This is a genomic window from Mycobacterium sp. PS03-16 (assembly GCF_004570325.1).
Taxonomy (GTDB): domain Bacteria; phylum Actinomycetota; class Actinomycetes; order Mycobacteriales; family Mycobacteriaceae; genus Mycobacterium.
Genome location: NZ_SPQO01000002.1, coordinates 1 through 110,825, shown reverse-complemented (window position 1 = coordinate 110,825; position 110,825 = coordinate 1). Strand labels below are relative to the sequence as shown.

The 110,825-nt window shown below is 69.2% G+C and carries 113 protein-coding genes, 1 tRNA gene and 1 pseudogene (1 of these 115 running past the window's edge); 60 read left to right on the top strand and 55 right to left on the bottom strand.

What is annotated here, in order from left to right; all coding sequences use genetic code 11:
• Nucleotides 1–34, bottom strand: partial view of a hypothetical protein gene (locus E4P42_RS27310; protein ID WP_135122697.1) — the 5' portion only. Its footprint begins 851 nt before the window's first position; 34 of the gene's 885 nt are visible here — the first part of the coding sequence; it begins with the start codon at nt 32–34; the stop codon falls past the left edge of the window.
• Between the two features lie 234 nt (nt 35–268).
• Nucleotides 269–1,231, bottom strand: a complete 963-nt coding sequence (locus E4P42_RS02070) for an AAA family ATPase (protein ID WP_135122696.1) — start codon at nt 1,229–1,231, stop codon at nt 269–271.
• A 401-nt stretch (nt 1,232–1,632) separates the two neighbouring features.
• Here E4P42_RS02070 and E4P42_RS02065 point away from each other — a divergent pair, with 401 nt between their 5' ends.
• The 4 genes from E4P42_RS02065 to E4P42_RS02050 all read left to right on the top strand — a co-directional run bounded on the left by E4P42_RS02065 (nt 1,633) and on the right by E4P42_RS02050 (nt 4,697).
• Complete coding sequence (locus tag E4P42_RS02065) at nt 1,633–2,553, top strand: class I SAM-dependent methyltransferase (protein WP_245233855.1); 921 nt, start codon at nt 1,633–1,635, stop codon at nt 2,551–2,553.
• Between the two features lie 166 nt (nt 2,554–2,719).
• Complete coding sequence (locus E4P42_RS02060) at nt 2,720–3,592, top strand: hypothetical protein (RefSeq protein WP_135122695.1); 873 nt, start codon at nt 2,720–2,722, stop codon at nt 3,590–3,592.
• 287 nt (nt 3,593–3,879) lie between these two features.
• Nucleotides 3,880–4,176 carry a hypothetical protein gene (locus E4P42_RS02055; RefSeq protein WP_135122694.1) on the top strand — a complete coding sequence of 99 codons (297 nt, stop codon included), beginning with the start codon at nt 3,880–3,882 and terminating at the stop codon, nt 4,174–4,176.
• A gap of 2 nt (nt 4,177–4,178) precedes the next feature.
• The gene (locus E4P42_RS02050; protein ID WP_245233854.1) at nt 4,179–4,697 is read left to right on the top strand and encodes a hypothetical protein; all 519 of its coding nucleotides are present in this window, start codon (nt 4,179–4,181) and stop codon (nt 4,695–4,697) included.
• Between the two features lie 185 nt (nt 4,698–4,882).
• Here E4P42_RS02050 and E4P42_RS27305 read toward each other — a convergent pair whose 3' ends face one another.
• A complete protein-coding gene (locus E4P42_RS27305) occupies nt 4,883–5,059 on the bottom strand; it encodes a hypothetical protein (protein WP_245233853.1) in 177 nt (58 codons plus the stop codon).
• A gap of 1,053 nt (nt 5,060–6,112) precedes the next feature.
• Between E4P42_RS27305 and E4P42_RS27300 the strand changes: the two genes are divergently transcribed.
• Complete coding sequence (locus E4P42_RS27300; protein ID WP_245233852.1) at nt 6,113–7,045, top strand: hypothetical protein; 933 nt, start codon at nt 6,113–6,115, stop codon at nt 7,043–7,045.
• A gap of 893 nt (nt 7,046–7,938) precedes the next feature.
• Nucleotides 7,939–8,079, top strand: coding sequence for a hypothetical protein (locus tag E4P42_RS26885; protein ID WP_156448508.1), 141 nt, complete (start codon nt 7,939–7,941; stop codon nt 8,077–8,079).
• 130 nt (nt 8,080–8,209) lie between these two features.
• On the opposite strand, the gene E4P42_RS02035 is transcribed toward E4P42_RS26885, so the two are convergent.
• Together E4P42_RS02035 and E4P42_RS02030 are read right to left on the bottom strand one after the other, a co-directional pair.
• Nucleotides 8,210–9,733, bottom strand: a complete 1,524-nt coding sequence (locus E4P42_RS02035; RefSeq protein ID WP_245233851.1) for an ATP-binding protein — start codon at nt 9,731–9,733, stop codon at nt 8,210–8,212.
• Between the two features lie 187 nt (nt 9,734–9,920).
• Entirely contained in the window at nt 9,921–10,118 is a 198-nt protein-coding gene (locus E4P42_RS02030) for an AlpA family transcriptional regulator (RefSeq protein ID WP_011856752.1), read from the bottom strand.
• A gap of 202 nt (nt 10,119–10,320) precedes the next feature.
• Between E4P42_RS02030 and E4P42_RS02025 the strand changes: the two genes are divergently transcribed.
• From E4P42_RS02025 to E4P42_RS26880, 3 genes are all read left to right on the top strand, one after another.
• Nucleotides 10,321–11,532, top strand: coding sequence for a site-specific integrase (locus E4P42_RS02025; RefSeq protein WP_167759325.1), 1,212 nt, complete (start codon nt 10,321–10,323; stop codon nt 11,530–11,532).
• A gap of 20 nt (nt 11,533–11,552) precedes the next feature.
• Nucleotides 11,553–11,629: transfer RNA gene (locus E4P42_RS02020), tRNA-Leu, on the top strand.
• 105 nt (nt 11,630–11,734) lie between these two features.
• Entirely contained in the window at nt 11,735–11,890 is a 156-nt protein-coding gene (locus E4P42_RS26880) for a hypothetical protein (RefSeq protein WP_167759324.1), read from the top strand.
• Between the two features lie 4 nt (nt 11,891–11,894).
• On the opposite strand, the gene E4P42_RS02015 is transcribed toward E4P42_RS26880, so the two are convergent.
• Entirely contained in the window at nt 11,895–12,200 is a 306-nt protein-coding gene (locus E4P42_RS02015) for a hypothetical protein (protein ID WP_135122690.1), read from the bottom strand.
• A gap of 89 nt (nt 12,201–12,289) precedes the next feature.
• Between E4P42_RS02015 and E4P42_RS02010 the strand changes: the two genes are divergently transcribed.
• Nucleotides 12,290–13,177, top strand: coding sequence for a DMT family transporter (locus E4P42_RS02010; RefSeq protein WP_167759323.1), 888 nt, complete (start codon nt 12,290–12,292; stop codon nt 13,175–13,177).
• A 38-nt stretch (nt 13,178–13,215) separates the two neighbouring features.
• Here E4P42_RS02010 and E4P42_RS02005 read toward each other — a convergent pair whose 3' ends face one another.
• The 5 genes from E4P42_RS02005 to E4P42_RS01985 form a co-directional block, all read right to left on the bottom strand.
• Nucleotides 13,216–13,893 (bottom strand): GPP34 family phosphoprotein, encoded by a 678-nt coding sequence (locus E4P42_RS02005; protein WP_167759322.1) that lies wholly within the window; start codon nt 13,891–13,893, stop codon nt 13,216–13,218.
• Nucleotides 13,894–14,144: 251 nt separating this feature from the next.
• On the bottom strand, nt 14,145–15,032 hold the full coding sequence (locus E4P42_RS02000) for an oxygenase MpaB family protein (protein WP_209305673.1): 888 nt from the start codon (nt 15,030–15,032) through the stop codon (nt 14,145–14,147).
• An 18-nt stretch (nt 15,033–15,050) separates the two neighbouring features.
• The gene (locus tag E4P42_RS01995) at nt 15,051–15,800 is read right to left on the bottom strand and encodes a TIGR02206 family membrane protein (RefSeq protein WP_135122688.1); all 750 of its coding nucleotides are present in this window, start codon (nt 15,798–15,800) and stop codon (nt 15,051–15,053) included.
• A 159-nt stretch (nt 15,801–15,959) separates the two neighbouring features.
• Complete coding sequence (locus tag E4P42_RS01990) at nt 15,960–16,976, bottom strand: hypothetical protein (RefSeq protein WP_135122687.1); 1,017 nt, start codon at nt 16,974–16,976, stop codon at nt 15,960–15,962.
• 136 nt (nt 16,977–17,112) lie between these two features.
• A complete protein-coding gene (locus tag E4P42_RS01985; RefSeq protein WP_135122686.1) occupies nt 17,113–17,991 on the bottom strand; it encodes a hypothetical protein in 879 nt (292 codons plus the stop codon).
• Nucleotides 17,992–18,389: 398 nt separating this feature from the next.
• Between E4P42_RS01985 and E4P42_RS01980 the strand changes: the two genes are divergently transcribed.
• Nucleotides 18,390–18,995 (top strand): hypothetical protein, encoded by a 606-nt coding sequence (locus E4P42_RS01980; RefSeq protein ID WP_135122685.1) that lies wholly within the window; start codon nt 18,390–18,392, stop codon nt 18,993–18,995.
• Complete coding sequence (locus E4P42_RS01975) at nt 18,992–19,375, top strand: hypothetical protein (RefSeq protein WP_135122684.1); 384 nt, start codon at nt 18,992–18,994, stop codon at nt 19,373–19,375. Before E4P42_RS01980 ends, E4P42_RS01975 begins: the two co-directional genes overlap by 4 nt.
• 19 nt (nt 19,376–19,394) lie before the next feature.
• On the opposite strand, the gene E4P42_RS01970 is transcribed toward E4P42_RS01975, so the two are convergent.
• The 4 genes from E4P42_RS01970 to E4P42_RS01955 all read right to left on the bottom strand — a co-directional run bounded on the left by E4P42_RS01970 (nt 19,395) and on the right by E4P42_RS01955 (nt 24,276).
• Nucleotides 19,395–20,762, bottom strand: a complete 1,368-nt coding sequence (locus tag E4P42_RS01970) for an alpha/beta hydrolase-fold protein (RefSeq protein ID WP_135122683.1) — start codon at nt 20,760–20,762, stop codon at nt 19,395–19,397.
• Between the two features lie 106 nt (nt 20,763–20,868).
• Nucleotides 20,869–21,561 carry a cutinase family protein gene (locus E4P42_RS01965; protein WP_245233850.1) on the bottom strand — a complete coding sequence of 231 codons (693 nt, stop codon included), beginning with the start codon at nt 21,559–21,561 and terminating at the stop codon, nt 20,869–20,871.
• A gap of 339 nt (nt 21,562–21,900) precedes the next feature.
• Nucleotides 21,901–23,166: an HNH endonuclease signature motif containing protein gene (locus E4P42_RS01960; RefSeq protein ID WP_135122681.1), complete on the bottom strand. Its 1,266-nt coding sequence runs from the start codon at nt 23,164–23,166 to the stop codon at nt 21,901–21,903.
• Between the two features lie 48 nt (nt 23,167–23,214).
• On the bottom strand, nt 23,215–24,276 hold the full coding sequence (locus tag E4P42_RS01955; protein ID WP_135122680.1) for a hypothetical protein: 1,062 nt from the start codon (nt 24,274–24,276) through the stop codon (nt 23,215–23,217).
• Between the two features lie 202 nt (nt 24,277–24,478).
• Here E4P42_RS01955 and E4P42_RS01950 point away from each other — a divergent pair, with 202 nt between their 5' ends.
• Nucleotides 24,479–24,901: a nitroreductase family deazaflavin-dependent oxidoreductase gene (locus E4P42_RS01950; protein ID WP_135122679.1), complete on the top strand. Its 423-nt coding sequence runs from the start codon at nt 24,479–24,481 to the stop codon at nt 24,899–24,901.
• Between the two features lie 36 nt (nt 24,902–24,937).
• On the opposite strand, the gene E4P42_RS01945 is transcribed toward E4P42_RS01950, so the two are convergent.
• On the bottom strand, nt 24,938–25,225 hold the full coding sequence (locus E4P42_RS01945) for a zinc ribbon domain-containing protein (protein WP_135122678.1): 288 nt from the start codon (nt 25,223–25,225) through the stop codon (nt 24,938–24,940).
• Between the two features lie 103 nt (nt 25,226–25,328).
• Between E4P42_RS01945 and fmdA the strand changes: the two genes are divergently transcribed.
• Complete coding sequence (gene fmdA / locus E4P42_RS01940) at nt 25,329–26,582, top strand: formamidase (protein WP_135122677.1); 1,254 nt, start codon at nt 25,329–25,331, stop codon at nt 26,580–26,582.
• Here fmdA and E4P42_RS01935 read toward each other — a convergent pair.
• Nucleotides 26,579–27,949 (bottom strand): NAD(P)/FAD-dependent oxidoreductase, encoded by a 1,371-nt coding sequence (locus E4P42_RS01935; RefSeq protein WP_135122676.1) that lies wholly within the window; start codon nt 27,947–27,949, stop codon nt 26,579–26,581. The genes fmdA and E4P42_RS01935 overlap by 4 nt on opposite strands.
• A 202-nt stretch (nt 27,950–28,151) precedes the next feature.
• Between E4P42_RS01935 and E4P42_RS01930 the strand changes: the two genes are divergently transcribed.
• The 4 genes from E4P42_RS01930 to E4P42_RS01915 all read left to right on the top strand — a co-directional run bounded on the left by E4P42_RS01930 (nt 28,152) and on the right by E4P42_RS01915 (nt 32,185).
• On the top strand, nt 28,152–28,571 hold the full coding sequence (locus E4P42_RS01930; protein ID WP_167759321.1) for a ChaB family protein: 420 nt from the start codon (nt 28,152–28,154) through the stop codon (nt 28,569–28,571).
• 135 nt (nt 28,572–28,706) lie between these two features.
• On the top strand, nt 28,707–30,020 hold the full coding sequence (locus E4P42_RS01925) for a ClC family H(+)/Cl(-) exchange transporter (protein WP_135122675.1): 1,314 nt from the start codon (nt 28,707–28,709) through the stop codon (nt 30,018–30,020).
• An 81-nt stretch (nt 30,021–30,101) separates the two neighbouring features.
• The gene (locus E4P42_RS01920; RefSeq protein ID WP_135122674.1) at nt 30,102–30,362 is read left to right on the top strand and encodes a hypothetical protein; all 261 of its coding nucleotides are present in this window, start codon (nt 30,102–30,104) and stop codon (nt 30,360–30,362) included.
• A 110-nt stretch (nt 30,363–30,472) separates the two neighbouring features.
• Nucleotides 30,473–32,185: an alpha/beta hydrolase gene (locus E4P42_RS01915; protein WP_135122673.1), complete on the top strand. Its 1,713-nt coding sequence runs from the start codon at nt 30,473–30,475 to the stop codon at nt 32,183–32,185.
• A 15-nt stretch (nt 32,186–32,200) separates the two neighbouring features.
• Here E4P42_RS01915 and E4P42_RS01910 read toward each other — a convergent pair whose 3' ends face one another.
• Nucleotides 32,201–32,986 carry a M15 family metallopeptidase gene (locus E4P42_RS01910; RefSeq protein ID WP_135122672.1) on the bottom strand — a complete coding sequence of 262 codons (786 nt, stop codon included), beginning with the start codon at nt 32,984–32,986 and terminating at the stop codon, nt 32,201–32,203.
• 4 nt (nt 32,987–32,990) lie between these two features.
• A complete protein-coding gene (locus E4P42_RS01905) occupies nt 32,991–34,367 on the bottom strand; it encodes a PLP-dependent aminotransferase family protein (RefSeq protein ID WP_135122876.1) in 1,377 nt (458 codons plus the stop codon).
• Nucleotides 34,368–34,551: 184 nt separating this feature from the next.
• Here E4P42_RS01905 and E4P42_RS01900 point away from each other — a divergent pair, with 184 nt between their 5' ends.
• Entirely contained in the window at nt 34,552–34,950 is a 399-nt protein-coding gene (locus E4P42_RS01900; RefSeq protein ID WP_135122875.1) for a PaaI family thioesterase, read from the top strand.
• Nucleotides 34,951–34,990: 40 nt separating this feature from the next.
• On the opposite strand, the gene E4P42_RS01895 is transcribed toward E4P42_RS01900, so the two are convergent.
• Nucleotides 34,991–35,854 carry an LLM class F420-dependent oxidoreductase gene (locus E4P42_RS01895; RefSeq protein WP_135122671.1) on the bottom strand — a complete coding sequence of 288 codons (864 nt, stop codon included), beginning with the start codon at nt 35,852–35,854 and terminating at the stop codon, nt 34,991–34,993.
• A 106-nt stretch (nt 35,855–35,960) separates the two neighbouring features.
• Nucleotides 35,961–36,305 carry a hypothetical protein gene (locus E4P42_RS01890; protein WP_135122670.1) on the bottom strand — a complete coding sequence of 115 codons (345 nt, stop codon included), beginning with the start codon at nt 36,303–36,305 and terminating at the stop codon, nt 35,961–35,963.
• 106 nt (nt 36,306–36,411) lie between these two features.
• On the opposite strand from E4P42_RS01890, the gene E4P42_RS01885 reads away from it, so the two are divergent.
• The 5 genes from E4P42_RS01885 to E4P42_RS01865 all read left to right on the top strand — a co-directional run bounded on the left by E4P42_RS01885 (nt 36,412) and on the right by E4P42_RS01865 (nt 42,041).
• Nucleotides 36,412–37,800, top strand: a complete 1,389-nt coding sequence (locus tag E4P42_RS01885) for a hypothetical protein (protein ID WP_245233849.1) — start codon at nt 36,412–36,414, stop codon at nt 37,798–37,800.
• Nucleotides 37,801–37,898: 98 nt separating this feature from the next.
• The gene (locus E4P42_RS01880; protein WP_371286972.1) at nt 37,899–39,092 is read left to right on the top strand and encodes an esterase family protein; all 1,194 of its coding nucleotides are present in this window, start codon (nt 37,899–37,901) and stop codon (nt 39,090–39,092) included.
• A 136-nt stretch (nt 39,093–39,228) separates the two neighbouring features.
• Nucleotides 39,229–39,528: a hypothetical protein gene (locus E4P42_RS01875; RefSeq protein WP_135122669.1), complete on the top strand. Its 300-nt coding sequence runs from the start codon at nt 39,229–39,231 to the stop codon at nt 39,526–39,528.
• 80 nt (nt 39,529–39,608) lie between these two features.
• On the top strand, nt 39,609–40,457 hold the full coding sequence (locus tag E4P42_RS01870) for a peptidoglycan-binding domain-containing protein (protein WP_135122668.1): 849 nt from the start codon (nt 39,609–39,611) through the stop codon (nt 40,455–40,457).
• Nucleotides 40,458–40,949: 492 nt separating this feature from the next.
• A complete protein-coding gene (locus E4P42_RS01865; RefSeq protein WP_135122667.1) occupies nt 40,950–42,041 on the top strand; it encodes a YncE family protein in 1,092 nt (363 codons plus the stop codon).
• A gap of 24 nt (nt 42,042–42,065) precedes the next feature.
• Here the strand turns inward: E4P42_RS01865 and E4P42_RS01860 are convergent, their stop codons facing one another.
• The 3 genes from E4P42_RS01860 to E4P42_RS01850 all read right to left on the bottom strand — a co-directional run bounded on the left by E4P42_RS01860 (nt 42,066) and on the right by E4P42_RS01850 (nt 45,409).
• Nucleotides 42,066–43,070, bottom strand: a complete 1,005-nt coding sequence (locus tag E4P42_RS01860) for a zinc-binding alcohol dehydrogenase family protein (RefSeq protein WP_135122666.1) — start codon at nt 43,068–43,070, stop codon at nt 42,066–42,068.
• A 99-nt stretch (nt 43,071–43,169) separates the two neighbouring features.
• On the bottom strand, nt 43,170–43,862 hold the full coding sequence (locus E4P42_RS01855; RefSeq protein ID WP_135122665.1) for a response regulator: 693 nt from the start codon (nt 43,860–43,862) through the stop codon (nt 43,170–43,172).
• Nucleotides 43,859–45,409 carry a sensor histidine kinase gene (locus E4P42_RS01850; RefSeq protein WP_135122872.1) on the bottom strand — a complete coding sequence of 517 codons (1,551 nt, stop codon included), beginning with the start codon at nt 45,407–45,409 and terminating at the stop codon, nt 43,859–43,861. Before E4P42_RS01850 ends, E4P42_RS01855 begins: the two co-directional genes overlap by 4 nt.
• Nucleotides 45,410–45,515: 106 nt before the next feature.
• On the opposite strand from E4P42_RS01850, the gene E4P42_RS01845 reads away from it, so the two are divergent.
• A complete protein-coding gene (locus E4P42_RS01845; protein WP_135122664.1) occupies nt 45,516–46,904 on the top strand; it encodes a cation:dicarboxylate symporter family transporter in 1,389 nt (462 codons plus the stop codon).
• Nucleotides 46,905–46,958: 54 nt separating this feature from the next.
• Here E4P42_RS01845 and E4P42_RS01840 read toward each other — a convergent pair whose 3' ends face one another.
• Nucleotides 46,959–47,270 (bottom strand): hypothetical protein, encoded by a 312-nt coding sequence (locus tag E4P42_RS01840; RefSeq protein WP_135122663.1) that lies wholly within the window; start codon nt 47,268–47,270, stop codon nt 46,959–46,961.
• A gap of 87 nt (nt 47,271–47,357) precedes the next feature.
• Nucleotides 47,358–48,548 carry a lipid-transfer protein gene (locus E4P42_RS01835; protein ID WP_135122662.1) on the bottom strand — a complete coding sequence of 397 codons (1,191 nt, stop codon included), beginning with the start codon at nt 48,546–48,548 and terminating at the stop codon, nt 47,358–47,360.
• A gap of 130 nt (nt 48,549–48,678) precedes the next feature.
• Here E4P42_RS01835 and E4P42_RS01830 point away from each other — a divergent pair, with 130 nt between their 5' ends.
• On the top strand, nt 48,679–49,734 hold the full coding sequence (locus tag E4P42_RS01830; protein ID WP_135122661.1) for a dihydrodipicolinate reductase: 1,056 nt from the start codon (nt 48,679–48,681) through the stop codon (nt 49,732–49,734).
• Between the two features lie 11 nt (nt 49,735–49,745).
• Here the strand turns inward: E4P42_RS01830 and E4P42_RS01825 are convergent, their stop codons facing one another.
• A complete protein-coding gene (locus tag E4P42_RS01825; RefSeq protein WP_135122660.1) occupies nt 49,746–50,801 on the bottom strand; it encodes a zinc-binding dehydrogenase in 1,056 nt (351 codons plus the stop codon).
• 21 nt (nt 50,802–50,822) lie between these two features.
• A complete protein-coding gene (locus E4P42_RS01820) occupies nt 50,823–51,488 on the bottom strand; it encodes an MOSC domain-containing protein (protein ID WP_135122659.1) in 666 nt (221 codons plus the stop codon).
• A gap of 122 nt (nt 51,489–51,610) precedes the next feature.
• Here E4P42_RS01820 and E4P42_RS01815 point away from each other — a divergent pair, with 122 nt between their 5' ends.
• Complete coding sequence (locus tag E4P42_RS01815; protein WP_371286971.1) at nt 51,611–52,462, top strand: patatin-like phospholipase family protein; 852 nt, start codon at nt 51,611–51,613, stop codon at nt 52,460–52,462.
• Nucleotide 52,463: 1 nt separating this feature from the next.
• Here the strand turns inward: E4P42_RS01815 and E4P42_RS01810 are convergent, their stop codons facing one another.
• The 3 genes from E4P42_RS01810 to E4P42_RS01800 are packed head-to-tail and all read right to left on the bottom strand — an operon-like array spanning nt 52,464 to nt 55,673.
• The gene (locus tag E4P42_RS01810) at nt 52,464–53,498 is read right to left on the bottom strand and encodes a patatin-like phospholipase family protein (protein ID WP_135122658.1); all 1,035 of its coding nucleotides are present in this window, start codon (nt 53,496–53,498) and stop codon (nt 52,464–52,466) included.
• A 4-nt stretch (nt 53,499–53,502) separates the two neighbouring features.
• The gene (locus tag E4P42_RS01805) at nt 53,503–55,212 is read right to left on the bottom strand and encodes a CocE/NonD family hydrolase (RefSeq protein ID WP_135122657.1); all 1,710 of its coding nucleotides are present in this window, start codon (nt 55,210–55,212) and stop codon (nt 53,503–53,505) included.
• A gap of 14 nt (nt 55,213–55,226) precedes the next feature.
• Entirely contained in the window at nt 55,227–55,673 is a 447-nt protein-coding gene (locus tag E4P42_RS01800; protein WP_135122656.1) for a lipoprotein LpqV, read from the bottom strand.
• A 119-nt stretch (nt 55,674–55,792) separates the two neighbouring features.
• On the opposite strand from E4P42_RS01800, the pseudogene E4P42_RS01795 reads away from it, so the two are divergent.
• A pseudogene (locus E4P42_RS01795) lies at nt 55,793–56,325 on the top strand (cysteine dioxygenase family protein).
• Nucleotide 56,326: 1 nt separating this feature from the next.
• The gene (locus tag E4P42_RS01790) at nt 56,327–56,701 is read left to right on the top strand and encodes a rhodanese-like domain-containing protein (protein WP_135122654.1); all 375 of its coding nucleotides are present in this window, start codon (nt 56,327–56,329) and stop codon (nt 56,699–56,701) included.
• Here the strand turns inward: E4P42_RS01790 and E4P42_RS01785 are convergent.
• The 3 genes from E4P42_RS01785 to E4P42_RS01775 are packed head-to-tail and all read right to left on the bottom strand — an operon-like array spanning nt 56,698 to nt 60,223.
• Entirely contained in the window at nt 56,698–58,392 is a 1,695-nt protein-coding gene (locus E4P42_RS01785) for an alpha/beta-hydrolase family protein (RefSeq protein ID WP_167759320.1), read from the bottom strand. The two genes, E4P42_RS01790 and E4P42_RS01785, sit on opposite strands and share 4 nt — an antisense overlap.
• Nucleotides 58,393–58,401: 9 nt before the next feature.
• Entirely contained in the window at nt 58,402–59,175 is a 774-nt protein-coding gene (locus tag E4P42_RS01780; protein ID WP_135122652.1) for an enoyl-CoA hydratase, read from the bottom strand.
• A 10-nt stretch (nt 59,176–59,185) separates the two neighbouring features.
• Nucleotides 59,186–60,223, bottom strand: a complete 1,038-nt coding sequence (locus E4P42_RS01775) for an enoyl-CoA hydratase/isomerase family protein (RefSeq protein WP_135122651.1) — start codon at nt 60,221–60,223, stop codon at nt 59,186–59,188.
• Between the two features lie 171 nt (nt 60,224–60,394).
• On the opposite strand from E4P42_RS01775, the gene E4P42_RS01770 reads away from it, so the two are divergent.
• Complete coding sequence (locus E4P42_RS01770) at nt 60,395–61,243, top strand: Bax inhibitor-1/YccA family protein (protein ID WP_135122650.1); 849 nt, start codon at nt 60,395–60,397, stop codon at nt 61,241–61,243.
• Between the two features lie 162 nt (nt 61,244–61,405).
• The gene (locus tag E4P42_RS01765; protein WP_135122649.1) at nt 61,406–62,248 is read left to right on the top strand and encodes a hypothetical protein; all 843 of its coding nucleotides are present in this window, start codon (nt 61,406–61,408) and stop codon (nt 62,246–62,248) included.
• A gap of 61 nt (nt 62,249–62,309) precedes the next feature.
• Here E4P42_RS01765 and E4P42_RS01760 read toward each other — a convergent pair whose 3' ends face one another.
• Both E4P42_RS01760 and E4P42_RS01755 read right to left on the bottom strand, forming a co-directional pair.
• Nucleotides 62,310–63,527: an acetyl-CoA C-acetyltransferase gene (locus E4P42_RS01760; protein WP_135122648.1), complete on the bottom strand. Its 1,218-nt coding sequence runs from the start codon at nt 63,525–63,527 to the stop codon at nt 62,310–62,312.
• A 35-nt stretch (nt 63,528–63,562) separates the two neighbouring features.
• Nucleotides 63,563–64,522 carry an SGNH/GDSL hydrolase family protein gene (locus E4P42_RS01755; protein ID WP_135122647.1) on the bottom strand — a complete coding sequence of 320 codons (960 nt, stop codon included), beginning with the start codon at nt 64,520–64,522 and terminating at the stop codon, nt 63,563–63,565.
• A 181-nt stretch (nt 64,523–64,703) separates the two neighbouring features.
• Here E4P42_RS01755 and E4P42_RS01750 point away from each other — a divergent pair, with 181 nt between their 5' ends.
• The 5 genes from E4P42_RS01750 (at nt 64,704) to E4P42_RS01730 (ending at nt 68,944) form a co-directional block, all read left to right on the top strand.
• Nucleotides 64,704–65,762, top strand: coding sequence for an alpha/beta hydrolase (locus tag E4P42_RS01750; protein WP_135122646.1), 1,059 nt, complete (start codon nt 64,704–64,706; stop codon nt 65,760–65,762).
• 29 nt (nt 65,763–65,791) lie between these two features.
• Nucleotides 65,792–67,186: a cystathionine beta-synthase gene (locus E4P42_RS01745; RefSeq protein ID WP_135122645.1), complete on the top strand. Its 1,395-nt coding sequence runs from the start codon at nt 65,792–65,794 to the stop codon at nt 67,184–67,186.
• 138 nt (nt 67,187–67,324) lie between these two features.
• Nucleotides 67,325–67,729: a CD225/dispanin family protein gene (locus tag E4P42_RS01740; protein WP_135122644.1), complete on the top strand. Its 405-nt coding sequence runs from the start codon at nt 67,325–67,327 to the stop codon at nt 67,727–67,729.
• A 7-nt stretch (nt 67,730–67,736) separates the two neighbouring features.
• Nucleotides 67,737–68,162 (top strand): DUF2752 domain-containing protein, encoded by a 426-nt coding sequence (locus tag E4P42_RS01735; RefSeq protein ID WP_135122643.1) that lies wholly within the window; start codon nt 67,737–67,739, stop codon nt 68,160–68,162.
• A gap of 50 nt (nt 68,163–68,212) precedes the next feature.
• Nucleotides 68,213–68,944 (top strand): RDD family protein, encoded by a 732-nt coding sequence (locus tag E4P42_RS01730; protein ID WP_135122642.1) that lies wholly within the window; start codon nt 68,213–68,215, stop codon nt 68,942–68,944.
• Nucleotides 68,945–68,951: 7 nt separating this feature from the next.
• Here the strand turns inward: E4P42_RS01730 and E4P42_RS01725 are convergent, their stop codons facing one another.
• On the bottom strand, nt 68,952–70,118 hold the full coding sequence (locus E4P42_RS01725) for an acyl-CoA dehydrogenase family protein (protein WP_135122641.1): 1,167 nt from the start codon (nt 70,116–70,118) through the stop codon (nt 68,952–68,954).
• A gap of 42 nt (nt 70,119–70,160) precedes the next feature.
• Between E4P42_RS01725 and E4P42_RS01720 the strand changes: the two genes are divergently transcribed.
• Complete coding sequence (locus E4P42_RS01720; RefSeq protein ID WP_135122640.1) at nt 70,161–71,321, top strand: cystathionine gamma-synthase; 1,161 nt, start codon at nt 70,161–70,163, stop codon at nt 71,319–71,321.
• Here the strand turns inward: E4P42_RS01720 and E4P42_RS01715 are convergent.
• From E4P42_RS01715 to E4P42_RS01705, 3 genes are all read right to left on the bottom strand, one after another.
• Nucleotides 71,307–71,969: a GPP34 family phosphoprotein gene (locus tag E4P42_RS01715; RefSeq protein WP_135122639.1), complete on the bottom strand. Its 663-nt coding sequence runs from the start codon at nt 71,967–71,969 to the stop codon at nt 71,307–71,309. The genes E4P42_RS01720 and E4P42_RS01715 overlap by 15 nt on opposite strands.
• A gap of 37 nt (nt 71,970–72,006) precedes the next feature.
• Complete coding sequence (gene greA, locus E4P42_RS01710; protein WP_135122638.1) at nt 72,007–72,501, bottom strand: transcription elongation factor GreA; 495 nt, start codon at nt 72,499–72,501, stop codon at nt 72,007–72,009.
• Between the two features lie 229 nt (nt 72,502–72,730).
• Nucleotides 72,731–73,153, bottom strand: coding sequence for a DUF4307 domain-containing protein (locus E4P42_RS01705; protein ID WP_135122637.1), 423 nt, complete (start codon nt 73,151–73,153; stop codon nt 72,731–72,733).
• A gap of 140 nt (nt 73,154–73,293) precedes the next feature.
• On the opposite strand from E4P42_RS01705, the gene mca reads away from it, so the two are divergent.
• The 4 genes from mca to E4P42_RS01685 are packed head-to-tail and all read left to right on the top strand — an operon-like array spanning nt 73,294 to nt 76,824.
• Nucleotides 73,294–74,169, top strand: coding sequence for a mycothiol conjugate amidase Mca (gene mca / locus E4P42_RS01700; protein WP_135122636.1), 876 nt, complete (start codon nt 73,294–73,296; stop codon nt 74,167–74,169).
• Nucleotides 74,162–74,449 carry a hypothetical protein gene (locus E4P42_RS01695; protein WP_135122635.1) on the top strand — a complete coding sequence of 96 codons (288 nt, stop codon included), beginning with the start codon at nt 74,162–74,164 and terminating at the stop codon, nt 74,447–74,449. The genes mca and E4P42_RS01695 overlap by 8 nt, the downstream gene beginning before the upstream one ends.
• Nucleotides 74,436–76,445 carry a thioredoxin domain-containing protein gene (locus E4P42_RS01690; RefSeq protein ID WP_135122634.1) on the top strand — a complete coding sequence of 670 codons (2,010 nt, stop codon included), beginning with the start codon at nt 74,436–74,438 and terminating at the stop codon, nt 76,443–76,445. The genes E4P42_RS01695 and E4P42_RS01690 overlap by 14 nt, the downstream gene beginning before the upstream one ends.
• Before the next feature lie 10 nt (nt 76,446–76,455).
• Nucleotides 76,456–76,824, top strand: a complete 369-nt coding sequence (locus E4P42_RS01685; protein WP_135122633.1) for a nuclear transport factor 2 family protein — start codon at nt 76,456–76,458, stop codon at nt 76,822–76,824.
• A 34-nt stretch (nt 76,825–76,858) separates the two neighbouring features.
• On the opposite strand, the gene E4P42_RS01680 is transcribed toward E4P42_RS01685, so the two are convergent.
• Nucleotides 76,859–77,599 carry a hemolysin III family protein gene (locus E4P42_RS01680; protein WP_135122632.1) on the bottom strand — a complete coding sequence of 247 codons (741 nt, stop codon included), beginning with the start codon at nt 77,597–77,599 and terminating at the stop codon, nt 76,859–76,861.
• Nucleotides 77,600–77,654: 55 nt separating this feature from the next.
• Between E4P42_RS01680 and E4P42_RS01675 the strand changes: the two genes are divergently transcribed.
• The 4 genes from E4P42_RS01675 (at nt 77,655) to E4P42_RS01660 (ending at nt 80,864) form a co-directional block, all read left to right on the top strand.
• Complete coding sequence (locus E4P42_RS01675) at nt 77,655–78,449, top strand: (2Z,6E)-farnesyl diphosphate synthase (protein ID WP_135122631.1); 795 nt, start codon at nt 77,655–77,657, stop codon at nt 78,447–78,449.
• 30 nt (nt 78,450–78,479) lie between these two features.
• Complete coding sequence (locus E4P42_RS01670) at nt 78,480–79,832, top strand: hypothetical protein (RefSeq protein WP_135122630.1); 1,353 nt, start codon at nt 78,480–78,482, stop codon at nt 79,830–79,832.
• Between the two features lie 115 nt (nt 79,833–79,947).
• Nucleotides 79,948–80,355 carry a hypothetical protein gene (locus E4P42_RS01665; protein ID WP_135122629.1) on the top strand — a complete coding sequence of 136 codons (408 nt, stop codon included), beginning with the start codon at nt 79,948–79,950 and terminating at the stop codon, nt 80,353–80,355.
• Nucleotides 80,356–80,459: 104 nt separating this feature from the next.
• A complete protein-coding gene (locus E4P42_RS01660) occupies nt 80,460–80,864 on the top strand; it encodes a hypothetical protein (RefSeq protein WP_135122628.1) in 405 nt (134 codons plus the stop codon).
• Between the two features lie 81 nt (nt 80,865–80,945).
• Here the strand turns inward: E4P42_RS01660 and coaA are convergent, their stop codons facing one another.
• Nucleotides 80,946–81,884, bottom strand: a complete 939-nt coding sequence (coaA, locus tag E4P42_RS01655; RefSeq protein ID WP_135122627.1) for a type I pantothenate kinase — start codon at nt 81,882–81,884, stop codon at nt 80,946–80,948.
• A 67-nt stretch (nt 81,885–81,951) separates the two neighbouring features.
• On the opposite strand from coaA, the gene E4P42_RS01650 reads away from it, so the two are divergent.
• From E4P42_RS01650 to E4P42_RS01620, 7 genes are all read left to right on the top strand, one after another.
• Entirely contained in the window at nt 81,952–83,163 is a 1,212-nt protein-coding gene (locus E4P42_RS01650) for a DUF885 domain-containing protein (RefSeq protein ID WP_135122626.1), read from the top strand.
• A 99-nt stretch (nt 83,164–83,262) separates the two neighbouring features.
• On the top strand, nt 83,263–84,741 hold the full coding sequence (locus E4P42_RS01645) for a glycine hydroxymethyltransferase (protein ID WP_135122625.1): 1,479 nt from the start codon (nt 83,263–83,265) through the stop codon (nt 84,739–84,741).
• Between the two features lie 120 nt (nt 84,742–84,861).
• Entirely contained in the window at nt 84,862–86,142 is a 1,281-nt protein-coding gene (gene glyA, locus E4P42_RS01640; RefSeq protein ID WP_135122870.1) for a serine hydroxymethyltransferase, read from the top strand.
• A gap of 109 nt (nt 86,143–86,251) precedes the next feature.
• Nucleotides 86,252–87,079 (top strand): acyl-ACP desaturase, encoded by an 828-nt coding sequence (locus tag E4P42_RS01635; protein ID WP_135122624.1) that lies wholly within the window; start codon nt 86,252–86,254, stop codon nt 87,077–87,079.
• 200 nt (nt 87,080–87,279) lie between these two features.
• The gene (locus E4P42_RS01630) at nt 87,280–88,593 is read left to right on the top strand and encodes a PhoH family protein (RefSeq protein WP_135122623.1); all 1,314 of its coding nucleotides are present in this window, start codon (nt 87,280–87,282) and stop codon (nt 88,591–88,593) included.
• Between the two features lie 97 nt (nt 88,594–88,690).
• A complete protein-coding gene (locus E4P42_RS01625) occupies nt 88,691–89,338 on the top strand; it encodes a response regulator transcription factor (protein WP_135122622.1) in 648 nt (215 codons plus the stop codon).
• Nucleotides 89,339–89,347: 9 nt separating this feature from the next.
• Entirely contained in the window at nt 89,348–91,054 is a 1,707-nt protein-coding gene (locus tag E4P42_RS01620; RefSeq protein ID WP_167759319.1) for a GAF domain-containing sensor histidine kinase, read from the top strand.
• A 3-nt stretch (nt 91,055–91,057) separates the two neighbouring features.
• Here E4P42_RS01620 and E4P42_RS01615 read toward each other — a convergent pair whose 3' ends face one another.
• Entirely contained in the window at nt 91,058–92,014 is a 957-nt protein-coding gene (locus E4P42_RS01615) for an NAD(P)H nitroreductase (protein WP_209305672.1), read from the bottom strand.
• 88 nt (nt 92,015–92,102) lie between these two features.
• Here E4P42_RS01615 and E4P42_RS27625 point away from each other — a divergent pair, with 88 nt between their 5' ends.
• Nucleotides 92,103–93,179 carry an NAD-dependent epimerase/dehydratase family protein gene (locus E4P42_RS27625; protein WP_135122620.1) on the top strand — a complete coding sequence of 359 codons (1,077 nt, stop codon included), beginning with the start codon at nt 92,103–92,105 and terminating at the stop codon, nt 93,177–93,179.
• A 57-nt stretch (nt 93,180–93,236) separates the two neighbouring features.
• Here E4P42_RS27625 and E4P42_RS01605 read toward each other — a convergent pair whose 3' ends face one another.
• A complete protein-coding gene (locus E4P42_RS01605) occupies nt 93,237–94,664 on the bottom strand; it encodes a class II fumarate hydratase (RefSeq protein ID WP_135122619.1) in 1,428 nt (475 codons plus the stop codon).
• A gap of 29 nt (nt 94,665–94,693) precedes the next feature.
• On the bottom strand, nt 94,694–95,722 hold the full coding sequence (gene glpX / locus E4P42_RS01600; RefSeq protein ID WP_135122618.1) for a class II fructose-bisphosphatase: 1,029 nt from the start codon (nt 95,720–95,722) through the stop codon (nt 94,694–94,696).
• 54 nt (nt 95,723–95,776) lie between these two features.
• Between glpX and E4P42_RS01595 the strand changes: the two genes are divergently transcribed.
• Together E4P42_RS01595 and E4P42_RS01590 are read left to right on the top strand one after the other, a co-directional pair.
• Nucleotides 95,777–96,439 (top strand): DUF4245 domain-containing protein, encoded by a 663-nt coding sequence (locus E4P42_RS01595; RefSeq protein WP_135122617.1) that lies wholly within the window; start codon nt 95,777–95,779, stop codon nt 96,437–96,439.
• Nucleotides 96,436–97,245 (top strand): dienelactone hydrolase family protein, encoded by an 810-nt coding sequence (locus E4P42_RS01590; protein WP_135122616.1) that lies wholly within the window; start codon nt 96,436–96,438, stop codon nt 97,243–97,245. The genes E4P42_RS01595 and E4P42_RS01590 overlap by 4 nt, the downstream gene beginning before the upstream one ends.
• Nucleotides 97,246–97,255: 10 nt before the next feature.
• Here E4P42_RS01590 and E4P42_RS01585 read toward each other — a convergent pair whose 3' ends face one another.
• Both E4P42_RS01585 and E4P42_RS01580 read right to left on the bottom strand, forming a co-directional pair.
• Entirely contained in the window at nt 97,256–98,470 is a 1,215-nt protein-coding gene (locus tag E4P42_RS01585) for an AI-2E family transporter (protein ID WP_135122615.1), read from the bottom strand.
• A gap of 48 nt (nt 98,471–98,518) precedes the next feature.
• The gene (locus E4P42_RS01580; RefSeq protein ID WP_135122614.1) at nt 98,519–99,286 is read right to left on the bottom strand and encodes an SDR family NAD(P)-dependent oxidoreductase; all 768 of its coding nucleotides are present in this window, start codon (nt 99,284–99,286) and stop codon (nt 98,519–98,521) included.
• An 81-nt stretch (nt 99,287–99,367) separates the two neighbouring features.
• Here E4P42_RS01580 and E4P42_RS01575 point away from each other — a divergent pair, with 81 nt between their 5' ends.
• Nucleotides 99,368–100,057: a hypothetical protein gene (locus tag E4P42_RS01575; RefSeq protein ID WP_135122613.1), complete on the top strand. Its 690-nt coding sequence runs from the start codon at nt 99,368–99,370 to the stop codon at nt 100,055–100,057.
• Nucleotides 100,057–101,757: a SulP family inorganic anion transporter gene (locus E4P42_RS01570; RefSeq protein ID WP_135122612.1), complete on the top strand. Its 1,701-nt coding sequence runs from the start codon at nt 100,057–100,059 to the stop codon at nt 101,755–101,757. Before E4P42_RS01575 ends, E4P42_RS01570 begins: the two co-directional genes overlap by 1 nt.
• On the opposite strand, the gene E4P42_RS01565 is transcribed toward E4P42_RS01570, so the two are convergent.
• Genes E4P42_RS01565 through E4P42_RS01555 form a run of 3 tightly spaced genes read right to left on the bottom strand, consistent with a single transcriptional unit; the run spans nt 101,754 to nt 105,040 of the window.
• Nucleotides 101,754–102,626 (bottom strand): formylglycine-generating enzyme family protein, encoded by an 873-nt coding sequence (locus tag E4P42_RS01565; RefSeq protein ID WP_135122611.1) that lies wholly within the window; start codon nt 102,624–102,626, stop codon nt 101,754–101,756. The genes E4P42_RS01570 and E4P42_RS01565 overlap by 4 nt on opposite strands.
• Nucleotides 102,623–103,501 (bottom strand): HAD family phosphatase, encoded by an 879-nt coding sequence (locus E4P42_RS01560; RefSeq protein WP_135122610.1) that lies wholly within the window; start codon nt 103,499–103,501, stop codon nt 102,623–102,625. Before E4P42_RS01560 ends, E4P42_RS01565 begins: the two co-directional genes overlap by 4 nt.
• Nucleotides 103,502–105,040 (bottom strand): arylsulfatase, encoded by a 1,539-nt coding sequence (locus tag E4P42_RS01555; protein ID WP_135122609.1) that lies wholly within the window; start codon nt 105,038–105,040, stop codon nt 103,502–103,504.
• Between the two features lie 146 nt (nt 105,041–105,186).
• On the opposite strand from E4P42_RS01555, the gene E4P42_RS01550 reads away from it, so the two are divergent.
• Nucleotides 105,187–105,903 carry an MgtC/SapB family protein gene (locus E4P42_RS01550; RefSeq protein ID WP_135122608.1) on the top strand — a complete coding sequence of 239 codons (717 nt, stop codon included), beginning with the start codon at nt 105,187–105,189 and terminating at the stop codon, nt 105,901–105,903.
• Nucleotides 105,904–105,926: 23 nt separating this feature from the next.
• Complete coding sequence (locus tag E4P42_RS01545) at nt 105,927–106,451, top strand: 2'-5' RNA ligase family protein (protein ID WP_135122607.1); 525 nt, start codon at nt 105,927–105,929, stop codon at nt 106,449–106,451.
• On the opposite strand, the gene E4P42_RS01540 is transcribed toward E4P42_RS01545, so the two are convergent.
• The 4 genes from E4P42_RS01540 to E4P42_RS01525 all read right to left on the bottom strand — a co-directional run bounded on the left by E4P42_RS01540 (nt 106,426) and on the right by E4P42_RS01525 (nt 109,630).
• Nucleotides 106,426–107,538, bottom strand: coding sequence for an NAD-dependent epimerase/dehydratase family protein (locus E4P42_RS01540; RefSeq protein WP_135122606.1), 1,113 nt, complete (start codon nt 107,536–107,538; stop codon nt 106,426–106,428). The two genes, E4P42_RS01545 and E4P42_RS01540, sit on opposite strands and share 26 nt — an antisense overlap.
• Nucleotides 107,539–107,600: 62 nt before the next feature.
• A complete protein-coding gene (locus E4P42_RS01535) occupies nt 107,601–107,825 on the bottom strand; it encodes an exodeoxyribonuclease VII small subunit (protein ID WP_135122605.1) in 225 nt (74 codons plus the stop codon).
• Between the two features lie 15 nt (nt 107,826–107,840).
• Nucleotides 107,841–109,079, bottom strand: coding sequence for an exodeoxyribonuclease VII large subunit (gene xseA / locus E4P42_RS01530; RefSeq protein WP_135122604.1), 1,239 nt, complete (start codon nt 109,077–109,079; stop codon nt 107,841–107,843).
• Entirely contained in the window at nt 109,076–109,630 is a 555-nt protein-coding gene (locus tag E4P42_RS01525) for a lipid droplet-associated protein (RefSeq protein WP_135122603.1), read from the bottom strand. The genes xseA and E4P42_RS01525 overlap by 4 nt, the downstream gene beginning before the upstream one ends.
• Nucleotides 109,631–109,684: 54 nt before the next feature.
• Between E4P42_RS01525 and E4P42_RS01520 the strand changes: the two genes are divergently transcribed.
• Nucleotides 109,685–110,686 carry a 4-hydroxy-3-methylbut-2-enyl diphosphate reductase gene (locus tag E4P42_RS01520; RefSeq protein WP_135122602.1) on the top strand — a complete coding sequence of 334 codons (1,002 nt, stop codon included), beginning with the start codon at nt 109,685–109,687 and terminating at the stop codon, nt 110,684–110,686.
• 13 nt (nt 110,687–110,699) lie between these two features.
• Here E4P42_RS01520 and E4P42_RS01515 read toward each other — a convergent pair.
• Nucleotides 110,700–110,825, bottom strand: a 126-nt coding sequence (locus E4P42_RS01515) for an integrase core domain-containing protein (protein ID WP_167759318.1), incomplete at its 5' end; no start/stop codon positions are given.

Here is a 110,825-nt window from a genome sequence, read left to right as displayed (position 1 = left end):
AGCGCCACCCTCGACACTGGCTGCATGAGGCCACATCTCAATACGAACGAGATTCATTCGTCATCAACTACTGCCGGCCTACGTAGATGGCTCGATGCGACCCTTCGTCTGCGCGTCTCAACCACCGCCGTTTGGCGATAACCAACACCGGCTTCTCTTGAGACCTCGCCGATGCGGCAGTAGCGCACGTCGCTGTTCGCGTCCGGAAATGGCTCAGATTGTCGACGGGACAGCGCGCGTCACCGTGCGGGGCGCCGAAGGACAGAGGTCACATCTCCCTCATGGCGTTGCGCTGCTTGAGCCGTTCGCGCACCACATCCTCGACACGGCCATCGGGTAGCGACAACACATAGCGCCGCATGACATCCAGCGCGAACTCCTCGATGTCGGCGTAGCTGGCGCCGGCAAGCTTGTCGGCGAGGGTGCGCGGCGCCATACCGAGGTTCCCGCCGAGCCGCATACGCAGCTGCTCGAGAAAAGCCGTGGCCTGTATGCGCGACGGGGGAGGCAGTGTTAACCGCACCTGAAAGCGGCGCCATGCCGCGCGGTCGAGCAGTTCGCCATGGTTGGTCGCGCAGACGGCGACGACGTGGGAGGGCAAGCGATCGATCTGTAGGAGCAGCGTCGAAACGACGCGCTTGATTTCGCCGGTTTCGTGCGCGTCGGAGCGCTCCTTGGCGATGGTGTCGAACTCGTCGAAAAAGAGCACGCAGCGCCGAGTCCTTGCGAACTCGAAAACGTGATCGATTCGACTCGTTGTTTCTCCGAGAAAGCTAGATACAACTCCCTCGTAACGCACGGCGTAGAACGGCACCATCAACTCCGCTGCCAATGCTTCCGCAAGCGAGGTTTTACCGTTTCCAGGCGGACCTTCCAAAAGGATGCGGTTGCGCGGTTCCAGGCCGTGGCTGCGGAGAAGCTCGCTACGGTGATGCTCCTCGATGATCTCGGTCACTGCCGTCGTGACGGCCGGCGCCAGATGCACCTCTGACAATCGCCGCTTAGGCACAATTTCGGTGACCAGATCAGCGACCTGGCGGGCGGTGTCATCACGGGCGAGCAGGCTGCGAGCACCGGCAGTGGTGATCAATTCGGACAGACGATCAGCCACAAGATGGTGCTGATTGTTGCGCTCCTCGGCGATGATCGCCTCCACCAGCATGCGAAAGCGGGCGACGTCGCCACGCTGCTGCGCCTCGACCAGATCAATCACCAGGTCAGACCTCGCCATGGCCCCTCCTTGCGCAATGCCGCTCGCTCGATCATTGCAGATGCGCTCACCACCGCGGGTTCAGCGCCGCACAATGTCGTGCCCCCTAGCAGCGCCAACAGCCTCCAGATAGCTGTCCGAGGATTCCTTGCCCGCTCGGCCACCGGGCGCGCGCTGGCTGGCCCACAAGCTGCCCGGAGGTGTCTCTGGAGGCGCAGTGGTGTGCCGCTAGCGATCGTCGGCGCCGGTTGCTTAGCTGACTGGTGTGGACGCGACACCCGTTCCAATCCGCGGGATGATCATCGAGTCCTAGAGTGCGGCGACTGGTGCGGGGTCGCTCCGGCGTCGAAGGCGGCCACGTCCAGGGAAGGCCGGTTACTGTCAGCCCAACCGGAAACAAGTCCTTGACCGGAGGTATCGACGTGGCAGTGCGAGGCGAGCGAATCCTGGCAGCAGCGCTGGCAGCAGCGGGAAGGCGGCGATTCCGGAACCGGATCGCCCGGCAAGCCGCCCGCTACTGGTCTGCGCCCACAGGATCGGCCTGGGAAGCGAACTCACACTGGCGCAACGGAATCGGCGATCAAGCCTGGCTAGAGGTTGGTGACGACCACTGGAAGATCTATGAAACCTTCGCCCGAGCCCTTAATTCGCTCAGCCCGAACACGGTGATGGAGTGGGGCGCCGGCGGCGGGGCCAACGCCGTGGCTTTCGCCACCCATGCGCAGCGCTTCATCGCCGCCGACATCTCCCAAGAAAACCTCGACGAATGCGTCCGACAAGTCCGCGCAACGTGCACGACACCCGTCGAGACACGGCGCATCGACCTCGCCTGCCCCGAACAAGCCACCGTCGGATTGGCGGGCAGCTGCGATGTCTTCCTGTGTCTATACGTGATCGAGCTAACGACGGGCGCGAACGCGGTGCGGGCCATCCTTAAGATCGCCCGCACCGTGTTGGCCCCCGGAGGCATGGCGCTGGTCCAAATCAAGTACCACACCAGCGATCGTCGGACCCGCGGCTTCGCCGGGACAGCCTACGACCGAAACCTCGCATCGACCACCACCTTCACCATCGAAGAGTTTTGGAACCTGGCGGCAGAGTGCGGCCTCACCCCACGGCTAATCACCTTGGTGCCGGAAAACCGTCTCGACAGCCGCTACGCCTACTACGCCCTCACGAATCCAGCCGCCGTGCGACCCGCGCCGCCTGACGAGCACCTGCTCGACGTCAAGTACACAGAGTTCGCCGCCACGTTCAACGCTGACGTCGCCGACGCAGAGAGGCGCGCGGCGCGCGGCAACTACATAAGCCGCCGTGAGGGCGAAACAACCGTCGACGACTGACGGTTAATCGGCTTGCCGCTGACTGGTGTAGTAACCGACTCTCCCTGCGTAGACGGCGCGGTGGCATCGTAGGCAGTTCGGAGATTCCGAGCAGCCAGCCCTAGTTGCTCGCGAATGTGGCTGTGGTGGTGGACGATAGCGCGCGGCCCGGCCTACGTTTGCGTCTATGAGCGGAAGTGAGAAGTTGCGGGCGCGCAAGCGTGCGGTGGAAGCGCAGCGTAGGGCGAACGAGAAACGCGCGAACCTTGAACGTGCCAACGTAGACGATGCCGCCTCGGTTCGTGTGCTGCTCCAGCGGCTGCGCGCCGTTGACGCTTGGGAGAGTGTGCGCCTCGATCAAGTGAATGAAAACGTGCGCATGGACGCAGCCCGCAAGCGTGTGAGTCACTTCGTCAACCTGCAAACGGTTACCGGGCGGATGAGGGACCGCGGTCAGACGATCGCGTCGATCGCTACTCTCGCGGAGGTCGAGGTTCGCGACCTCCAAAATGTCCTTCGCCGAGCGCGTGCTGACGAGGGCGGCGCGCAGCGTGCAACGGAGTCTCGAAACGCCGCGGCTCTAAGCGCAAACGGCGCAAGTTTGGGGAGCCATAGCGCAGTTGGCGTTGACCATCATCAACTGATCGCAGCGGACAACTACCCGACATCCGATCCGAATCGGTGCGTCCGTTGCGATGCGGTCATGCTGGATCCCGAAGTCACTTCCCGGCGGGGGCGTCCGCGTCGCTATTGCTCTGACACGTGCCGCAGAGACGCCTCGGCGGCGCGTACAGCAGCACAGCGGCACGGAGAACCGATTCGCATCGTCGAGGTTCCTCGTGCTGCCGTCCGAAGTGCATCGAGTACACAGCAACACGGTGCCACCGCTCCGGTAATTCGTTCCGCATGCGACGCGGTAGAATTCGCGCTCCAAAACGCGGATGCCATGAAGATACTATTGTCGAGTGTGGCTGAGCGGGCACGGCGTAAAGAGTTGGACCGCAGCACATTTGAGGCCGCCCGAGAACTCGGCAAAGCGGTCTATCCAAATAGGAGTTAACGCGTACCCTGGCTCGGCGCTACCCCGTCAGATGCGAAGCATGTCGTGTTCCGCCTTCACTTGATGGGGCATGGCTGGCCATGCAAACAGGCGGCGGCATCAATCCCAGCGTGACTGATCCTGACATATGAGGGTTCGGCTGGAATCAAACGTTCTGGACATGACGCGGCTGCCAGTGTCCTGTTTGCTTGAAAATGCAGATCAGCCCACTGAACTGGGTTTATCCGCTGAACGAATGTGTGCTCAGCTGTGGCGAAGTGTCTGTGCGAAGCGGTACTTTATGAGTCATGGAGCGTCTAGATCTGCAGCCGGCCACCGCGTGGGGCGGAATTGCGGCAGCTGGCGTGGCCGGTTCAGACGCCGCGTCTATTGAACCGGCTGGTCCAATCGCTAGCGGCAGGCTGTCCATCATCGACGCCGCAGCCGGCCTCGCAGACTTCACTTCTATCGCTGCCCAGCAGGGTCACGCGGCGGGGCTTCTTCTGCGGGTTGAAGCATTGAGCACTGCAGCAGCCGCAGCAGTTAATTCCCTTGTTGTCGTTGATGAACTGAACGCGACACAGCTTCGATCCGTGGTGGAGTGACTGTGAGCAAGCTGGCGATCTACCTCGCGGTCGTTAGCACCGTCGTTGCCATCATGTCACTCGCTGTGAGTCTCAATATCTTCCCACGTGGGCAGTCTGAAAACGCGATAAGGCCGTCGACCTCGTCCACATCTACTGCGGAGCCCTCAGAAAAGCACGACGCAGCAATTGAGGCGTGTGTTGGCCTGAGGAACTTCAAGAGCGGTGTTGGGATTGCGCGTGGCGCCTTCATCGATCGCGTCGACCGGGCCAATGACTGGGAGTCATCAGAAAGCCTGGGGGTGCAGGGCTACTACTTCAGCGCGGTGGGTGCGGAGTTGAACTATATGGCCACCCGGCTAGGTCCAGGCGCACCACGAGAAATTGTTGATGCGCTCGCTGATGTCCGGCGGTCGATCGTGGCTGTGGTCGACGCAGATTTGCGCCGTGAACCCGCCTCCGTTTCCAACGACATGGTTGATCAGTACTCGAGTGCCCTGCGGGCCGCTGAAAGTGCCTGCGAAGCAACGGGGGTCGGCTAATGGCCGCTTCACCACCCGCTCGTAGCTATTCACGCTTCATCGTGGCGCCCGATGTATGGCCGGTCACCCGCGAGCAATCTGAAGGACGGGCTGCTGCTCAACGTCGTCTGGCGATGGCGACTGCGGCTGCAGCGGATGCTCACCGGGTCGCCTTGCATGGCTTGCAGGTTGTCGGGGTGGCGCATTCAAATGGTTTCGAAGCAATGCACGCTGCCTACAGGCGTATTCAGGTTCGGGCCGACGATAAGGCCGACGCGGATAGGGCTGCCGCTGATCTGATGCAGAGTGTTGCGGCGATCCAGATGAGTGCTGAGCTGATGATTGACACGATTGATGCTGAGGCACATCAACAACTGGTACACGTGCCGAGCAGAAGTCCCACTGCTATCAACATCATTACCAGTGCTGCCGCGCGGGCGCGAGGAATCGCAGTAGGGGCCGCCGATGAGATCCGCGCTTTAACTGTGCAATTCGTCCAGGGATTTACGCCTCTGCCGGAGGGACCCTCGAATGGCGATCCGTTTAGTACCGGCGATGACGATCGGTCGACCGATAAGCGATCCGACGAATCGCCTGAGCGTCCGCCCGAGGCAGCAGTGGAGACCGGTGATACGCAGCCTCGTCTTTCGGTGCCAGACCCGTCTGATGCCGAATCCAGGTCTGGTAACACTGCGCCGCGAGTCAGCACCGGGCCTACCCCTGGTCCTTCATCGCTGTCACCGCACCCCCCGGCGCAGAGCGCCAGTCCTGCGTCCGTAGCCGCGGTTGGTGACATCGGAAGCAGTGGGGTAGGCCTCGCCGGACCAGGACGTTCCTCTTCCATAGGCTCGTTGGCCGCGTTCGGAAGTTCGGCATCGCCGCTACCGGGATCGGGCACTGGAGGAATGTCGCAGTCGGGTTCGGTACGACCGGCAGTATCTGCATCGCCGTCTCCTGCTGTCGCGCTGCAAGGGGTCATGCCTGCAAGTGGTCCTGCGCCGCTGTCATCGGTCACCGGCGCTCAGACGACTAGCATTCCTGCTTTCGTAGCCACTGCGACACCGGCGCAGCCGGCGGCATCTCCGAGTGGAATCTGGCATCCGTCAATAGGAGCGACCACGGGTGCCGTGCCAGCGTCTATTGCCGGGCCGCAGGTAGTGTCGAGTACTAATCCCTATCCAGCCGTTTCAGCACCCTTGCTGCCCCCGGGGCCGCTGGGTCCGCCGCCTTCAGTTCCGGCCGCAATTCCACCGGCCGCCGGTGCTGTCCCATTGATTGGCGGCGCTCACACCTCAATGGCGCCTGCCGCCGCATCGGTCGCGACGGCAGCGTTGACAACTCCCGCCGCGACGCTGCCGTCCCGGGTAGCGGCCGCGGCGGCCCGGGACTTGGAACGGCGGCGCAACGAGTCGAGCGATCTACAGACGGTTAAACGGTTGGCGTGGGAACTGTTGTACGCCACCGAATCCTGCCGAACCTTCGCACTGTGGGCCGTCGGCCTGATGTATTCAGCGGCTGGCGATCGGCATGTTGTGGCGCTGACACATCACGGTGCGGGTTACGTCCCCGCGGGGATTGTGGTCCCGAAGGGCGTGCGGATGCTCTGGTCTGACCAAGCTATTGGAGAGGGCTTTCGTAGCCGATGGATCGGAAATCTCGATCCGGCTGCGACACTGATCGCCTTCGCAGAAGTCAAGGCCGCGGAGCCGGCTGGCTGGCGCTTAGCCGCTGCAGCGACCACCTGGTCTGACGTAACAGCGCTCATGACTGCCGCGCAACGCTGGGGCACTGAATGGGCCACCTGCTCCGGTATGTCCATGCCCGCCTCAATCGGAAAACGGGACGCTATCGCCAACGCGAATACTCCGCACCGATTGGAGCGGGAGTACCCCGACCTTTTCGAGCGTGTAGCGCAACTTCGTGCCAGAGGGCTTACCCAGCGAGCCGCCAAACTGGTCACGGAAGCAATCGTTTCCGACGCGCGCCTTGCGATCGTCGCCGACGGTGGCCCCCGAATTCCGCCGAACTTCGACTCGGTATGGCCGGCTGCAGCAGACGGCAGAGTAGACGCTTCGGACCGCGCCCGTTTCGCCGAAGCGGTTCAGCAGCAATGGTTCAGCATCGGAATGGTGCAGCCGGGTTGGGAAGATGAACGCACTGACACCGTCTGTGCAGAGTACAGGGGGCAATGGCTTATTTGCCGGGCGCTTGAGGTGGTCCTGGGGTGGATAGCTGACGACAACTGCGGGGCAATGCAGGCGGACCTGCCGCTGGAAGACATGATCTACGCCGCAGCACATGCCTACCTCGACAGTCGGGAAACCGGCTGGATCACTGCAATTTTCGACGCTGCAGGCGGTTCATCCTGACAATGGATTCGCTGCCTCAGGAGGTAGATGGTGAAGCTTGGCGCGCCGAGCTCGCGCGGCATCATACGTATCTGGCGAACGTCGTCGATCAAGCATGTGCCTGGACGCGCGAGTTCCACGTTCAAACTGAGGTTGAGCTGTGCGGCAACTACACCTCACTAAAGAGTTATCCCCTGCTGGACTACGCGAACAGGCTGAGACAGCTCAGCTCAGCACTAAAAAGAGTGTGCGCAATTGCTTCGCTACAGCCTCCGCCGCCGACCTGGGACCGCACGACCCTGCATGCGCCCCCGGCTATAGCGGTGCCCGGGCGAGACCCAGATTGGCGACGGGCCGATTACTCGGAAGGCGGTCGGTACCTGCTGATGCTTCAGCCCACTTCGCCACACGGATACCCGGCTACCGCTCGTGAACAGTGGAGCGCTGCCCTTCGCCTTGCGAGCCCAAGCGTCATCGAACGCGAAATCGGTGTGCCGCAACTAGTTGCGTACGGTTGGATGGCTCGATCGGAGTTCGACAAAGCATATCGGGTGGTGCACAGAGCGTTTCTCGACAGTGCGGCCGCCACGTTTGGTCGTGCGTGGGCTACCGGATCTTCCGAGGATGGAACTCGTTCAATGACCGTGCTGGTGAGTTGGATGAAGGCACTGACCGACCATGGGTGCTCCTTGGGTGATTGTGATTCCGTGCTTCGTGACATCGAGGTCGTAGACCCGCAAGCTGTCGCGGATTGCAGAGCAGTCCAGGAAGTTTGGTGCCCTCCCACGCCCTGACCTGCTCCGCCAGTTGATACAAGGCCGAATGCGAGAGTGGCGCCTGCGGCAGTCTTTGGCCTCACGGTGCTTCACTGCTCTAGGGCATGTAACCGGTGACCTCATACTCTTGGACCAATCGTGAAGATCATTGCAATGCAGGACCTCCTAGAGAACTTCGACGAAGTGCTCTTGAGCGTCGAACGAGGGGATTCATTCGAAATCCGGGCGGAGGATGGTCACGCCATCGCCCTGCTGCTGCCGATTCAGGATGAGCTCTAGGACCAAGCCGACCCACCGAGGCGAGCTGCCACACGTCGACGCTTCGCCGGTATTGACGCATCATCAGACCGGACGAAACGGTATGCGATCAACTATCTGGGCACCTGATTCCCTGCACCACAGCGCACGGTCACGACGCTGCCGCCGTGCGACCCTCGCCAGCCTTCGCGTCGGCATTCAAAACTTTCTGCTGACTCCGGTCGGAGTTCGCGTTCTCGCTGATCTGCGTAAGCGAGAGACGCGAGGGTTGCGAGGCTCGCTGAGCCACAACATCTTTGTACGGCGGATAGATTGTCCACAGCAGTACGTTCCTGCGGTTGCGCGCGCCATCATCTTCGATCACCCATCCGAGGTTGCGTAGAGCGGGTGCGTGCCTACGCAGCAGCCCAGAAACGTCGCGACCGTTCTTCGGCCAGTCCCTCGGTCGTTGCCAGTCGTCGTTGACCGGTGTGAGCAGCATCAGCAAATCACTGCCGGATTGACCAACAGCAGGTTCTAATGTCCGCGAGCGAAGCTGTTCGATAAACGGGTCGACGGACAAACTGTCCTCAGACAACTGATTGGCGCGCGACATGTACCGGCGTACGCCATTAGTCGACAAGATCTCGTCCACGGCCGCCAGCGTGCGACAGAAGTCCGCCATCCTGGGCGAGTCCTCAACTTTGATGGTCTCCAACCGATGGTGAACGGAGGCAGCCAAGTCAAGTAGTCCGCCAAAAATACCTGGTAGAGCTGTTTCCCACCGCTGTCGCATCTCGGCCTCTGACTGTCGCATTCTGGGGTCGATGCGTCGCAGCTCGACGATCGCTAGCCGCTCTGCCAGATCGGGTCGGATGGCGCCGACGTCGATTCCGTTGATAATCACGCATCGACGAAACTTGATGACAGCCAGATCGGCATCGGTATATAGAGACCGTTTCACCATGGCGTCGCCTGTCGCAGCGCGGCATAAAGAGTCCGACAGCCACGGCGGGATGGCCGACAGGTTGTCCAGTGCAACGACCCACGATCCAGACGCGGCAACCGCCCATGAGTCCGCGTCCCGCGGCGCCTGACGAAAGGGGGCGGGCGAAGGATCGATGAGTTCGACCAAGCTCCGTGTCGATGTCGTTTTAGCGCTACCTTGCTCGCCAAACAGGGCTAGTACCGGATGCGGGACGTCGCACTGAACCAAAGCAGCTACTAGGAACGCGAGAAGAACTGGGCGGTCCTCAACGGCGACATTGACGAACTCCCAGAGCTTCGTCACATCCCCGCGGGAGCTTGGTGCCGGCATCGCCCCCGTCAGCTTCGTATTTCGGAGGAACCGCACCGGCGCAGTGGGAGCCATCGACCACCTTCCGTCGCAGACTTTGATTACTTGACCGTTTGGATCTCCGGTGTCGATGTAGATCGTCCCGTGGTGGTCGGCAACGCGTAGGTTCAACTTGTCGGGTGCCTGCGTGGCCGCCAGACCTTCCAAAATCAGTGTGGCGTCGGTAAGTGCTTGGCCCCCGGCGACCGCACCGGTCTCGGTGAAGTAGCGAGCGGCGAGATCTGCCCGTAGGCCAGCCCTCCCACCACGCAGGAGTATCGCGAGGTGGGGTCGACTGCGTTCGGCGCCAAAAGGTTCGCCGTCCTTTGAGACTCCGAGAACATAGCGTTCCCGGGCCATATCGACTAAGCGTGCCGCGACTGACTTCTTGTCCCCCTCCCCCCTGCCGTTCAAAGGGTTTCCTGCCCGTGGTGCTGTCGCTTATGGGCATGCTGCGCTATTCTCATGAGGAACTTCCGTGTGGCGTGATCGGGTGGTTCGAACGAAGGCCTCGGCTAGTCCCCGAGGTCTTTTTCGTGCGCAGGCACTAAGCGGCGTCGCCGCCTCCGCGGCGGGTTGCGCTCTCTCGCTCCGATATCCAGCGCAATACCTCGGCCCTCCGATAAACGACTCGGCGTCCCAAGGTGAAACTCGCCGGCCCAATATTCGAATGCCGCCAGTACCTCAGCGTCCCCATCGGAACTCCAGTGATGTCCGAAACTTCCTTCGCTCCTAGCAAATCCATCAAATTACTCCTCAGCTATGGTCGGTTCGCCTGAGCCAACAGTGACTGGTGACTTGACGGTCTGTCCACGACCACAGCCACATTCGCTTGAAGAAAAGCCTTTCAATGACTCGGGGGTCGTGACGTCTTCGGCGGGCTCATGGTCCGGCCTCCGGACAACGAAGCGGATGAGGGGAGCGGAGTACTGCGGTACTTTCAGCGTATGACGACTCGAAACGAGCGAGCGGGAATTGACGACCGCTGGCACAAACGAGTCAAGGCGCCGGACGGCGCGATGCGCACTGAGCGGTCTGCGGTATATGGCAAGGTGTCGCGATGGCGTGTCAGGTGGGTTGACGCCAGTGGAGCCGAGCGCACCAAGAGTTTCCAGCGTAAGCCGGATGCGCAGGCCTACCTAAATGGGCTGACCGCCGATGTGCAGCGCGGCGAGTATGTCGATCCGCGGAAGAGTGCGGAGACTTTCGGATCGGTGGCCGAGCAGTGGTTCGCCACCAAACAGCACCGCAAGCCGAAAACCGTTGCCGGATATCGCTCGTTGCTCGACACTGTGGTGCTGCCGAAGTGGGAAAGTGTTCAGCTGAAAAGGATTAATTATGAATCATATTCAACGTGGCTAGGGGCGCTGTCAGTCGACGGCGGGCAACGCGGAACCGGCCTGTCGGCAAGTCGGATCACCCAAGCTCATCAGCTGGTAGGCGCTGTCCTGAAGTACGCCCAACGGACTGGCAAGGTGGCGAAGAACGTCGCGTTCGAGATCAAGCGGGACGAAGATCTTCCCGAGCAAGGCGAGCGTGAGCGGCGCTATCTGACCCATGCCGAGCTGCTAATGCTGGCGAAGGCTGCTGATCGGTTCGAGACGCTGGCGCTCGTTCTCGGGTACTGCGGACTGAGGTTCGGCGAAGCCGTTGCGTTGCGCCGCCGGCATGTGGGGGATCGGATGCTGACGGTGCGCTCGTCCGCAACAGCCGTCACCGGTAAGGGCATCGTGGAGTCAACGACTAAGACGAAGCGGGATCGTCACGTGCCTGTGCCCGAACCGGTTTGGAAAAAGCTCAAGGCCGAGCTGCCCGCCGACCCCAACGCGCTGGTCTTTCCCAGCCGAAAGGGCGGTTTCCTTCCACTTGGCGAATACCGCTGGGCGTTCGACAACGCGTGTGCTGATATCGGCATCGACGGGCTGGTACCGCACGGGCTGAGACACACCACGGCGTCACTGGCGATCAGTGCAGGCGCTAACGTCAAGGTCGTGCAGAGACTGCTTGGGCACGCGACCGCCGCGATGACGCTCGACCGCTACGGCCATCTTCTCAATGACGATTTGAGCGGTGTGGCGGACGCCCTGGGGAAGGCTATCGACAGCACTGCGGTATTACTGCGGTATTCAGAGCATCGTGACGAGGCGGAAAGGGCCTAAATTACGCTCTGAACTGCAACGCCCCCATAGCCCAATTGGCAGAGGCAGCGGACTTAAAATCCGCCAAGTGTCGGTTCGAATCCGACTGGGGGCACCAGCGGACCAAGACAGCATTGCGGCGGCCGCCCCGGCATCCGGCGGTTTGGCTGCGGCCGTATCGGGTGACTCTGAGGCGTCCGTCAACCTGAGGCCCGGAGGTCCTATGAATCAGCGCAACGATCCGCCCGCCAAGCCCGTCGACGCCACCGAGGCGACCGACGAACAGCGGGACATGCAACAGCAACTCGAAGATCAGCATGGCGACCCGGACGCCCCGGGCGCCCGCAACAGCCGCCACCAGATCGCCGACGAAAACTAGCGGCTCAGAGCGCGGCGGTGATGAACGACACGATCGCGAGAACCACGAGGATCAGGCCCGCCAAGACCAGGAAGGCGCCCGTCGACGCCATCCGCTGAGGGCGCTCGGCGTCGGACCTGGCCCGCTTCGGCGAGGTCTTCATCGTCGCGAAGAGTTCCGACCACGAGATGCGCGACAGCCCTCGCCGGGTGGCAGTCCCGTCCTGCAGCGGCCGGTCGGGAACCGTCCCCACGCCGTTGCCGTACAGCACCAGCCCGACGACGACTGCCACAGCCGCCAACACCAGTAACGCCACGCCCAGCCCGACCATCGGCCCGCCTCCCGTAGTCCCCTCCGGTCGCCCTCCGCTTACCCAGAAAAGGAGCGGCTCGAACGTCGGCCGGTTCGTACAGTGATCCGGTGGGGTCACGCGGCTGGGTGTTGTTCCTCGCGATGAGCGTCATCTGGGGCATTCCCTACCTGTTGATCAAGATCGCGGTCGAGGGAGTGTCGGTTCCCGTCCTCGTCTTCGCGCGCGTTGCCGTCGGCGCAGCGGTGCTGCTGCCGCTGGCGCTCTCGCGGCGCACGTGGGCGATCGTGCGCGACCACTGGCCCGCGCTCCTCGGCTTCGCGTTGTTCGAGATCATCGCGGCGTGGTGGCTGCTCACCGATGCCGAACGCCACCTCACCAGTTCGATGACCGGGCTCCTCATCGCGGCGGCCCCAATCTACGCAGCCGTGCTGGACCGGTTGACCGGCGGCGAAAACCTCGGCATGACGCGGATCCTCGGGCTCGTCATCGGCATCTCCGGGGTGGCGGTGTTGGCGGGTCCGCACCTCGGCGGAACTCCCTGGCCGATCGCCGAAGTACTCCTGGTGGCGCTGTGTTACGCGATCGCGCCCTTGATCGCCGCCCGGCACCTGGCTGACGTGCCGACGCTGCCGATGACCGCCGTGTGCCTGACCTTCGCCGCCGTCGTATACGCGGCTCCGGCGGCCGCCACATGGCCGAACGATCTCCCGGCCACACGCGTGCTGGTGGCGCTGGGCGCCCTCGCGGTGATCTGCACCGCGCTCGCCTTCATCGTGTTCTTCGCGTTGATCCGTGAGGTCGGCGCGGCGCGGGCGCTGGTGTTCACCTACGTCAATCCCGTTGTGGCGCTCGCCGCAGGGGTCATCGTCCTCAACGAACCGCTCACCGCATGGAACGTCGGCGCCCTGCTGCTCATCCTCGCCGGCTGCGTCCTTGCCACCCGGCCGCGAACGTCGCCCGCGGGCACCGAGCCGACGACCGCCGCGCCACGCTGACCGGGGGAGCGCAGCGGCCCCGGACACCTCCGGAAGGCTCAGCAACCCGAGCAGAGGTTGGCGCGCATCTCGGCGTGATGAGCTTCCACCGCTTGCTTCAAACCGAAGATCGGTTCGATCGTGGCGCAGATCAACTCGCGCAACCTCCCCTGGTACAACGAGCACTCGTCGAGACTCAACACGGTGGACATCTGCCCGAGAACGCCGATAAGGCCGACGGCAAGTGGCCGTGGGCCGGCCGGTCGGCCCAACATGGCGTTGTGCAACGCGGCGGTCACCCGGTCGGCGAGGCCACCGACCATCTGTTCGTCGAGGACACCTAGGCGTTGTGCCGGGATCATCCCGGCGAATCGATGGTGTCGAACGACCAGCCAGCCGTCGGCCTCTAATTGCTGACGCACGTGCTGGCGGGTAGCGCGCTCATCCGACGCGATCAACTGACCCCAGCTCCGTTGGCCGATACCGACCACCATCCCCTGCAGCAACGGATCCTTGTGACGCGCCGAATCCGTCGGGCACGGCCTTCCCTGTCGGTCTTCAAGGAACCCGCTGAGATACAGGTCGGTCAGCATGGCGGCGCGTAGAGCGAAACCGAAGAGGGTTTCGCGTTCGGTGCAGAACCGGCGGCGGTGCCGGTCGTAGGCCAGCAGGTAGAGCTGGGCGTGCAGCGCCTCCGGTAGCTCCACTGCCCGCTCGCTGCCATGACGGGCGGCCATCCATGGATTGTCCTCCGAGATCCGACAGTTCGGTAGATCCAGCGGCCTGAGAACCCGGCGGGCGGTCCGATGCGTTGTCCCCACACCGTCGACGCCCTGACCGGACCTCCCGGACTCATCGAACGGAGATCGCATGCGAGGAAAGGGAAGTCGGCGGAGCTTAAGATCCTTTGCGTCGGCCTGGGCGCCGCGTCCGGTAGCTGACAGCGCCACGGTCCGCCACGACGCGAGGCGCCGTCGGGCCGTCGCGGTCAGGTCGGCGTCGAATGCCGGCGCTCGTCGTGGCCGGCCGTCAACACCCACCGGATGCCGCCCACCAATATCCGTCCGGACGCCCGCACCACCGTCGCCTCGAGCGGCGGGAAATAGGGCAGCCGCAGCGGCATCCGTGCCCATCCCGGCAGCATCGCCACCGAGGTGGTGGCCAGCACGCCGTAGGGGGCGCGGGCGGGCAACGGCAGCGGCGGCGTCAACAACAGGAACCGGGCCGCGTCGCGCGCCGCCGCTGTGCCGCGCAGCTCCGGTCGGTACGCCTCGATCCGCTCCCGCAGCTCACTTTCGGTGCGCGGCGGGTTGAGCACCCCGAGGGCGGTGGCGACCCGGGCGGTGTCGGCGACGTACGCGTCGCGGCCGGCCTGATCGAGAGGCCGCGCGCCGTAGAGCTGATGGGCCAGCAGGAAGCTGTCGATCTCGGCGATGTGCACCCATTCGAGAAGGTGGGGGTCGCTGGCGTCATAGGGGATGCCGTCCGCCGTCACCCCGCGGACGCGGCGGTGGATGCCGCGGACCTTGTCGACAGCCCGTTGGGCATCGGTCGCAGGCCCGAACGTCGTCACCGCGAGGAACGTGCTGGTGCGCTGCAGGCGACCCCAGGGATCGCCCCGGTAGTCGGAGTGGCCGGCGACGCCGGCCATCGCCAGCGGATGCAGCGACTGCAGCAGCAGCGCGCGCAGTCCTCCGACGAACATCGAGGCGTCGGCGTGGACGCGGCGGATGGGCCGATCCTCGGCGAACCACCGCGGACCCGGCGTCCCGTGGATGCGGGCCCGGTTGTCCGGCCCGTCAGGTCCGGCGACCAGCCCGGACAGCGCGCGGCCCAAGCCGCTTCTGACCGCACCCAGCTCCCGCGCCAACACCATGACACGACGTTACGTGCTTCACCCCAGTGATCGCTCCGACCGCCGCTGCGCTTGCTCCATGGCCGCTGGCGACCGCATCCTCTCCCACGGCCACGTCATCAACGCCCACACGAGCATCACGATCACGATCTCGACCACCAGATACATCGGCCACGGACCGAGCGCGTCCAGGATCGAGGCCGTCGGCGGTTTGCCGTTGAGATATCCGTAGTTGGTTCCTGCGATCGTGTTGAAGGCCAACGTGAAGGCCACCCAGCCCAGCGTCACGACCACCGCAAAGCGGTAATCGCGCCACTGCGGCCGCATGCCTCGCCCCCACGTCAGATAGATGGCCGACCACACCACGAGCACGTGCAGCACGAAGAACGTGAGGAACAGGTGGCTCGGGAAGTCCGGCGCCCCCTCCTCCGGCGTGCCGATGTCCGGGGTCAGCAACGCCTGCGAACTGAGGAGAAGGCCCCAGAAGTAGGTGAGCGCGAACGCCCGGTGCCGCTGGGTCCACAGCGCGTAGGCCGCCGTCAGTTCGGCGATGTCGCACAGCTGCAGCGGTACCGACGTGGCGAGATCCGGCCGGATCAGCTTGTAGACCATTGCCGTGGCGAACGCCGTCAAAAGCAGAATCGCGAGGGTCCGGCTCACCAGGCGGGCCTGCGCCGCGCTCTCGCGTCGACCGTGCCACACCAGGAACGCGGCGCCTACCGCGAATACGCCGAGCACCACCAGGTGCGACGGACCGTACGCGGCGAATTCGTCCTGCGATGGAACCAACTCATCACCTCCTACCAACCCCCGGACCAACACGGCGGGCCGTCCCGATCATCCGTCGAGCGTGACGCCAATGCGCGGCGGTGCAGGGGCGTGTCGGCAGACTGATGTCGTGCGCGCCATGCTGTTCGACGAGCGCCGACCGCAGCCGCTCTGAGCGAGTCACTGGTGGAAGTCGATGACGAGGCGCGGCGGCCCGTCCAGGACGAGGACCCTGAACGGAACCTCAGCGCGTAACCCGACCACCCACGTCAACACGGCTTCGAAATCGCCGGCCATCTTGGCCTCCGTGACCACCCCGGTGTCGGCGGTGATCGTGGACGGCCCGTGGTAGTCGTGATTGCCGACATCCGAGTCCGCGACGGCGGATCTGAGCGTGATGCGCACTGCGGCGTTCGCGCCCGATAGGGGAATGATCGCTCCCGAAGCGTCGTGCTGCATGGGTAGAGGCCGATAGCCGACGGTGTAGCCCGGCACGAGGTCACTGAACTCGAGCACCAAGCGGTCGTACCCGTCTCTCGGCCCCATGCGGACGGCGCTGAGGTGGGCGGTTCGGGTGCTCGGAGGCACACTGACGTCCGACGTGGACGCGTCAGTGGGTGGCGGCGAGTGCGGAGGAGGTGGTGCGGGAGAGGTGGCGCCGGGAGTGGACGGTGGCCTACTGGGAGCGCGCGTGGTCGGTGGCGAACTGGTGAGCGTCGGTTGCGGCAGGTCCTTCCCACAGCGCCCGGTCGACCGTTGTTCGGCGATGATCTGGTCGACCGGAAGGCCCCCATGCTGAATCCAGAAGTCCGATGGCGCCTGCACCCATCTGCCGTCCTCGTACACCATCGTGACGGAGTTCTTGAACGCCATCACCTCTTCTCGGACGATCGCCCGGTTGTCCCCCTCCATGCGGACTCCGATTACGGTGCGCGGCAGCCGAGTAAGATTGCTGGCACAGGTCTCCTGATAGATCACGTAGTCGCCCTGGCTCACGGCGTTGTGCAGCTGACTACTCGACAGCAACCACGCTCCTGCGTAATCACCGGACGCGAATCGGTTGGCTCTTTCCTGCGCCGCGGCGGCTGCTGCGGCGAGCGTCCGCGGCTCACCCAAATGGACGGAGGGAAGGCCCGTACCGCAGCCCGGCACACAGATCGAGACTGCGGTCAATGCGGCAACAACGAGCCGGCGCACAGTTCGAGAGCTTAGCCGCGTTCTTCGTCGGCAATCCGGCGATGGCGGGAGTTCGGTGGCGCGCGCTGCGGCTGGCCGCAATCCACCCCGCTCGTCGCGACGAGCGGGGTGGACTGGTCAGAAGAAGCGTCCGCGGTCAGCCGCCCACGGTCTGTGTCGCCTCCCCGATGGTGACTCGCTTGCCGTCATAGCTGGCCGTGCACGTCACCTTGGTGTTGTAGCTGACCAGTGGCGGCGGCCACAGCATGTCGGTGATGTTCCCGGTCCCGTTCGGCGGAACGCTGACGTTCCTGTTCACCGTTCCCGGCCCCACCAATCCGCTCGCCCTCGTTGCGGTGTAGGCGCATTCGGCGGGCAGGGCGGAATTGTTGGTGACCGCCACGTTCGCGTTCAGGCCCTCGCGGGTGATGTTCATCGACACCGCGTTCGCCGGCGGGGCGCACTGCTGGTCGGGCGGAACCGTGGCATTCAGCGACCCCGGCGGGCACTGCTTGGGCGGAGCCGTCTTGCACTGCTGGCCGGCCGGAACGGTCGGCGACTCGGACCCGGGCGGGCACTGCACCGGCGGGGCTTGCTTGCACTGCTGGCCGGCCGGAACCGTCGGCGTTTCGGAACCCGGCGGGCACTGCACCGGGGGCGCCGCCGGCGCGGTGTATCGGTAGTCCGCCCACGCCCCGCAGTCGCTGCCGAACGCATTCTGGCGGCAGCCCTGCACGGAGAGGGTGAAATCGCCTGCGGCGTTGACGGTTTGAGATGTGACGTTGTCACACGACTTGGAGAGCTCGCTCTGGCCCCCACCGTTGACCCGGGTGTTCACCACATCGCCGGCGAGGTCTTCGTGCACCCGCGGGCAGCCGGCGATGGTGCACACCACCTGGTTGTCGTTGGACTTCGTACAGTTCACGTCATAGCCGTTGCCCAGCACCTCGGCGCCGGCGATCGGCACCGGCGACAACGTCGGCGTGTCCGCCGGCGCCACCATTACGACGCCGAAAATGCAGGCCGCCGTTGCCATGATGGTGAGTAACTTGGGTACTCGTTTGCGAAGCATGTCATCCCCTCGATCGTCGACGTGTGGCGCTACCACCGGCCGGATGCGTCCCCTTGTCCACGCAGCTAGCTGTCTGGAACCTAGGACGACGTGGAGGTCCACTTAATCGGGTGATTCCCTATGCTTTGCGCGCTTCAACGACTGCCGGAGCGGCCCTGCGGTGAGTGCCCGGTGCTGCGGCGCGCCGGAAGCGGAAGTGGGCAACATTGCGCGATGATACGGGTGTGGTTTCTGATGCCAGTGTGACGAACGGAAGCGTGCCGGACGAGCAGCCTGCCGCGCAAACAACGGCGCCGGGGATTGCGACGGCGGCCTCCGAGCCGCAGGCCCCGCCTACGACCGCGGCGCAGAAGACGTGGTCCATGCCGACGTCCCCGGTCACCCGGGAACACGTCGACGCGCTGGGTCGCGGCGCCGTCAAGGCCGCCACCGGGATCGCGGCAGCCATCGCGGCGGTCGGGCGCGTCGCCGCCCGCATGGTCACCCAAACCTGGCGCGTCATCGACCACGTGCCCGCGGCGCTTCGCGTGCTCTCCGTCGTCGGCATCCTCATGCTGCTCGGCATCGTCGGGACCATCGCCCTGCCCGGTACCGCCGGTCTGCTCTGCGCCGTCGTGGTCGTGCCGTTGTGCTCCATCACCGTCGGTGCGCTCGGGCACCGCTGGTTCAGCACACCCCCCAGCGAGAAGGCCCCGCGGACCGACGTCCCCGCCCCCGAGATCGCCACCTCCGACCTGGCGCGGTCGGTCGCCTACGTCGACACAAAACTCACTCTGGCGCTCAACGCCTTTGGTTCCGACCGGCACGAGCAGGCCGTCATCGCGCTCTTTCAGGCGAAGACCGCCGTCGAACTCGCCCTCGGCACCGAACGCGACACCGACACTCGCCTCGACGCGCCGCTGCCGATCACCGACCACCCGCGCCGTCCGCGCATCCAGGCCGGCAGCGCCTCCCTGGCGGCCTCGTGAACGGACAGACGGTCACCGGTCAGGTCGCGCTCATCGAGGACGACTACACCCTCGTCATCAACCGTGGCGCCGAAGCCGGCGTGACGCTCGGGATGGTGTTCGCCGTGTACCAGGGCGACGGCCAAGTCGTCCGGGACCCGGAATCCGGCCGGGAGCTCGGCCGGCTCACCCGGGAGAAGCTGCGGGTGCGGGTGTTCGACGTCCAACCGCTCTTCGCCCGCGCGCACACCTTCGTCGAGACCGGCGACTTCCACGGTCTTCGGCAGGTGCCTTTCGTCGCCCGACCGCACGAGGACGTCGTCACCATCGACGTCGGCGACACCGTCGAGCTGGTCGGCGGCGAAGGACGGTCGTCGATGGCCGCCTGGGCGAACCGCTGATCCCGTCGCCGACACCGACTCACGGATCGGTGTCGGCAACGGTCGCGCTGACGCCGGCGGGACGCAGCCGGGCGATGACGCCGTCGATGTCCTGTCGGAACAGTTCGGGGCGGACGAAGTGGCCGCCGGGGACTTCGCGTGCGTCGTGCGGGATGCCCGCCGCGCGGAGGCGGTCGCGGAACTCCCGCTGGCCGGCCAGCACCTGGGCCTCGTTGACACTGTCGAACCAGTTCAGCGGGTCCGGGCTGGTGCCGGCGACCAGGAAGATTCGCTTGCTGCGGTAGCTTTCGATCCGCTCGACCGGGTTGTCGGCGCTCACCCTGGCCTGATTCCACAGCGGGGCGCCGTACACGGTGCCGCCGGCGAGGTCGAGGACGGCCGAGGTGATGTTCGCCCAGTGCACCACCAGGCCGAAGTCCCGGCGCAGGCTCGCCGGTCCGGAGTGGGAGCTGACCGAGGCGAAGTGGCCGTAGTACTTGGCGGCGTACTTCAGCGCGCCGAACCCGCCCATCGAGAATCCGGACACCGCGCGGCCGTCATATTCGGCGTAGGCGCGGAAGTTCGCCTCGATCCACGGCAGCAGTTGGGCGATGTGGAAGGTCTCCCAGTTCCTCGGCCCGACGAATGAGCTGACCGGGTTGGAGTACCAGCCGGCGTGCCCGCCGTCCGGCATCACCACGATGAGCGGCTTTCCGGCGGTCCACTCGCGGATGCCCAGGAAGTCGAACTGGCGGAAGTCCTCGTTGCCGCCGTGGAACAGGTAGAGGACGGGATAGGTGCGTCCGCTGGTCCGGTAGTCGTCCGGGAGCAGGACGTTGACGCCGGGGTTCCAGCCGATCGCCGCGGTCTGGAACCGGTAGTACCAGAGTCGGGCGTCGTTCTCGTTGCGGTCGACGATGCGCAGGCCGAACCCGTCGCTGCGCCCGGTGAAGATCACCAGCCGCTGCCCGACGTCGATGTCCGACGGGTCCGGGATGCCGTTGACGGTGGCGATCAGCGGATGGAATGCGGCGTCGCCATAGAAGCGCGCCGCCAGCGCCGACAGGGTGTCTCCGGTGACGACGGTGTGTCGCCTGACCTCCGGGACGATGAGCCGTTGTCCCGCGGTGAGCGAGCTGGATTCGGCGATACCGCTGGCGCGCGCGATCAGCCGGTCCAGGTCGGCATCACCGTAGAAGCGCGACGCCAAGCCCGCCAGCGTGTCGCCGGCGGCGGCCGTGTGCCTGGCGAAGTCGGGCAGGATCAGCCGTTGCCCCACCCTCAGCGTGTTGGGATCGGCGACGCCGCTTGCGGTGGCGATCAGCCGGTACAGCTCACCCTCGTTGTAGAAGCGCAACGCCAAGGCCGTCAGCGTTTCCCCCGCCACCACCGTGTGTGTCCTGACCATCGGTCACCCCGCTTCGGCGATCCACGCGTTGCGTCACTTCGATGGATACGCTCCTCGGAGCACTTTTGGGCGGGATTGGACAACGTCGCCCGCCCGCGTGCGCGTCTCAGACCGGCTGACCGGCCGGCGCGCCCGCACCGGGGCCGAGGGTGTTGGCGACGAACGCCGCGGCCTGGTCGGCGGCGCCATTGGTCGGGTAGGCGCTGTGCGCGGCCCGGTTCAGTCCGCCCGGCGAGCAGACCGGGTCGCCCGGGTTGCACAGCTGAATCGTCTTGGCGGCATACAGGTTGCCGATCGTGATCGGCGGCGCACCACGGTCGACCAGTCCGAGGAACCACGGATCCGGCGTGCCGAACAGGGCGACCGCGGCGACGTGCGATGCGATGGCCGGCGGCATGGGCCCGGTGATTCCGGCCGGCAGCGTGAAGCCGGCGGGCACGGCGTCGGCCGTGGTGTAGGCGGCGACGGCGGCGCCCTGCGAGTAGCCGCCGAGCACGATCTTCGTGTCCGGGCAGCTGGCGGCAATGGCCTGAATCTCGTTGCTCGCGTCGGCAACTCCGTTCGCGGCGGCCGCGAAGTCCAGTGACGCCGGGTAGTTCACCCCGTACACCGCCACGGGCTGTCCGCCGATGCGGGCGTTCAGGGCGTTGACGAACGCCTGCCCGACCGCGCCGACGCCGGGCGCCTCAAAGGTGCCGCGGGCGAACACCACCTCGACGTCCGGACAGGCGGGTTGCGGTGCCGCCGAGGCGATTCCGGCCGCCTGCGGGCCGAGCAGCCCGGACACCGAGATCGCCATGACGGCAAGCCAGCGAAACACACGTAACCGGAATGAAGTGCGGGCAGGGCCGGCGGTCATGGTCGAGTCCTTTCGCGCGCGTCTGTGGTGGCATAAGCGTCCCGGGCCGCGCCGTATTCCACATCGACGCTGGCCAGCACACATGTCGACCGATAGCAGCAATCGGCACTACCTGCTATCCGGTAGTGGTCGGACGAAGCGGCAGCGGCTCGGCAGATTCTCGTGAGGCGTTAGTGCCGTACGCCCTCGACCACTGACCTGTCATAGAGGCGTTGTCACACAGACGGTCTGCGCGGCGGCAGGTGCGCGAGCGTGCCCGCACCACCATGAGTCGTCGATCTAGTTGGTGGAGGGTGGTGGGTGTGGTTCGAAGGGTCGGTACCACCACCAACCCATGCGCTCGCCGGTGGGACCCGCATACGGCGGGACCGCCGGGGGTGGTGTGGTGGGTGGGCGGGCCAGCGACCCCCCGGGTAGTGGTCGGCCGTCGTCGTCGGTGACGGTCAGGTGGTCGGCGGTGCCGCTGATCGTGATGAAGCCGCGGTGGTGCATCCGGTGGTGATACGGACACACCAGCACGAGGTTGTCGAGGTCGGTGGGGCCGCCGTCCTGCCAGTGCCGGATGTGATGGGCGTGCAGACCGCGGCTGGCGCCGCAGCCGGGGACCACGCAGGTGCGGTCCCGATGCTCCAGGGCGCGGCGCAGCCGCCGGCTGATGCCGCGCGTGGAGCGTCCGGCGCCGATCGGTTGGCCGTCACGTTCGAACCACGCCTCAAACGTCGCGTCACACAACAGCAAGCGGCGATCCTCACCACTGAGCATCGGCCCCAGATGCACGCCCGCGGCCGGTTTGTCGACATCGAGGTGCACCAGCACGGTGGTGCGCTGCCCATGCGGGCGGCGCGCCACCTCGGTGTCCCAGCCGGCCTCCACCAGGCTCATGAACGCCTCCATCGTGGTCGGAAACGACGCTGCCTGCTCGGGCGGCCGGCCACGCGCATCCACGCCGTGCGCGTCATAGTCAGCGTCGTGGTCGCGCTTCCAATCCGCGATCAACCCGTCCCGATGCGCCTGCAACGCGGCGTCGAATCGGGCCGCCTCCAACGTGGTGAGCCGGATCCGCCACGTCGTGTAATCGCCGTCCTCATGCTTGGTGATCACCGACTCCGGCTCGGGTTTCGGCTTCGGTTGCGGGCGGGGTTCGAGCTTGACCATGGTGCGCAACTGGGTGACCGTCGCGTTCTGCGCCAACCCGACATAGTGCTCATCAGATCCCTCGGCCGCGCCCTTGGCGATCACCCCAACCTGATCCAACGACAACCGGCCCTCCCGCAGCGCCTCGGCACAGCGCGGGAACTGCTCGAGCCGATGCGCCACCGCCACCATGGTCTCGGCATTGCTCGGCGAAGTACCGGTCTTCCACGCCACCAGTGACGCGATCGACCGGCACCCCGTGGCACCCCACAACCCGGCACCGTCGATCTCGGCCACGATCTGCGCCAGCCGGCCATCGATCGCATTGCGCTGACCGCACAGTTCCGACATCTCCTCGAACAACAGCCCAAGGCGTTCCTGCGGAAGCAAAACCGTTGCGGTCGAGGACATACCACGATTCTCGCAGAGGGGTCTGACACGTTCCCCCGTCGCGCGCGGCTACCCGGTGGTCGAGCCTCCGCTGCCGGTGGTCGAGTCAGCGCTGTCGCTCGACGACGTGTCGTCAGTTCCGCGCGCCGGTGTGTCGTCGGCGGTATCGGACGGCTCGTCGGCCTCGTCACGGCCCGCGCCCAGACCCGTCCGGACACTGGGCCGCTCGGAGTTCGCCTCGTCGGTCGATACGCCGGCGTCCGGGTCCAGCAGTTCCGACTCGGACGAATCGGATTCGGACACAGTCTCTTCAGAGTCGGTGGCCGGGGTGATCTCCTCGACCGCCTCCTCGGTCTCCGCCGCGATGACGGCCGGTGCCACGACGGGTTCGGCCGCGCCCTCGGTGCCGTCCTCGGTGCCCTCGACGGCGAGCGTCACATCGACCAGCTCGGAGGTGCTCGTCGGCGCCACCACGTCCGGGAATTCGTCGGTCACGTTGCGGTCGGCCGGCCACTGACCCCACGGGGTGAGCAGGCCGGGCGCGGGGATGCGCTCGCCGTCGAGCTCACCGGTGAGCAGCGGCCCCAGGTCGCCGTAGCCGCCGAACAGGAAGCCGTCGATGACGTGGATCGGCGACTCCAGGATCGCCCTGATCTGGCCTGCCGTGTCGCCGGCCATACCGGCCCGGTAGATGTGCTGATGCGCGGTGCCACTGCCGCCCAGGGCGCCCAGCAGCGGCCCGACCAGCCGTGCGAAGGCGTAGTCGACCGTCGCGGGCAGTTGCTCGCGGATCTCATTCCCGTGGGGAAGCGCGTCGGCGAGCACCTCGGCCACCGCATCGGTGAACGGGCCGACCACCAGCGGCGCCACCGGGGCCAGCAGTGAGGAGGCCACCAGCGAGTGATTCCAGGGCAGCAGGTCCGCATCGGCCCACTGCGCAGCCAGCTGGTTGAACAGCGCGGGGGTGTCGTGCTGCAGCGCGTGGCCGCTTTCCGCTATCGCGGCCACCGCCCCGGCGACCAGAATCTCGGCGTACCGGGTGAACGACGCCATCTCGACCTCGGTGGTCCTGATGGCAGGCGGAGCGGCGACGATCTCGTCGGCGGCGGTGATCACCGGAAGCGACGACAAGGCGATGGCACCTGCCCCCGCCAGTGCGACGCCCGCCGTGATCGAACGATGAAACCGCTTGTACGCCATGCCTTCTCAACTCCAACCTGATCGCTGTGATGCGGACCAGCGGAGTGTAGCCGAGCGGTGGGCGTAATTGGGGGCTCCGTACCCGGGGTATGCGCCGGGAATACCCCGCGGCGGGCGGCGTTCAATAGGAGTCATGACCGAGCAACCAGAGCTGAGCCCCACCGACTGGGTTCGTGAGCAGACCCAGCGCATCCTCGAACAGGGCACCACCGACGGCGTCGAGGTCCTCGACCGCCCGATTGTGCTGTACACCACGATCGGCGCGAAGTCCGGCAAGAAGCGCCTCGTCCCGCTGATGCGTGTGGAGGAGAACGGCAAGTACGCGATGGTCGCCTCGAAGGGCGGCGACCCGAAGCACCCGACGTGGTACCACAACGTCAAGGCCAATCCGACGGTCACCGTGCAGGACGGCGACCGGGTGTCGACCGGGACCGCCCGCGAGATCGAGGGCGACGAGCGTGAGCACTGGTGGAAGCTGGCCGTCGAGGCCTACCCGCCGTACGCGGAGTACCAGACCAAGACCGACCGGCAGATCCCCGTCTTCGTCGTCGAATAACGTCGAACCGCAGGGTCGGGCGACGGCGCGGATCCGCTACGGCCGCGGCAGCTTGCGGTGTAGCGGGTTCGTGCTGACCGGCGTGGCGCCGCGCGTCCGCGGCGGCACGCGGTCGACCACCGCCGGAGTGTCGGCGGTGGCGCGCGTCGCGTCCTGCGCCCGCATGGCCGCGCTGCGCCCCGCGCCGAGCGCGGGAGAACCGATCATCCGGCGTGCCGGCTCACCGCACTGCGCACACACCGCGGTGTCCGGTGGCGCGGTGATGGGATGGCGCTCGCTGAACACCGGACAGCCCCGCGCGCACCGGAACGAATACGAAGGCACGCATATCACCATAAATCGATGACTTCCCCTGCACCCCCTCCGTGGCCGCGATAGGTTCGGAGCACTAGCCGAACCAACGCCCGTAGGCATTGAGGAGGGCGACGTGCCCGAACTGCTCTTCCCGCTCGACTCCGGCAAGAAGTTCACCGAGCAGCAGATCGTCGGCCACAACCGGTGGCATCCCGACATCCCCGCCGCCGTCACCATCAAGCCGGGAGACAGCTTCCGGGCGCACTGCCGCGAGTGGTTCGACGGAGCCATCCACAACGACGATTCGGCCGAGGACATCCTCAACGCCCCGCTCAAGAGCGTGCACTGCCTGTCGGGTCCGTTCGCCGTCGAGGGCGCCGAACCCGGTGACCTGCTGATCGTCGACATCCTCGACGTCGGGCCGATCCCGCAGGAGGACTCCGGTCCGCTGGCCGGGCAGGGCTGGGGCTACACCGGCATCTTCGCCAAGCGCAACGGCGGTGGCTTCCTCACCGACCAGTTCCCCGACGCCTACAAGGCGATCTGGGACTTCTCGGGGCAGACCACCACGTCGCGCCACGTGCCCGGCGTCAAGTACACCGGCATCGTGCATCCCGGGCTGATGGGCACCGCGCCGTCGGCGGAGTTGCTGTCGCGCTGGAACCGCCGCGAGGCGGCGCTGATCGCCACCGACCCGGATCGCGTTCCGCCGCTTGCCCTCCCACCCGAACCGCAGGACGCGATCCTCGGATCGCTGTCGGGTGACGAGTTCACCCGGGTGGCCGGGGAGGGCGCGCGCACCGCACCGCCCCGCGAGAACGGCGGCAACCAGGACATCAAGAACCTCACCAAGGGCAGCCGGGTGTTCTACCCGGTGTTCGTGCCGGGAGCGAACCTGTCGTTCGGAGACCTGCACTTCTCGCAGGGTGACGGTGAGATCACGTTCTGCGGCGCCATCGAGATGGGCGGCTTCCTGGATCTGCACGTCGACCTCATCAAGGGTGGTATGCAGACCTACGGCGTCTCCGAGAACGCGATCTTCATGCCGGGCCACACCGATCCGCAGTACTCGCAGTGGATCGCGTTCTCCGGCACGTCGGTCACCCTCGACGGCGAACAGCGGTACCTGGACTCGGATCTGGCCTACCAGCGGGCCTGCCTGCACGCCATCGACTACCTCACCAAGTTCGGGTACAGCCCCGAGCAGGCCTACCTGCTGCTCGGGTCGGCGCCCATCGAAGGCCGGCTCTCCGGGGTGGTGGACATCCCGAACTCCTGTGCCACCGTGTACCTTCCGACCGCGATCTTCGACTTCCCGATCGCCCCGTCGGCGTCGGGCCCCCACCAGATCGACCCGGGGATCGGGGCGCCGCACGCCGCGTTCTAGCCGCCTGAGCTCGTCGACGTCCCGCGGATCTGCCGGAAGGGTTCGTCGGGATCCCAGTTCGAGTAGGTGTAGCGCTGTTCGGGGCGGTCCGCGGCGCCGAGCATGAACGCCCGGTGGTAGCGGCCGGCGCGCGCGATCGACGCCAGCCAGGTGGCCACCGTGCTGATCCGGTTGCTGACACCGGTGAGGAACGCGATGTGGATCAAGCCCCAGGCCACCCAGCCCAGGTTGCCCGATACCCGGATCGGACCGACTTCGAGCAGCGCGTGGCCGTGGCTGATGTAGGCCGCCGATCCCAGGTCGCGGTAGCGGTACGGGCGGCGCGGCCGACCGGCCAGGTCACGCCGGACGCAGCGGGCCGCGTGCAGGCCGCCCTGCATCGCGTTCTCCGCGACGCCGGGCAGCTTGTCGCGGCCGGCGAGGTCGCCGATGACGAAGATCTCCGGGTGCCCGGCGACGGTCAGGTCCGGTTCCACCTGGATGCGGCCGGCACGGTCCGTCGCCGCGCCGAGCACCTCGGCGACGTGGCGGGCGAACGGCACGGCTTCCACGCCGGCCGTCCACAGCACCGTGCGGGTGGCGAACTCCCGGGCCGGACCGCCCTTCTTCGGGGTGACGGTGACGCCGTCGCGGCGCACGTCGGTGACGTGGACCCCGAAGTGCATCTCGACGCCGAGTTCGCGCAGCGTCTCGGTGGCCTTGGTCGCCAGGTGCGGGGCGAAGGTCTTGAGGACCCGGTCGCCGCCGTCGAACAGCAGCACCCGGGCCTCCTGGGGCTGAATGCTGTGGAACTCGCACGCCAGTGTGCGCGTGGCCATTTCGCGGATCTGCCCGGCGAGCTCCACGCCCGTCGGGCCGCCACCGGCCACCGCGAAGGTCAGCCAGCTGGTCCGCTCGGGGCCCGGCGGCAACGTCTCGGCGATCTCGAAGGCGGTGAACACGCGCTGGCGGATCTCCAGCGCGTCGTCGAGGGTCTTCATGCCCGGCGCCCACTCGGCGAAGTGCTCGTTGCCGAGGTAGGACTGCCGCATACCCGCCGCGATGATCAGCACGTCGTAGTCGACGGTGAACGTCGTCTCGTCGGGACGCAGCGCGGTCACGGTACGGGCCTGCGGCTCCAGCTCGATCGCCTCACCCAGCAGCGTCCTGATGTTGGGATGGCGCGCGAACTCCTCACGCAGCGGCCGGCTGATGTGCCCGATGCTCAGCTTCCCCGTGGCGCACTGGTAGAGCAGCGGCTGGAACAGGTGGCCGGCCGAGCGGTCGAGCACCGTGACGTCGACATCGGCGCGGGCCAGCCGGCGGGCGCAGAACAGGCCGCCGAATCCGCCGCCGATGATCAGTACCTTGGGTCGTTCCTGGCTCATCACCTCAAGGCTATTCCCCGCCATCGGCCTGGTGAAGCACGGTCCGGCAGCCGCGACGAATATGCCTGTCCCGCAGCGGCTCTGGGGCCAGACCGCAGGTGGTGCCGCGCGCGCCGCGGCGACGTGGTGTTTGCCGATCGTGATATCGGGTACCGCGACAGGTACCGCCCGACCGACCGACGACGCGCGAGGGAGCGACATCGTGCCGATGACGAAGAAGAACGGCAAGCCCAAGCTCAAAGAGCTGCCGAGCACACTGCAGAAGTCCGGCAAGAAGGCGCAGCGCACTTTCGCCAAGGCCCACGATTCCGCGGTGAAGGAGTACGGCGAGGGGGAGCGCGCCCACCGCGTCGCCTACAGCGCGCTCAAGCACGCGTTCGAGAAGGTCGGCGACCACTGGGAGAAGAAGGACAAGAAGGGTCCGTCGGATGAGCGGGCCCGCGGTGGTGGCGCCGACGCCAGAGGGAAGAGCGCCGAGGGCGTCGACGCGAACGCCAGCAAGAAGCACCTGACCGAAGTCGCCCGCAAGCTCGACATCCCGCGCCGCTCGACCATGAGCAAGGACGAACTGGTGACGGCGATCAAGAAGGCCAACCGCGGGAAGACCGCGAAGAAGCGCTGACCGAAGTCCGACGGCCCAGCGCGACCGGATGCGAGACTGAACACCCGTCGCACCGTCACGCCAAGGAGGGCACCCGGTCGTGCAGACAGGTTGTGGGCCCGGCTGCGCGCGACGCCCGTCCGGACCCCCCGCCGCATGACCGTGGACGGTCCCGCCGAACCGGACGAGTCGCGGCGTGGATGGGCCCAGATCTGCCTGACCGCCGTCGTGGCCGGCGTGGCGATCGGCTTCATCGGCGGCGCGTTCCGCTGGTGCCTGGAGCACGCCGACCGGTTACGCGTCGACCTCGTCGAGTGGACGCACGCGCTGCCCGGCCCCGGGTGGCTGGTGCCGATGGCGACCGCGGCGACCGGCGCGGCGCTGGCGGCGCTGATCGTGCGGTTCGTGCCACTGGCGGCCGGTAGCGGCATCCAGCACGTCGAGGCGGTGTACCGGGGTGACGCCCGCCCACCGCTGCTGTTGCTGTTGCCCGCCAAGTTCATCGGCGGCGTGCTGTCCATCGGGTCGGGGCTGGTGCTCGGCCGCGAAGGTCCCACGGTGCACATGGGCGCGGCGATCGGCGCCGAGGCCGCCCGCCGCGCGAAACTGCCGGACGCCGACGTCCGCATGATGCAGACCGCGGTGGGCGGGGCCGGCCTCGCGGTCGCGTTCAACGCGCCGATCGGCGGCACCCTGTTCGCCCTCGAGGAGGTCACCAAGTCCTTCCGGCTGACCACGGTGCTGGCCACGCTGTTCGCCGGGGCGACCGCGGTCGGCTGTATGCGGGTGCTGCTCGGCAACGAGCCCGACTTCTTCGTCGCCGCGATCGACACGCCGGCGCTGGAGTGGCTGCCGCTGTTCGTCGTCTTCGGGCTGCTGACCGGATGCCTGGGCGCGGGGTACAACCGGCTGACGTTGTGGTTCCTCGACCACATCGGCGGGTACCGGCGAATCCCCGCGGTGGCGAAGGCGGCGATGATCGGGGCGGTCATCGGCGCCGCGATGTTCGTCTACCCGCTCGCGGTCGGCGGGGGTGACACGCTGACCCAGTTGATTCTCAGCGGGCACCACATCGTGCTGCCGGTCGTCATCGGCTATCTGCTGGTGCGGCTGGTCGCCGGGCCGCTGTCGTATTCGGCCATGGTGCCCGGTGGGCTCTTCGCCCCGCTGCTGGCCGTCGGCGCGCTGTGGGGCGTGTTGTTCGTCGAGGTGTGCGACGGGCTGTGGGCCGGTGATCTGAGCGGCTTCGTCGTGCCCATGGCGCTGGTCGGCATGGCGGCGTTCTTCGGTGCCACGGTGCGCGCGCCGGTCACCGGCATCGTCGTCGTGATCGAGATGACCGCCACCACGTCGGTGGCGATCCCGATGCTGGCGGCGACCGCCGCCGCAGTGCTGGCCGCCGAACTCATCCGGTCGCCGCCGATCTACGAGAGCCTGCGCGAACGCATGACGCCCGAGACGCCGGCCTGAGCCGGAAACTCACAGCAAAACATCGCCATTCCATCAGCACTGCCTTCGCGCGCCATCAGCAGGGGCGGGCACGCTGAGCCCATGACCACATCGATCGACCCATCGCGCGTCCGCGACGACGCCGCGCCCGATACCGGTCGCACCCGCACCCCGTACCCGGCCCGGATCGCGCTGGCCGGCGTCGCCGCCGTCCTGATCCTCGGCACGCTGCAGGTCGGCGGCCAGTTGGCGGTGCTGACCGGTGTGGTCACCGCGCTCGCCCTGATCGCGGCCGCGGTGATCGGCTGGGAGCGCGTGGTGACCTCGGCCCAGACCGCGGGACTGGTCTCGCGCCGATCTTGATCCTTCAACCCCGGACACGCCGGCGACCGTGCGACCATCCTCACCGGTGCTGACGGCGCAGCAAGCGGTCAGCCGGTTGCTGGCACAGCGACGTGTGACGGGGGTCCACGATGGAACGCATCCCACTCTGGCTGAGCGCAGGCGCGATCGCCGCAGGTGTCTCGGCGGCAGCCCTCGTCGGCGCCGCAACGGCGAACGCCGACACCGGCGCGGGTGCGTCGGGTACGCCGAGCGCCAGTAGCGGACCCGCCGACTCCGCGGCACCGTCCGACAACGACCCCGACGCCGCGCCCCACCAGGATTCGTCCTTGGACGCCGAGGACGCCGAGGACGCCGAGGACGCCGATCCCGAACCAGAGAACGAGGACGCCGAGGAGAAACTCGAGCCCGACGACGTCGACGACACGGAGACCGCGCCGGAGCCCGGCCAGGACCCCGAGCCCCCGGCAACCGGCGACGCGGACGTCACCCCGGAGCTGTCCGAAGCACCGGAGCCGGACGACACTGCCGCCGGCGCGGGGGCGGAGCAGGAGCCCCCTGCGCTCATCGACCCCGTTGTCACGCAGGAGCTTCCGGCGGCCGGCCAGAACCGCCGCGGGGCCGCCCGCACGCTCGGTGCGTCCGACCGGGAGGCGGTGAGTGCCCTCGCCGCGCCGATGCCGACGCCGCAGCCGCCTGCGCCGGCGCCGTTCGGATTCCTCGAGCAGCTGCCTCCGCCGATCCGGTCGATCGGCTCGGCGGCCTTCGACCTGCTCGGCATCGTCATCAGGACCGTCACCGGGCCGCCGCAGCTGCCGCCGGGCAGCACCGTCACCGTGCGCAGTGCGACGCTGAAGATCGACGGCCGTGCCGTGACGGCGGACTGGTACTTCCCCGAAGGCGACGAACCTCCGCAGCGGATGATCTACCTGCAGCACGGGTTCCTCGCCAACAGCCGGATGTACAGCTACACCGCGGCGATGCTGGCCGAGCGCACCAACAGCGTCGTCGTCGCCCCCACGCTGAGCGCCAACCCGTTCACCGAGGACGATTTCTGGCTCGGCGGCGACCCGATGTACCGCGCCGTCGCCGACCTGTTCGTCGGGGATCGGGCCGCACTGAACGCCAGCGCGGTGAAGGCCGGCTACACCGACCATTACGGCGTCGACGCGGTCCTGCCCACCGAATTCGTCATGGCCGGCCACTCGCTGGGCGGTGGCCTGGTGGTCGGTGTGGCCGGCTACTACGCCCAGGCGGTCCGCACCCGTAACGAGGAGAACCACCTCGCAGGCGTCGTCACCCTCGACGGCGTGCCGCCGCGCAGCGACATCGTCACCACATCGTTGGCGGCGCTGGATCAGTCGGGTGCATACGTGCCGATCTACGAACTGCACGCCCCGACCAACTACCTGAACTCCACCAGCACCATCGTCGACGATCTGGCCCGAGAGCAGTCCGGGCAGTTCCACGGCGTCGAGCTCGACCGCGGCGTCCACATGGACTCGATGCTCGGCGGCAACCCGCTGATCCAGCTGGCGGCATACGTGGTCGCCGGCTTTCCGGCACCGCAGAACCCGCCCGCCGCACAGACGTTGATGGCCGGGTGGATCGACGACATGTTCGCCGGGCGTATCGATCCGGCCACCGGCGCCTGCGCGGGCGACGACTGCGCGGGGATCTACGGCGCGCCCGGTGCGACCGTCGGCATCCAGACCGGCAAGGGCCGCGCCACCGCGACCGTGCTGGGCGTCTCCGCCCCGACGTCGCGCGGCATCGGCGCCGCCGCCGTGCCGGCGTCGCTGTGGCGGCCGGGCCGGGATGCATTGCTGCTCGATGTCGCCTGAGGGTTCGGTTACCGCCTACCGCGACACCGACGACGGCGCGACGGGGACGTCGAAGTAGGTCTGCGGATACGGTTCGGGCTGAAACGTGAAATGCCACCACTCGTTGGGATAGTTCTCCAGCCCTTGGGCGGCGAGGCCGTCCTTGAGCAGCAGCCGGTTCTTGCGCTGGTCACCCTGGATCCGCGGATCGAGCGTGTGGGCCAGCGTGTCGAAACAGTCGTAGCCGGTGCCCATGTCGACCGAGTTGTCCGGGAAACGTTGCGGTGCAGCACAGTCGACGAGCGGCTGGCCCGGCACGAAGGCGGGCTGGGGCGGTGCCGGTAGCCGCACCAGGGTGAGATCGACCGTACTGCCGCGGCTGTGTCCGGACTTGTCGGCGATGTAGCCGTCGGCGAACAGCTGCGACTTGTCCACCCGGGGATAGAACTCCGGCTTCATCCGCTGGTCGGCCGGGTCGGCCGCCCAGGCGACGAAGTCGTCGACGGCCCGCTGCGGCCGGTAGCAGTCGTAGACCTTGAGCGTGTACCCCTGCGCGAGGAAGCCCTGCTGCGCGCGACGCAACGCCTCGGCCGCGGGTCGGGTGAGCAGACACAGCGGTGCCTCGTAGCCGTCGACCGGGTCGCCGGTGAAGTTGTGGCCGGTGACGTAGCGGATGTCGAGCAGGATCGACGGGTCGACGTCGGACAGCGAGACGAAGTCCGGCGCGGCGGGCGCCGGTTGCGCCGCCGCCACCGGGGCCGTCCACCCGCCGATCACCAGTGCCGCGGCGGCCAGGGCGCCGCGCAGAAAGGAATGCGCCATCTCCTCAGTGCAGCACGTCGGCGCGCTGCGCGCGGGTCATCGGGGCAAGCGCGGGCAGGTGCCGGGCGACCAGCGCGCGCAGGTGCCGCAGCGCCCGGTCGAGGTCGCGGGGGTCGGGGGTGGCCAGCGCGAGCCGCAGCGCGTTGGGGACGTGCCCGGTGGTCGCGAACGCATCCGCGGTGGAGACGAGGATCCCGGCGTCGGCGAGGTGGCGGGCGAGGATGTCGGCCCGGACCTCCTCGGGCAGTGTCAACCACCCGATGTAGGAGCCGGGGTGGGCGTGGTAGTCCAGGCCGGTCAGCGCCGCGCGCGCCAGCCGCTGCCGGTCGGTCGCGTCGTCGCGGCGGAGCTTCTCGAGTTCCTCGACCGTGCCGTCGGCCAGCCACCGGGTGGCCAGCGCGGCCGCGATGGTCGATGTGCCCCAGGTCGCGGCGCGGACCGCACGGATGACCGCGCCGCGACGGCTTGCGGGCGTGACGACGTACCCGACACGCAGCCCCGGCGCCAGGTTCTTCGACAGGGAACCGAGGTAGAACGTCCGCTCGGGGATCAGCGTCTGCAGCGGGGTGGCAGTGGGCTCGAGGAACGCGTAGACCGCGTCTTCGACCACGATGAGGTCCCGGCGGCGCGCAATTGCGGCGAGCCGCTCCCTGGCCCCGGCGCCGAGTACGAAACCGAGCGGATTATGGAGTGTCGGAATGCAATACAGCACCGTCACCGGCCGGTGTGCGCACACCCAGTCGAGGTGGTCGAGGTCCATCCCGACGGTGTCGACGGGGATCGGCGCCAGGTCGAGGCGACGCGCCGAGGCGAGGAGCTTCATCCCGGGGTAGGTGAGGGAGTCGACGGCCACCACCGACCCGGGTGCGGTCACCGCGCCGAGGATCGCGTCGAGCCCCTGCTGACCTCCGCCGGTGAGCACCACCCGGTCGGGGGCGACGTCGATGCCGTGGCCGAGCAGATGGGTCGCCACCGCGGCCTGTGCGCGGGTGCGCCCGCCGGGAGGGTCCTGCATCAGCAGGGCGGCCAGATCGCCCTCGCCGGCCAGATCCCGCAGCGCCCGCCTGAGCTGATCACCCTGATCGGCGGCCAGCGGCTGGTTGAACGACAGGTCGGCGATCCTTGGCGCGTCGGCACGCCGGCGCGGTTCCAGACCGGAGTAGCCGGCGAGGTCACGCACGAAGGTGCCGCGCCCCGGCTCACCGACGACCAGTCCGGCGTCGGCCAGCAACCGGTACACCTTGGTCGCGGTCGCCACCGCGACGCCGTACCGGTCGGCCAGGTCACGGTGGGTGGGCAGCCGCGTGCCGGCGGGCAGCGCGCCGCTGCGGATCCGTCCTGCGATCTCGTCGGCCACGACGGTGTGTCGGTGGATGCGCACCGCGGCCCCCACTTGTGCGTAGGACAATTTGTTGATTGCACTATCCCACGTTTCTACGGTCGAACCCGTCACCACCGTCCGAATCGTTGGGAGTGCGATGTCCGAACCCGCCGCGGCCCCGCCCGTGCTGTCCTATCTGCAACGCCGGCTCACCGGAATCACCCAGCCTGACAACGTGATTCACATGCGCTACCCCACGGCGATCTCCACGCTGCTGGGCTTCGAGATCAGCGCCGTCGGCGCGGGGACCGCGGCGGTGACGGTCGAGGTGGACCCGGCGCGCCACGGGAACCAGCAGGGCACCGTGCACGGCGGATTCCTCGTCGAACTGGCCGACGCGGCGATCGGCACCGCGCACTCCACGCTGATGTATCCGGGGGAGACGTTCACCAGCATCGACCTGCGCGCGACGTTCCTGCGCCCGGTCTGGGTGGACACCCTGGTCGCGACCGCTCGGCCCACCCACAGTGGCCGCACCATCACGCACTACACCTGCGACGTGGTGCGCTCCGACGGCAAGATCGCGGCGACCGTGACCAGCGTCGTCATGACCCTGCGCGGCGAGGCGGCCCAGGGCCGATGACGAGCGCGCACCGCATCACCTGACGATGCGACGGCCCCGGTCAGTCGCGCGCGACGTCCGCGACCCGGGCCAGCACCGCCAGGTGGTCGTCGACCGTGGCCAGACCGGCGCCCATGGTGTTCACCGACACGTGATCCGCACCCGCCGCAGCCCACGCGGCCAGGTCGCCGGCCACGTCGTCGAGGTCGCCGCGCCAGGTGATGCGGCCCTCCATGCCGATCGCCCGGGGGTCCCGCCCGGCCGCTTCCGCTGCCCCGTCGACCACCGCCCGGGCCTCGTCCAGCTTCGGACCCGGCCGCACGAGGGGGAACCAGCCGTCGGCCAGCCGCCCGGCCCGCCGGTACCCGGGGGCCGACGCAGCGCCGATCCACACGGGGATCGGGCGCTGCACCGGCAGGGGCGCCAGACCGGCACCGGTGATGCGGTGGTACTTCCCGTCGACGGTGACCGTGTCCTCGGTCCACAGTCGGCGCAGCACCTCGATCTGCTCCGACGATCGCGGACCGCGAGTGCCGAAGTCCTCACGGAGTGCTTCGTATTCGACTGCGTTCCAGCCGACTCCGACCCCCAGCCGCAGCCGGCCGCCGCTGAGCAGATCGACCTCCGCGGCCTGCTTGGCCACCAGCGCGGTCTGCCGTTGCGGCAGGATGATCACCCCGGTGACCAGTTCGATCGCCGTCGTGACCGCCGCCACGAACCCGAACATCACCAGTGGCTCGTGGAACGTGGTGCGGATGTCGTAGGGGCCGGTCCAGCCGACGTGGACGTCCGGATCGGCTCCGACCACGTGGTCGTAGGCCAGGATGTGCCGGAAGCCGAGCCCTTCGACCGCCTGCGCGTAGGCGCGCACGGCGCCCGGATCCCCGCCCAGCTCGGTCTGCGGGAACACCACACCGACTCTCATACGCCAGCCCTTTCACCGTCGGACGATTCGACGGTAGGACACCGGCGCGCCGGGGTCATCCGTTCGCCGTGGCGCCGCGGCCGCATTCGCCTGGGCCGGAGACCGCTCAGGCGGTGCAGTCCAGTGACACGGTGATGGTGCGCCGGACGACCACCGGCACCAGCGCGCTGTCATCGTCGTCACGGCCCTGCACCAGGGTCAGCCGCTTGTGTTCCTGCGGGCGGCCGATTCCGGTGACGAAGCACTCGTCGAGCGGGGCGTTGCCGAGGCGGTTGAGGCGGACGTCGAAGCCGGTGGCCTCCAGCTGACTGATGGTCGCGCCCGCCGCCGAATCCGCCCAGGCCGGGGCGGCCGGACCGAGCAGGATCGCGCCGACCGCGGCCGCGCCGGCGAACGACGTGAGCACCAGCGCGCGAAGCGCCGGGGCATGCCGGGTGATGATGGCGTTCATGTGAAACTCCCTCTGCCAAGGCGGATCTGGTGATCCACCGCTTCTTGACTGGTATCGATGGTGTCGAAGTCGGGAGCGCGGTACTTGGAGGTTGTGTGGAGATCGCGTGGAGATTGCCGCCGTGATTAGAGTGATGCGGGTGGACAACACGCTGGCCTACATCGATCAGGCGTCGTTCCTCGGCCTGCGGGCGCTCGGGCGGGGTCCACTCATCCAGTTCACGTGGGTGTACGACCGCCCCGTCGACCTCGACGGCCTGCGGCGTTTCCACCGCGACCTGGGCCACGGCCTGCTGGGCCGGCGAGTGGAACGGTCGCCGCTGCCGTTCGGCAGGCACCGCTGGGTGGCCGCCACCGGACCCGCCGACCTCGACCTCGCCGCCGCGAACCGGCCCCGCAGCGAGGTGTGGGCCTGGGCCGACGAACGGGCCGATATGCCCATCGACCCCGAGCGGGGCCCGCAGTGGCACCTGGGCGTGCAACCGCTGGAGGACGGCGGGTCGGCCGTCAGCCTGGTGGTGTCGCACACCACCGGCGACGGCATGGCGATCGGCCTGGCGGTCGCGGACGCCGCGAAGGGCATCCGCCACGACCTCGGCTACCCGCCGCCGTCATCGCGCACCCGGCGGCACGCCATGGCCGAGGACGCCCGCGCCGCGGCGCGCGCCGTCCCCGACCTCGGGCGGGCGGTCGCGGCGACCGTGCGGGTGGCCCGGTCCCAGAAAGACGATCTGGCCTCGTCGATGTCGTCGGCGCGGGCCCAGGTCACACCGGGGGAGACCCGCACGGTGGTCGCGCCCTGCGCGATCGCCCTGGTCGACATCACGCACTGGGATGAGCGCGCGAAGGCGTTGGGCGGCAACAGCAATTCACTGTTCGCCGGGCTGGCCGCGCGGCTCGGTCACCTCCTCGGGCGCACCGACGACCAGGGCCGGGTGACTTTGTCGTGCCCGGTCAGCGAACGCGGTCCGGGCGACACCAGGGGCAATGCATTGACCGAGGCGCGGGTGATCGCGGACCCCGTCGCGGTCACCCGCGATCTGACCGTGCTGCGCGGCGACATGAAGCGGGCCTTCGCGACGCTGCGGGACACCCCCAACGAACTGCTCGCCCCCCTGCCGCTGACCCCGCTGACGCCCCAGCTGCTGGTGCGCCGGCTGGAGTCGATGATCGTGGAACGCGGTGCGCCGATCGGCTGCTCCAACCTCGGCGACCTCGACCCGGCGGTCAACCGGCCCGACGGCACCGATGCCCTGTTCATGGCGCCGCGGATCGTCGAGCCGAAGATCACCTCGACCATCCTCGACCGGTCCGGCGGGTTGCTGTTTCTCGGATCCTGCCGCCTCAACGGACAGGTGACGGTCACCGTCGCCGCCTGGCAGCCCGGCGGTGTCACCACCACGGCGGCGCTGCGCGAGGTGGTGGTGCGGGCGCTGGATGACATGGGCATCACCGGCACCGTCGAACCCGAACCTCACGGTAACCACAAGGGTTGATAACGAGCGGGTCACCGCCCGCGCTGCGCGCGCGTCGGGGCCCACCTCCGCTGTTAGCGTCCCGACGTCACGGACGCGAGAGATGAGGTGGACAAGCGGTGGCTCAGGAATTCGGCTCGACCAGGATGGGTGCGTTCGCGGTGGTGCTGCTCGCCGCGCTGCTGCCCGCGCTGATCGGCGTGCCGCGCGCGCCTGCGGCGAATGCGTACTCTCGCGACGGGCTGCCCGTCGAGGTGCTCAGTGTGCCGTCGCCGTCGATGGGCCGCGACATCCGCGTCCAATTCCAGGGCGGCGGACCGCATTCGGTGTATCTGCTCGACGGTCTGCGGGCACAGGAGGACGCCAGCGGCTGGGACATCAACACCGCCGCGTTCGAGTGGTTCCACGAGTCGGGCATCTCGGTGGTCATGCCCGTCGGCGGCCAGTCCAGCTTCTACTCCGACTGGTACCAGCCCGCCAGGAACAACGCGGGCGCCGTGACATACAAGTGGGAGACCTTCCTGACCCAGGAACTGCCCGGCTGGCTGGCGGCCAACCGGGGTCAGGACCCGCGCGGCAATGCCGTTGTGGGGCTGTCCATGTCGGGCGGAGCGGCGCTCAACCTGGCGACCTGGCACCCCACGCAGTTCATCTTCGCCGCCTCGCTGTCGGGTTACCTCAACCCGTCCGGTGGGCTGTGGCCCACGCTCATCGGGTTCGCCATGCGCGACGCCGGCGGGTTCAACCCGCAGGACATGTGGGGCCCGACCAGCGACGTCGCCTGGCGCCGCAACGATCCCACCGTCAACGTCGCGCGGCTCGCGGCCAACAACACCGCGCTGTGGATCTACTGCGGCAGCGGCACGATGAGCGAACTCGACAACGGTCACGACTTCGGCGGCAACTTCAGTGCCCAGTACCTCGAGAACATCACGGTCTCGTCGAACAAGGACTTCCAGCAGAAGTACCTGGCCGCCGGCGGCCACAACGCGGTGTTCAACTTCCCCGCGACGGGAACGCACAGCTGGGGGTACTGGGGCGCCCAGCTGCAGGCCATGAAGCCCGACATGCTGCGCGTGCTCGGCGTGGGGGTCGCGCCCCCGCCTCCGCCCGCCGCGCCGGTCCCGCCGGGTGTCCCCGGCCTGCCCGCCGCACCGGCGGTTCCCGCTCCGGGCGCCCCGGGGGTGCGGGCCCTGCCCGTGCTGCCCGCGGCGCCGGGGGTGCCCGCGGCACCCGTCGTTCCTGCCGTACCGGCGGCGCCCGTGGTGCCTGCCGCGTACCCGGCGGCGCCGGTGGCCGTGCCAGGACGCTGAATGGCCAAGGCCCCCTTGGGCTCCGGTCGCGCTCACATGAGCAGGCCGACTACGGGCAGGTGAGCGTTGTGTGAACATCGCGTAGCTCCGCGGTGGATCCCCGGTGCAACCCCGCGGCGGCGGGCATCATGTGCCGGTGGAGGCATTCGCATCGGTCTACGTCGACATGGCGGCCACGTCGCCCGCGATCCGGTCGGCGGTCGCGGCGGTGCCGTTACCCGAGGGCGTGCTGCGCGCCGACGTCGACGACCGCTCGGTCAGCGACACGTTCGGCTGCCGTGTCGCGGTCGATCTCAGCGGTGACTTCGACGAAGCCCGAGACGGCCTGACCATCGCCCGCCAGTACGCCCGCGCGCTGTCGGCCGAACTGAACGTCCCGGTGTTCGCGCTGCCCGACCTGCTGTGCCTCGACGCCCCCGAGCGCTTCCTGCAGTAGCGTTTCCCGGCCCGGTGCCCCGCCCGTAGCATGCGGGGTCGCCTCGGGTCGGGAATACGCTGGACGCGGAAGGAGAACGGATGCCTCAGGTTGGACCGTGGACCGGCGATCCGATCTGGCTCTCCGATGTACTGCGTGCCGAAGGCCTGCGCGTGGCGGAGTATCCGGGCTGGCGCGAACGCGGTCACGGCCACTTCCGCGACATCCGCGGCGTGATGGTGCACCACACCGGATCGGATCACGCCACCGCGGCTTCGATCGCCCACGGCCGGCCGGACCTCGCCGGTCCGCTGTCCCAGCTCCACATCGCCCGGGACGGCACCGTGACGGTGGTCGCGGCGGGGGTGGCCTGGCATGCCGGTGTGGGAATGTACCCGTGGCTGCCGACCAATATGGCCAACTGGCACACGATCGGCATCGAATGCGCCAACGACGGAACCGCGCCGACCGCGCCGCACCGGCAGAACTGGCCCGACAGCCAGTACGTCGCGCTGGTGGGTAGCTGTGCGGCGATCAACCGCCGCCTCGGTCAGGACGCGGCACGCACGATCGGGCACAAGGAGTACGCCGGTCGCGCCCAGGGCAAGTGGGACCCCGGCGCCATCGACATGGACGTCCTGCGCCGCGACATCCAGACCCAGATCGGCCTGCCCACCGGCGGCGCACCCCCACCGCGGCCGCCGGTGCCGGTCGGTCAGTACGCCCACATCCTGCTGTTCCGCGGGTCGAGGGGGCCGCAGGTCGCCGAAGTCCAGCGGCGGCTCAAGTACGGCTACGCCGGATACGCCGGTCATCTGGAGGTGGACGGCGACTACGGCCCCCTCACCGAGGCCGCGGTGCGCGAGTTCCAGCGCCGCACCCCCGGGCTGACCGTGGACGGGATCGTCGGGCCCGAGACGGCGGCGGCACTGCGCCTCACGCTCGTGTGACCGGTGTGGTGCGAGGGCTCACCACGAAGACCACCCAGTGAACGGGCGATGTCCAGCGAAGATCGGCCCCGTTCTATGGGACGCGGAGGCGGCGGCCGCAGCCGCATACCCGCGGTCGCGGCCGCGCGACACCACGACGAGGCGGAATTTGCCCGATGCGCGCCTGTGATCTACCGCTCACTTTCGTCCGCAAAAGGTAAGAAAACGATCTTCCGGGGTGTTCGACGTTTGATCATCGCTGATTGCGGACTGCGACCGAGTCGCAGTTGAGCGCTAGTTTCATTGATTGCCAGCGGTTGATAACAACGGCATAACGAAGAAATCTCTAAGCATGCTCTGAGGATCCTCGCAACTCGGCGGCGGGCGCCGTCGAAACCTGGGATCGGTAGCCGATTTCCGTCGCTACACTCGACGCAGACCGCGCCACTCCGGCGCGATAACGACTCAAGACAACAGCCGGTGCACGTGATACCGGCGGAGGTGTCGACATTCATGGCAAAGATCTTCTCGCGTAAGAACGCGCCCGCGGCCGCTGCGAAGCCGACCGCCGGACCCGCCACCGCGGTGGCCGGTGTGACCGCGAACGACCCCGAGGTCAGCACGCTCGCCGCGGTCGCCGTCGGGCGCGGACCCGTCGGTGATGTCGCAGTCGACCAGGCGGCCGGAGTGGTGGTGACCGCCAACCACGGGAACGGATCGATCTCGGTTCTCGACGCCGAGACGCTGGCGCCGCGCCACCTGATCGGACTCGGCGGGGCGCCGCAGGTGCTCGCCGTGGCCGAGGACCGCGCCTATGTCGCGATCTCGGCGACCAAGTACGACGCGGTGATGGTGGTCGACACCGCGGCCGGAGCGGTCATCGGCAGCTACCCGCTGGCCTTCAGCGCCACCTCGATGAGCCTGACCGCCGACGGCAAGAAGCTGTTCGTCGGTCGCACCGATGACGACAGCGCCGACGTCGTGGTCATCGACGTCACCGCCGAGCGTGTCGGCACCATCACGCTGCCGTACCGGCCCGGCACCAGCGTGGACGCGGTGTCGGTCGATGCCGAGGGTCGCCGGCTCTACGTCGCGACCACCGGGCTGGCCGGCAGCGCGCTGCTCACCGTCGACACCGGTACCGGCCGCGTGCTGCGCCGGTTGCGGCTCGCCTCGCCGATCCGCGACCTGGCGGTGACCGCCGAGGGCCTGGCCTACGTGCTGCGCTCCGACCGCCGCCACGGCGGCTCGATCGACATCATCGACGTCACCGCCAACCAGGTGGCCGACACCGTCCTCGTCGGCGGTGCGCCCACCCAGCTCACCGTCAGCCCGGACGGCACCCGCGCCTACGTCGTCGACTACGACCGGGTCGCCGTGTTCGACACGCTCACCACCGAGCTCGTCGACGAACTGACCGGTGACGGCCGGCCGTCCTGCGTGGCGGTCCGTGCCGACGGTCGCCGGCTCTACGTCGCCGACTACGCGGGCGCGGTCACCGTCCTGGACGTCCCGGGATCGGCGCTGCCGCTGCGGTACACACCCTTCCTGGCCACCGAGCCGATCGCCCGGCCCGACGTGCGGGAACTCAGCCGCGCGGTCTGACGGCCACCGCGGCCACGGCCGGCATCAGCCGCGAACGACGACGGCCTTGCCGACCATGTGACCGGACTCCACGGCGCGGTGGGCCTCCCGTAGGCCCGCGGCGCTGAAGTCGCTGATGGTGGTCGTGACGGTGCTGCGGATCCGGCCACTGTCGACCAGTTCGGCGGTGCGCGTGAGCAACTCCTGCTGTTCGATCATGTCATCGGTCTCGAACATCGACCGGGTGAACATCAGCTCCCAGTGCCAGGCGATGCTCTTGGCCTTGAGGCCCACCAGATCCAGCCCCTCGGGCTCGTCGATCGCGGTGATGTGGCCGAACGGGCGGACGATCTCGGCGTAGGTGTCGACGTTGCCGCGCGAGTGCGGCGAGAACAGCCACGTCACGCCGGCGGGGGCCACCGCGCGCGCCTGCGGGGCCAGGTCGTGGTGGTCGATCACCTCATCGGCGCCCATCCGGCGGGCCCACTCGGCGGATTCCGGGCGGCTCGCCGTCGCGATCACCCGCACCCCGGTCAATGCCTTGGCCAGCTGGATCATCACCGAGCCGACGCCGCCGGCGGCGCCCATGACCAGCAGGTCCCCGCTCGACTCGGCGGTCAGGCCGAAACGGTCGAACAGCGACTCCCACGCCGTGATCGTGGTCAACGGCAGCGCCGCCGCGTCGGCGAACGACAGGGTCTCCGGCTTGCGCGCGACGATGCGTTCATCGACGGCCTGCAGTTCTGCGTTGCTGCCCGGGCGGGTGATGTCCCCCGCGTAGTAGACCTCGTCGCCGACCGACAGGGTCCGCACCTCCGGGCCGACCGCCTCCACCACTCCGGCGGCGTCGAAACCGAGGATGGTCGGCGTCTGGCTGGATGTCAGACTGTTGCGGCGCTTGACGTCCACGGGATTCACCGATACCGCCTGCACCCGCACCAGCACGTCACGCGGTCGCAACTGCGGGACGTCGACCTCGAGGTCGCGCAGGGAATCCGGGTCGTCGATCGGCAGTGCCCGATACGAACCCACCGCGGTCATGGTCGCCATGTCGTCGCCTTCCATCACGTGTGCCCCACCGCGCGGTGGGTCACCGTCGACAACGTCACCCGCCCCGTCGCTTCATTCCCCGCCGGGCCGCCGGCGAGATCACCGCCACAGATAGCGGATCTTCGGGCGCCCGGCACGGCCGTAGTCGGTCACGCGGGTGACCGTGCCGTCGTCGGCCAGGCGTTCCAGGTAGCGCCAGGCCGTCACCCGCGACACCCCGACCGCCTTGGCCACCTGATCTGCCGTCAAGCCCTCCGTGGAATCCCGTACCGCCCTGGCGATCTCATCGGTGGTGGCGGGTGCGACACCCTTCGGGGTGACCGACCGGTCCGTTGCCAGCCGCAGCTCGTCGAGTGCGCGGTCCACCTCGGCCTGGCTGGCGGCGTCGGTGCCGGCGGGCAAGGCGCTGCGGTAGCGGCGGTACCGTTCGAGCCGATCGCGGAACGCGGCGAACGTGAACGGCTTGAGCAGGTAGGCCAGCGCGCCGTGGGACACCGCCGCGCGCACCATCTCCAGGTCCCGCTCCGAGGTGATCGCGATGATGTCGGGCGCGGGCTGCACGCCCGACAGCCCCGAGGCCAGCGCGATGCCGCTGGCGTCCGGCAGCCCGAGATCCAGCAGCACGAGATCGATCGGCTGCCCGGTGGCCGCCGCTTCGGCCACCGCGCGCATCGCATCGCGCGCGGTGTGGGCGACCGCGGTGGTCGTGAACCCGGGCAGCCGCGACAGGTAGGTCCGGTGCGCCTCCGCGATCAGCGCATCGTCCTCGACGATCAACACCGAGATGGTCACGCCTCCTCCGTCGGCACCGTCACGGTCACCACCGAGCCGTACGTCACGTCCGCGGTGACGGTCCCGTGGTGGCGGGCCGCCACCTGGGCCACCAGGGCCAACCCGAGCCCGTGGTGCGCCGGGTCGTCGCCTGTCTTGGTCGAGTACCCGCGCTGCATGGCGCGGGCGAACGTGGACGGATCCATTCCGGGTCCGCTGTCGGCCACCCGGATCAGCAGCCGTTCGTCGTCCTGGTGCACGGTCACCTCGATCCACGGGTCCTCACGGTCGCAGGCGTCCATCGCATTGTCGACGAGGTTGCCCAGTACGGTGACCATCTCTTGGGCCGACAGCACGTCGGTGTGCGACGGCAGGTGGGTGTCCTCGGTGACGGTGAGCGCGATACCCCGTTCGTCGGCCTGAGCCGTCTTACCCAGCAGCAGCGCCACCAGCGCCGGCTCCGCGACCGCGCCGGACAGCCGGTCCACCAGCCGTTGCGACAGCGCCAGCTCGTTGGTGGCGAACGTGACCGCCTCGTCGGGGCGGCCCATCTCCACCATCGTGATCACCGTGTGCAGCTTGTTGGCCGCCTCGTGGGCCTGGGCCCGCAGCGAGTCGGTCAGCACCTGCAGCGAGCTCAGCTCACCCAGCGCACCCTGCAGTTCGGTGCGGTCGCGAATCGTCACCACCTCCGAGTCGGCTCCGGCGACGGGGGACCGGTTGACCACCAGCACCCGGTCCTCGGTGACATGGACCTCGTCGCGCACACCGGGATCCGACGACCGCAGGAAGGCGGGCAGCGCATCGCGGTCCACCGGGCCGGGCGGGAGCGAGAGCAGGCGGCGGGCCTCGTCGTTGACCAGCGCCACCCCGTCGCGGTCCAGCACGATCAAACCCTCGGACACCGAGTGCAGGATCGCGTCGTGGTGTTCGTACATCACCCGCAGTTCGTCGGGTCGCAGACCGTGGGTCTGGCGCAGCAACCGCCGCCGGATCAGCCACACGCCCAGCGATGAAACCGCCAGTGCCGCAAGGCTGACCGCGGCGATGGTGGGAATCTGCGCCCGCCAGCGCTGCGCCAGCGTCTGCTGGGTGATCCCTGCCGACACCAAGCCGATGATCGTCCCCGACGCGTCGCGCACCGGGGCCACCGCGCGGATCGACGGGCCCAGCGTGCCGGTGTACACCTCGGAGAACGTCTCGCCGCGCAGCGCCGGAGCCGTGGTGCCCAGGTACTTCCCGCCGATCTGGCGGGGGTCGGTGTGGGTGAAGCGGGTGCCGTCGGGCGCCATGATCGTGATGAACGCGATGCCGGTGTGCCCGCGCACCGCGTCGGTCACCGGCTGCAGCACCTCGGTGGCGCGACCGGAGGCGATGGCGGCGGCCGTGGACGGCGAATCCGCAAGCGCGGTGGCGACGCCGACGACCTGCTGGCGGGCCGCCTCGTCACCGTCGCGCCGCGCATCGACGATGGCCAGCGCGCTGCCCGCGATCACGATCACCGCGATCACCAGGACCTGCAACGCGATCGCCTGACCGGCCAGCGACCGCGGCAGATAGCGGGCCACCACCACCTCCACGACTGAACGAAATGAACTAAAGCGTGACCTGGCTCACGCCGTCGCCGAACCTACTTGCAGACCACGTTCACTGTCGACCTGGAGGAACCATCCCATGAGCACCACCCTCGACCGGCCGGACGTCCCGGATCCACCGGCCCGCCGCCGCGACCGCACCCACTGGCTCTACATCGCGGTCATCGTCGCGGTGCTGGCCGGTGTGGCGGTCGGGATCCTTGCACCCGAGGTCGGCAAGAGCGTCGGCGTGCTCGGCGCCATGTTCGTCGACCTGATCAAGATGATGATCGCGCCGGTGATCTTCTGCACGATCGTGCTGGGCATCGGGTCGGTGCGCAAAGCCGCCACGGTCGGCAAGGTCGGCGGCCTGGCGTTCGTGTACTTCCTGCTGATGTCGACGTTCGCGCTCGCGATCGGCCTGGTGGTCGGCAACGTACTGCACCCCGGCACCGGGATGCAGCTCACCGAGGGCGCCATGGGCAAGGGCGCCGAGCTGGCCGAAACCGCCCATGAGGCAGGCGGTCTCATGGACTTCGTGCGCGGCATCATCCCCGAGACGATGTTCTCGTCCCTGACCGCGGGCAGCGTCCTGCAGGCCCTGTTCATCGCACTGCTGGTCGGCTTCGCGCTGCAGGCGATGGGCACCACCGGTGAGCCGATCCTGCGCGGCGTCGAGTACCTGCAGAAGCTGGTGTTCAAGGTTCTGGTGATGATCCTGTGGCTGGCGCCGATCGGCGCGTTCGGCGCGATCGCCAACGTGGTCGGCCAGACCGGCTGGACCGCGGTGACCCAGCTGCTGGGCCTGATGCTCGGCTTCTACGTCACCTGCGTGGTCTTCGTCTTCGGTGTCCTCGGGGTGCTGATGCGCGTGGTGGCCGGCGTCTCGATCTTCAAGCTGGTCCGTTACCTGGCCCGCGAATACCTGCTCATCGTGTCGACCTCCTCGTCGGAGTCGGCGCTGCCGCGACTGATCGCGAAGATGGAGCACCTCGGGGTGGACCGCAGCACCGTCGGCGTCGTCGTGCCCACCGGCTACTCGTTCAACCTGGACGGCACCGCGATCTACCTGACCATGGCGTCGCTGTTCATCGCCGGTGCGCTGGGCGACCCGCTGTCGCTGGCCGAACAGATCGGCCTGCTGGTGTTCATGATCGTCGCCTCCAAGGGCGCGGCCGGGGTCACCGGCGCCGGTCTGGCCACGCTGGCCGGCGGTCTGCAGAGCCACCGCCCCGATCTGCTCGACGGCGTCGGGCTGATCGTCGGGATCGACCGGTTCATGTCCGAAGCCCGTGCGCTGACCAACTTCTCGGGCAACGCGGTGGCGACCGTGCTGGTCGGCTCGTGGACCAGGACCATCGACAAGGAGCGGGTCGAGGCGGTGCTGCGCGGCGACGATCCGTTCGACGAGCTGACGATGGTCGACGACCATCCGCACGATCGGCGCGCCGAAGAACCGGCGCAGGAGCGAGTCCCTGCGTCGGCATAGGGCGAGCCGCCAGCGACCCGGCCGGGTGTCACCCGGCCGGGTCGTTCGGCGTTGTCAGCCCGCGCAGTTCAGCGTGATCGACACCGACCGGCTCACGACCACCGGGTCGAACACCGTGTAGTCGTCGTCGAGCCCGATCCGGTCGATCGGCGACCAGGACGTCACCTGCTTGGGGTTACGGACGTTGGTCACCACGCAGTCGCTCAGCGGCGCGCTGCCGACCCGGTCGATGTGCACCGTGTACCCGTCGCGCTGCAGCCGGTTGATCGTGTCCTGTGCCGACTCCTGGGCCGATGCGAGGCCGGCCGGAGCCGCGATCACCCCGCATACCGCCGTCGCCGCCGCCAGTGCCCACCTGGTACGCATAGCAGGCCTCCGTTCCCTCGTTCGCGATTCTCCTCTTCTTCCAATCGCCAGGGAACGGAATTTCCTTCCCGCGCAGCGGCGGCGCGATCAGCGTTCGGCGCGCTGGTAGGCGGTGACCACCGCCGCGCCGCCCAGCCCGATGTTGTGTTGCAGGGCGGCGGTGACGCCGTCGACCTGCCGCTTGTCGGCGGCGCCGCGCAGCTGCCAGGTCAGCTCGGCGCACTGCGCCAGACCCGTCGCCCCGAGCGGGTGTCCCTTGGAGATCAGCCCGCCCGACGGGTTGACCACCCAGCGGCCGCCGTAGGTGGTGTCGTTGTTGTCGATCAGCTTGGGCGCCTCACCCTCACCGCACAGCCCCAGCGCCTCGTAGAGCAGCAGTTCGTTGGCCGAGAAGCAGTCGTGCAGCTCGATCACCTGGAAGTCGGCGGGGCCCAGCCCGGACTGCTCGTACACCTGGCGGGCGGCCTGGACGTTCATGTCGTAGCCGATCACGTTCTTCGCGCTGCCGTCGAAGGTGGTCTCGAAATCCGTGGTCATCGCCTGACCGACGATCTCGACGGCCTGGCCGGCCAGTCCGTGGCGATCGACGAAGTCCTCACTGGCGAGAATTGCCGCACCCGACCCGTCGGAGGTGGGGGAGCACTGCAGCTTGGTCACCGGGTCGGAGATCATCCGCGCGCCGAGGATGTCGTCGAGCGTGTACTCCTCCTGGAACTGCGCGTAGGGGTTGTTCACCGAGTGCTTGTGGTTCTTGTAGCCGATCTTCGCGAAGTGCTCCGCGGTGCTGCCGTGCTGGCGCATGTGCTCGCGGCCGGCGGCGGCGAACATCCACGGGGCGACGGGCAGCGCGAACTCCTCGATCTGGGCCAGCGCCTTGATGTGACGCCCCAGCGGCGACTCGCGGTCCTCGGCGCCGCCGGCCAGTGCACCGGGCTGCATCTTCTCGAAGCCCAGCGCCAGCGTGCAGTCGGCCAGCCCGCCCCGGATGGTCTGCGCCGCGAGGTACAACGCCGTCGACCCGGTCGAGCAGTTGTTGTTGACGTTGACCATCGGGATACCGGTCATACCCAACTCGTAGAGCGCCCGCTGCCCCGACGTGGAATCTCCGGTGCAGTAGCCGACGAAGCCCTGCTGCACCTCGGAGTAGTCGATCCCGGCATCCTCGAGCGCCTTGGTGCCCGACTCCTTGGCCATCTGCGGGTAGTCCCAGCCTTCTCTGCGGCCCGGCTTCTCGAACTTCGTCATGCCAACCCCGACGACGAACACCTTCTGCGGCATCTGCGCACCTTCCCGGTTCGGCGAGCGTGCGGATTCGTACGCCCAATCTCGGCGTGTTGCGTACAGACCCGCACGCTCGCGCCAGAATCGAGTAGAACGTGTTCCAGTTCGAGGGTCAAGAGGAGGCTCGGTGGCGTTACGGGTGGTGCAGTGGGCGACGGGCGGCGTGGGGGTCGCGGCGATCAAGGGCGTGCTGGAACATCCCGACCTCGAGCTGGCGGGCTGCTGGGTGCACTCGACCGACAAGGCCGGCCGGGACGTCGGCGAGCTGGCCGGCACGGGTCCGCTGGGCGTGACCGCCACCAACAGCGCAGACGAGATCCTCGCGCTCGACGCCGACGCGGTCATCTACTCGCCGCTGCTGCCCGATCCGAAGGAGGTCGCCGCGCTGCTGCGGTCGGGTAAGAACGTCGTCACCCCGGTGGGCTGGTTCTACCCGGGCGAGAAGGAGGCCGCACCGCTGCGCGAGGCTGCGCTCGACGGCGGGGTGACGCTGCACGGCACCGGAATCGCGCCCGGCGGCATCAGCGAGAAGTTCCCGTTGGTCATGTCGATCATGTCCACGGGCGTGACATTCGTGCGCGCCGAGGAGTTCTCGGATCTGCGCACCTATGACGCGCCCGACGTGCTGCGCTACGTCATGGGGTTCGGTGACACCCCGGAGAAGGCGCTGTCGGGTCCCATGCAGAAGCTGCTCGACGGCGGCTTCATCCAGTCGGTGAAGATGATCGTCGACACGATGGGTTTCCGCGCCGACCCGACGATCCGGTCGTCTCAGGAGATCTCGGTCGCGACGGCGCCGATCGAATCGCCGATGGGCGCGATCGAACCGGGTCAGGTGGCCGGCCGCCGCTTCCACTGGGAGGCGCTCGTCGGCGACGAGGTCGTCGTGCGCGTCACCGTGAACTGGCTGATGGGTCAGGACCACCTCGACCCGCCGTGGGGCTTCGGCGACGCCGGCGAACGCTACGAGATGGAGGTTCGCGGCAATCCCGATTTCACGGTGGTGATCAAGGGGTTTCAGCCCGACAGTGTCGCGGCCGGCTTGGAGAGCAACAACGGCATCGTCGCCACCGCGGCGCACTGCGTGAACTCCGTGCCCGCGGTGTGCGCGGCGCCGCCGGGCATCGCCACCTACCTGGACCTGCCACTGATCAGCGGACGGGCGGCGGCGCCGTTGCGGTGAGCGGGGAACCGCTACGGCTGCACGAGGATTCGGATCGGGTTGCCCTCGCCGCGGTCCAGCCGGGCGATACCCGACTCGATGTCGTCGAGCGGGATGATCTCGCTGATCGACCGGGAGAGGTCGAGCCGGCCGCGCGACACCAGCGTGGCGAGCGTGGCGATGTCGACGTTCTGGTACCCGAGGTGGCCGAGCACCTGTTTCTGGGTCAGCCCGAACAGCGCCGTCGGCCCGACCGTCGGGCTCTCGGCGCTCATGCCGACCGCCACCAGTCGGCCGCCGACGGTCACACAGTCCAGCCCCTGCTCGAACGTGGTCTTCAACCCGACGGCATCGAACGCCACGTCGAGCCCCCGGCCGCCGGTCACCTCCAGGATCTTGTCGCGCAGTTGCGGATCGGTCGACTCGAACGCGTGATCCGCACCGAGCGCCAGCGCGCGGTCCAGCACGGCGGGATTGATGTCGACGGCCACGATCGGCACCGCGCCGACCAGACGCGCCAACTGCACGATGTGAGTGCCGACCCCGCCGAGACCCCACACGCCGACCGACTCACCGATGCCCACCTTGCCGGTGCGCACCACCGCGCCGTACGGCGTCGACACCGCGTCGGCGAGGATCGCGGCCTGCTCGAGCGGCACGTTGTCGGGCACCCGGGTCAGGCCGAAGGCCTGGGCGACGGTGTATTCCGCCCAGGCACCGTCGTAGGCGAACGCCATCAGCCGGATCTGCAGACAGTTCGCGACATCGCCGCGCCGGCAGTTCGCGCACTCCAGGCAGGGCCGGCCCGCCGCCACCACGACCCGGTCGCCGACCTCCCAACCCGTCACGTCCGCGCCCAGTGCGGCGATGGTGCCCGAGGCCTCGTGCCCCTGGGTGACCACCTTCGCCTGCGCCGGGAAGGTCCCGTTGATCAGGCTCAGGTCGGAGTGGCAGATGCCGCAGAACGCCACTTTGACCAGGACCTCACCGGGGCCGGGCCGGGGGATCGGTACCTCCTCGAGGACAACGCGTTTCGTCTCGGCGTAGAACCGCTCGGCGCGCATGGTACCGGTGAGGTCGTCGGTCATCGTCGTCGTCCCTTCGAAGTGTCAGGCCGGCTTGGCGCTGCGGTCGCGGGCCATCGTCTTGATGTCCCCGGGCAGCGCGTCGATGCCGACCAGCTGCGGCAACAGATCGCGCTCCCGGGTGATCGCGCGGAACACGAACCCGACCGTGATGCCGTGGTCGGGCCGGTCGAGCACCGTCACCTCGTCGCCGGCCCGGACCGTGCCGGGGTGGATCACCCGCAGGTAGGCGCCGGGCACCGCGGCGGCGGTGAACGTCTTGATCAGGCCGGGGATGTCCATGAACGCCGCGAAGGTGCGGCAGGGGGTGCGCGGTGAGGTGACCTCGAGCAGCAGACCGCCGGTGCCGACCTGCCACCGCTCACCGATGTGGGCGCCGGTGACGTCGATGCCTGCGGTGGTGACGTTCTCGCCGAAATTGCCGTTGCTCAGGGTGCGGTCCCACGTGGACTGCCAGTCGTCGAGGTCCTCGCGGGCATAGGCGTACACCGCCTGATCGTTCCCGCCGTGCAGCTTCTTGTTGCCGATGACGTCGTCGGTCAGGCCGCTGCCCAGCCCCGTCCGCAGCGGGCCCGGCGGGCGCACCGCCACCGCGGCGTCGGTCGGCACCTTGTCGATGCCGGTGATCGCGGTGGTCTTGGCGGGGTTGGGGCGGGGCCGGGCGATGTTGACCGAAAGGACGCGTGACACCGGTCCAGGGTAGAGCGCGGCCCGCGCGGCGGCCGGTCAGCGGCCCTGCGCGCCGTACGCGAACCCCGGCGCGGCGGAACCTCAGGTGAACGTCGGGCAACCCACCTGGCACACTGCCGGCTGTGACCACGCGAGCACTGGTGCTGGCCGGCGGCGGAATCGCGGGCATCGCCTGGGAGACCGGGGTGCTGTGCGGGATCGCCGACGAATCGCCCGCCACCGCCGACGCGCTGTTGGGTGCGGACATCCTGGTCGGCACGTCGGCCGGGTCGACCGTCGCCGCGCAGCTGGGCAGCGGGCTGACCATCGCGGCGCTCTACGAGCGGCAGCTGGCGTCGGCGTCGGCGGAGATCGATCCCGGGGTGAGCATCGAGGGCATCACCGACCTCTTCGTCACCGCGATGATGCAACCCGGCCTCACGGTCACCGAGAAGCTGCAGCGCATCGGCGAGATCGCGCTGCGCACCCCCACAGTCCCAGAACCCGTGCGCCGCGCGGTGATCGAGCAGCGCCTGCCCGTCCACCGGTGGCCGGAGCGGGATCTGCGGATCACCGCGATCGACACCGCCACCGGCGAACTGGTCACCTTCGACCGCGACGCCGGGGTCGGCCTGGTCGACGCCGTCGCCGCCAGCTGCGCGGTGCCCGGGGTGTGGCCGCCGGTGACCATCGGCGCGCGGCGGTTCATGGACGGCGGCGTGGGCAGCACGGTCAACATGGCCGTCGCCGCCGACTGTGACGCCGCGGTGGTCCTGGTGCCGTCGGGCCGGTCGTCGCCGTCACCGTTCGGCAGCGGCGCGGTCGCCGAGGTCGACTCCTTCCCGGTGCCGACGGCCGGTGTCTTCGCCGACGACGAGTCGCTGGCCGCGTTCGGTGCGAACCCGCTCGACCCCGCCTGCCGCATCCCGTCCGCCCGGGCCGGCCGGGTGCAGGGCCGGCGGGTGGCTGCCGAGATCGCCGCGTTCCTCGGCTGACTCAGGGGGCGAGCAGCGGCGTGAACTCCGGCTTTTCGTAGTGGTCGAGCGCGTCGCGGGCCAGCTCCCGGCCCACCTCGATGACCTCGGCGGCGCGGTGGAAGTCCAGACTGCGGCTGACGGTGCGGGGCACCTCGATCAACAGGTCCGGCGGATATGCCGCCAGCGTGTGACGCGCCAGCGCCGCCTGCGCGATGTCGATGGTGCGGTTCATCACCTCGAAGCTGCCGAGTTTGGGCACCGGGATCTCGCGGGCCGCGTCGACCAGCTGGTCGGCACTGCTCTCGCCGTCCTCGGCGTCGCCGGCCCCGGAGTCGGGAGCGTCCACCGTCCCGAACCGGTTGAGCATGGACTGCACCGCGGGCGTATCGAGCACCGCGCGCGCCGATTTCGAGTCCAGTAGCGCGGAGGTGCTGCGCAGCAACCGGTTCAGCCAGTCGGCGGTCGGATTCGCCTCGGTGTCGTCGGGTTCGGCCCGGCCGCCGGATTCGCTGCCGCCCAGACTCACCGCGATCGTGACGTCGGCGTTGACCGCGGCGACCGGCGCCATCGGCAGCGGGTCGAGGATGCCGCCGTCGGCGAGCAGCCGGCCGTCGAGCACGTGCGGGGTGATGACGCCGGGAATCGCGATCGACGCGCGGATGGCCGCGTCGACCGGGCCGCGCTGCAGCCACACCGAGCGGCCCGCGATGAGGTCGGTGGTCACCGCGGTGTAGGGGACCGGCAGATCCTCGATGCACACGTCACCGAGGATGTCGCGCACGGCGTCGAGGATCTTCTCCGCCCGCAACACGCCGGCCGCGGTGATGGACGGATCGAGCAGGCGCAGAACCGCCCGCTGCGTCAGCGATTTCGCCCATTCGGTGTACTCGTCGAGCTTGCCCGCCGCCTGAAGGCCGCCGACCAGCGCACCCATCGACGACCCCGAGAGGCCCACGATCTCGTAGCCGCGCTCCCGCAGCTCGCCGATGACGCCGATGTGCGCATAGCCGCGGGCACCCCCGCTGCCGAGCACCAGCGCGACACGCTTGGTCATGGCGTCATTGTGCGCCGCCGCCGATCACCGGGACCAGCAACCGGGCGTCGCGGCCCGGCCCCCAGTGCAGCGTGCAGCGTCCGCGCGGCCCGCGGGCGTACGCCGCGGGGAACTGTCCGGACAGCGGGTTGCGGAGCCACAGCCAGCGGCCGGCCACCACCAGCCGCACCTGCTCACCGGCACGGAACAGCGTCGCCGAGGGACCGAGCGGAATGTCCACCTGCACCACCTCACCCGGGACCAGCGGCGCCGGGATCGTGTACGTCGGCACCGGTTCGAAGGGGCGCGACTGGTGGGCGTCGAGTGCCCGAAGCGATGCCCGCAGCCACCCGGTGGTGACGCGGTCGCGGCCGAACCCGTAGGAGCCCTCGAACGGTACGAACCGCCCGGCGCGCCACTTCTCGACCCCGACGAACAGGTCGACGTCGTCGGCGCCGTCGACGGAGACGAACAGCCGCACCGCCATCGGTCCGGTGAGTTCGAGGTCGCGCGGAACGGTCCATCCGAACCGCGCGCCGCCGCTGCGGGTGTCGAATGTCAGCGCGCCGTCGGCCGGTGCGGTGTCGGTGCTCAGCCCGTCGTCGCACAGGTGCAGCGGCGTCCACACCGTGTCCGGCAGCGGCCAGCCCGGTGCGTCGCGCACCGCCACGACGCGGTCGCGGCTCTCCCGCACCTCCAGCCGGACCGGCGGCAGGACGGCCGTGTCGCCGCCGCGCAGGTGACGGTCCAGGAACGCCAGTTGCGCGCGCCGGGCGTCGTCGGCGTAGAACGTCGCCCACTTCCCGCCGCGATGGGTGTACAGGTGCCGCTGCGGCGAGGAGATCGTCTCCCAACCCCGGATCGAGCCGCGGCTGTGCAGGTTGTTGTCGGAGAAGCTGCCGCAGATCAGCGCGGGCACCTCGATGTCGGCGAGCCGCGGCACCAGCGAGCGCCAGAAGTCGTCGCGCAGCGGCCGTTCGGCGTTCTCGCCACCCAGGTCGTACGCCAGCCGCGCCTGACGCAGCCCCCTGCTCCACATCCGCACGAACCCGACCTCACGGATCCCGCCCGGGCGCAACAGGTCTCGGTAGGCGTCGGTCATGCCCTCCCACGGCACGATCGCGCGCAGGTGCGGTGGGCGCAGTGCGGCGGCCTTCCACTGCGAGATCGCCAGGTATGACACCCCGATCATGCCGACCGCGCCGGTGCTCCACGACTGGGTGGCCGCCCACTCGACGAGGTCGTAGACGTCCGCGCCTTCCTGGTCCGACAGCAGCGCGCCGACGCCGTCGGAGTGCCCGGCGCCGCGCAGGTCGGCGTTGATCACCGCGAACCCCTGTGCCGTCCACCACGCCGGGTCCGGCGCCTCCCAACTGGTCAGCGACGAGAACCGGATACGACCGGTCTGGCGCAGCGCCCGGTACTGGAACGGCAGCGAGAAGCCGCCACGGCGCCGGGGCCGCGGCACGTTGTCCTTGCCGTAGGGGTGCGCGCAGAGCAGCACCGCGTGCGGGCCGTCGCCGGGCGGCAGATGCACGTTGACCCGCAACACGGTGCCGTCGCGGGTCGGCACCGCGACGTCGCGGTCGATGCGGACGGCACCCGGTTCGGGTTCGTGGACGTCGACCGACGGGCGCACCAGCTGCCCGAGCCGGTGCAACGCATACCGGGCGGCGCCGGGACGGCGCCACGGCCGGTCCGGTCCGGCCCTGTCGTCCTGTGGAGTTGTGCGCACCGTGATCCGAACCGTCAGCCGCACAACTGGTCGGCCGCGGCCTCCACCGCCACGATGACCGCCGCCTGCCGGCCCGGCTGCAGCTGCGACCACGGCGTGCCGAAGGTGCCCGGCCCTGCCGAGTCACTGCGCTGCAGCTCCGCCAGATACGGCTCAACCTGCGTCTTCGGATCGCCACCGCGTTCGGTGAGCCAGATGCGGGCGGCGTTGCAGGCCTGGAAGTACTCCTCTTCGGTGGACTCCGCGGGCGCCCCCACCGCGGTGGTGACACCGTCGGGTGACGTGCCGACCGCGCCGGGCGCCGCGGTGCGCGCCTCGGTGGTGGCCGTCGTGCTTGCCGTGGTCTGGGCCTGCGACGACGTGGTCGCCGGAGTGCTGTCGCCGCCGGACGAACAGCCGGCGAGCGCGGCCGCACCGGCGAGTGCGAGGGTCGCGAGAAGGCCTGCGGGGTACCTGCGCATACCGCCAATCTATGCAACACTGGCGGCCGTGATGGAGCGGACCACGGTTGTGGAGTGTTGTCGGGCCTGACGCCCACCCTCGCCACCGTCCGTCCTCACGAAAGCTTCCTCCATGCCGTCTGCGCATACCCTGCTGCTCCCCGCCGCCGTCCCCGCCGTCTCCGCGCCGACCCGGCTGCGGCTGCCTGATCTGCTCCACGCCACCGACCGGGAAGCCGACGCCGTGCTCAGCGGCCGCTACGACCACGTGCTGCCCGCCGGCGGGGTACCGCGCGACGACCGCTGGTACGCCCGGCTGGCCGGTGACGACGAACTCGACGTCTGGCTGATCAGCTGGGTGCCCGAGAAGTCGACCGAACTGCACGACCACGGCGGCTCCCTCGGCGCGCTCACCGTGGTGTCCGGATCGCTGGCCGAAACCCGCTGGGCCGGTGATCGTCTGCGCCGTCGCCGGCTGACCGCCGGCGACCAGGCGGCGTTCCCGCTCGGCTGGGTGCACGACGTGGTGTGGGCGCCGGATACCGTCAGCACCCCGACGCTGAGCGTGCACGCCTACTCGCCGCCGCTGACCGCGATGTCCTACTACGAGGTGACCCCGCGGAACACGCTGCGCCGCAACCGCACCGAACTCACCGAAGCGCCGGAGGCCTGACATGACCAGCCGCATCGACGCGGTGCTCGCGGCCGCCAGGGCCCGGCTGAACCGCCTGCCCGCGCACGCCCTGCCTGCCGCGCTGGCCCGCGGCGCGCTGCTGGTCGACATCCGTCCGCAGGCGCAACGCGCTCGCGAGGGTGAGGTGCCCGGCGCGCTGATCATCGAGCGCAACGTGCTCGAGTGGCGCTGCGACCCCACCAGCGACGCCCGGCTGCCGCAGGCGGTCGCCGACGACGTCGAATGGGTGATCCTCTGCTCGGAGGGCTACACCTCCAGCCTGGCCGCCGCGGCACTGCAGGAGCTCGGGCTGCACCGCGCCACCGACGTCATCGGCGGCTACCACGCGCTGGTGGCCGAAGGCGTTGTGCGCTAACTGTTCTCGTCGGCGTGCAGCAGCGGACGCAGCCGTTCGGTCTTCTCCGGTGTCCAGCCCGGCGGCTGCAGGATCGCCGCCCAGGCGTTCGCGACGTCCTTGATGTAGCGGTGGCCGTGACCGTCCGGAACGTCGACCGCCACCGCCATATCAGCAGACACCTGCAGGAACGTCACCACCGGGATCCACTTCATCCGGGCGGTGCGGTCGTAGCCCGGGGGTTCCTGCAGCCAGTCCGGCCGGGCGAAGAGCAGGTCCGGGTTCCACCACGAGATCGGGTCCGAGGCGTGCTGCAGATAGACCACTCGCGGTGTGCCCCAGGGTCGGTCGGGGCGATCGAGATTGTCCGGGCGCGAGACGAATCGCACGTTCTGCCCGGAGTCGAAGATCGGCAGCCATTCGGGCGATCCCGGGTCGCGCTCGCGCGTCAGTTGCGTCCAGATGGTGTTCTTGAATGTCGGGCCGGAGAACAGGGCGCCGTCGGTGCGGGCGACGAGGTTGTTGAGCGCCAGGAACGGCGCCTCACCGCCGAACGAGCCCAGGCTCTCCCCGAACACCACCAGGCGGGGCCGCTGGTTCTCGGGCCGCTCGCGGATGAGCTGGTCGACGGCTTCGAACAGGGCCTGCCCGGCCTGGCGCGCGTTCTCCTGGTCGACCAGGAACGACAGCCAGCTCGGCAGGAACGAGTACTGCATCGACACGATCGCGGTGTCGCCGTTGAACATGTACTCCAGCGCCGAGGCCTCGGCCTCGTTGATCCAGCCGGTGCCGGTGGTGGTGGCCACTGCGACCACCTCGCGGTCCAGCCCGCCGGTGCGCAGCAGTTCCTGGGCGGCCAGCGTGGCGGTCGCGCGGATGCCGTCGGCCGAGTTGAGGCCGGCGTAGGCGCGGATCGGCTCGGTGGCCGGGGCGCCGTTGAACGCCGTCAGCTCCTGCACGGTCGGGCCGCCGGCGACGAAGATGCGGCCCTGATGCCCGAGGGACTCCCAGCTGACCAGCGACTGCGGCCCGCCGGAGCGCAGTGCGGTGTCCGGCGCCGCGAAATCCGGGTCGGTCTCGTCATTGATCGTCTCGAACGTGTTGTTGATCGCGCTCATGGCCCCCCGCACCACCACGCCGTTGAGCAGCGCGATGGTCAGCGCCAGCAGCAGTCCTACCGCGATGACCGCTGAAATCCGGGGCGGGGCAACGCGGTTGAGTTGGCGCACCAGGAACCGGACCACGATGCGGACCAGCTGACCGATCTCCACGAGCGCGAACAGCACGACGATCGACAGCACCGCGGCCAGCGGATGGTCCCAAAAGCCCAGGCGCGGAACGCCCATCAGATCCCGGATCTGGTCCTGCCAGACGTGGAAGTACACGATCATCAGCACCTGGCCGATGACGCCGGCGATGACGAGCACCACCCACGCCCACCCGGGGGCGCGGGGACTGTCGGGTTTCGAGCGCATGTAGCGCACGAGCCACACCGCGAAGACACCGATGCCGTATCCGGCGGCGCCGGCCGCGCCGCTGACCAGTCCCTGGAACAGCGGACCGCGGGGCAGCAACGAGGGGGTGAGGGAGAACCAGACGAAGACCAGGCCGGTGGCGGTGCCGAAGAACGTGTAGTGGCGCAGCCACCACGCCCGCTTCTGTGGTGGCCGTTCCTGCGGAGGTGCTTTCTCGATGACCGCCGCGTCGCTCACCAGTGCACTTTAACGATGCGTGAAGTTGGCGGGGCGTTTCTCGCTGAACGCCGCCATGCCTTCCTTCTGATCCTCGGTGGCGAACGCCGAGTGGAACAGTCGGCGTTCGTACAGCAGGCCCTCGGCCAGGCTGGACTCGAAGGCGCGGTCGACCGCCTCCTTGGCCATGCGGGCGGCGTTGCGCGACATACCCGCGATGGTGGCGGCGACCTCGGCGGCCTCGTCGAGCAGTCGGTCGGCGGGCACCACCCGCGACACCAGCCCGCTGCGTTCGGCCTCCTCGGCGCCGATGGTGCGGCCGGTGAGGATGAGGTCCATCGCCTTGGCCTTGCCGATCGCCCGGGTGAGGCGCTGCGAACCGCCCATGCCGGGCAGCACGCCCAGCTTGATCTCTGGCTGGCCGAACTTCGCGGTGTCCGCGGCGATCAGGATGTCGCACATCATCGCCAGCTCACATCCGCCGCCCAGCGCGTAGCCCGCCACCGCGGCGATGGTGGGGGTGCGGGTCGCGGCGAAGGAGTTCCACAGCGCGAAGAAGTCGGCGGTGAACACGTCGGCGAACGACAGGCTCGCCATCTCCTTGATGTCCGCGCCCGCGGCGAACGCCTTCTCGCTGCCGGTCAGCACGATCGCGCCGATGTTCTCGTCGGCGTCCAATTCGGCTGCGGCGGTGGTGACCTCGGTCATCACCTGGGTGTTGAGCGCGTTGAGCGCCGTGGGCCGGTTCAGCGTGATCGTGGCGACCCGCCCCTCGCGGGTGACGAGGATGGTCTCGTAGTCCATGGCTACTCCTTTACGGGAACGTGACGTCGGGGTCGGCGGGCTGGAAGTAGGCGTCGACGTCGGATTCGGTGACGTCGGCCACCGAGGCGGGGGACCACTTCGGGTTGCGATCCTTATCGACGAGCTGGGCGCGGATGCCCTCGACGAGGTCGTGCGAGCGCAGCGAGGCGCACGACGTGCGGTACTCCTGGCGCAGCGCGTCCTCGAGCGTGTCCAGGTCCTTCGCCTGCCGCACCGCGCGCAGAGTGACCGCGAGCGCGATGGGGGAGCGCGACGCGATCAGCTCGGCCGCGTCGTTGGCCGGCCCGGCGTCGTGTCCGCGCAGCGCGGCGAGGATGTCGGCGACGGTGTGCCCGGCGTAGCACTCGTCGATCCAGTCCCGCTGAGCCAGCAGGGGACTGGCCGGCGGTTCCTGCGCGTGGGCGGCCAGCGCGGCGTCCACGCCGTCGGCGATCAGCCGGTCGGCGAAGGCGGGCAGGGCGTCGTGGGCCACGAAGTGGTCGGCGAACCCCATCGCGATGGCGTCGGCGCCGGAGAAGGGCGCGCCGGTGAGCGCGGCGTGCAGCCCGAGTAGGCCCGGCGCCCGGGACAGCAGGTGGGTACCGCCGACGTCGGGGATGAAACCGATGCCGACTTCCGGCATCGCCATCTTGGTGGTGTCGGTGACGACGCGGATGCCTGCGTGCGCGGCGACCCCGACGCCGCCGCCCATCACGATGCCGTCCATCAGCGCGACATACGGTTTCGGGTACCGGCCGATGCGCGCGTTGAGCTGATACTCCTCGAACCAGAACCGGCGCGCATCGTCGCCTCCGGCCTTGGCGCTGTGATAGATCGCGACCACGTCACCGCCCGCGCACAGCCCCCGTTCCCCGGCGCCGGACAGCAGCACGGTGTGGACGCTGTCGTCGCGCTCCCACCCGTCGAGCGCCTCGGTCATCGCCGTCACCATGCCGTGCGTCAGCGAATTGATCGCCTTCGGCCGGTTCAGGGTGAGGTGGCCGACGCCGTTCGCCACGGTTACTAGGACATCCTCGTTTTCCGCCACGGATATGCAATGTAGATCGTTGCCCGCCCGCCGCGCGCGACGGGTAAGGTTTCGCTCGACTGGCCTGGGAAGTTCCTGTGAACGATTTCCGCTCCACGGGAACTTGCGCCGGGCCGTCGATCGTTGATCGTGTGTTCGTCACTATCGAACCACCTATGAGAGGACCCGACGGTGCGCGAGAGCAGCAACCCGGTATTCCGCTCCCTGCCGAAGCAGCAGGGCGGATACGCGACATTCGGTACCGGAGCCGCCGGCTACGGTGCCCAGCAGGTACACGCTGAGCCTCACACCACTCAGTACCCGGAGCAGACCGGCGTCGCCCGGCCCATGACCATCGACGACGTGGTGACCAAGACGGGCATCACGCTGGCCGTGCTGTCGGCCGTCGCCGTCGTCTCGTACTTCCTGACCGGCATGAATCCCGGCCTGGCCATGCCGCTCACCCTCATCGGTGGCCTCGGCGGCCTCGTCGTCGTGCTGATCGCCACCTTCGGCCGCAAGCAGGACAACCCGGCCGTCGTCCTCACCTACGCCGGCCTGGAAGGCCTGTTCCTCGGCGCCATCTCGTGGGTGTTCGGCAACGTCGTCGTCGCCGGTGGCAGCGCGGGTGCGCTGATCACTCAGGCGCTGCTCGCCACGTTCGGCGTCTTCTTCGGCATGCTCGTGGTCTACAAGACCGGTGCCATCCGCGTGACGCCGAAGTTCACCCGCATGATCGTGGCCGGCATGTTCGGTGTGCTGGTGCTGATGCTCGGCAACTTCCTCCTCGCCATGTTCGGTGTGGGCGGCGGCGAGGGCATGGGCCTGCGCAGCGGCGGCACCATCGCGATCATCTTCTCGCTGGTCTGCATCGGCCTCGCGGCGTTCAGCTTCCTGATCGACTTCGACGCCGCCGACCAGATGATCCGCGCCGGCGCGCCGGAGAAGGCCGCCTGGGGCGTCGCCCTCGGCCTGACCGTCACGCTGGTCTGGCTGTACCTGGAGATCCTGCGGCTGCTGAGTTACTTCCAGAACGACTAGCAGCCCCCGCGAGGGAAGCCCGGCACCGGTGGTGCCGGGCTTTCTGTTTGTTGGGTGTTGTTGACGTTGATTTTGTGCACAGATCGTGATTCGTCCACATTCGGCGATCTGTCTGCAAAGTCAACGGGTGAACGCGTCGGTGCACCGCCCGAATCTGCCGTCATGCTCGATCAACCCTTCGTCGGCACGGAGGCACTGCACGCGGGCCTGGTCCGTAAGCACCAATTGCGCGCGCAGTTCCGCACCGTCTTCCCGAACGTCTACGTCCGCCGCGACGCCACACTGACGCTGCGCGAGCGCGCGAGGGCCGCCTGGCTCTGGTCTCAGCGGCGGGGAGTCCTCGCGGGGTTGACCGCGTCCGCACTCCACGGCGCCAAATGGGTTGACGACACCGAGCCCATCGAGATGATCCTCAATCGCAGCCGACCGCCTGAGGGCCTGCGAACATACGCCGCGTCGCTTCCTGATGCCGAACGCTGCCTCCTCGGCGGTCTTCCCGTGACCACGGTCGACCGCACCGCCTTCGACATCGGGAGACGCAGGGTCGACGAAGCAGTCGCACGACTGGACGCCCTGGCCCGGGCCACCCGATTCGACGTGGCGGACGTGCAACAGCTCGCGATGCGCCATCCGCACACCCGGGGTCTACGCCGACTCGAGACAACGCTGGACCTCGTGGACGCCGGGGCCGAGTCGCCGAAGGAGACGTGGCTGCGCTTGCTGCTCATCCGCGCCGGATATCCGCGGCCGCGCACCCAGATTCCGGTGCTCAGCCCCGACGGTGCCCGCAGGTACTACCTCGACATGGGGTGGGAAGACACCATGATCGCCGCCGAGTACGACGGCGATCACCACCGCACGACCAAGGAACTCTTCGCCTACGAGATTCGACGCCTGGAGGACATCGCAGCGGTCGGTTGGCACGTTGTACGCGTTGCGGCACGCACTCGCGAGTCCGACGTGCTGGACCGGGTGCAGCGGGCGTGGCGGCTACGCGCGTGTTGACTCTGCACACAGATCGTGAAAACACGCCAACCGGCGATCTGTGTACAGAGACAACGCAAAATCAGCTGAGGCGCTCGATGATCATCGCCATGCCCTGGCCGCCGCCCACGCACATCGTCTCGAGACCGTACTGCTTGTCGTGAGTCTGCAGATTGTTGAGCAGCGTGGCGGTGATGCGGGCGCCGGTCATGCCGAACGGATGCCCCAGCGCGATCGCGCCGCCGGACACGTTGAGCTTGTCGAGATCCATGTCCAGGGCGCGGGCCGAGCCCAGCACCTGCACCGCGAACGCCTCGTTGATCTCGTAGAGGTCGATGTCGCCGATGCTCATCCCGGCGTTCGCCAGCGCCTTCTTCGACGCCTCGATCGGGCCCAGGCCCATGATCTCCGGCGACAGCCCGCTCACACCGGTCGAGACGATGCGCGCCAACGGCGTCAGCCCCAGCTCCCGGGCCTTGGTGTCGCTCATGATGACCACCGCGGCGGCGCCGTCGTTCAGCGGGCACGCATTGCCCGCGGTGACCGTGCCGTTCGGCCGGAACACCGGCTTGAGCTGGCTGATCTTCTCGTAGGTGGTGCCCGCGCGCGGCCCGTCGTCCTTGCTCACCACCGTGCCGTCCGGCAGCGTCACCGGCGAGATCTCGCGGTCGAAGAAACCGCTGTTGATGGCCTCCTCGGCGCGGTTCTGCGACCGCACGCCCCAGTGGTCCTGGTCCTCACGGCTGATCCCGGTGTGCAGCACGACGTTCTCCGCCGTTTGGCCCATTGCGATGTACACGTCCGGCAGCGCGCCGTCCTCACGCGGGTCGTGCCACTCGTCGGCGCCCGCGGCGGATTGGTCGGACCGCGCCATCGCCTCACCGAACAGCGGGTTCTTGGTGTCGGGCCAGCCGTCGGCGGCGCCCTTGGCGAAGCGCGACACCGTCTCCACGCCGGCGGAGATGAACGCGTGGCCCTCGCCGGCCTTGATCGCGTGGAACGCCATCCGCGAGGTCTGCAGCGACGACGAGCAGTACCGGTTCACGGTGGTGCCGGGCATGAAGTCGTAGCCCAGCTGCACCGCCACCGCGCGGCCGATGTTGAAGCCCGACTCACCGGCGGGCTGCCCGCAGCCCATGATGAGGTCGTCGATGTCGTGCGGGTCGAGCGACGGCACCTTGTCCAGCGCCGCGCGCACCATCTGGGCGGCGAGGTCATCGGGCCGCATGTCGACCAGCGAGCCCTTGTTGGCGCGGCCGATCGGCGAACGCGCGGTCGAGACGATGACGGCTTCAGGCATGACGGCTCCTCAGTCGGCTGCGAATAGCTGTGAACCTAGCTTGCCGACGACACCACGGGTGCGGGCACCCCGGTGGTGCGACGCCACAGTCGCGTGATGCCGGCGACCTTGGCCACCAGCGTGCTGACGTCGGCCGCGCGGGTGCGCAGCGCGTCGGCGGGCGCACCGTCGGGACCGCACTCGCCCAGCGCCTCGCACAGCGCGGGCAGCAACTGGCTGGCGGCCAGCGCGTACCCGGCCGCCGACGGGTGGAACATGTCCTCGGAGAACAACACCTCGGGCTGCCGGTAGAACTCAGGCGCCAGCAGATCGGAGAACGGCACCGCCACCCCGCCCTCGGCGCGCACCGCGTTCGCCTGAGCGCGTGCCAGCCGCAACCCCCGGCTGCGGGTCACCCAGCGCAGCGGCTGCGGGATCGCGGTGATGACGCCGAAATCGGGACACGTGCCGACCACGACGACCGCGCCAGCCGCGCGCAACCGGCGCACCCCGGCGCCCAGCCGCCGCGCCGACGGGCCGATGCCGTTGGGCCGGGTGATGTCGTTGGCGCCGATCATGATGACCGCGGCGTCCGGCGGCGGGCCGGCCACGAACATCGCGTCGATCTGCCCGGACAGCCCCTTCGAGGTGGCTCCGACGATCGCCTTGGTGCTCAGCCGGATCCGCTTGCCGGACTGTTCGGCCAGGCCGCGGGCGATCAGCACCCCGGGCACCTCGTCAGCCACCCGGCAGCCGTACCCGGTGGCGGTGGAATCGCCGAAGATCATCAGGTGCAGGTCGAATTCGACACCCCGCTGCCAGCGCTGCACCGGTCCGCCGCCGGGGGAGTAGACGCCGTCCGCCCGTGGCGGGACGTCCCACGCCTTCGGGATCACCTGGCGGGCCTGGTCGGCCTGTCCGGTCAGCAGGTTGCGGGCTCCGACATACGCGGTGGATGCGAGCGTGGCCGCGGCCGCCAGGGCGACGGTCGACCGACGCGGTGCATGGAAGCCCACGAGAACCAGTCTAGGGACCGACGGCGTGGCGAATCTGAACCGCCGATCACAGTGCGGTATCAACTCCGGGGTCAAATTTGTTTAGACCATTGTGATACCGGTTACAGATGCGAAGCTAAGTTACGGAGATTGGCTGAGTAGCTGAGCAACCCGCACTACAACGGCGTAGAAGGTGGTGGCGATGACCGCACCGAGTAAGGTTCCCAGCTCTTCGTATGCTGGCATTCGCGCAGCTGGGCCGCATAAGAAGCCGCGTTTCCCGGTTAGCGACGGTGCGCCGGTCGAGGTACACGAGGACGGGCCGAGCATCGCCGCGCGAGTCATGGCGCTGGCTGCGCTGATGACGATCAAGCCAACTCTGACCATCGGTAGCCTGGCGCCGAAACTGCCGTGGCCGTGGGGCGTCGTCGACTTCGCCTGCCGCGTCCTGCGCCCGGTGCCCGGCACCATCCGCGCCACCATCTCGCTGCCCAACTGCACCGCCCAGCTGGTCCGCGCTCCCGGCGTGCTGCCGGCCGACGGTAAGCGCAGCGTGATCCTCTACGCCCACGGCGGAGCCTTCCTGACCTGCGGCGCCAACTCGCACAGCCGGCTGGTGACCGCGCTGTCCAAGTACGCCGACAGCCCCGTGCTGGTGGTCAACTACCGGATGATCCCGAAGAACTCGGTGGGCCAGGCCGTCGACGACTGCTACGACGCCTACCAGTGGCTGCGGCGCAAGGGCTACGAGCCCGACCAGATCGTGCTCGCGGGCGATTCGGCGGGCGGCTACCTGTCGCTCGCGCTGGCCGAGAAGCTCCACTTCGATCTGCAGCCCGAGACGCCCGCCGCGGTCGTGACCATGTCGCCGCTGTTCGAGATCGACAACACCGCGCGGGCCAACCACCCGAACGTGCGCAGCGACGCGATGTTCCCGGCCAAGGCGTTCACCGCGCTGATCGAGCTGATCGAGCACGCCGGTAAGAACAACATCATCAACGGCCAGCCCGAGAAGATCTACGAACCGCTCGACCACATCGAGCCCGGGCTGCCGCGCACGCTGATCCACGTGTCGGGCTCGGAGGTGCTGATCAGCGACGCCCGCAAGGCCGCGCGCCTGCTGGCCGCCTCCGGCGTGCCCGTCGAGGTCCGGGTGTGGCCCGGTCAGATGCACGTGTTCCAGCTGGGCGCGCCCATGGTGTCCGAGGCGACGCGCTCGCTGCGCCAGATCGGCGAGTACATCCGAGAGGCCACCTGGTGACCATTCGGGCGGCCTGACACGATGGAGTCATGCGGATCGCCCGGCACGTCAGTGAGCTCATCGGTAACACCCCTCTGGTTCAGCTGAACTCGGTGGTGCCCCCGGGGGCGGGCACCGTCGTCGCCAAGATCGAGTACCTCAACCCCGGCGGCAGCTCCAAGGACCGCATCGCGGTCAAGATGATCGACGCCGCCGAGGCCAGCGGGCAGCTCAAACCGGGCGGCACCATCGTCGAACCGACCTCCGGGAACACCGGCGTCGGCCTGGCGCTGGTGGCCCAGCAGCGCGGCTACAAGTGCGTCTTCGTCTGCCCCGACAAGGTCGGTGAGGACAAGCGCAACGTGCTGCAGGCCTACGGCGCCGACGTCGTGGTGTGCCCGACGGCCGTGCCGCCGGACCATCCGGACAGCTACTACAGCGTCTCCGACCGCCTGGTCGCCGAGATCGAGGGCGCCTGGAAGCCCGACCAGTACTCCAACCCGATGGGGCCCGAGTCGCACTACGAGACCACCGGTCCGGAGATCTGGGCCGACACCGACGGGAAGGTCACGCACTTCGTGGCCGGCGTCGGCACCGGCGGCACCATCACCGGCGCGGGCCGCTACCTCAAGGAGGTCTCCGGCGGGCAGGTTCGCATCGTCGGCGCCGACCCGGAGGGTTCGGTGTACTCGGGCGGCACGGGCCGGCCGTACCTCGTCGAGGGCGTCGGTGAGGACTTCTGGCCGTCGGCGTACGACCCGGCGGTGCCCGACGAGATCATCGCGGTCTCCGACGCCGACTCCTTCGAGATGACACGGCGCCTGGCGCGCGAGGAGGCGCTGCTGGTCGGCGGGTCCTGCGGCATGGCCGTGGTGGCCGCCATCGAGGTCGCGGTCAAGGCGGGTCCCGACGCGCTCGTCGTGGTGCTATTGCCCGACGGCGGGCGTGGCTACATGGCGAAGATCTTCAACGACGCGTGGATGTCGTCCTACGGCTTCCTGCGCAACCGCCTCGACGGCTCGATCGAGCAGCCGACGGTCGGAGATGTGTTGCGGCGCAAGTCCGGTGCGCTGCCCGACCTGGTGCACACCCATCCGTCGGAGACCGTGCGCGACGCCATCGGGATCCTGCGGGAGTACGGGGTGTCGCAGATGCCGGTCGTCGGCGCCGAGCCGCCGGTGATGGCGGGCGAGGTGGCCGGCAGCGTCTCCGAGCGGGAGCTGCTCTCGGCGGTGTTCGAGGGCCGGGCGAAGCTGGCCGACGCCGTCGCCGAGCACATGAGCCCGCCCATGCCGTTGATCGGCGCCGGTGAGTTGGTCAGCACAGCGGCCAAGACGCTGCGCGAATGCGATGCGGTGATGGTGGTCGAGGAGGGCAAACCCGTCGGCGTGCTCACCCGCCACGATCTGCTCGGTTTCCTCTCCGACGGCAACACGCGGCGGTAGCGCGGGCACGAAAACGAACGCAGGTCGGCGCGACGTTTCGTCGCGGTGAAGATCGGTTCCGAAACCCTTGTGCGCTACGGCTTCCTGGGTACTGTTAGCTGGCTCATCTCCAGCTGACGGTCACATCGGAAGGCGTTCATGACTGAACAACCGCCACAGCCCCCCGGCAACTACCCGCCTCCGCCTCCCGGTGGATACCCGCCGCCTCCGCCGCCGCAGGGTGGCGGATATCCGGCACCGGGATTCGGCCCACCGGGATTCGGCGCACCGGGATTCCAGCCGCAGGGTCCGCCGCCGGACAACAATCTCGTGTGGGCCATCCTGGCGACGGTTCTGTGCTGTCTTCCGCTGGGCATCGTGGCCATCATCAAGTCGACTCAGGTGTCGGGGCTGTGGGCACAGGGCCGCTACGACGAGGCACACAAGTCCGCGGCGGACGCCAAGAAGTACTCCATGTGGGGCGCCATCGCCGGTGTGGTCGTGATCGTCGTCTACGTGATCCTGGCGCTGATCGGCGGCATGGCCAGCGTGGGAACCTTCTGATCGCTTGATGACCCTGCGGCACACGCTCGTGCAGTTCCGCCTCGGCGCGCCACTCGGTGTGGCCGCCTTGGCGGGATGTGCGTGTGTCGCGCTCTGGGTCGGCGACCCGACAGTTCCGGGCGGGCCGTTACCGGTCTGCCCGACCAGGGCGCTGTTCGGCATCGCGTGCCCCGGTTGCGGTGCGCTTCGAATGGCGTACTCGCTGATGCACTTCGATGTCGCCGCCGCGCTGCGCTTCAACGCCGTTGCGGCGATCGCGGTCGTTCTGCTGCTGTGGGCGTACGTCGCCTGGACCTACGGCCGGCTGACGGGCCGGCGAATCCGGAGCTGGCAGCATCACCGGTGGTCGGCGGCGATCACCCTCACCGTCGTGCTGGTTTGGTTCCTCATGCGAAATCTGCCCTTCGAGCCGTTCCGATCGCTATACATCTAGACGTGCCCAAGGCGGGCGACCACGCTCTCTAGGAGAAGAGGAGCACACCGATGACCGATCAGCCGGCATCACCCGGTAACTATCCGCCGCCGCCGCAATCCGGCTACCCGCCGCCCCCGCCCGGCGGTTACCCGCCGCCTCCGCCGCCCGGCGGCGGCAGCTACCCGCCTCCGCCGCAGAGCAATATGCCGCCGTCGGGCTATCCCGGTGGGCCGCAGGGCAATTATTCGCAATTCAGCGGCTTCGGCCCGACCGGGCCCGCGCAGGTGCTGCCGCAGGACGCCTACACGTCGTGGTTCACCCGCGTGCTGGCCTTCATCATCGATTACGTCCCCGTGCTGATCCTGCAGGGCATCGGCTACGGCATCGCGTTCGGCACCGGGGACACCGTCTGCGTCGACAGCGAATACGGCTACGGCGGCTCGTGCGCGAGTTCGTTCTCCGCCGTCGGCTCCATCGTGCTGGCCCTCACCTCGCTGCTGACGCTGGCCTACGTGATCTGGAACTACGGCTACCGCCAGGGCACCACCGGGTCGAGCATCGGCAAGTCGGTGATGAAGTTCAAGGTGGTCAGTGAGAAGACCTGGCAGCCGATCGGATTCGGCATGTCGATCGTGCGCCAGATCGCCCACTTCGTCGACGCCGTCATCTGCTACATCGGCTACCTGTTCCCGCTGTGGGACCGCAAGCGTCAGACGCTGGCCGACAAGATCATGACGACGGTGTGCGTGCCGACCGAGCAGTCCCCGGCCGCGCCGCAGCACCAGCCCTACACGCAGTAACGACGGATCAGCGGAAGGCGCTGACGCCCGTCAGCGCCTCTCCGATGACCATCTGGTGCACCTCCGAGGTGCCCTCGTAGGTCAGCACCGACTCCAGGTTGTTGGCGTGCCGCAGCACCGGATACTCCAGCGTGATGCCGTTGGCGCCGAGCAGTGTGCGGCACTGCCGGGCGATCTTCAGCGCCTCCCGGACGTTGTTGAGCTTGCCGAAGCTGACCTGGTCGGGCCGGATGCGTCCCTCGTCCTTCAGGCGGCCCAGGTGCAGCGCGAGCAGCTGCGCCTTGCCCAGCTCGACGGCCATGTCGGCGATCTTGGCCTGGGTCAGCTGGTAGGCCGCCAGCGGCTTGTCGAACACGTCGCGGCTGCCGACGTAGTCCAGCGTCGTCTCCAGGCAGTCCCGCGCGGCGCCCACGCTGCCGAACACGATCCCGAAGCGCGCCTCCGACAGGCAGGCCAGCGGCCCCGACAGCCCCCGCGCCTGCGGCAGCTGAGCGTCGGCGGGTAGCCGCACGTCGTCGAGGTGCAGCTCGGAGGTGTTCGACGCGCGCAGCGACAGCTTGTGTTTCATCTCGCGCCCCGTGAAGCCCTCGGTGCCCGCCGGCACGATGAAGCCCAGCACCCCCTCCTCGGCCCGCGCCCACACGATCGCGATGTCGGCCTCCGAGCCGTTGGTGATCCACATCTTCGACCCGTTGAGGATCCAGTCCGAGCCGTCGCGGCGGGCGGTGGTGCGCATGCCGCCGGGATTGGAGCCGAAGTCCGGCTCGGTCAGGCCGAAGCACCCGATCACGTCGCCGGTGGCCATCGCAGGCAGCCACTGCGTGCGCTGCTCCTCGCTGCCGTGGTGGTGGATCGCGAACATCGCCAGCGAGCCCTGCACCGACACCATGCTGCGCAGTCCGCTGTCGACGGCCTCGAGCTCCTGGCAGACCACGCCGTACGCCGTGGCCGTCGAGCCGCCGCAGCCGTAGCCCTCGAGGTGCATGCCGAGCAGCCCGAGCTTGCCGAACTCCGAGGCCAGCTCACGCACCGGGACCTCGCCTGCCTCGAACCACTCCGCCACATGCGGCCGCAGCCGCTGCTCGCCGAAGCGGCGCACGGTCTGGCGCAGCTCGCGCTCCTCGGGCGCGAGCATCGCCTCGGTGTCCAGCAGGTCGTCGATACGCACGGTCATGGCTCCATTCCTACACCGCGTTTCGCTAGGCTCGGCGGTGTTATGAGTGAACAGCGCAAGGGCCACCGGCTGGCCACCAAGGCCATCCACGCGGGGTACGCCCCGGACCCCTCCACCGGTGCGGTCAACACCCCCATCTACGCCAGCTCCACGTTCGCCCAGGACGGCGTCGGCGGGCTGCGCGGCGGCTTCGAGTACGCCCGCACCGGCAATCCGACGCGCCAGTCGCTGGAGTCGGCGCTGGCGGCGGTGGAGGAAGCCCGGTTCGGCCGCGCGTTCGCCTCCGGCATGGCCGCCACCGACTGCGCGCTGCGGGCGCTCCTGCGCCCCGGCGACCATCTCGTCATCCCCGACGACGCCTACGGCGGCACCTTCCGCCTCATCGACAAGGTGTTCACCCAGTGGGGCATCACCTACACCGCGGTCGCGCTGTCCGACCTCGACGCGGTGCGCGGCGCGATCACGCCGGAGACCCGGCTGATCTGGGTGGAGACGCCGACCAACCCGCTGCTGTCGATCGCCGACATCGCCGGCATCGCGCAGATCGCCGGCGGCAACAACGCGAAGGTGTTGGTGGACAACACATTCGCCTCCCCGGCGCTGCAGCAGCCGCTGCTGCTCGGCGCCGACATCGTGCTGCACTCGACCACCAAGTACATCGGCGGCCACTCCGATGTGGTCGGCGGCGCACTGCTGACCGACAACGAGGAGCTCGACGCCGCATTCGCGTTCCTGCAGAACGGGTCCGGCGGGGTGCCCAGCCCCTTCGACGCCTACCTGACGATGCGGGGCCTCAAGACGTTGGTGCTGCGGATGCAGCGGCACAGCGAGAACGGGATGAAGGTCGCGGAGTTCCTCGCCGACCATCCCGCGATCTCGTCGGTGCTCTACCCGGGACTGCCCGGACACCCCGGCCATGAGGTGGCGGCCCGCCAGATGAGCGGCTTCGGTGGCATGGTCTCGGTGCGGATGCGCGACGGCGCCCAGGCCGCCCGCGACTTCTGCGCGCGCACAGGGCTTTTCATCCTCGCCGAATCGCTCGGGGGAGTGGAGTCGCTGATCGAGCACCCCGGTGCGATGACCCACGCCTCGACGGCCGGGTCGCAGCTGGAGGTGCCCGAGGACCTGGTGCGGCTGTCGGTCGGCATCGAGGACGCCGCCGATCTGATCGCCGACCTCGAGCAGGCGTTAGGCCAGCGCTGACCGCACTGCCGACGCGGTGACGGCGAGGTTCACCTCGGCCAGGCCCGTCGGCTGCTCGTCGACCCAACTGCCCATCGCGATCTCGCCGGCGCGGCCGTGCACCCAGCGCCAGCCGCGGTCGTTGAGGCTCAGCAGCGCGCCGAGTCCGTCGACCGCGTGCAGCAGCGTGATCGCCGCCGCGGTGGGCGGTGCGGGCGGGCGCCGGTCGAACAGCGCCGAGAGCAGTTGCGAACGGGCGTGCGCGACACGTTCGCGGTGGGTGAGCGGCCACGCGTAGGTCTTGCCGAACCGGTTGCCCGGCAACCGGACCCGCGTGATCTGCCCGCTGCGCTCGAGGTGCCCGAGCAGGGTCTCCTCGGTGGTGCGGCGGAGCTTGTCGATCGCGGCCTGCGGGCGCAGCGGCCGGCGCTGCAGCAGACGGAAGGCCGGCTCGGTCACCGGGTCCAGGGGTCGCTGCGGGGTCAACGCGATGAGACGGCCCGCCTCGACGGGGTCACCGTCGACGGCGGGCCGAATCACACAGGCATGCGCCAGGTCCAACAACACCGCCGCGGTCAGCACCCGATCGCGCCGGGCCTTGTCCAGGCCCGGTTGCGCGGCGGCGTTGTCCAGCAGCAGCAGAAGCAGTTCCTCTGCGATCTGCGCCATAGCCGGACAATATCCGGCGACCGGCGGCGCCGGCGCGTCAGGAGTGGTAGGGCTCCGCGCTGATCAGCGTGACCTGGACGGTGCTGCCGCTGGGCACGGTGTAGGTGCGGGTCTCGCCCACCTTGGCGTCGATCAGCGCGCCACCGAGCGGCGAATTCGGCGAGTACACCTCGAGCTTGCCGTCGTTGACGGCCTGCTCACGGGTGCCGATCAGGAACGTCTCGGTGTCGCTCTCGTCACCGTCGTAGTAGACCTTCACCACGGAACCGGGCAGCGCGACACCGGACTGCGTGGGCGATTCGCCGACCTTGGCGTTGTTCAGCAGTTCCTGCAGCTGACGGATGCGGGCCTCTTCCTGGCCCTGCTGCTCGCGCGCCGCGTGGTAGCCGCCGTTCTCGCGCAGGTCGCCCTCTTCACGCCGGTCGTTGATCTCGGCGGCGATGACCGGACGGTTGGCGATCAGCTGATCGAGCTCCGCCTTCAACCGGTCGTATGACTCCTGGGTCAGCCACGTGACCTGGGTATCAGTCATGTCTGTCGCGCTCCTGTCGTCGTTGTCTCGCGCTGTGTTTCGCGTACGAAAGTCATGTGGGGGTCTGGCCGGGGACTCGTGGCGTGTATTGCCGCCTCCCCCGTCGCGAAGATGCGCGTAAATGCAGCAATACACGGCCCCAGCCGGAACCGTGTACCAGTCGATGGTACCACCGCGGTACCGCCGGAATTTCACGAATTCGCAGTTCGGCGTTTGTTGTGCGGTGCGGTCAGGGCGCCACCAGGTAGGGCGGGACGTCGGTGCCGCACCCGTACACGTCGCCCACCGCCGGCGGCCGGCTGGTCTTGACCACCGTCGTCACCTGCACCGTCGCCTGCTCCGACGGAGCGACCAGCACCTCGCGCCTGCCGGTTTCGCTGCCGTCCTTCGAGCGGGCCCGCACGATGCACACCACCGGCCGTGAGGGGTCCTCGCGGGTGACGCTGACCGTCACCTCCACGGTCTGTTCGTCGATCAGCCGGTAGGCGCCCAACTCACCCTCGACCTCCTGGCCTCCGAACCGCTGGGAGGCGATCACGGCCACCCCGAGCCCGGCCGCCACGACCAGCACCGCGAGCGCGGCCAGCAGCAGCCGGCGCGACCGGGTCGACAACCGCTGCCGCCCGTAGCGGGCGGCGGGACGTTCGATCATGGCGTTAGGGGTGCCCGTCGGTCGTAGAGCTGGGACAGGACTGGAACTATAGAGCGCAACGGCTGCGACCTCGAAGACGAGCCCGGACGCCGACCGGCCCGGGGCATAGACGCGATGACGCCGTAGTTAGATGAGAAGAGATGAATGAACTGCGGTTGATGGCGGTGCACGCGCATCCCGACGACGAGTCGAGCAAGGGCGCCGCGACCATGGCCAAGTACGCCGACGCGGGCGCCCGCGTCATGGTGGTGACGCTCACAGGCGGTGAGCGGGGCGACATCCTCAACCCGGCGATGGACCTGCCCGAGGTGCACGGCCGGATGGCCGAGATCCGGCGCGACGAGATGGCCAAGGCGGCCGACATCCTCGGCGTCGAGCACCACTGGCTGGGGTTCGTCGACTCCGGGCTGCCCGAGGGTGACCCGCTGCCGCCGCTGCCCGAGGGGTGTTTCGCGCTCGAGCCGCTGGAGCGCCCCACCGAGGCGCTGGTGAAGGTGATCCGCGAGTTCAAACCGCACGTGCTGACCACCTACGACGAGACCGGCGGCTACCCGCACCCGGACCACATCCGCTGCCACGAGGTGTCGCTGGCGGCGTACGAGGCGGCCGGTGATTACCGGATGTTCCCGGACGCGGGCGAGCCGTGGAACGTCTCGAAGCTGTATTACATCCACGGGTTCCTGCGGCAGCGGATGCAGCTCCTGCAGGACGAGTTCGGCAAGCACGGCCTCGAGGGTCCGTTCGCCAAGTGGCTCGAGCACTGGGACCCGGACAAGGACATTTTCGACAAGCGCGTCACCACCCGGGTGGAGTGCGCGAAGTACTTCCCGAGGCGGGATGACGCGCTACGCGCCCACGCCACCCAGATCGACCCGAACAGCTTCTTCTTCGCCACCCCGATGGAGTGGCAGGAACGGCTCTGGCCGACCGAGGAGTACGAGCTGGCCCGCTCCCGCGTCCCGGTCACCCTCCCCGAGACCGACCTGTTCGCCGGTATCGAGGTCGACGATGACTGACGCCCTGCTGGTCGCCACGGAGCTGTTCGCCCAGGAACAGCCCCGCGACACCGGGCCCGATTTCGGCAAGGCCAGCCCGTTCGGCCTGCTGGTCGTGGCGGCGCTGCTGGTGGCGGTGTTCCTGCTGGTGTGGTCGATGAACAAGCACCTCAAGCGGTTGCCGGAGTCCTTCGACCCCGAGCATCCCGAACCGGATCAGGCCGTCGACGACGGCACCGTGGAACTCGACGCCGACCCGGACACCCCGAACACCGGGAAGTCCGCGCGTGAGTCCGGCTGAGCCCGCGGGCAACGAACTCGGCGGGTCGACCAGCCCGTATCTGCGCCAGCACGCCGGAAACCCCGTGCACTGGCGGGAGTGGACGCCCGAGGCGCTGGCCGAGGCCGCCGCCCGCGACGTGCCGGTCCTGCTGTCGATCGGCTACGCGGCGTGCCACTGGTGTCACGTCATGGCCCACGAATCGTTCGAGGACGCCCAAGTGGCGGCGGCGATGAACGCCGACTTCGTCTGCATCAAGGTCGACCGGGAGGAGCGGCCGGACCTCGACGCGGTCTACATGAACGCCACCGTCGCGCTCACCGGTCAGGGCGGCTGGCCGATGACGTGTTTCCTCACTCCCGACGGGCGCCCGTTCTTCTGCGGCACCTACTACCCGAAGCCCCAGTTCCTGCAGCTGCTCGCCGCGGTCGCCGACACGTGGCGCCAGCGCCGCGGCGAGGTGGAGAGCGCCTCCGATCAGATCGCCGGCGAACTGCGCAAGATGGCCGGCGGGCTCCCCGGCGGCGGGGAACCGGTGCGTCCCGCACTGTGCGACTCCGCCGTGGCCGGGGTGCTGCGCGACGAGGACACCGTACGCGGCGGGTTCGGGGGTGCGCCGAAGTTCCCGCCCTCGGCGCTGCTGGAGGCGCTGCTGCGGCACCACGAACGGACCGGCTCGGCGGCGGCCCTGGCCGCCGCGCAGCGCACCGGGTCCGCCATGGCCCGCGGCGGCATCTACGACCAGCTGGCCGGCGGCTTCGCCCGCTACAGCGTGGACAACGCCTGGGTGGTCCCGCACTTCGAGAAGATGCTCTACGACAACGCGCTGCTGCTGCGGTTCTACGCGCACTGGGCCCGCCGCTCCGGCGACCCGCTCGCCGTGCGGGTGGCGGGGGAGACGGCCCGCTTCCTCATCGAGGACCTGGGCGACGGCGGCATGTTCACCTCGTCGCTGGACGCCGACACCGACGGCGTCGAGGGCCTGACGTACGTGTGGACCCCGGCGCAGCTGCGCGAGGTACTCGACCCCGACGACGCCCGCTGGGCGGCCGACCTGTTCACCGTCACCGACGCCGGCACGTTCGAGCACGGCACGTCGGTGCTGCAGCTGCTCACCGACCCCGACGACCCGGCCCGGTTCGAGCGGGTCCGCGCGGCGTTGACGGCGGCGCGGTCGATCCGCCCCCAACCCGGCCGCGACGACAAGGTCGTCACCGCGTGGAACGGGCTGGCGATCACCGCGCTGGCCGACGCCGCGGTGGCGCTGGACCGGCCCGACCTGCTCGCTGCCGCCGAGGCGTGCGGACGGTCCGTGCTGAACCTGCACCTGGTCGACGGCCGGCTGCGCCGCGCGAGCCTCGGGGGACGCGTCGGCGACAGCGCCGCGATCCTCGAGGACCACGCCGCGCTGGCCACCGGACTGCTCACGCTGTACACGGCGACCCGAGAGCCGTCGTGGCTGGACGCCGGGTTGGCGCTGGTCGACCTCGCACTCGATCACTTCGCCGACCCGCAGCGGCCGGGACGGTGGTTCGACACCGCCGACGACGCCGAACAGCTGATGCTGCGCCCCGCCGACCCGCTCGACGGCGCGACCCCGTCGGGGGCATCGTCGATCGCCGAGGCGTTGCAGATGGCCGCGCACCTGGCGCCGGCGGCGCGGGCCGAGCGCTACGCCGAGGCCGCCGAGACGACGCTCGCCGCGGCCGCGCCGATCCTCGAACGCGCGCCACGTTCCGGCGGGCACTGGCTGGCGGTCGCCGAGGCGGCGGTGCGCGGCCCGATCCAGATCGCGGTGGCTTGCGACCCGGCGCAGTCCGAGCTGCTGCGCCTCGCGCGCCGACTGGCGCCGGGCGGTGCGATGGTGGTCGGCGGACCGATGGATTCCTCGGAACTGCTGGCCGGCCGCGACCGCGTCGGCGGGGCCGACGCCGCCTATGTGTGCCGCGGCCGGACGTGCGACCTGCCAGTCACGGGTGGCGAGGAACTCGCGGCCGCGCTCGGCGTCGCCGTGTAGCCTGCGGGCCATGACCGTGGACCCGAAGGCCATCGTCCAGCGCTACCTGGACACCGTCGTCAGCGGCACCGCCGAGGACGTGGCCGCGCTGTACGCCGAGGACGCCACGCTGGAGGATCCGGTCGGCGGCGGCGAGGTGCACATCGGGCGGCAGGCCATCGCCGGGTTCTACGGGGCGACCGCGGGCGCCGAGGTGCAGACCGAGCTGCTGAGCTTCCGGTCGGGCGGCCATGAGGCGGCGTTCGTCTTCGCCATCACGGTCACGATGGGCGAGACCAAGGTGCGCATCGAGCCGATCGAGGTGATGACGTTCACCGGCGACGGGCTGATCGCGTCGATGAAGGCCTACTGGGGTCCAGACGATGTGATTTCGGTGTAGTTGGTCGCGCCGGCCGCGACCGACTGCACCGAAATCACATGAAGACCGCGAACCACATCGCGATGTAGTGGCAGATCGCCGCGACCGCCGTGCACGCGTGGAAGAACTCGTGGTGACCGAACGTCGTCGGCCACGGGTTCGGCCACTTCAGCGCGTACAGCACCCCGCCGATGCTGTAGAGCGCGCCGCCGACGATCAGCAGCACCACCGCCGCCACCCCGGCGCCCTCCATGATCGGGCCGATGAACCAGGCCGCCACCCAACCCAGCAGAATGTAGAGCGGTACGCCGACCCAGCGCGGCGCCGACGGCCAGAAGCACTTGAGCAGCACCCCGGCGATCGCGCCGCCCCACACGATCCAGAACAGCACCATGCCGTTCTGCGAGGGCAGCGCCAGCAGCGCGAACGGGGTGTAGCTGCCGGCGATGAAGATGAAGATCATCGAGTGGTCGGCGCGCTTCATCCACTTGCGGGCCGTGGGGGAGCGCCAGTTCACCCGGTGATAGGTGCCGCTGACCGCGAACATCGCGACGATGGTCAGCGTGTAGATGAGCGTCGCGATGCCGGCGCGGGTGGACTCGACCGCCCACGACACCGACACCAGTGTGGCGCCACAGATGACGGCCACGACCGCCGAGTACACGTGGATCCACCCGCGGGCGCGGGGCTTGCCGATGAAATTGGCGACGCCCTCGGCGACCGCCTCGGGGAAGTCCTCGGCGTCACGCCGGCCGAGGGACGCCCTGTCGGCGTTGGTGGGCGTGGACGATGTCATCGCACCTCCATCAACTCACATGGCACTCCCGGGCGCCACAGTAGTCTGGATCTCCATGGACATCATTCCCCCGCGTCTCAAGGAGCCGGCATACCGGCTGTATGAGATGCGGTTGCGTCAGGAGCTGACGCGGTCCAAATCACAACTGCCGCGCCACATTGCGGTTTTGTGCGACGGCAACCGGCGGTGGGCGCGTGACGCCGGTCACGAGGACGTCAGTTACGGCTACCGCGTCGGTGCGGCGAAGATCGCCGAGATGCTGCGCTGGTGTCAGGCCGCGGGCATCGAGATGGCGACCGTGTACCTGCTGTCGACGGAGAACCTGCAGCGCGATCCCGACGAACTCGCCGAGCTGATCGAGATCATCACCGGCGTGGTGGAGGAGATCTGCGCGCCGGCCAATCGGTGGAGCGTGCGTACCGTCGGCGACCTGGAACTGCTCGGCGAGGAGCCGGCCCGGCGGTTGCGCGACGCGGTCGAGTCCACGCAGACCGAGGCCGCTGCCGGATTCCACGTCAACGTGGCCGTCGCCTACGGAGGCAGGCAGGAGATCGTCGACGCGGTCCGCGCGCTGCTCGGAAAGCGGCTCGCCGACGGCGCCACCGGCGACCAGCTCATCGAGGCCGTCACCGCGGAGGCCATCAGCGAAAACCTGTACACCTCCGGACAACCCGACCCCGACCTGGTGATCCGCACGTCGGGGGAGCAGCGGCTGTCGGGCTTCCTGCTGTGGCAGAGCGCGTACTCGGAGATGTGGTTCACCGAGGCGTACTGGCCGGCCTTCCGCCGCGTCGACTTCCTGCGCGCGCTGCGCGACTACACGCTGCGCCACCGCCGATACGGCATCTGAGCGCCGCGTGGCGCGTGCCACACTGGGAGCATGGCTGCGCTGTCGGCGGTGGTCTTCGCGCTGAGCTGGTGGCTGGGTCTGTATCTGCTGGCCCGCGACCCCCGTAAGCCTGTGCTCGTGTTGGCCGCGGTCGGCCTGACCAGTTTCGCCGCCGTCGTCGCGCTGGACGCGGTGCGCGTGGTCAGTGGCGCCGAGGAATTGGCCGGGCTCGAGGTCTACCTGGTGGTGGTGCCGGGGATCGCGTGGTTCGCCGTGCTGCTGGAGCTGTCCCGGCCGCCCGACACCTGGCGCGGCCGGGCCGGCGAGCTCTCTGTCATCGCCGCCGTCGCCGCGGTCGCGTTCGTGGGCGCGGCGCTGGCCGGCAGCGTCGACGGGCCGCTGCGCACCGGGCACTGGGTGATGTTCGCCGCGATCTCGGTGTCCTCGCTGGGGGCGATGGTGCGGGCGGTGCGGCACGGGGTCAGACCAGTTCCGGTGGTGGGCTTCCTGGTCATCGCGACGCTGTTCTTCGCGCTCGGCAACGCGATCCTGATCATCCCGCTCGGCCTGGTGCCGAGCTGGCTGGCGCTGGCGTCGACCGGCTTCGACGTGGCGCTGCTGGGGGTGGCGGTGGCGATCTGGGATGCGTTCGACGAGGGGCAGGCGCTGCGTGCGGACATGCGCCGCTCATTCGTCGCGACGACGGTGGTGGCGGTGCTGTTCGGCGGTCAGGTGCTGCTGGGGATGGCGTTCACCGGCCCGCACACGACGCTGATGGTGCTGATGTTCACCAGCCTGGCGGTGGCGATCGCGATCAACGTGCTCGCCGACCCGCTGGCCGGGCTGCTCGACCGGCTGGCGTTCTCCCGGTCACCGGATCTGCGGGCCGATCGGGCGGCGCTGCGCCGCACCGAAGCCGCGCTGCCGCTGCGGTCGAGCAATCCGCTCGACGACGTCGACGACGAGACGTTCGCCCGGCTCACCCGCCGCGCGCTCGGCCACTACGGCGACCTGTCCAAACTGGTGGCCAGCCCGCTCACGGCGCTGCCGGTGATCGACCGCCGGCTGGCCGCCCGCGGCGCGCCCGACCAGCCGCTGGAGCGGGCCAACGAACTGCGCGCCCTGCTGGCCGAGCGCATCGACCGGCTCAAACCGCGCGGCGGCGGCGACTTCGGCACCACCGAGCAGTGGCGGCACTACAACGCGCTCTACTTCCCCTACGTCGCGGGCGTGCGGGCCTACGCCCAGAACGCGACACCCGCGGGCCTGGATCCGGTCGCGCGCCGCGCATGGCAGTGGCTGGTGACCGAGGTGCCGCAGCGCTCGCTGCACAACTGGCAGAACGCCGCGGCGCGGGTGATCGCCGCCGATCTGCGCAGCGATCTGGTGGCCACGCGCGACTGACTTCATGGTCCTGACCTGCGCTTGGCAGTAGTTGGCAGCGTTCGGCGTCGATCTGGCAGTGCCTTGGGCGCAGCGTTGGTGGTGTCCGAGCCGACCTCAACGCCGAGGAGCCGAGATGACCGCCATCGTCACCCGCCCGCTGTCCGATTCCACCGACTCGCTGCTGCGGTTCGCCCTGCGCGCCGACGCCACCCTGTGCGCGGCGCTCGGCCTGCTGGTCGCGATGACCGCCGACCCGCTGGCGCGGCTGTCCGGCCTCACGCCGACGGCCGAGTGGATCAGCGGGGCCGCGCTCGTCGGCTACGGCGCCCTGCTCTACGTGCTCGCCGCGGTGGCCGACGTCCGGCGCGTCGGAGTCGGCGTGGCCGTCGGCAACGTCGCGTTCGCGGTCGCCGTCGCGGTGGTGCTGATCGGCGGCTGGTTGCCGTTGACCCCGGCCGGCGTCGTCATGACGGTCACGTTCACCGCCGTCACAATCGCCTTCGCCTTCCTGCAGTACCTCGGGGTGCGCCGTCTGGCGTGATCCCTCGCCGCCGGTGCGGGGCGCCGCTGTTTCGAGGTTGGGCGTGACGCCCCGCATCCGGCCCTCAGTCGTCCTCAGTGATCCACCCACCAGAAGGAGAGATGATGACCGTCCTGACCACCTCCCGCACCGCCACCGACTGGCTGCTGCGCACCGCGATGCGCGCCGACGCGATCCTGACCGGGCTCGCCGGCGTGGCGGCGCTGCCGCTGGCGGGCTGGCTCGCCGAGGTGTCGGGCACCACCACCGCCATCGAGTACTCGCTGGCCGCGTTCTTCATCGGCTACGGCGTCGTGGTGTTCGCGCTCTCGACGCTGCCGTCGGTCCGCCGGGCCGGGCCCGTGGTGATCGCGGCTAACGTCGCCTACACGGTCGCCGCGGTCGCCGTCGTGGTCACCGACGTGTGGACCATGACGACCCTCGGGGTGGTGCTCACCCTGGCGACCGGGGTGTACACGCTGGTGTTCGCCGAACTGCAGTACGTCGGATGGCGGCGGATGACGCGGTAATTCCCCGCCGAGCAGACACAGAAGTGCCCCGAAACCGGCGTTTCGGGGCACTTCTGCGTCTGCTCGCGAGACAAGCGGGGGTCAGAGCTTGCGCAGGCGCAACCGATTGATCGCGTGGTCGGCGTCCTTGCGCAGCACCAGCGTCGCCCGCGGGCGCGTCGGCAGGATGTTCTCGATCAGGTTGGGCCGGTTGATCGAATGCCAGATGTCGCGTGCGGCGAACACGGCCTGCTCGTCGGTCAGCGTCGCGTAGTGGTGGAAGTGCGACGCCGGGTCGGCGAACGCCGTCGAGCGCATCGTCAGGAACCGCGAGATGTACCAGCCCTCGATGTCCTCGATGCGCGCGTCGACGTACACCGAGAAGTCGAACAGGTCCGACACCATCAGCGCCGGCCCGGTCTGCAACACGTTGAGGCCCTCGAGGATCAGGATGTCCGGGTGCCGGATCTCCTGCTCCTCACCGGGCACGATGTCGTAGAGCAGGTGCGAGTAGACCGGGGCGCACGCGACGTCGGCTCCCGACTTCACCGCGGTGACGAAGCGCATCAGCGCCCTGCGGTCGTAGCTCTCGGGGAAGCCCTTGCGGTGCATCAGGTTCCGGCGGGACAGCTCCGCGTTGGGGTAGAGGAAGCCGTCGGTGGTGACCAGGTCGACGCGGGCGTGGTTGCCCCACCGCGCCAGCAGCGCCTGCAGCACGCGGGCGGTGGTGGATTTGCCGACCGCGACGCTGCCGGCCACCCCGATGATGAACGGCACCGGCCGGTCCGGGTTCTGCTGCGGCTCACCCAGGAACTCCGCGGTGGCGGCGAACAGGCGCTGCCGGGCCGCGACCTGCAGGTGGATCAGCCGCGCGAGCGGGAGATACACCTCCTCGACCTCGAGGATGTCGAGTTTCTCCCCCATGCCGCGCAGCCTGAGCAGCTCGTCCTCGGTGAGTTTGAGCGGCGTCGACATCCGCAGCGCACGCCACTGGGTGCGGTCGAACTCGACATAGGGGCTCGGTTCGCTCAGCCGCGCCATGGCAGTCAGTCTTGCAGTACCGGCTCCGAGGTGAACGGTTGGGGGCGACCCGATTAGCGTGGCGGTCATGGAGCCCGACACCCTGATCCGCGAGTACCTGCTTCTCGGCCTGCGCTTCGACCGGGTCGAGGACGGCTACGTCGACTCCTTCACCGGCGACCCCGCACTGCGCAGGTTGGTGGCCGACGAACCGGCGCCCGATCCCGCCGGCCTCGCCCGGCAGGCCGAGCGGCTGCTGGCCGCGGTGCCGGCCACCCCGCGCACCGGCGGCTTCGACGAGACTCGCGCGGACTACCTGACCGCGCACCTGCGGGCGCTGGCGCTGGCCGGCCGCAAGTTCGCAGGCCAGGAGGTCGGTTTCGTCGACGAGGTGGAGGCCTACTTCGACGTGCGGATCGCCAAGGGTGATCCGGACGCCTACCGGCAGGCGCACCTCGCCCTGGACGAGGCGTTGGGCGGCAGCGGCCCGCTCGCCGACCGGATCCAGGCCCACCGCACGGCCGACGAGATCCCGCCCGCCCGGCTCGAGGAGTGCATCCACGCGTTCTCCAGTGCCCTGCGCGACCGCGTGCGCGCCACCTACCCGCTGCCCGACACCGAGACCATCACCTACGAGGTCGTCACCGACAAGCCGTGGTCGGGCTTCAACTACTACCTGGGCGATTACACCTCGACGGTCGCGGTCAACGCCGACCTCAAACAGCAGATGGCCAACCTGCCGCGGCTGGTGGCCCACGAGTCCTATCCCGGCCACCACACCGAGCACTGCCGCAAAGAAGCCGGGCTGGTGGCGGGCAAGGGGCAGGCCGAGCAGACGATCTTCCTGGTCAACACTCCGCAGTGCCTGATGGCCGAAGGCCTGGCCGACCTCGCGCTCTACGCCGTCGTCGGACCGTCGTGGGGGGACTGGGCGGCCGAGATCTACGCCGATCTGGGGCTGCGGTTCGACGGCGCCCGTGCCGAGGCGGTGTCGGCGGCGACCGCCGCGTTGGCCGATGTGCGCCAGGACGCGGCGCTGATGCTGCACGACGAACACCGCGACGTCGACGACGTCGTCGCATTCCTCAAGCGGTGGCTGCTGGTCAACGACGAGCGGGCCCGGCAGATGCTGCGGTTCCTGTCGTCGCCGCTGTGGCGGGCTTACACCAGCACCTACGTCGAGGGCTACCGGCTGCTGCGCGGCTGGCTCGACGACCGGCCGGCCGGGGTCGGGCTCACCGAGCGGTTCGGCCGACTGCTCGACGAGCCGCTGATCCCGTCGGCGCTGCGGGCCGCCTGAGCCACGCCGCGCCGATTTCTGCCCGGGGGCTGCTCGAACCGCCCGAAAACGACCATGGTGCAGAAGTCGGCGGTATGACGGCGTCGTAGGCTGGTCAGCATGACTGCAGAGCCCGTGACCGCGTCGGCCGCCGCCCCCGGCGCCGAGTACGCCGACACCGCGAGCGCCGCCTACCGGGCCGCGCTCCAGGTCATCGAGTCGGTCGAACCGCGCATCGCCGCGGCGACCCGCAAAGAACTTGCCGACCAGCGTGATTCGCTCAAACTGATCGCCAGCGAGAACTACGCCTCGCCGGCGGTGCTGCTGACCATGGGCACCTGGCTGAGCGACAAGTACGCCGAGGGCACCATCGGCCACCGGTTCTATGCCGGCTGCCAGAACGTCGACGTCGTCGAGAGCGTGGCCGCCGAACACGCCCGCGAGCTGTTCGGCGCGCCGTACGCCTACGCCCAGCCGCACTCCGGCATCGACGCGAACCTGGTCGCGTTCTGGGCGATCCTGGCCACCCGCGTCGAGGCGCCCGAGCTCGCCGAGATGGGCGCCAAGCACATCAACGACCTGTCCGAAGCCGACTGGGAGACGCTGCGCAACAAGCTCGGCAACCAGCGGCTGCTGGGGATGTCGCTGGACGCCGGCGGTCACCTCACCCACGGCTTCCGGCCCAACATCAGCGGCAAGATGTTCCACCAGCGCAGCTACGGCACCGACCCGGAGACCGGGCTGCTCGACTACGACGCGCTCGCCGCGGCGGCGCGCGAGTTCAAACCGCTGATCCTGGTCGGCGGCTACTCGGCGTACCCGCGCCGGGTGAACTTCGCCAAGCTGCGCGAGATCGCCGACGAGGTCGGCGCGACGCTGATGGTCGACATGGCGCACTTCGCGGGCCTGGTGGCCGGCAAGGTGTTCACCGGCGACGAGGATCCGGTGCCGCACGCCCACGTCACGACCACCACCACGCACAAATCGCTGCGCGGTCCGCGCGGCGGCCTGGTGCTGGCCCAGCCGGAGTACTCCGACGCCGTCGACAAGGGCTGCCCGATGGTGCTCGGCGGACCGCTGTCCCATGTGATGGCCGCCAAGGCGGTCGCCCTCGCCGAGGCCCGCCAGCCGTCGTTCCAGGCCTACGCGCAGCGCGTCGCCGACAACGCCAAGGCGCTGGCCGAGGGCTTCACCAAGCGTGGCGCCCGTCTGGTCACCGGCGGCACCGACAACCACATCGTGCTGCTCGACGTCACCAGCTTCGGGCTGACCGGCCGGCAGGCCGAGTCCGCACTGCTCGACGCCGGCGTCGTCACTAACCGCAACTCGATCCCCGCCGACCCCAACGGCGCCTGGTACACCAGCGGAATCCGGTTCGGCACACCGGCGCTCACCACGCGCGGGTTCGGCGCCGCCGAGTTCGACCGGGTGGCCGAACTGGTCGTCGACGTCCTGAAGAACACCCAGCCGAATGCGACGGGCCCGACCGGGTTCTCCAAGGCCAAGTACACGCTGGCCGACGGCACCGCCGAGCGGGTGCACGCCGCGGCGGCCGAGATGCTGGCCGCCAACCCGCTCTACCCGGGGCTGACCCTCTAGAGCCGGTCGGTGCGCCCGCTCCAACGGCATCGCCGGGCCCGGACGTAGCCCCCACATCCGCGCTCCTGCGTGTCACACTGTCCGACCGTGACTGTGACACCCGATCTCCAGGCTTCGGTCATGTCGGCGGCGCTCGCCGAGGTCGATCCCGACATCGCGGAACTGCTCGACCGGGAACTGGGCCGCCAGCGCGACACGCTGGAGATGATCGCCTCGGAGAACTTCGCGCCGCGCGCGGTGCTGCAGCTGCAGGGCAGCGTGCTGACCAACAAGTACGCCGAGGGGCTGCCCGGGCGGCGGTACTACGGCGGGTGCGAGCACGTCGACGTCATCGAGAACATCGCCCGCGACCGGGCCAAGGCGCTGTTCGGCGCCGAATTCGCCAATGTGCAGCCCCATTCCGGCGCGCAGGCCAACGCCGCGGTGCTGGCCGCGCTGATGGCGCCGGGGGAGCGGCTGCTCGGGCTGGACCTGGCCAACGGCGGACACCTGACACACGGGATGAAGCTGAACTTCTCCGGTCGGGTCTACGAATCGGGCTTCTACGGCGTCGACCCGGTCACCGGCCTGGTCGACATGGACGCCGTGCGTGCCCGCGCGCTGGAGTTCCGGCCGAAGGTGCTGATCGCCGGCTGGTCGGCCTATCCGCGGACTCTGGACTTCGCGGCGTTCCGGTCCATCGCCGACGAGGTCGGTGCGCACCTGTGGGTGGACATGGCGCACTTCGCCGGCCTGGTCGCCGCGGGCCTGCACCCCAACCCGGTGCCGCACGCCGACCTGGTGTCGACCACCGTGCACAAGACCCTCGGCGGCGCCCGCTCCGGGCTGATCCTCGGCAAGCAGCGGTACGCCAAACAGCTCAACTCGTCGGTCTTTCCCGGCACCCAGGGCGGCCCGGCCATGCAGGTGGTCGCGGCCAAGGCCGTGACGTTCAAGATCGCCGGGACGCCGGAGTTCGCCGACCGCCAGGCCCGCACGTTGTCGGGCGCGCGGATCATCGCCGAGCGGCTGCTGGCCGCCGACGTCGCCGGGGCGGGGGTCAGCGTGGTGACCGGCGGCACCGACGTGCACCTGGTGCTGGTCGACCTGCGCCACTCCCCGCTGGACGGGAAGGCCGGCGAGGACCTGCTGCACGACATCGGCATCACGGTCAACCGCAACGCCGTGCCGAACGATCCGCGCCCGCCGATGGTGACCTCGGGCCTGCGGATCGGCACGTCCGCGCTGGCCACCCGCGGTTTCGGCGATGCGGAGTTCACCGAGGTCGCCGACATCATCGCGGCGGCGCTGGCGCAGGGCGCCGCGGCCGACGTGGCCGAGCTGCGGGAGCGGGTGACGCGACTGGCGCGGGCGTTCCCGCTGTACGAGGGGCTGGAGGACTGGGAGTTGCACGGCCGCTGACGTTTTCTCTGGCGCGAACTCGCGGGGGAAGGTGACCGCTCGCGCAGAGGGTCGTGACACGCCCCACCCGATTTCGGAGCATGTGTGAATTCGGGTTACAGTTACTTTCATGGCACAGAAACCCGTTGCTAACGCGCTGACTCTCGAGCTGGAGCCGGTCGTCAAGGCCGAGCTGCGCCGTCATCTCGACTCCGAGGACCTGTGGTACGCGCACGACTACGTGCCGTTCGACCAGGGCGAGAACTTCGCGTTCCTCGGCGGGCGCGACTGGGACCCGTCCCAGGTCACGCTGCCCAAGCAGATCACCGACGCGCTCGAGATCCTGCTGATCACCAAGGACAACCTCGCCGGCTACCACCGCGAGCTCGTCGAGCACTTCATCCTCGACGAGAAGTGGGGCCGCTGGATCGGCCGGTGGACCGCCGAGGAGCATCTGCACGCCGTCGCGCTGCGCAACTACCTGGTGGTCACCCGCGAGGTCGACCCGACCGCCAACGAGGACGTGCGCGTCGAGCACGTCATGAAGGGCTACCGCGCCGACACGTACGACCAGATCGAGACGCTGGTGTTCATGGCGTTCTTCGAGCGGGCGCACGCGGTGTTCACCCGCAACCTCGAAGCGCAGACCGAGGAACCGGTGCTCAAGCGGCTCATCGCCCGCATCGCCCACGACGAGGAGCGCCACGAGGAGTTCTTCGCCAACCTGGTGGCGCACTGCCTGCAGACCCACCGCGACGAGACCGTCGCCGCGATCGCCCGCCGCGCCGAGGGGCTCGGCGTCGTCGGCGCAGATATCGACGCCTACCAGGACAAGGTCGCCACGATGGCCGAACACGGCATCTTCGACCGGGACCAGCTGCGCACGGCGATCTCCGACCGGGTCACCGCCTGGGGCCTGGCCGACGAGGCCGCGCTCCAGCAGTTCACACACGCGTAACCCGCTGCTCGCGACGTTGCGGCGCGCCTGCACGGCGGCGTTGCGTTCCCGGGAGTAGCGTCGGCTCCGATGGCTAGCGACATGCTCTGCTGTCCGGGCGGTACCCGATCGTTGCGATCACGAGAGGGCCGGCCCCGGCCCTGGTGCCGCAGTGTCCGCCGACAGGTTCGCGGGGGACCCGCGGATACCAGGAGCGCTACGTGACCGATTCGCCTATCCGGACCTACGTGCTCGACACCTCCGTGCTGCTGTCCGATCCCTGGGCCTGCACGCGGTTCGCCGAACACGAGGTGGTCGTCCCGCTGGTGGTCATCAGTGAGTTGGAAGCCAAACGGCACCACCATGAGCTGGGTTGGTTCGCCCGCCAGGCGCTGCGCTTGTTCGACGACCTCCGGCTCGAACACGGACGTCTCGATCAGCCGATTCCGGTCGGAACCGAGGGCGGCACACTGCATGTCGAGCTCAACCACAGCGACCCGACGGTGCTGCCCGCCGGATTCCGCACCGACAGCAACGATTCGCGCATCCTGATCGTCGCGGCCAACCTGGCGGCCGAGGGTAAGCACGTCACGTTGGTCAGCAAGGACATCCCGCTGCGGGTGAAGGCCGGCGCGGTCGGCCTGGCCGCCGACGAGTACCACGCGCAGGACGTCGTGGTGTCCGGCTGGACCGGCATGGACGAGATCGACGTCGCCGGCGACGAGGTCGACGCGCTGTTCGCCGAGGGCGAGATCGACCTGGCGGCAGCACGAGATCTGCCCTGCCACACCGGTGTCCGGCTGTTGGGCGGTACCTCGCACGCGCTGGGACGGGTCAACGCCGCCAAGCGGGTGCAGCTGGTCCGCGGCGACCGCGAGGTGTTCGGGCTGCGGGGTCGCTCGGCCGAACAGCGGGTGGCCCTCGACCTGCTGCTCGACGAGTCGGTCGGCATCGTCTCGCTCGGCGGCAAGGCCGGTACGGGTAAGTCGGCGCTGGCGCTGTGCGCGGGTCTGGAGGCCGTGCTCGAGCGGCGCACCCAGCGCAAGGTCGTGGTGTTCCGGCCGCTGTACGCGGTCGGCGGCCAGGACCTCGGCTACCTTCCCGGCAGCGAGAGCGAGAAGATGGGCCCGTGGGCCCAGGCGGTGTTCGACACCCTCGAAGGGCTCGCCAGCCCCGCGGTGCTCGAAGAGGTGCTGTCCCGCGGGATGCTGGAAGTCCTTCCGCTGACCCACATTCGGGGCCGTTCGCTGCACGACTCGTTCGTGATCGTCGACGAGGCGCAGTCGCTGGAGCGCAACGTGCTGCTGACCGTGCTGTCGCGGCTGGGCACCGGCTCCCGCGTCGTGCTCACCCACGACGTCGCGCAGCGGGACAACCTGCGGGTCGGCCGGCACGACGGGGTCGCGGCCGTCATCGAGAAGCTCAAGGGCCACCCGCTGTTCGCGCACATCACGCTGCAGCGCAGTGAGCGTTCGCCGATCGCGGCGCTGGTCACCGAGATGCTCGAGGAGATCAGCCCCAACGCGCTGCCCTGACATCATCGAGCCTGCGGTGAGATCCGGTTCGGGGAAGAAATCGTGATCTCACCGCAGTCTCGGCGAAGATGGTGATCGACAGCAGAGGGGAGCCGGGATGGTCAAGGTGTTCCTGGTCGACGACCACGAGGTGGTGCGGCGCGGGCTGATCGATCTGCTCAGCGCCGACCCGGACCTCGACGTGGTGGGTGAGGCCGATTCGGTGGCCCAGGCGCTGGCCCGCATCCCGGCCGCGGCGCCCGACGTCGCCGTGCTCGACGTCCGGCTGCCCGACGGCAACGGGATCGAACTGTGCCGCGACCTGCTGTCCCGGCTGCCCGATCTGCGCTGCCTGATGCTGACGTCGTTCACCTCCGACGAGGCGATGCTCGACGCGATCCTGGCCGGGGCCAGCGGCTACGTCGTCAAGGACATCAAGGGCATGGAGCTCGCCAAGGCGATCAAGGACGTCGGGGCCGGCCGGTCCCTGCTCGACAACCGCGCCGCGGCGGCGCTGATGTCCAAGCTGCGTGGCGACGCCGAACGCGCCGACCCGCTGGCCGGGCTGTCCGCCCAGGAGCGGGTGCTGCTCGGCCTGCTCGGCGAGGGGCTGACCAACAAGCAGATCGCGTCGCGGATGTTCCTGGCGGAGAAGACGGTCAAGAACTACGTGTCGCGGCTGCTGGCCAAACTCGGCATGCAAGGCCGCACCCAGGCCGCGGTGTTCGTGTCCAAGCTCGATCACCCACCGCAGACCGACCGATAAATTGGTGGCGTGAGCGGCCCGATCGGTTCTGACGGCGCGCGTGAGGTGCGCCCGCTGCGCGAGACGCTGTCGCAGTTGCGGCTCCGGGAACTCCTCGGTGAGGTGCAGGACCGCATCGGGCAGATCGTCGAGAGTCGCGACCGGCTCGACGGGCTGGTCGACGCGATGCTGGTGGTCACCGCCGGACTGGACCTCGACGTCACGCTGCGCACGATCGTGCACACCGCGATCCACCTCGTCGACGCCCGCTACGGCGCGCTCGGCGTGCGCGGCCACGGCCACGAGCTGATCGAGTTCATCTACGAGGGCATCGACGACGACACCCGGGCGCTGATCGGCCATCTGCCGGAGGGCCGGGGTGTGCTCGGTGTCCTGATCGACGATCCGCACCCCATCCGGCTCGAAGACATCCGTCACCACAGCGCGTCGGTGGGGTTCCCGGCCAACCATCCGCCGATGCGGACGTTCCTCGGCGTGCCGGTGCGGATCCGCGACGAGGTGTTCGGCAACCTCTACCTCACCGACAAGATAGGTGGGCAGCCGTTCAGCGAGGACGACGAGGTGCTGGTGCAGGCGCTGGCCGCCGCGGCGGGCATCGCGATCGACAATGCCCGACTCTACGAGCAGGCCCGCGAGCGGCACGGGTGGCTCGCCGCGACCCGCGACGTCGCCACCGACATGCTCTCCGGCGCCGACCCCGCCTCGGTGTTCGGGATGGTCGTCGAGCAGGCGCTGACGTTGATGAACGCGGCGGGGACGCTGGTCGCGGCGCCCGACGACGCCGAGGCGGCCGTCGACGAGGTCGACGCGCTCGTGGTGGTGGAAGCCGCGGGTGAACTGGACGGCCGGGGCCGGGTGCTGACGCTCGAGGGCTCGCCGGTCGGCGAGGCGTTCGCCAAGCGGGAATCCGCGCGCCTGGACCACCTGCAGCTCGGTGACACCGGGTACGGACCGGCGCTCGTCGTCCCGATGCGCGCCGCCGAGACCGTGGCCGGGGTGCTGGTGGCGGTGCGGCCGCCGGGAGCGCGGCCCTTCACCGCCGATCAACTCGACATGGTCGCCGCGTTCGCCGATCAGGTCGCGCTCGCCTGGCAGCTGGCCAGTTCCCAGCGCCGGATGCAGGAGTTGGAGATCCTCACCGACCGCGACCGCATCGCCCGCGACCTGCACGACCACGTGATCCAGCGGCTGTTCGCGGTCGGTCTGTCGCTGCAGGGCACGCTGGCCCGGGCCCGCGATGCGCAGATCCAGCAGCGGCTGGCCGGCAGCGTCGACGAACTGCAGGCCGTCATCCAGGAGATCCGCACCGCGATCTTCGACCTGCACGGCGGCGCGCCGGGCGCGACCCGGCTGCGGCAGCGCCTCGACGAGGCCGTCGGACAGTTCGCGACCGGGGACCTGCGCACCACCACGCAGTTCGTCGGACCGCTGTCGGTGGTCGACGCGGCCCTGGCCGACCACGCCGAGGCGGTGGTGCGCGAAGCGGTGAGCAACGCCGTGCGGCATGCGTGCGCCTCGGAGATGACGGTCCGGGTGACCGTCGACGACGACTTCTGCATCGAGGTGGCCGACAACGGCCGCGGCATCGACGGGCCGGTCACCGAGAGCGGCCTGGCCAACCTGCGCAGCCGCGCGCAGGCGGCCGGCGGCTCGCTGACCGTCGAGGGTGGCGCCGGCGGCGGCACGCTGCTGCGGTGGAGTGCGCCGCTGCCCTGAGGCTCAACCGGTCAGTGGTCGCCGGGGCGTCGGCGGAAGCGGCTCGGTGCCCTCGGGCAGCCAGCCGATCCGCAGCAGCATCTGCGGATGGGCGGCGTCGTCGAAGATGTCCTCGCGCAGGGTCGTTCGGGTGTCGGCGACCTCCAGCGGTTCGGTGACCGGACAGCTCGCCAGCCCCAGCGCCGTCGCGGTCAGCAGCATGATGCTGGTCGCCTCGCCGGCGCGCAGCCGCGCCGGCGCGTCGTCCTCGCGGGTGCCCAGCGCCAGCACGACGGCGTTGTCGGCCTGGCCGTCGGCGTCGGGCCGGGCAGGGGCCGCTCCCGCGAACACCCGGCCGGGCACGGCGGCGTGCAGGTCGACCGGCGGCACGTTGGCCGCGGGCACCCCCGCCAGCGCATCGTGGCGTCCGCTCCAGGTGGTCAGTTCGCGCAGGTAGGCGTCATCGGCGAGGTGCCGGCGCACCGCGACGTCGACGGCTTTGTGCAGCCCCGCCAGTGACTCCACCCGGCGCACCGACACGCCGCCACGCGCCGCCCGCGCCCCCATCAGCGCGATGTCGGCCGGGGAGACCTCGCGGCCGCTGTAGCGCCGACGGTCGGTGCGCCGCCGCGGAATCGCCGCCGCCAGGCCGAGGTCGGTGGCCGACGCCGGCCCGGGATCGAGGTCGAGCCGGGCCAGATGGGTGGGATCGGCCGCGTCGGGGAAGCGGTGCACGCGGGCCCGCCAGCCCAGCGCGGCGAGCGCCACCACGGCGTGGTGCAGCGCCGCCCCGCAACTGAGCATCAGGTTGCGGCCATCGGGGTCGACGTGCGGCAGGTGCAGCGCCCGATCGGCGAACAGGTCCAGCTCGCCGTGCCGGATCCGCCAGCGCCAGGGTTGGGTGTTGTGCACCGACGGCGCCCGTCCGGCCGACGCCAGCGCCGTGCGCAGCGTCTGCTCGTCGGGTCGGCCGGTCATCACTCCACGGTGCCGCGGCGGGCACGGCGCCGGTAGGGCACAAAGACCCGAACGCCTGATTCAACGGACCCGCTACGGGTATGGGCAGATCATGACCACACGCGTCGTGATCACCGGGGCCAGCGGCAATGTCGGGACGGCGCTGCTGCGCCGGCTCGCCGACTCCGGCGGTTACAGCGTCACCGGGGTGACCCGGCGCGAGCCGCCCGCCACCGGTGTCTACCGGTCCGCGCAGTGGCGTCAGCTCGACCTCGCCGACCATGATGCGACCACCCGGCTGCAGGCGCTGTTCGGCGACGCCGACTGCGTCGTGCACCTGGCGTGGGGATTCCAGCCCACCCGCAACGTGTCCTACCTGGAGGCGGTCGGGGTGGGCGGCACCCGGGCGGTGCTGCGCGCCGCGCAGGCCGCCGGTGTCGGGCAGATGGTGCACATGTCGTCGGTCGGCACCTATGCCGCCGGCCGCTACGGCCAGTACGTCGACGAGACGTGGTCGACGGCCGGGATCGACACCTCGCCGTACAGCCGGCACAAGTCGGCGGCCGAGACCATCCTCGACGAGTACGAGCGCAGCCACCCCGGCGGCATGACCGTCACGCGGATGCGGCCCGGGTTCATCGTGCAGCGCGACGCGGCGGGTGGACTGCGTCGCTACACGCTGCCGGCGTTTGTCGAACCGCGGTGGCTTCGGTTCCTGCCGCTGCTGCCGCTGGACCGCGAGCTCGTCGTCCCGATCATCCACGCCGACGACGTCGCCGACGCGATCGCCCGTGCCGTCGAGCGCGGCGCCGGCGGTCCGTTCAACCTGATGGCCGAACCCCCGGTGCGCCGCGACGACATGGCGAAGGCTCTGGGCGCGATGCCCGTTCACGTGCCGTCGGCGCTGCTGCGGCCGGCGGTGGCGCTGAGCTGGCGGGCCCGGCTGCAGCCCATCGACGAGGGCTGGCTGGACATGGCGTTCAGCGTGCCGCTGCTCGACACCACGCGGGCGCGCACCGAGCTGGGCTGGACCGCGTCACGCGACTCGGCCGAGGCCATGGCCGACATGGGTGACGGCTTCAAGCACTGCGCCGACACCGACAGCCCGGTGCTGTCCTACCGCGGCCCGCTGACCAGCATGCTGCGCGACCTGACGGCAGGCCCGATCACCGACCGCCGCGTCCCCTAGTGATTTCGGTGTAGCCGGTCGCGCTCACCGCGACGAAGTACACCGAAATCGCTGCGACTAGTCGCCGTCTTTGACCCGCGCCATCGCCAGCACGTCGAGGCGCCGGTCGAGCTCCTCCTCGGAGAGCTTGTCGCCGATCAGCCCGCGGTCGATGACCGTCTGGCGGATCGTCTTGCGCTCCTTGAGCGCTTCCTTGGCGACCTTGGCGGCTTCCTCGTAGCCGATCGCCGAGTTCAGCGGGGTCACGATCGACGGCGACGACTCGGCCTGTTCGCGCAGGTGCGCCTCGTTGGCGATCAGACCGTCGATGCAGCGCTCGGCGAACAGCCGCGACGAGTTGGTCAGCAGCTTGAACGATTCGAGCAGGTTGCGGGCCATCATCGGGATGTACACGTTGAGCTCGAACGCGCCCGACGCGCCGCCGAACGCGATGGCCGCGTCGTTGCCGACCACCTGGCAGGCCACCTGTGTGACGGCCTCGGGGATGACGGGGTTGACCTTGCCCGGCATGATCGAGCTGCCCGGCTGCAGGTCCGGCAGTTGCAGTTCGGCCAGCCCGGTCAGCGGGCCCGATCCCATCCAGCGGATGTCGTTGGCGATCTTGGTCAGCGACACCGCGATGGTGCGCAGCGCGCCCGACGCCTCGACCAGCCCGTCGCGGGCGGCCTGGGCCTCGAAAGAATCCTTGGCCGTGCGCAGTTCGGCGATGTTGGTCTGATCGACCAGCACCTCGACGACCTTGGCGCCGAAGCCCTCCGGCGCGTTGAGACCGGTGCCGACGGCGGTGCCGCCGATGGCCAACTCACCCAGCCGGGGCAGCGTCGCGCGGACCCGTTCGATGCCCGCCTCGATCTGGCGGGCATAGCCGCCGAACTCCTGGCCGAGCGTCACCGGCACCGCGTCCATCAGGTGGGTGCGGCCCGACTTCACCACGGTGCGCCACTGGCGAGCCTTGCCCGCCAGCGATTCGTGCAGCACCTCCAGCGCCGGAATCAGGTGGCGCACAGCGGCTTCGGTGGCCGCGATGTGGGTGGCGGTGGGGAACGTGTCGTTCGAGCTCTGCGACATGTTCACGTCGTCGTTCGGGTGCACCGTCACACCGTTGCGCGCGGCGATGCTGGCGATCACCTCGTTGGTGTTCATGTTCGAGCTGGTGCCCGAGCCGGTCTGGAACACGTCGATCGGGAACTGGTCGTCGTGCTGACCGTCGGCGATCTCATTGGCCGCGGCGATGATCGCGTCGGCCTTCTCCGGCGCCAGCAGACCCAGGTCCTTGTTCACCTGCGCGCAGGCACCCTTGAGCAGGCCGAGCGCCCGGATCTGGGTGCGCTCCAGACCGCGCCCGGAGATCGGGAAGTTCTCGACGGCCCGCTGGGTCTGCGCCCGCCACAGCGCATCCTTGGGCACCCGGACCTCGCCCATGGTGTCGTGCTCGATGCGGTACTCGGTCTCGGCGGTGTTCTCGACGGCACTGTCGGCGGTCATGATGCCCTTCTGGATCGTGGGGTGTGGGGTTACGGCAGGGGATAGGCGGCTTTGCTGTCGCCGGTGAAGTCGACGGCGGAGTACTCGTTGAGCTTGGACAGCCGGTGGTAGGCCTCGATCATGCGGACCGTGCCCGACTTCGACCGCATCACGATGGACTGGGTGGTGCACCCACCGCCGGTGTAGCGCACACCCTGCAGCAGGTCGCCGTCGGTGACGCCGGTGGCGCAGAAGAAGACGTTCTCCCCGGACACCAGGTCCTCGGTTTTGAGCACGCGGCTGACGTCGTGCCCGGCGTCGATCGCCTTCTGGCGTTCCTCGTCGTCCTTGGGGGCGAGCTGGGCGTGGATGGCGCCGCCCATGCAGCGGATCGCGGCGGCGGTGATGATGCCTTCGGGGGTGCCGCCGATGCCGGCCAGCATGTCGGTGCCCGAGTTGGGCCGGCAGGCGGAGATGGCGCCGGCCACGTCGCCGTCGGAGATCAGCCGGATGCGGGCGCCTGCGGCGCGGACGTCGGCGATCAGCTGCTCGTGCCGCGGCCGGTCCAGGATGCAGACGGTCACGTCGCGGACCGACAGCCCCTTGACCTTGGCGACCGCGCGGACGTTCTCCCCGATCGGGGCGGTGATGTCGATGGCGTCGACTGCGTCGGGGCCGACGGCGATCTTGTTCATGTAGAACACCGCCGACGGGTCGAACATCGCGCCGCGCTCGGCGACCGCGAGCACCGAGATCGCGTTGGGCATGCCCTTGCTCATCAGCGTGGTGCCGTCGATCGGGTCGACGGCGAAGTCGCAGTCCGGGCCGTCGCCGTTGCCGACCTCTTCGCCGTTGTAGAGCATCGGCGCGTTGTCCTTCTCGCCCTCGCCGATCACCACGACGCCGCGCATGGACACCGAGTTGACCAGCTCACGCATGGCGTCGACGGCGGCGCCGTCGCCGCCCTCCTTGTCGCCGCGGCCGACCCAGCGGCCGGCGGCCATGGCGCCTGCCTCCGTGACGCGGACCAGTTCGAGGGCGAGGTTGCGATCGGGAGCTTCGCGGCGCGATGGCGTCATGGGCAGATTGTCCCAGAACCCGATCACCGTTTGGCAGCTGGGATACTGGCACCTATGAGCACCGATCCCGGGCAGCCCCCGCAGCCCACCCCGCGCGAGCCGGGCGTCGTCGGGCCCGCACCCCGGGAGGCCAAGCCACGGGTGCTGCAGGACGGCCGCGACATGTTCTGGTCGATCGCCCCGCTGGTCGTCGCGTGCATCGTGCTGGCCGGTCTGCTGGGCATGTGTTCGTTCCGCGGGCCCAGTGCCGGCCCGGCGCCGTCCTACGACGCGGCCGAGCAGCTGCAGGCTGACGCCAATGCCCTCGGCGTCCCGATCCGGGTGCCGAAGCTGCCCGACGGGTGGCAGTCCAACTCCGGCGGTCGCTCGGGCATCGAGGCCGGGGTCACCGACGCGCAGACCGGCCAGTCGAGCCGCGCGGTGGTGTCCCGGGTGGGCTATCTCGCGCCCAGCGGCATGTACCTGAGCCTGACCCAGAGCAACGCCGACGAGAACAAGCTGGTCGACTCGATCACCCCGGGCCTCGCGCCGGCCGGGGCCGAGGACGTCGACGGGGTGACCTGGGTGGTCTACCGCGGCGGCGAGGGGGTCGAGCCGGTGTGGACGACCCGGCTGCCCGGTCCGGCGCAGGTGGCGATCACCGGGGCGGGCAGCCCCGAGGAGTTCCGCACGCTGGCGGCGGCGACGCAGACGCAGCAGCCGCTGGAGAAGCGATGAGCGCCGCGGGAACCGCACCGGAATCCGACCTCAGCGGCTGGTCCGCGGAACCGTTCACGGCGGCCGGCTACACCCACGACGTGTACCGCAAGGGCGACGGGCCCGGCGTCGTGCTGATCCCCGAGATGCCCGGGCTGCACCCCCATGTCCTGGCGCTGGGCAACCACCTGGTCGACAACGGGTTCACCGTCGCGGCGCCCTCGCTGTTCGGTACCCCGGGGAAACCGGCGCTCGGCGCCGGCGCCATCCCGGTCCTGGCGAAGGGCTGTGTGTCCAAGGAGTTCGCCGCCTTCGCCACCAATGCCGACCGGCCGGTCGCCCACTATCTGCGCGCGCTGGCCCGCGACCTCAACGCCCGCACCCCCGGTAAGGGCGTCGGCGTGATCGGGCAGTGCTTCACCGGGGGCTTCGCGCTGGCCGCCGCCGTCGACGACAGCGTGCTCGCGCCGGTGCTCAGCCAGCCCTCGCTGCCGCTGCCGATCACCCCCGCCCACAAGCGCGATCCGGGACTGTCGGAGGCCGAATTGCGGATCGTCGAACAGCGCGCGGCCAACGACGGGCTGTGCGCGCTCGGGCTGCGCTTCAGCAAGGACTGGATGTCGCCGGGGGAGCGGTTCGCCACGCTCAAACAGCGCCTCGGCGACGCGTTCGAGGTCATCGAGATCGATTCGGCGAAGGGCAATGCGCACGGCATCTCGCCGATGGCGCACTCGGTGCTCACCGATCAGGTGCGCGAGGCCGACGGGCATCCCGCCTACGAGGCGCGCAAACGGGTGATCGAGTTCCTCACCGAGCGGCTGGCCTGAGGCCGGGCCCTCACCGCCCGGCCGACGGTGCTGCGGAGTCCTCCTCCGACTCGTCGGGCGCTTGTGCCCCGGCCTTTCCGTCGCGGGCCTCTTTGACGCGACGGCCCAGCCACCAGAACGGGTTCCGCCTTTTGGGCTTCTCGTCCGCGGCGTCGTGGCGCTGCATCGGCACGCCTTTGAACACCGAGAGGTAGACGCTGATCGTGGTGACGATGACGATCATCAACACCGGGCCGATCACGATGCCCCAGGCGCCGAACATGCCGATACCGGCGAATACCGACAGCAGCATCAGCGCCGAGTCGAGTCGCGCCTCGCGCGGCACCAGGATCGGCCGCAGGAAGTTGTCGATGTTCGTCACCACGATGATGTGGAAGACGATGACGAAGACGCCGCCGAACACGTTGCCGAACAGGATCATCCCGATGCCGAACGGGATCGTCACGATGCCGCTGCCGAGCGGGATGACCGACAGCGCCGACAGCAGCACCGCGAACAGGAAGAAGCCCTGGTGGAACCCGGCGAGGTAGATCGACACCGCGCCGGCGACGCCCTGGCAGACCGCGATGACGAACTGGCCCATCACCGTGCCCTTGACCATCGCGCCCATCTTGCTCATGTAGAGGTCGGTGACCTCCTCGCCGAGCGGGTTGAGCCGGCGGATGAGCAGCAGCACCTGCTCACGGTTGACCAGCAGTGAGACGAAGACGTACAGGAACAGGATCAGCGCCGTGATCGCGCCGAACGCGCCGCCGGCCGCACCCTGCAACAGCCCCAGCAGCCACTGGCCGGCCTCCTGGGCCACCCTCGTCATCGAACCCTGCAGCGAAGCCGGGGTGACCGTGGTGTCGACGTAGGGCACCCGGGCGAGCAGTTCGTTGACGAAAGCCAGGGCCCGATCGCCGAGCGCCGACAGGTCGGTGCGCGCCACCCACTCGGCGACCCGCTCGACCATCGTGGTGATCTGCACGACCGCCAGGAACACGAACAGGCTCATCGGCACGATCACCGCGGCGACCGCCGCGAGCAGCGTCAGCGTCGCCGACAGCCCGGTGCCCAGCCGCGTGTTGAGCTTCGAGTACAGCGGGGAGAACAGATAGGCCGCCACCGCGGCGACCACCACGAGGATGAAGTAGCCCCGCAGGAAGTAGGCGCCGAACAGGACCGCGACGACGGTCGCGACGGCGAGCGCACGCTTCTGGGTGAGCGTGAAGTCGGTGTCCACGCCGCTATGTCTAGCCGACCTCCGGCCGCACCGGCGCCTGATCGGACGTCACGAACTCTGCGCGAGTTTCATGACGTGGCCGACGATGTCGGGATAGCGCTTGAGGTGGGCGCCGCCGTTGAGGTCGAGCACCTCACCGGTCAGCCAGGACGCGCCGGGCGAGCACAGGTACCGCACCGCCTCGGCGACGTCCTCGGGCGTGCCGGCGCGGCCCAGCGGCGTGTTCTCGAGGTATTCCTCGACGACGCCGGGCACCGCGGCCGCCGGGGCGGTGAGCGGGGTGTGCACGAAGCCGGGGGCGACGGCGTTGACCCGGATGCCCCGCGGCGCCATCTCCAACGCGGCGACCTGGGTCAGCATCGACAGCCCGGCCTTCGCGGCGCAGTAGGCGCTCATCCCGGCCGCGGGCTGGCGGCCGTTGAGCGACGAGATCTGTACCAGCACACCGCCTTCGCGCAGGTTCCCGCCGGCGTGTTTGGCGACGACGAACCCTCCGGTCAGGCAGACGTCGACGACCTCCCGGAACTGCTCGACCGGCATGTCGGTGATCAGGCCGATGGTGCTGAACCCGGCGCAGTTGACCACGACGTCGACCGGGCCGGTCGCGTCGAACAGGGCCTGCACGGACGGCTCGTCGGTGACGTCGGCGTGCGCGGCGGTGTGTGGGTCGCCGAGCTCGGCCGCGCGGTCCCGGGCCGCGCCGGCGTTGCGGTCGGCCAGGATGACGCGGCAGCCGTCCTCGGCGAGGACTCTCGCGGTGGCCCATCCGATTCCGGATGCGGCGCCGACGACGACAGCGGTGCGGGAGGTGGTCATGGTCACCCAAACTAGAACAGGTTCCAGGACGGGTTGCGTCGAACGGGGGTTCTGCCGGGCGTGCTCTGCGACGATGTCGGCGTGACCACAGCGCCGACGTCGCGACTGCATCGGCTGACCACCCCGCGGGCGGCCGCGCTCGCGGGGGTCCTGTTCGCGGTGCTGTTCGGTACGGCGCTGGTGCTCGTGCGCACCGCGATACCCGACAACGTCGAACAGGGCGTCCGCTGGGTCGACCCCGACAGTTCCCGGGTGACGCTCGCCGCGACGCTGATTCCGTTCGCCGGCATCGCGTTCCTGTGGTTCATCGGTGTCGTGCGTGACGGCTTCGGGCAGTTCGAGGACAAGTTCTTCTCCAGCGTGTTCATCGGCAGCGGGTTGCTCTTCGTGGCGATGACGTTCGTGTGGTCTGCGGTCGGGCTCAGCCTGGTGCGGGTGGACACCGCGATCATCGATTCGACCGCCCGCTCGGAGGTCGTCGCGTTCGCGCACCTGCTGATGGAGACGCTGAGCCAGACCTATGCGCTGCGGATGGCCTCGGTGTGCATGATCTCGCTGGCCACCATCTGGCTGCGTACGGGCCTGATGCCGCGCTGGCTGGTGGGTGTGAGCTATGCGCTGGCCGTCGCGCTGATGGTCGCCAGCGAGGTGAGCATGTGGGTGACGCTGGCTTTCCCGGTGTGGGTGCTGGTCGTCAGCGTGATCTTGCTGCAGCGGGCGGGGGTGCTCGGGTTGCGCGGCGGCCACGACGGGCCTGTCCGGACAGACTGATGGCGACTTCGACTCGCGGACAAGCCCTTCCGGTGCGCATCGCGTCCCGCGTGGGCCGGCCGCGCGTTCGAGATGTGATTGCGGGCCTGGTCACCGGATTGTTCTCCATACCGGAGGGGATGGCCTACGCGAGCATCGGCGGCTTCAACCCGGTCGCCGGTCTGTACTCCGGCGTGGTCTCCACCATCGTCGGATCGTTCTTCGCCCGCACCGTGCTGATGGTGACGACGTTGACCAGTGCGCTCGCGCTGACGTCGCAGAGCGTGCTGACCGCGGCCGGACTCGATCCCACCGAACCGTCGAACATCGCCGCGCTGGTCATCGTCGCCGGACTGATCATGCTCGTGATGGGTCTGCTGCGGTTCGGGTCGATGATGAACTTCGTCTCGAATGCGGTGATGACCGGCTTCACCACCGGTATCGCCTTACAGATCGTGGCCGGCGTCATCAATGACGCCACCGGCTACCGGCCCGACAGCCACAACACGCTGGGCAAGTTCGTCGATGCGTTCGCCCATGTCGGATCCTGGGAGCTCGCACCCTGTCTGATCGCCCTGGCCACGGTCGCGGTGTGGGCGGTGTTCCGGTTCGTCAAACCGCTCGAGGCGTTCGCCACGCTGATCGCACTCGTCGTGGTCACCGTGGCGGTGACGCTGCTGGCCGTCGAGGTCGAGACGGTGGGGGACATCGCGCCGATCCCGAATGCGCTGCCGCCGCTGATCCTTCCCGACCTCGCGGCGATGCCCGAATTGCTGGCGGGCGGGCTCGCGGTGGCGCTGGTCGGCCTCGCGCAGGCGGCCGGCATCTCGGCGGCGGTGCCGAACCCGGACCGATCGCGGCCCAGCACGTCCGATGACTTCGTCGCGCAGGGCGCGGCGAACGTCGCCGGCGGATTCTTCGGCGCCCTGCCCACCGGCGGCTCGCTGTCCCGGACAGGCGTCGCGGTGTCGGCCGGCGCCCAGACCCGGTGGGCGGGGATCTTCGCCGGGATCTGGCTCGCGCTGCTCGTGGTGGTCGCCGGGTCGCTCGCCGAATTGATCCCGATGCCGGTGATCGGCGGGCTCATCATGGTGATCGGCGCGGAGCTGGTGGCCGGCCGCTGGGCCGACATCAGGCTCGTCGTCCGCACCGCGCCGCTCTCGGCGCTGGCCATGCTGATCACGTTCGCCGCGACCACGCAGCTTCCGTTGCACCGGGCGATCCTGATCGGCGCGATCACCTCGCTGGTGCTGTACTGCGTCGAGGCGTCCCGGTCGGCGAAGCTGGTCGCGCTGGTCCCCGCCGAGGACGGTCACTGGCGTCGCGCACCGGTGCCCGACGAACTGCCCAGCGGTGAGGTGACGGTGCTGCACTACGCGGGGGTGGGCCTGTTCGCCGAGGTGCCCCGCATCGACGAGGAGTGGCCGGAGGTCCGGGCATCACGCAACGCGGTGGTGGTGCTCAGCCTGGCGGGGTTGCCGGACGTTCCGTCGTCGAAGGTGGTGCACGCCTTGACGCGGTGGGCGACAGACCTGCAGAGCCACGGCGGTCGACTGCTCATCGCGGGCGTGAGCCCCTCGACGGCGACCGTGCTGCACCGCGGGGGAGTCGCCGACGCGGTGGGCGCCGACGGCGTCCTTCCCGCATCGGAGGAGGTGTTCGGTGCGCTCGACGAGGCGGTGCGGCGCGGCCGAGCGTGGATCGCCGACCGGCGCGCCTAGCGTTTGAGGCAGCGGAAACCGATGTGGCTCATGCCGGTATCGACCGGCTGACCGCGACGGGCGGCCGGCCGGTACCGCAGGCAGTAGGAGTCGGCGCACAGGAACGACCCGCCCTTGACCACCCGGCGGGGCACCCGGAACTGTGGCTGGGCCGGGTCGTAACTGTCCTCGGCGCAGCACGCCGTGCCGGTGTCGGTGTAGAAATCGGTGGTCCATTCCCACACGTTGCCGGCCATGTCGTAGAGGCCGTAGCCGTTGGGTGGGAAACTGCCCACCGCGGCGGTGCGGCCGTAACCCGATTCCGGTCGCCACGGGAAGTCGCCGTGCCAGTAGTTCGCCAGCCGCTGCCCCTCGGACTCGGGCTCGTCGCCCCACGTGTACGCCGCCCCGCGCAGGCCGCCGCGGGCGGCGGTCTCCCACTGCGTCTCGGTGGGCAGCGCCAGCCCGGCCCAGGACGCGTACGCCTCGGCGTCCTCGTAGGCGACGTGGACGACGGGGTGGTCGGTGCGTTTCTCGATCGACGACCGCGGCCCGACGGGATGGCGCCACGATGCGCCGGGGGTCCAGATCCACCACTGGCTGAGGTGGCGCAGGTCGACGGGTCCGGCCGTGCGGCGGAACACCATCGACCCCGGTTGCAGGTTCTCGGCAGGCGCATTCGGGTAGTCGGCGGGGTCGAGTGGACGTTCGGCAACGGTGACGTAGCCCGTGGCCTCGACGAAGGCGGCGAAGTCGGTGTTGGTGACCGCGCGGGCTTGCAGCCAGAATTCGTCGACATAGACCTCGCGGACGGGACGTTCCTCCGCGGAGTGCCGGTCGGATCCGAGGAGTGCGGTCTGCGCGGGAATCCTGACGAACTCGTCGATCACGCGAAGATCGTCGCCCAGTCGTCACGCATACTGATCACCGTCCAGCCCTGCGCCCCGGCGTGCTCGAGCGCGCGTTCGGCCCCCGCGGTGTAGGAGAATTCGCGCTCGTCGTCGTCATGGAGCACCAGCAGGCGGAGGCCACGGGTGAATTCGAGCATTTCGATGTCACCGTTGGAATTGCCGACGGCGAGGATCGGCCGACGTCCGGTCCGCCCCCAGATGCGCACGGGTTTGACCGGCCCGTCGTCGAGGAACTCCGGCCGATTCGTGGTGCGCAGGTCGCCATCGGCGAAATCGAGGCCCACCGAGCTGCCGATGACGCGCTCGGGCGGGATGCCGTACATGGCCGTGGTGACCGGCCGCATGAAGTCGCGGCCGCCGCCGGAGGCGATGTAGTTGGTGAAACCGTTGTCCTCCAGGTAGCGCAGCAGCTCGATCATCGGTGCATAACCGCACGCTGTGTACGGGCGTCTCAGCGTCGGGTGTTCGGCCGTCGCGAAGAAGCCCTTGACGCGTTCGGCGTGCTCCTCGACCGTCAGCCCGACGAATGCCGAAAGAACTCCACTGGCAAGCGCTTTCAATTCGGAGTCGTCACCGTTGTAGTGCTTGGTGACCGCATCCCCGAACCACGCCAGATCACCGGCCGCGGCCGCCCGGTAGGGCTGGCGCTCCGCCAGGGACGGATCGGCCTTCGCCTGCTCGGCCATGCGACGGACGAGGAAGTCCAATTGGATGTATGCGGGTTTCTCGCACCACAGCGTGCCGTCGTTGTCGAAGACCGCGACGCGTTCCTCAACCGGAACCTCGGTGACGGTGCGGCCCACGAACTCGACGATCGCCGACTTCGTGGGCCCGTCGTTCCACGACTCGAGCATCTAGTCCTTCGCCAGGAATTCGTGCAGTTTCTCCACCGCATTGTTGATCGTGAACGACGCCGGCTCCTGGCGCGGCGGGAATTGCTTGAAGGTCTCCAAGAAATGCGTGACCACCGCGGCGGCGTAGAACGCCAGGTACAGGTGGTCGAGGAGCCAGTCGTAGTAGGTGTTCGACGTGACATCGGCGCGCTCGAAGGGGTCGGTACGCAGGTTGAAGATCTTGGGTGCGCGCAACGGAGTGAACGGTTCCTGCCAGATCTGCAGGGTGCCGTCGCACCGCTGCTCCATGAACACGATCTTCCAGTTGCTGTACCGAAGACCGAGCACATCGCCGTCATCGGAGAAGTAGATGAAGCCCTGTCGCGGGCTTTCGTCGACGTCGCCGGTCAGGTACGGCAAGAGGTTGAACGCGTCCAGGTGGACCTTGAACTCCTTGTCGCCGACCTTGTGTCCCGCCTTGAGTTTCTCGACGATGTCGGGCTCGCCGGCCGCGGCGAGGAACGTCGGGAACCAGTCGTGATGCTGGACGATCTCATTGGACACCACGCCGGCCGGAATCCTGCCGGGCCAGCGGACCATCTCCGGAATCCGGAAGGCGCCCTCCCAGTTGGTGTTCTTCTCGCTGCGGAACGGAGTGGTCGCGCCGTCGGGCCATGTGTTGGCGTGCGGGCCGTTGTCGGTCGAGTAGACGACGATCGTGTCGTCGGCGATGCCGAGTTCGTCGAGAACGTCGAGCAAGAGTCCGACGTGCTTGTCGTGGTCGACCATCGTGTCGTGGTAAGGCGACTGCCAACGCCCCGCCTGGCCGATGCTCTCCGGTTTGGTATGGGTGCGAAAGTGCATGTGGGTCATGTTCATCCACACGAAAAACGGTGTCTTCGTCTCCACTTGGCGCCTGATGAAGTCCAGGCACGCACCGGTGGTTTCGTCGTCGATGGTCTCCATGCGCTTCTTGGTCAGCGGACCGGTGTCCTCGATACGCTGTCTGCCCACCGGTCCCCAACGCTCGTGCAGTTCGTCGTTGTCCTCGTCGGTGGCCCATGAGTGGATGACACCGCGCGGCAGAAAGGCGTTGCGCATGATCGGCGCTTCGTCGGCTGTCGGATAGTCGGGCAGCTCGGGTTCCTCCTCGGCGTTGAGGTGATAGAGGTTGCCGAAGAACTCGTCGAAGCCGTGCACTGTCGGAAGGTACTTGTTCAGGTCGCCGAGGTGGTTCTTGCCGAACTGGCCGGTGGCGTAGCCCAGCGGTTTGAGGCACTCGGCGATCGTGGGATCCTCGGCTTGCAGCCCGACGTCGGCACCGGGCATGCCGACCTTGCTCAAACCGGTTCGGTAGACACTCTGCCCGGTGATGAACGCTGCTCGTCCGGCGGTGCAGCTCTGCTCACCGTAGGAGTCGGTGAACCGCATTCCCTCGGCGGCGATTCGGTCGATGTTGGGCGTGCGATAACCCATGAGGCCGTCGCTGTAGCAGCTGAGATTGGTGATCCCGATGTCGTCGCCCCAGATCACCAGGATGTTCGGCTTACCGTCCGGCACAGGGGCCCCCTTCGCGGTTGACGTATGCGTCGATGCTAGAAGCGCGCGGGCCCAGGCAAGCCGGATCGCGCATAAACTGTCCGAAAATTGCGCGTGTCGCCGCGTGTCACGGCCGCCGGGACCAGTGCGCACTGGAGAATCCAGACATGCTCGCCGTGGACCTGCTCACCCGCGTGGGCCTGGCCACCGTGCTCGGGGTCGCGATCGGTCTGGAGCGGCAGTGGCGCTCGCGGCTGGCCGGGCTGCAGACCATGGCGCTCGTCAGCACGGGCTCGGCGCTGTTCCTCATCCTCGGCGCGTACAGCTTCCCCGGTTCGGACCCCACCCGGGTGGCCGCCCAGATCGTCTCGGGCATCGGCTTTCTCGGCGCCGGCGTCATCATGAAACAGGGCCTGTCGGTGACCGGGCTGAACACCGCGGCCACGCTGTGGTCGACGGCGGCGGTCGGGGCGCTGGCGGGGGCCTGGCTGTGGCGCGAGGCGATCGCCAGCGGGGTGATCGTGGTGGCGGTCAACCTCTTCCTGCACCCGCTGGCCGAGCGGATGGATCGGGAGAAGCGCCTCGGCGGACGCGAGCACCCGCCGGTGAACTACCTGCTCACCGTGGTCTGCCGCGACGACCACGGCACCGACACACGCGACCTGCTGGTGCAGACCGTGCGGTCACCCAGGCTGCAGCTGACGTCGATGCACTCGGCCGACGCCGGACCGGGCCGGGTCGAGATCCGCGTCGGGCTGTCGGCCGCCGCCCGTGACGATGCGCTCCTCGAGCAGGCCGTCGGGGTGCTCGCAGTCGATGCCCGCGTGCTGTCGGTGCGGTGGAGCATCCCCGACGAGGCGCCGCACGGCTTCGGCCACCCGTGACCGGACACAGGGACCGCTGACCCGTGGCGCTCGCCGTCTGCCTGCTCTTCGACCGGCGGTCCGACGCAGCGATCCGGGCGATCTGGGATCGGCTCGAGGACATCGGGGTGCCGACCCTGCGTTCCCACACCCACCGCAGGCACGTGCCGCACGTGTCGTTCGCCGTTCTGCGGCAATGGAATCAAGACGCGGTGCACGAGGCGCTCGACCGGTTACCCGGCCACGACGCCGTCGCACTGCATTTCGACGGCGTCGGGCTGTTCCGGCGCGGGCGGGTCTGGCTGGTGGCCGGTGTCCGAGCAGAGTTCGTCGCGCGACAGGAGCGCGTCGTCGACGCCGTCACCGCCACCGGTGCCGACCTGCACAAGCACTACCGCCCCGGCGTGTGGATCCCGCACTGTTCGGTCGCCACCCGGGCCACTCTGGAGCAGTTGCCCGCGGTGGCGGCCGCGCTCTACGACGTGCTGCCGATGCAGGTGACGCTGGACCGGTCCGCACTGGTCGACAGCTCGACCGGCGAGGTCACCCCGCTGGCGGCACTGCCGTGACCGCGTGCACGGCCGGCGTGCCGTGCTGTGCCTTCATCTTCTCGAACAGCTCGACGTAGTACGGCAGGCAGTCGGCCATCGCCTGCTCGGTGGTGAACAGCGGCCGGTAGCCGAGGTCGCGTCCGGCCTTCGCGATCGAGAAGTAGTTGTCGAGGTAGATGCGCTCGATCGCCAGCGGTTCCAGCGGCGGCTTGGGGATTCCGAAGCGGAAGTGCAGCCGCTGCCACAGCGTCATCACGAACCGCACCAACCGGCCCGACACCCGGAACCTGGGCAGCTTCTCACCGCAGGCCTCGACGACGGGACGGGCGAACTCGAACATGTTGACCGGATCGCCGTCGTTGATGAAGTAGGCCTGTCCGGGCGCGGTGCCGCCGGGCACCAGGTGCTGCGCGGCGAGGATGAAGCCATGAATCAGGTTGTGCACGTAGGAGTTGTCGAGTTTGACCTGCTTGCTGCCGACCAGCACCTTGACGTGGCCGGCCAGCACGCTCTCGAACACCTTGCGGAACATGGTCTGATCGCCGCGGCCCCAGATGCCGCTGGGCCGGACCGAACAGGTCAACATGCCCTGCACACCGTTCTCACCGAGCACGAACTTCTCGGCCGCCACCTTGGTCTCGGTGTAGAGGTCGTTGAAGCGGTCGGTGTAGGGCAGCGTCTCGTCACCGTTCTGGATGCGCCTGCCGCCCATCACCACGCTGTTGGAGGCCGTGTAGACGAACCGCTGCACCCCCGCGGCGCGGGCGGCGTGCACCAGGTTCTCGGTGCCGGTGACGTTGACCGCGAAACTGCGCTGCCGGTATTCCTGCGTGACCGACGCCCCGCCCATCAGGTCGATGATCGCGGCGGTGTGGAACACCGTGTCGACGCCCGCGACCGCGGCGGCGACGGTCTCCGGATCGCAGATGTCGCCTTCGAGCGTCTCGAGCCGGGGATGGTCGGCCAGCGGTGACGGTGCGCGGTCGAACGACCGGACCTGGTGGCCGCGCTCGAGCAGTTCCCGGACGAGGTTGGCTCCGACGAAGCCGGAGCCCCCGGTCACCAGCACCCGGCCCAGTTCGGTGGTCAGCGATGAGTCACCCATGGGGCGACTATAACTGAAACGTGTTCCAGTTTTGAAGCCTCAGACCTGAACCGGTTGCCGGATCAACCGTCGTGGTCCTCCCGTGAGGCCAGCGCGTCGGCCACTCGCTTGCGGGCGCCGGCTAAGTGCTCCTCGCAGCGTTTGGCCAGTTCTTCGCCGCGTTCCCACAACTTCAGCGAGGCGTCGAGGTCCAGGCCGCCACGCTCGAGATGCTGCACGACATCGATCAGTTCGTCGCGGGCTTCCTCATATCCCAGCTCACTAATGGGCTTCGTCTCATCGGTCATCGGTCGCTCCCGTCGTCAGGCATGCCGCGTCACTCCCTTACTGACCGCGCCCAGCGCGCCGTCGGCCACCCGGACTCGCAGCCGCGTCCCGGCGGGCGCGTCGTCGACCGAGCGCAGCACATCCGGGTCCCCGGACGCCGGCACCGTCTGCACCACCGCGTACCCGCGCGCCAGGGTGGCGGCCGGGCCGAGCGTCGCCAACCGCGCCGACAGATGGCTGATGCGGTCGGTCTCCGCGGTGATCGTGCGGGTGACATCGCGCCGCGCCGCGGCCAGCGCGCGCTGGATCTCCTCCGACCGGGCGGCGAGCGCCTGCTCCGGTTGCGCCAGCACCGGGCGGCTGCGGAGCTGATCGAGGAGGTGTTGTTCGCGGGTCACCCAGTGGCGCAGCGCCTGCCCGCTGCGCCGGCACAGCTCCGACACCAGCGCCGACTCCGCGGCTGCGTCGGGCACCACGCGTTTGGCCGCGTCGGTCGGGGTGGCGGCGCGCAGATCGGCGACCAGATCGCACAGCGGGTTGTCGGGTTCGTGGCCGATGGCGCTGACCACCGGTGTGGTGCACTTGGCGATCTCGCGGCACAGCGTCTCGTCGGAAAAGGGCAGCAGATCCTCCACGCTGCCGCCGCCGCGGGCGATGACGATGACGTCGACCTCGGGATCGGCGTCGAGGGCGCGCAGCGCCTCGACCACCTGCGGGACGGTGTTGGTGCCCTGCACGGCGGTGTTGCGGATGTCGAACCGCACCGCAGGCCACCGGTCGGTGGCCACCGACACCACGTCGCGCTCGGCGTGGCTGGCGCGTCCGGTGATCAGGCCGACGACACCGGGCAGAAACGGGATGGGCCGCTTGAGGCGGGGATCGAACAGCCCCTCGGCGTCGAGCAGGCGGCGCAGCCGGTCGATGCGGGCGAGCAGTTCACCGATGCCGACGGCGCGGATCTGGCTGATGCGCAGCGAGAACGACCCGTTGCGGGTGTAGAACTGCGGCTTGCCCAGCACGATCACCTGGGTGCCCTCGGCCAGCGGCACCGGCGCGTCGGCGACCAGGTCACGCGGGCAGCTCACCGACAGCGACATGTCCGCGGCGGGGTCGCGCAGCACCATCCACGCGGTGGACTGGCGCAACTTGAGCTCGGTGAGCTGACCTTCGATCCACACGGTGCCGAGCCGGTCGATGTACTTGGCGACCCGGGTGGCCACCGCGCGCACCGGCCAGGGGTTGTCGGGGGATCTGCCCTGTTCGGGTTCGGTCACTTCGCCGAGGCGCGGGTGATCCTGTTCGCCAGCAGGGTCTGGAACGGCGCCCGCGCGCGGGTGGCGCCCTCGTAGGCCAGCAGCGCCTCGAGGTCGGGCACCGACAGCGAGGGCAGCCGCGCGCGCAGCTGCGCCAGCGTCAGCGACTGGTAGTCGAGATCGGTGACGATCTCGGGGGTCTCGTCGGCCGCCGCGGCGTCCCGTGTGGGCGCGGCGTCGTCCGCGGGGGTCTCGGGCTCACCGTTGGTGAACAGGGCGAAACGGCCCTCGGTGCGCCGGTCGCCGTCCGACGGCGCCGCGTCGTCGGTGTCCTCGTCGAAGGTGGCCCACTCGGGCTGCTCGTCCTTCGGCGGGAACAGGTTCTCCAGCGTCTCGTCGCCCTTGTTGACCAGGTCGGCGATGTTCTGCTGGAAGTGGATCACCAGGCTGGCGACCTGGCTGGCCACCGTCATCGGATACATCAGGATGGTCTGTGGCAGCTTGCGGGTTTCCTCGACGGCCGTGACGGCGGCCCCGACCAGCAGCCGAACCCCATAAGGTGCAGTAGCCATGGGGCCTAGCCTACGGCTGGCCCCCGATTGGCGAGGATCAGTACCCTGGGAGTCATGCCGCCGACTATCAACATGGGGATTCCGGGTGCCGCCGCAACCGTGGCAGGGCCCGTCAGCGGCAAGCGGGTTCTGCTCGCCGAGCCGCGCGGGTACTGCGCCGGGGTGGACCGGGCCGTCGAGACCGTCGAACGTGCGCTCGAGAAGCACGGGGCGCCGGTGTACGTGCGCCACGAGATCGTCCACAACCGGTACGTCGTGGACACGCTGGCCAAGGCCGGCGCGGTGTTCGTGGAGCAGACCGACGAGGTGCCCGAGGGCGCCATCGTGGTCTTCTCCGCCCACGGCGTCGCGCCCACCGTCCACGAAGAGGCGGCCGCCCGCAATCTGCAGACCATCGACGCCACCTGCCCGCTGGTGACCAAGGTGCACAACGAGGCGAAGCGCTTCGCCCGCGACGACTACGACATCCTGCTCGTCGGCCACGAAGGCCACGAAGAGGTCGTGGGCACCGCCGGGGAGGCGCCCGACCACGTGCAGGTCGTCGACAACCCGGACGCGGTCGACAAGGTCACCGTGCGGGATCCGAACAAGGTCATCTGGCTGTCGCAGACCACGCTGAGCGTCGACGAGACCATGGAGACGGTGCGCCGGCTGCGGGAGAAGTTCCCGACGCTGCAGGACCCGCCGAGCGATGACATCTGCTACGCCACGCAGAACCGCCAGGTCGCGGTCAAGGCGATGGCGCCCGAGTGTGAGCTCGTCATCGTCGTCGGATCGAAGAACTCGTCGAACTCGGTGCGGCTGGTCGAGGTGGCGCTGGGCGCCGGCTCCGACGCCGCCCACCTGGTCGACTACGCCGAGGACATCGACCCGGCGTGGCTCGAGGGGGTCACCACGGTCGGTGTCACCTCCGGCGCCTCGGTGCCCGAGGTGCTGGTGCGTGGGGTGCTCGAGCGGCTGGCCGAGTACGGCTACGACACCGTGCAGCCGGTCACCACGGCCAACGAGACGCTGGTGTTCGCGTTGCCGCGGGAGATCCGCCCGGCCCGCGCCTAGGTGTACTCGGCAGTCAGGTTGGTGACAGTCGGCTGGTCGGGGGTTGTCCTCCGAGGGCTGAATGGCGGCGTTGATTGTTGTAGTAGTCGAGCCAGGGGGCAAGGGCTGCGCAGCGGGCGTCGTTGGTGGTGAAGACCTG

What these genes read in the sequence shown, in the direction of transcription:
- E4P42_RS02070 (WP_135122696.1), bottom strand. Translation starts at nt 1,231, where the DNA reads ATGGCGAGGTCTGACCTGGTGATTGATCTGGTCGAGGCGCAGCAGCGT.
- E4P42_RS02060 (WP_135122695.1), top strand. Translation starts at nt 2,720, where the DNA reads ATGAGCGGAAGTGAGAAGTTGCGGGCGCGCAAGCGTGCGGTGGAAGCG.
- E4P42_RS02055 (WP_135122694.1), top strand. Translation starts at nt 3,880, where the DNA reads ATGGAGCGTCTAGATCTGCAGCCGGCCACCGCGTGGGGCGGAATTGCG.
- E4P42_RS02035 (WP_245233851.1), bottom strand. Translation starts at nt 9,733, where the DNA reads ATGGCCCGGGAACGCTATGTTCTCGGAGTCTCAAAGGACGGCGAACCT.
- E4P42_RS02030 (WP_011856752.1), bottom strand. Translation starts at nt 10,118, where the DNA reads ATGGATTTGCTAGGAGCGAAGGAAGTTTCGGACATCACTGGAGTTCCG.
- E4P42_RS02025 (WP_167759325.1), top strand. Translation starts at nt 10,321, where the DNA reads ATGACGACTCGAAACGAGCGAGCGGGAATTGACGACCGCTGGCACAAA.
- E4P42_RS26880 (WP_167759324.1), top strand. Translation starts at nt 11,735, where the DNA reads ATGAATCAGCGCAACGATCCGCCCGCCAAGCCCGTCGACGCCACCGAG.
- E4P42_RS02015 (WP_135122690.1), bottom strand. Translation starts at nt 12,200, where the DNA reads ATGGTCGGGCTGGGCGTGGCGTTACTGGTGTTGGCGGCTGTGGCAGTC.
- E4P42_RS02005 (WP_167759322.1), bottom strand. Translation starts at nt 13,893, where the DNA reads ATGGCCGCCCGTCATGGCAGCGAGCGGGCAGTGGAGCTACCGGAGGCG.
- E4P42_RS02000 (WP_209305673.1), bottom strand. Translation starts at nt 15,032, where the DNA reads ATGGTGTTGGCGCGGGAGCTGGGTGCGGTCAGAAGCGGCTTGGGCCGC.
- E4P42_RS01985 (WP_135122686.1), bottom strand. Translation starts at nt 17,991, where the DNA reads ATGGCAACGGCGGCCTGCATTTTCGGCGTCGTAATGGTGGCGCCGGCG.
- E4P42_RS01980 (WP_135122685.1), top strand. Translation starts at nt 18,390, where the DNA reads ATGCCGACGTCCCCGGTCACCCGGGAACACGTCGACGCGCTGGGTCGC.
- E4P42_RS01970 (WP_135122683.1), bottom strand. Translation starts at nt 20,762, where the DNA reads ATGGTCAGGACACACACGGTGGTGGCGGGGGAAACGCTGACGGCCTTG.
- E4P42_RS01965 (WP_245233850.1), bottom strand. Translation starts at nt 21,561, where the DNA reads ATGGCGATCTCGGTGTCCGGGCTGCTCGGCCCGCAGGCGGCCGGAATC.
- E4P42_RS01960 (WP_135122681.1), bottom strand. Translation starts at nt 23,166, where the DNA reads ATGTCCTCGACCGCAACGGTTTTGCTTCCGCAGGAACGCCTTGGGCTG.
- E4P42_RS01950 (WP_135122679.1), top strand. Translation starts at nt 24,479, where the DNA reads ATGACCGAGCAACCAGAGCTGAGCCCCACCGACTGGGTTCGTGAGCAG.
- E4P42_RS01935 (WP_135122676.1), bottom strand. Translation starts at nt 27,949, where the DNA reads ATGAGCCAGGAACGACCCAAGGTACTGATCATCGGCGGCGGATTCGGC.
- E4P42_RS01925 (WP_135122675.1), top strand. Translation starts at nt 28,707, where the DNA reads ATGACCGTGGACGGTCCCGCCGAACCGGACGAGTCGCGGCGTGGATGG.
- E4P42_RS01920 (WP_135122674.1), top strand. Translation starts at nt 30,102, where the DNA reads ATGACCACATCGATCGACCCATCGCGCGTCCGCGACGACGCCGCGCCC.
- E4P42_RS01915 (WP_135122673.1), top strand. Translation starts at nt 30,473, where the DNA reads ATGGAACGCATCCCACTCTGGCTGAGCGCAGGCGCGATCGCCGCAGGT.
- E4P42_RS01910 (WP_135122672.1), bottom strand. Translation starts at nt 32,986, where the DNA reads ATGGCGCATTCCTTTCTGCGCGGCGCCCTGGCCGCCGCGGCACTGGTG.
- E4P42_RS01900 (WP_135122875.1), top strand. Translation starts at nt 34,552, where the DNA reads ATGCGCTACCCCACGGCGATCTCCACGCTGCTGGGCTTCGAGATCAGC.
- E4P42_RS01895 (WP_135122671.1), bottom strand. Translation starts at nt 35,854, where the DNA reads ATGAGAGTCGGTGTGGTGTTCCCGCAGACCGAGCTGGGCGGGGATCCG.
- E4P42_RS01890 (WP_135122670.1), bottom strand. Translation starts at nt 36,305, where the DNA reads ATGAACGCCATCATCACCCGGCATGCCCCGGCGCTTCGCGCGCTGGTG.
- E4P42_RS01870 (WP_135122668.1), top strand. Translation starts at nt 39,609, where the DNA reads ATGCCTCAGGTTGGACCGTGGACCGGCGATCCGATCTGGCTCTCCGAT.
- E4P42_RS01865 (WP_135122667.1), top strand. Translation starts at nt 40,950, where the DNA reads ATGGCAAAGATCTTCTCGCGTAAGAACGCGCCCGCGGCCGCTGCGAAG.
- E4P42_RS01860 (WP_135122666.1), bottom strand. Translation starts at nt 43,070, where the DNA reads ATGGCGACCATGACCGCGGTGGGTTCGTATCGGGCACTGCCGATCGAC.
- E4P42_RS01845 (WP_135122664.1), top strand. Translation starts at nt 45,516, where the DNA reads ATGAGCACCACCCTCGACCGGCCGGACGTCCCGGATCCACCGGCCCGC.
- E4P42_RS01840 (WP_135122663.1), bottom strand. Translation starts at nt 47,270, where the DNA reads ATGCGTACCAGGTGGGCACTGGCGGCGGCGACGGCGGTATGCGGGGTG.
- E4P42_RS01835 (WP_135122662.1), bottom strand. Translation starts at nt 48,548, where the DNA reads ATGCCGCAGAAGGTGTTCGTCGTCGGGGTTGGCATGACGAAGTTCGAG.
- E4P42_RS01825 (WP_135122660.1), bottom strand. Translation starts at nt 50,801, where the DNA reads ATGACCGACGACCTCACCGGTACCATGCGCGCCGAGCGGTTCTACGCC.
- E4P42_RS01810 (WP_135122658.1), bottom strand. Translation starts at nt 53,498, where the DNA reads ATGACCAAGCGTGTCGCGCTGGTGCTCGGCAGCGGGGGTGCCCGCGGC.
- E4P42_RS01800 (WP_135122656.1), bottom strand. Translation starts at nt 55,673, where the DNA reads ATGCGCAGGTACCCCGCAGGCCTTCTCGCGACCCTCGCACTCGCCGGT.
- E4P42_RS01790 (WP_135122654.1), top strand. Translation starts at nt 56,327, where the DNA reads ATGACCAGCCGCATCGACGCGGTGCTCGCGGCCGCCAGGGCCCGGCTG.
- E4P42_RS01780 (WP_135122652.1), bottom strand. Translation starts at nt 59,175, where the DNA reads ATGGACTACGAGACCATCCTCGTCACCCGCGAGGGGCGGGTCGCCACG.
- E4P42_RS01765 (WP_135122649.1), top strand. Translation starts at nt 61,406, where the DNA reads ATGCTCGATCAACCCTTCGTCGGCACGGAGGCACTGCACGCGGGCCTG.
- E4P42_RS01760 (WP_135122648.1), bottom strand. Translation starts at nt 63,527, where the DNA reads ATGCCTGAAGCCGTCATCGTCTCGACCGCGCGTTCGCCGATCGGCCGC.
- E4P42_RS01750 (WP_135122646.1), top strand. Translation starts at nt 64,704, where the DNA reads ATGACCGCACCGAGTAAGGTTCCCAGCTCTTCGTATGCTGGCATTCGC.
- E4P42_RS01745 (WP_135122645.1), top strand. Translation starts at nt 65,792, where the DNA reads ATGCGGATCGCCCGGCACGTCAGTGAGCTCATCGGTAACACCCCTCTG.
- E4P42_RS01740 (WP_135122644.1), top strand. Translation starts at nt 67,325, where the DNA reads ATGACTGAACAACCGCCACAGCCCCCCGGCAACTACCCGCCTCCGCCT.
- E4P42_RS01735 (WP_135122643.1), top strand. Translation starts at nt 67,737, where the DNA reads ATGACCCTGCGGCACACGCTCGTGCAGTTCCGCCTCGGCGCGCCACTC.
- E4P42_RS01730 (WP_135122642.1), top strand. Translation starts at nt 68,213, where the DNA reads ATGACCGATCAGCCGGCATCACCCGGTAACTATCCGCCGCCGCCGCAA.
- E4P42_RS01725 (WP_135122641.1), bottom strand. Translation starts at nt 70,118, where the DNA reads ATGACCGTGCGTATCGACGACCTGCTGGACACCGAGGCGATGCTCGCG.
- E4P42_RS01720 (WP_135122640.1), top strand. Translation starts at nt 70,161, where the DNA reads ATGAGTGAACAGCGCAAGGGCCACCGGCTGGCCACCAAGGCCATCCAC.
- E4P42_RS01715 (WP_135122639.1), bottom strand. Translation starts at nt 71,969, where the DNA reads ATGGCGCAGATCGCAGAGGAACTGCTTCTGCTGCTGCTGGACAACGCC.
- greA (WP_135122638.1), bottom strand. Translation starts at nt 72,501, where the DNA reads ATGACTGATACCCAGGTCACGTGGCTGACCCAGGAGTCATACGACCGG.
- E4P42_RS01705 (WP_135122637.1), bottom strand. Translation starts at nt 73,153, where the DNA reads ATGATCGAACGTCCCGCCGCCCGCTACGGGCGGCAGCGGTTGTCGACC.
- mca (WP_135122636.1), top strand. Translation starts at nt 73,294, where the DNA reads ATGAATGAACTGCGGTTGATGGCGGTGCACGCGCATCCCGACGACGAG.
- E4P42_RS01695 (WP_135122635.1), top strand. Translation starts at nt 74,162, where the DNA reads ATGACTGACGCCCTGCTGGTCGCCACGGAGCTGTTCGCCCAGGAACAG.
- E4P42_RS01685 (WP_135122633.1), top strand. Translation starts at nt 76,456, where the DNA reads ATGACCGTGGACCCGAAGGCCATCGTCCAGCGCTACCTGGACACCGTC.
- E4P42_RS01680 (WP_135122632.1), bottom strand. Translation starts at nt 77,599, where the DNA reads ATGACATCGTCCACGCCCACCAACGCCGACAGGGCGTCCCTCGGCCGG.
- E4P42_RS01675 (WP_135122631.1), top strand. Translation starts at nt 77,655, where the DNA reads ATGGACATCATTCCCCCGCGTCTCAAGGAGCCGGCATACCGGCTGTAT.
- E4P42_RS01670 (WP_135122630.1), top strand. Translation starts at nt 78,480, where the DNA reads ATGGCTGCGCTGTCGGCGGTGGTCTTCGCGCTGAGCTGGTGGCTGGGT.
- E4P42_RS01665 (WP_135122629.1), top strand. Translation starts at nt 79,948, where the DNA reads ATGACCGCCATCGTCACCCGCCCGCTGTCCGATTCCACCGACTCGCTG.
- E4P42_RS01660 (WP_135122628.1), top strand. Translation starts at nt 80,460, where the DNA reads ATGACCGTCCTGACCACCTCCCGCACCGCCACCGACTGGCTGCTGCGC.
- coaA (WP_135122627.1), bottom strand. Translation starts at nt 81,884, where the DNA reads ATGGCGCGGCTGAGCGAACCGAGCCCCTATGTCGAGTTCGACCGCACC.
- E4P42_RS01650 (WP_135122626.1), top strand. Translation starts at nt 81,952, where the DNA reads ATGGAGCCCGACACCCTGATCCGCGAGTACCTGCTTCTCGGCCTGCGC.
- E4P42_RS01645 (WP_135122625.1), top strand. Translation starts at nt 83,263, where the DNA reads ATGACTGCAGAGCCCGTGACCGCGTCGGCCGCCGCCCCCGGCGCCGAG.
- glyA (WP_135122870.1), top strand. Translation starts at nt 84,862, where the DNA reads ATGTCGGCGGCGCTCGCCGAGGTCGATCCCGACATCGCGGAACTGCTC.
- E4P42_RS01635 (WP_135122624.1), top strand. Translation starts at nt 86,252, where the DNA reads ATGGCACAGAAACCCGTTGCTAACGCGCTGACTCTCGAGCTGGAGCCG.
- E4P42_RS01625 (WP_135122622.1), top strand. Translation starts at nt 88,691, where the DNA reads ATGGTCAAGGTGTTCCTGGTCGACGACCACGAGGTGGTGCGGCGCGGG.
- E4P42_RS27625 (WP_135122620.1), top strand. Translation starts at nt 92,103, where the DNA reads ATGACCACACGCGTCGTGATCACCGGGGCCAGCGGCAATGTCGGGACG.
- E4P42_RS01605 (WP_135122619.1), bottom strand. Translation starts at nt 94,664, where the DNA reads ATGACCGCCGACAGTGCCGTCGAGAACACCGCCGAGACCGAGTACCGC.
- glpX (WP_135122618.1), bottom strand. Translation starts at nt 95,722, where the DNA reads ATGACGCCATCGCGCCGCGAAGCTCCCGATCGCAACCTCGCCCTCGAA.
- E4P42_RS01595 (WP_135122617.1), top strand. Translation starts at nt 95,777, where the DNA reads ATGAGCACCGATCCCGGGCAGCCCCCGCAGCCCACCCCGCGCGAGCCG.
- E4P42_RS01590 (WP_135122616.1), top strand. Translation starts at nt 96,436, where the DNA reads ATGAGCGCCGCGGGAACCGCACCGGAATCCGACCTCAGCGGCTGGTCC.
- E4P42_RS01580 (WP_135122614.1), bottom strand. Translation starts at nt 99,286, where the DNA reads ATGACCACCTCCCGCACCGCTGTCGTCGTCGGCGCCGCATCCGGAATC.
- E4P42_RS01570 (WP_135122612.1), top strand. Translation starts at nt 100,057, where the DNA reads ATGGCGACTTCGACTCGCGGACAAGCCCTTCCGGTGCGCATCGCGTCC.
- E4P42_RS01560 (WP_135122610.1), bottom strand. Translation starts at nt 103,501, where the DNA reads ATGCTCGAGTCGTGGAACGACGGGCCCACGAAGTCGGCGATCGTCGAG.
- E4P42_RS01550 (WP_135122608.1), top strand. Translation starts at nt 105,187, where the DNA reads ATGCTCGCCGTGGACCTGCTCACCCGCGTGGGCCTGGCCACCGTGCTC.
- E4P42_RS01540 (WP_135122606.1), bottom strand. Translation starts at nt 107,538, where the DNA reads ATGGGTGACTCATCGCTGACCACCGAACTGGGCCGGGTGCTGGTGACC.
- E4P42_RS01535 (WP_135122605.1), bottom strand. Translation starts at nt 107,825, where the DNA reads ATGACCGATGAGACGAAGCCCATTAGTGAGCTGGGATATGAGGAAGCC.
- E4P42_RS01525 (WP_135122603.1), bottom strand. Translation starts at nt 109,630, where the DNA reads ATGGCTACTGCACCTTATGGGGTTCGGCTGCTGGTCGGGGCCGCCGTC.
- E4P42_RS01520 (WP_135122602.1), top strand. Translation starts at nt 109,685, where the DNA reads ATGCCGCCGACTATCAACATGGGGATTCCGGGTGCCGCCGCAACCGTG.